Genomic DNA, 100,677 nt, shown 5'->3' with positions numbered 1-100,677 from the left:
GCGGGGCGGTTTTGGTGGCATGCACGCATGATGCGTTATCCACGATTCGTTTACAACAACTTTCTACGCTGTACGCTCAGGCTGAATAGTCACGACGGAAGCACACTGCCGTGAACCAGAAGCAGACCGGGATAGAAGCACGATACGCCGGCTTCTTGCCAACTTCAGCGTAGAAGAATTCGTGCAGCAACGGGCTTGACCAGATGTAGCGCGCCGTCGTGACAGACATGGGCCCCGCCTTCAAGACTCCCATTGCCTTCGCCTTTTGCCCATATTCGGCTGCCTTGAGCAGAGCATAAACCTCACTCGAGACGACGCCCATTACGACAGCGGCGGCAATGAAACTCATCAGTTGTTGTGCGAACATATTAAAACTCCATGAAGTAAACCCTTGGCAAAGGCCGCGGGTCCCGCTAGCTAGGCAGGCTACAGAATCCTCGACGAAGATGCTGTAGCCTGCCTATCTAAACCTCATTCGCTTATTGCACTTTTGCCTTCCAAGTGTAGGTACCGCTTGCACGGGATTGGCCTGATTGAGCGAATCACGAAAACTATTCAAATTCACTTCCGGCCAAGTTGGCTCCCGCGACGTCGAACGCGCAGCGTGTAACGGGTAGGGCTCCAAAATACTCGGGGGCAAAAAAACCGGAGAATGGCCCGGGTGTTTCTATCGGTCTGTTGTTTGAATCACGCGTCGCGGAGCGGCGACAGGATTTAAATTTGCGGTGCGATTGGAACAATCGGGCCGCCAATCTTATGCCTTGCGCCGGCGCAAGATGAATGCACCACCACCCCCATTACCAGTACCACCCTCGCTTCGCTCGGTCATTCAACCTCGCCCCCGCCACGCCTAGGCAAATCGTGAGCACGCAAGCGCAACGTTCCCCGGAACTCTGCGCAGTGCGCAGCACACCCAATTGCCTCCAAAAACTCGAGCGGGCGGAAGCGATGCGAAGCACTCCAAGCCCCCGGCCCTTGGCCGGCACAGCACCACCCTTTGTCTTCAACGCTCTCGAGTCCGGCCGATGTACACGACGGCGCAGGCTCCCTCTGATACGCAAGAGCCCCCGAGCCCTTCCGATGCGCAACACCACCAAACCGCGGCCCGCTAGGTCGCCAGCACCCAATTATTGAAACCAATAGGGAGCGCCTCCGATATGCAAGACCCCGGCCGCGGCCCGCAGGATGTGCAACACCAAACCCCGGCCGCAAGGACGCCCCATACTGTTAACTCAGCGTAACGGGTAACAGCCCCCAGCCTTCCGCCTTGCACCGGTGCAAGGACGCACCCGTTACCGTTACCGTTACCGTTACCTCATCCGACCCGTAACAGCCCGAGCCTTCCGCCTTGCGCCGGCGCAAGAACGTATCCCTTTTTTTTCACGGTTGACCCGGGGCACCACACCAAACTGTGGCTCCACAAAATGCAGGCCCCCGAGCCCTTCCGATATGCAGCACCACCAGCCGCGGCCCGCCAGGTCGCCAGCACCCATTCGTTGGAAGCAATAGGGAGCACCTCCGATAGGCAGGAACCCGGCCGTGGCCCGCAGGAACGCAACACCAAACCGTGGCCCGCAAGAGGCGCAGCACCAAACCCCAGCCCGCAGGAGGCGCAACACCAAACCCCAGCCCGCAGGATGCGCAGCTCTAAACTCCAGTCCGAATGATGCGCAGTACAAGACCCCGGCCCGCAGGAAGCGCAACACCAAACCCCAGCCCGCCAGGAGACGCAGCGCCAAAGCGTGGCGCGCAGGATGCGCAGCGCAGGACCACCGTATTGAAAACAAAGATGTTCTCTACGACTGCAGCGCTTTGAGGGGCGCCAGCGGCGCAGCCAAACTTGCGGCCAACGATACGGGGCTGGGTGCTGCGGTGACGAGGAATGTCGAGCCGGGATACGAGGAGGACGGTGCCAAGTTCCAAAGATGAAATTGATTGCTCCCAGGTGGTGCTGTGTGCTGCAACGAGTCGCCGCTGAGGAAGAGCTCAACTGTGACGCCGTGGCGTTCCGACACTGCGGCCCGGAGGTAACGAGGAGGTCGGCTTTGAAAACAAAGGGGGGCTGCCGCCACGAGAAAAACTGCAATTGTATGTGCGGCGGCGGCCGCGGCCGAAGCGGCGGAACTGCGCGGTGTTTTGCTGACAAAGGGGGCTGTTGCGGCTCGAGTGGACTTGCAGGTGGCCATTGCAGGTCGGAGGGACTTTCCGAGCGCAGCGAGTGGGCGTATTCACCAACCCGCGCCCTAGCGCGGCGTCCTGTTGACGGAACCAATGTCGGCGGCGGGAGAGAGCTCGCGACAGTTGGACCGACTGACTGCGCTCTACTCATAGACAAAATGAAGACGCGGGAGACTTGTCGCTACACATCGTGCAACCCCGTGCTCACGGCAACAGGGTCCTCCAACACTTTTGCGAAATCCCTCTAATGAAATCCCCATCAAAAAATCAACTGCTCGTCTTGGAGCTTATTGGCACCTTCGGGTATCTCTCCACGCGGGAAATTTCCAAACTGGCTAGGGCTGGCCACGAAGCACATTCTGCCCACGTCCTTGCCCAGGCAATGCTGTCCAAGTTGGCGGCCGATGGTTACGTGCTTGCTCGAGCCCTTGGTCACAGGCCAGGTATCGAGCCAACAGTGCTCAAACCAGGAATGCCACGCGGGTACGTGCTCACACAAAAGGGCGCCAACGCTCTGAACGAAATTTATGAGAATGAATGGGCCGAGGCGCCTATCGAAGTTGATAGCAAAGTCCTACCTTGGTTTGCAGACGGCTATAACCTGTCGTTGACCGACTTCGCGACGCGAGCGCCGGTGATTGAGCTTTGCCACTCTCTCCAGGCCCACGGTCACACTTTGAACCCCGTCGGACGCCGTGGTCTCGCTCGAAATTTTCTTGGCCATTCTGACCTGAAGCACTTCGATGCGGCGCTGTTTGACGAAACTGGAAAGTTCGTAATCGCTGTCTATTTGGCACACCACCAGACTTCAGAAGCGGCAAAAGAAGTGGTGAAGTTGGCTAGGCAACCGGTGCCGTTTCTCATTTGCTGCGACCGTCCGATACGTCTTCCGTCGCTGCAACGATGGCGTGCGTCGACGAACCCGGCCATGGGCGCGTTCGTCCTGGATAAACTGCCACCGGGCGTTATGGCATAGCGTGGCACGGGTCGAGCGGGCGAAGAAAAGGGGGCGCAAGCCCCCTTTTGAATTCAATTATCCACGCCTGGTTTATTCAACAGCACTTTGAAATCGGCCGTTGGTATGGGCGTTCCGGTTTGCGGCTCGACTCGAGGCCGAGCTGCCGCCGGTTTGCGACGCTTGGCCTTTTCGGCCGCAATGGCCTCCAACACCGCACGGAATTTTTCACTGTCGAGCTTCTGCATTACGCCTCCTACATAAATGGACTTTAAGGGTACTCGGAAGAAAAGCCCCAGCTTGGAGGCCAGGGCTTTGCAATCAAGAATCAAGCGGCCAGAAGGCCGGAGCTTTGTTTCGAGCGCATGGCGCGGTGGTTGGCCATCAGCGCATCGCCGACGGTCAGGAGCAGAGCCTGGGCCTGCTCGGGGGTCAGCGATGGCATCGGCTCGCCACGTTGAGCGGCTTCGTTCATCGTTACAAGCGAGCGCATCAGGTCGAGTAGCTCGTCTGTGCACTGTTGCAGGAAGGTCTTTGCGTTCATGTTGTTGGTCCTTTCAGTGGTTGGCCTAACCAGTGTAGGCACCGTGAATCCAATGGGCGAAACGTGACCATCGGGCAGTGTCGTTGGATAGGCCGCGTCGTGACCCAGTCCCGCCGGGCCGGCACTTCGCGAAGGAAGAGTCGAGTAGTCGTGATGGACCTGCAGGCTTTTCAGTGATGGAGGGCCGAGTTCTGGCATCCGGGTCGGTGTCTACTGGCTCATTCCAGTCTGGCTCTGTGGGCGCCGTGGCTCGCGTAGATGTTGGGCGGCATACGAGTAGTGGGTTTGTGAAAGACATCGGGTGCTATACGTTTTGACTGACCCTGATAACCACACTACAAAGGCTAGAAATGAACCCCATGAAATCTGAAAAAACAACGCCCGTGACCGGCAGCATCGCAGTCTATCAACGCCTCCAGCCTGGTAAGCGACCGGCAAAGGTGGAGGTGATTCGTGCGGTGTACGAAACCCTCCGGAATCCCGAAGGAATCAATTTCGGACGCTCCGTCAACACCGTGTTGTTGAGGCTTCCGTCCGGTTTGGAAAGTCTGAGCGTTGAGGATGCTGCCGCGCTCGAGCAACGTGGCCTCAACGAGACTGAGATTGCACGCGTCAACCGGCGTCTGTCGGAACTCGCTGGACCAGCACGTGCGCGGACACTTGAAATGGATGTCGCCGAAGCGAAAACAAAGCTTCGTTGGATAGTCGCACTCGCAGAAGCGACTCCGTTGGTCACCAAACAGGTCTGCGAACTCGTGCATTCTGCGGCGGGTCGCCTTGGTCGAGATACCGGCACTCATCTTGAACCACCGCAGCCGAGCATGGAAGGAGCCTTTGAGTCGTTGAAGGAGGCACTTGTTGCACTCAACGTTGCCTGCCAGGAAGCGCAGCTGTTGTACAAGCGGTTGCCGAAGGGTGAGATGCTGGACGACGTTGTCCTGGAGTTCCAAAAGTCGTGGTTTTCGTACCAGGACTTGCTTACGACGCTGACCGTGCGCAAATCCATGGCGCGGCCAGCGGGGTGGTCAAAATTGCGTGCTCAGGTTTGCGCGGGGCACATTTATCGGAAGGGACTTGTTTCCGAATGAATCCGCGGTCGACGTACAGTCGGCCTGTCACTTCCACATTTAGGTCTGAATGGCGCGGGGCCGGAGCGAGTACATGCGGAATTAGTTTACCGGTGTGTCTCTGGCGCGAGCGGTAAGCACCATTGGGAAAATGTAATGTGTAAGCTCCCATGGATGTCCGACATTGCCTCGTCTAGTGTTTGCAGCACTGCCTCGTGAGTCCAGCCGGCGCTGCGTGCAGCCAGCATAAAGCCAGCGATTAGCTCAAACTCGTTTGCGTGTGTAAAAGCGAAAGGAAACGTCGGACGGTGAATTGGGTTGGTCATTTTGAATTCGCTTTATTCTGTTGGCTGATGTTGTCCTCTGCATCGCGTTGTTCGACATGGCTCGCAAGCCATGCTTCAACGTCAACGTGTCGCCAGCGGAGCAGTCGGGTCCCTGGAATATGTAAGCGCGGCGGCACAGCGAGGCGGTTCCTCAGCATGTCTTTTTTGATGGTTTCAGGACTGCGGCCGAGCATGCTGGCCAAGTCGTTCAGGTCGAGTAGTTCGGTCGTCATGGCTTCTCTTTCGTTGTGTCGGTTGGTGTTGTTCATGCCACTTCTACCAGTCTCGGAATGAGGCCAGTTTGTGCCGGCATGTGCTACCAGGTGACAGACCGTGTAGTCGCGGCGTTTATATTTTCTGAAAGAGAAAGCGGCAATTACCTCGAGCAGCGGAAATATATAAACTTCAAGCACTAGACATAACGACGGAGAGGGGGCTCAACACACCGCGGCCGTTACAATTTGTCCATGCGGGCACCAAGGACAACCACTGGCGTCGACTAGAGGTGGGGTGGGGCGGGCAAACTCCGTCTGAGTCTAGTCGCGCTTCGCTACGCAGTTTGCGTGTGGCAGGTGCCGCGGAGCGATTTCGCCTGGCAGATACGGACTCCCAACGGCGTGCTTGGGTTGGGGGCCGTTCTGCCTTCGGGCAGCAGTTCTTTCAAAATACGAACTTTAGTGCTACAGAATTCAGAAGTACTCTAGGTGCTGGGATTCTTAGTACCGCATGCGCGCGAGGACCCTCTTAAATACTGCCGAAGCGGTCAAGGCGCCGTGCGCTGGCGCGCACTTCCAAGGACAAGCGAATGACTATCTGACGATTTGAGGACTTCGAATTTCGACGGTCAGGCCGAGACCTCCATGCCACAGTCTGAAGCCACATTGCGCTTCGCTGATAGCTGCCCCAAAGCCGACCGCGCGGCGTTTGCCAGTGGAAATCGTTGGCCAGGCATCATTAGCGCGAGATTTCCCCACACGCCGAGCAATCTTCGCGCCCAGATGCCGTCCCAGCCGCGGCGGACCAGTTCTTGCCACGAGCGCGGGAACACTGTAACGCCATATTACGGTAACAAGAAAACGCCGCTTCTGTTACCTGTTACCGGTTACGGGGCGCTCGCTGCACTGTGGGGACAAGGCGCACACAGTCGAAACCGGCGTTGCCGGCGCGCTCGACACGCATGCAGAAATCGACGCCGCGCTAGCCCAGTGCGGCAGGCACCCAGCGGCACGGGTATCCGCGGTCCGTGAGCAGCAGTTCGCCGGGACCGAGACCGTCGAGATGCTGGAAGAGCATCTAGCGCTAGCTCTCGTGGATGCTGAGCAGCGAGGCGGCCACCATCATTTCGGCGCCGGGCAGAAACAAGGCCGATGGCGAGTTGGTCGGCGCTGGTAGGATTGGTCACGGTGCTGGCACAAAATCCAAAGCTGAAAGTCGAGGCGTCCGCCGCGACCAGACGTGGGCCACGCCAGCACGGCACAAAGTCGGCGCAATCGACGCGCACGGCCAGCCAGTCGTTGAGAGACTGAATGGCGGCGAGCTTAGCGCGGTTGCGCGAACGCGCGCTCGGAGACATGGTGCACCAGTTGCGCCGGCTGTTCCAAGTGGCTGAGGACCTCGCCAAGCTCAGCACGCACACTCTAGCGCATAACCTCGTGGCTCCGATGGAGCTCGTGGCAGGAAGGGCGTCCGACGGTTCTTCCGTTGCGAACCGCATTGTCGCGAGTCCGCGCAATCATTTAGACAAATTCGTTGATGTGGTCGAGGAGGGGTTGCGAATTGATTTGCGACCGCCGCGGTCCGCCTCGAGCTTTTTGGAATCGGGGCCTGCAGGGATTGCGGAGCCACATCGGTCGCTCTCGCTGATGGGTTTACGTTTGAAATCCCGGCGGATTCAACGTCACTTTCCGTTGCCGCGGTCGCAGAATTGGCCCGCCCCCTCGAAACGTTTTATTTGATTGCAGCGTGTTCTTGGGCAACGCCGGTCGGAGAGCAAACTTCCGAAGGGGGAGAGTCGTAAGCTATCATCGCTTTTCTTGCGAAGGACATTGTGATGGAATCAGATATGCGGAACCCGATAGAGGTCGCGCAGCTTGAAATGCAGCAGAAGTTGGGGCGATGCATGCTGCGACTTCAGCAGTACGAACGTATGTTGAAGACCATGGTGGCGACGGCGTCGGTTGCGGGCGCGCCCGAAAACCTGACCTCAGTCCTTGCAAAGCAGAAGACCGACGCGAGTACGATGACGTTGGGTACCCTGGTTCGTTTGTTTACCCGCGACTGTCTCGTCGACGGCGAGCAGAAAAATAAACGCGACGGATGCCGCTGCGTGAATTGCCGGAACTATCGCTGAAGTTTCGTGGTTGAGGGTGCAGTTCGCGATGTCGATGGCTACTGACTGCTATCACCAGACGTCAGCAGCGCTGACGGAGCTAAAAGAAATGCGCAATGACTTGGTCCACCACCTTACAGAACGATTTGATATTTCGGACGAGGCTGGGTGCCTGGCCTCAACGCGCCATCTCCGGGACTGCTACGAGAAGATTGACTGCCATCTCGGACAGCTTAAGGAAAGGTCCGATGGGCATGCTAAGACCAGAGGAGTAGCGCTGTCGCTTTGGCAGTCGAAGGAATTCATAATTTCATCGTGCATGGCATCAATTCAGACGGAACTGTACGCCGACGTAATTACGTTCCGTTTAGTTTGCGCATCCAATCTGAGTGCGCGGTGCTGCATTAGCACTTCGGTAAAAAAACCGGCATCCGCATAGGCAAACTGGCCTGCACCAGACGCATTCGTTAGGGGCAGCCGCAAGCTAGCTGAAACCCACGCGGGATAATTCGTAGCCTTTGGCCAGCTTTGTTACTGGCGTGGCCCGGACTCCGTCGAGGAGTTCTTGTCTTGAAAGATGTCGTTTTCCAATGCACATTTTTCCTCTCTAAACTTAAAGTTCGATTTTTCTGCGTTCAGTCGTACCTTTCTTCAAATCCACAATGTAAATGCCGCGTTTCGCGCTTTGTTCCGAGATAGTGCCGTCTGGCAAAAAAACGGCACTTCCGCCGCCACCATAGTGTTTGCTCTCGCCGTCTTCAAAGTACGTATTGTTGCTCTTACCCGAGACTCCACATATCGCTACGGGCGCTCCACAGCCGCGGGCCCAAGCTGTCAACGGCACCTTCCAATATGAGGTCATTAAGCCTGCACCAAACGACGGAATTACAATGGGAGTATTGGTATCTGCGCCGAGTTCAAGAGCTTGGTACATCCTTCGTGTTCCTGTTGGGCTTGGATTGTCTCCAGCGTCGGCACATATCAATGGGATACAAGCTTTCGTTTCCCAAGAAAATTTAACTACTTCTGATTCATTTCCAGGCTCAAAGTGTTCACCACGCCATTTCGTCCGCTTGAAATAACTGGCAAGCATAGTTCCTTTGTATATAAGGTATGCGACATTTCGGATATGTTCTCCATAACGGACATACCCCCCTGCGATGAAAGGCTTTCCTACCGATTTGACAGAACAAAGTTTTTCGATTGCTACTTCATTTGAAACCGTGTTCTTCCCGGTTTGATAGAAGGGCATCCCTTCGGGGAAGACTACCAAGTCTGCACCAGAAGAAAGACTTAGCAAATCTTCCATACTATCAATGGACCAAGCATCGTCATTGCTTGCATCAAGCTGAACTAAAGCAATTTTCAAAGAAAACCTCCAAAATGTGAAGATATGATGCGATGCTCATCAAGCACAGAATCACAGGTTAGCATTTGTGCTGGCTCACTGGGGGTATTTGCGCGTAGAGGTCTCACTATTAGTCGCAGCATCGAACGGAAAATAACCGACATCTACCAAAGACCCCCATACGGCTTCCTGTCACCAACGCCATCGACGTCAGGCCATGGTTCCTTCACCAGAGGGTGCAGCCAGTCCGCCATCAGTGCCATCAGCTCCAGTCTACCAACGAGCTCTGCCGGCGCCGCATTGCTCGCAACAATCTCGTCCGTGAAGCGGCGAAGGGACCGGGCGCGGTCAAGTCCCTTCGCCATTTTCTCGAACGATACGAGCTGCGCGAGGAGGCGTCCTTGTTCGCCTTTGCAGCCTCCGACTTCAGCGCCTTTCATGCGTCGCGAGGACTCACGTTCTGCGCGCACTTCCATCTCGACCTTGCGACGAATAGCAGGGTCCTCGACCCAGCGAACGGCCTTTCTTATCTTGACGTCAATCGTTCCACGAACGGTGTCTTCGGCCTTGTAGCTTTCGTAATAGGTCGCAGGCGGACGACCATTGCGTGCAATGGCTGCTGCATCGTAAAATTCGCAGCCTAACGGCGGGCTGGTTAGCATTTCTAAGCTGGCCCGGACAGTCGTATCGAAAAATGAAATGCGAGGCGCTCGATGGCAACGAAATCTACGAAATCGGTCGCTACCTGGGGCGATGTCAAAAGGCGGCTGCTGGGCTTGGACCAGGCTGGCCTTGTCGCGCTCGTTCAGGATTTGTACTCTGCGAACAAGGACAACCAGGCTTTCTTGCATACGCGATTTGGTCTCGGCGAGAACACGCTTGCGTCTTACAAGAAGACCATCGAGCGCTGGCTTTGGCCGGATGTTCTCAAGAACCAAGACACGTCGGTCGCCAAGGCCAAGAAGGCAATCACTGACTATAAGAAGGCTATTGGCCACCCTGAAAGCATGGCCGAGTTGATGGTGTATTTTTGCGAATGCGCAGCTGGATTCAGCGCGGACATCGGTTTGGCAGATGAGAGGTATTTCGACGCTTTGGTTCGTATGTTCGATGCGGCGTTGACGGCTGCTGCCGCGCTCCCTGCGGACCAGCGGGATGCTTTCATTTCTCGTCTAGGTCGGGTTCGAGACATCAGTCAAAACTTGGACTATGGCGTCGGAGACGAGATGGATGATTTGTTTGAGGCGCACGGCGTCGACGAGTGAGCTGCACTTCGCCCATTTTTTCCAAAAGCTGGCGTGGACGACTCCAAAGCCAACAATAAGCACTCCGCCATCCTCGGTCAACCCAAGTCGTAAATCGTTTTTCGGTGTTAGCCGCAAATCGCGCCAGCTTTCGCCGTCGTCCGGTATGCGCGACTGGTGGCAGAATCCGCTTCCCCGATTAACTCAAGGAGCCCACGCGAAACCAAGCTCTTAACGGTCGAGGTCTCCACCACGCAGCAGAAGTTGCCACTCGCGCCATCGAGTTCGTACCGTAGGCGCTTACCATCAGGAATCGGCTTGCTGCGCCAGTAGGAGCATCCATCTGGGTGTACTTCGCCTCCTAAGCTGACGATTGCGGCCAGAGCTTTTTTCATCGTTGGTGAGAGTTTTCTGCTCATTGTCATTTTTCAGTGGTTCGACCTGGCCGCAGTCGAGCGCGCACCAATATGTATCAGGCGCCAATCGCACGCGACAACAGAATCGAGATGGTGTCCCTCGAGCCGGTGCCCACGGCCGGATACCAAAAATCTGCGACCCGGTACGTGCCGACCTTCTTCCCGCTGATGCTGACGGGGAAGGTCGCTTGCGCATCTTGCGGAAGTATCCCGGCCCGGTACAGTTCAATTGCCAACATGGCGGGAACAGACAGCTGAATCTCATCTCCTTCGGCCGTGAAGTCAATCCTGGTCTTCGGATACGAAAAATAGCTGACGGTACCTTTTTGGTACGGCACGGTAAGCATCCTGACCTCGTGCAGTAGTGTGTCGTTTATCGAGATTCCCTTCATCCGTTCCTCGCAGTAAGTTGGGGCCTGAGGTGCAGCGGAACGGAAACCCGGGTTAAGGACTGCTTTCGCCCAAAGCGGACGGTGACTTCAAGCTTTGCTGTCGACAGCGTCAGCGCTACCGCGATGCTATTTACCCATCGGTTTCGAGATATGTTGGTGCATCACTGTCCACTTATCGGACAGGTTTTGAAGGCAAAAAGTTGCCCGCACCAAGTCCTCAAAACTTTTTCCGTCTTTTAACGTTCCACCGCATCGAATCAAACCTGAGGCAAATGCTACGTCCTCACCCGTCACCACATTTAAATCGGTAAATTCGAAAACATTGTCGCCTTGGGTTTCAGGTTGCCAGCTGTCCCAACTGGCACGGTAAGCCTCGGTCCCTGCGTACTGCGTTGGTTGAAGCACGTCAAAGATAAGCGAGTCAGGATGGTGATTTTTTAAAATTTTGCTACGTTCGTCGGTGCGGGTAGCGCTGGCCCAGGACAACAATAAGTGTCGGACCTGCTCCATGTTGGCTTGGTGTTGAACTTCGGTCATGCCGTACTCCTCTTAAATTTATCGGTTGTTCAGTAACGACGTTTCACGCAGAAGGTTTTCGACAGGCCCGCACGAACTTTGCCTCGATTAGTACCGATTTTAGTCCCTACGTCCGCTCCTGGCCGATTGCTGGCGTTGGCCCAGCCCCAAAGTGTACAGTACGGGTACGCTTCAACCTGACGTCAAGCATGAAGCTCCAACGGAGTAAAAATAGAGTCGATTCAGGCATTTTCTGACGCTCTCTTGCAGGTACCTATGACCTCAACCTGACAGGCAACCCTTAACCCGGTTTCCCGTTCCGTTGCACCTGGACCCCTAAGTTCAAAGTTCAAATTGGGTTGGCTATCGTCCGGTGCTCTGCCGGCTCGCAGCTTTCATCGCGAACATCTTCCAAGACGTACATAAGTTTGTTCCTCGCCGTCCGCAATAACTCAAGACATTGGTGCCGGTCTGCTTGGCTGGCCATGCCGGAGACGGGCCGGAAATGCTCGAGTGAAAGCGGCCACTCCTTCGGTGTTTCGACTAGACCACAGTCGCTGGCGGACGCCCCGTTGTTCAAGTATGGCGAAAACCACCTGTCGACCCAGACCAGCGCCGTCCAGCCTGACTTATCGACATGGCTGACATCGGCGCCAGCCTGAAGCAAGGCCTGAACGCAAATAAAATTCCAACTGCGTGCGGCATAAATCAATGGCGTTCGGCCGGCGTCGTCGACGTAGTTGACGTCCGCACCCGCCGACAGCAACTCCTGTGCGCAGGTTAGGTATTCTCTGCGCACTGCGATAGTCAGCGCCGTCCAACCTTCGTCGTTCGTCGCGTGGTTCAGGTCCACGCCGGCATCTATTAACGGGCGCAGACAATCCAGTTGGTCTCGCTCGGTCGCTGACATCAGCGCCGTCCAGCCATTTTTATTGACGTGATTAACGTCTGCGCCGGCAGCAACCAGCGCTTGTAAGCAATTCGGCAGGCCATACTCGGCCGCATATTGAAGCGGTGCTTGACCGTCCTCAATGTTGCCAACCAGATTGACGTCGGCACCGGCCTCAATTAAGAGGAGCACCATGCTTTCTATACCGCGCATCAGAGCGGAAATCAACGGAGTTCCACGGCCGTGAGTCAGGTTGGCATCGGCGCTCGCAGAAATCAGAATCCGAACAAATTCGGGACTGCCAAAAATGACGGCAATCGCGAGGATAGTGCTGCCGTATGGCGCGCAGTTGACGTCGACGCCGTCAGCCAATAGTTGCTGGAGCGCTTGAATGTCGTTCTCCTGGGCGGCACAGTAGAACGCCAATTCCTGGGCAGTTGGACGGTAGACTTTCCATTTTCGGCGTGTTAAGTATTTTTTCGGCTCGCTCATTTTCTTGACGGGCCGGTGCCCAGGTCAATGGAAATCCGTGTGGACCTGGGCGTACCAGGCTTTCTCGTGATGAAGCCTTGACGTTCCAGCATTTTCATCATTTGGTTGACGGTCGGAGGGGACACCAAGAAGTGCCGTTCGATGTCCGCCTCTGCAGGTGCTCTGCCGAAGTGCTTGACGTACTTGTCGATGAACAGCAGGTATTCGAGTTGCCGCTTCGTCGGTTGCTTGACGCCTGGGTCCGATGGCTCGGTGGGAGCTATTTGTTCGACGGCCACCTGCATGCCTGCAGGGCTGGCGTCGACGGCCAGCGAGATTCCGCCAGAAAAATGCAGAGTGAGCCGACGACCATCATCGCCGAAGTCCACGTGTGACAGATGCTGACCTCGTAGCTTGTTTGTAATGGCCAGGCTGCTGGGGCGCCGCATGCTCATTGTATTGACCGGGTTCGACTTCAGTTGTTGTTTGGGTTTGTGTGGCAATTCGTGCGGCAATCAGTGTATCTAGTTGTCGTCTGGTCACCAACGAAAACGTCATCCAGCGCTCTTGTCGTTTCAATCGCACTATTTTAGTCGAGATGGCCCAGGGCGCGCATTGCCAGTTCCGACGAAGTTGCCATTTGTCCCTTGCCGACTCAGTGAAAATTGCGGCTTCGCGTATCGAGCTCACCCAGGAGATGCGAAAGGTCGACCAAGCGCTTTGCGACCAGATGCCGCACATTGTTCTGACACTGCCAAACGCCGTACACGCCCAGCAGCGATGCCCCCATTAGTTCCTTGCGCTGTTGCTCGACTAGACTCGGCCAACAAATTACGTTGACGTTGCCGGTCTCGTCCTCGAGCGTCACAAAAATCACACCGTTGGCAGTCTGAGGTCGTTGGCGGACGGTTACGATTCCGCATCCCCGGGCCAGTCGCCCATTGTCGAACTGATTCAGGATTTCTGCCGGAAGGAATCGTAGCGTTGCTAGCCGGCTTCGCAGCAGTGCGAGCGGGTGCCGGCCCAGCGTGAGGCCGAGATGGCGGTAGTCGGCGACGATATTTTCAGCTTCCGACGGGGCCTCCATTTGGACGAATTCCTCCACCACTGTCGCGGGCCGCAATAGACCTTTTTCGGGTACGCTGGCGACCGCCTGCCATAGGGCCTGGCGCCGGTTCCCCGATAGCGACTCAAGCGCATTTGCACTTGCCAACGCGTTGAGATGGCCGGCGTTTAGATTCGCGCGAGCCGCCAAATCCGTGGTGCTCGAAAATGGATGGGAAGCGCGAGCTTCTTCGATGCGCCAGCCGGCTTCTCGCTCCAATCCATTAATGTTGTTGAAGCCTAAGCGCACTGCAGGTTGTGCTCCTGCGATGGGCTCCAGCGCGGCCTCCCAGCTGCTGACGCAGACGTCAACTGGGCGAACTTCGACTGAGTGCCGGCGCGCGTCCTGGACCAGCGACGACGCGCTATAAAAGCCCATCGGTTGGCTGTTCAACAGTGCCGCCAAAAATGGGGCTGGGTGATGGCACTTGAGCCAGCTGCTCGCGTAAGCCAGCAGGGCAAAACTGGCGGCGTGCGACTCCGGAAAGCCGTACTCTGCGAATCCTCGAATTTGGCCAACTATCGCGGTAGCGAATTCCTCTGAATACCCACGCGCTGACATTCCGGCCATGAGCTTTTCTTCAAACTGTTCCAACCCGCCTTTGCGCTTCCATGCCGCCATCGCTCGGCGCAACTGGTCCGCTTCGCCGGCAGTAAAGCCGGCGGCGACCATGGCGATTTGCATTACCTGCTCTTGAAAAATTGGGATGCCCAGTGTCCGCGAAAGAACAGCTTCCATCTCCGGGCTGGGATAGCTGACGGGGTCGATGCCTTGTCGGCGGCGGAGGTAGGGATGAATCATGCCACCTTGAATCGGCCCTGGTCGGATGATGGCCACCTCGATGACAAGGTCATAAAAAGTTCTGGGTTGAAGTCGCGGCAGCATCGACATCTGCGCGCGGCTCTCAATCTGGAAGACCCCGACGGTATCTGCCTGACAAATCATTTCGTAGGTTGCCGGGTCTTCGTGTGGCACGTCGCGCAGTTCGAACCGTTCGCCGCGTTGCTCGGAAACGAGGTCCAGTGCGCGGCGAATGCAACTCAGCATGCCCAACGCCAAAATATCTATCTTCAGTAGCCCAACGGCGTCGAGGTCATCCTTGTCCCACTGAACGATGGTGCGATTTTCCATCGCGGCATTTTCGACAGGCACGAGGCGGCAGAGCTTGGAGTGAGATATGACAAACCCTCCGGGATGCTGCGAAATGTGGCGGGGAAAGCGCATCAGACGCTCGGCAAGGTCATTCCATTTTTCTGCGATGGGTGATTCGGGGTCGAATCCGCATGAACGCAGTCGTTCTTGCAGGTCGGCCTTACCGCCCCATCCATGAGAAGCTTTTGCGACCTTGTCGACGACGGACAGGTCAACCCCGAGCGCTTTTCCAACATCCCGCAATACGCTGCGCGGCCGGTAGCTGATGACGACTGCCGTCAGTGCAGCGCGCATGCGTCCATATTTTTTGTAGATGTACTGGATGACTTCTTCGCGCCGTTGATGCTCGAAGTCGACGTCGATGTCTGGCGGTTCGTTGCGCTCCTTTGAAATGAATCGCTCGAAGAGGAGGGTGCCGCGTACGGGGTCGACCTCGGTCACGCCCAGGCAAAAGCACACCGCGCTGTTTGCCGCCGACCCGCGGCCTTGACAGAGGATATGCTGCGAACGTGCAAACCGTACGATATCGTAGACGGTGAGGAAGTAGCTCTCGTACTCCATTTCCGCTATGAGTTCGAGCTCTCGCTCAAGCAAGGCTTGCACGTTGTCAGGGATTCCTGCCGGGTACCTCCAATGTGCCCCGATGTACGCCTCGCTGCGTAGGTAGGATGTAGCCGTTTCACCTTCTGGGACGAGTTCGTGTGGATATTCATATCGGAGTTCATCGAGCGAGAACGTGCACAATTTTGCGACCCGCACCGATTCATCGAGAGCGTCACGGGCATAGAGATTGCCAAGCCGGAGGCGTGACCGCAAATGTTGTTCGGCGTTCGGCATCAGTTTGTATCCGCATTCAGCGACCGAGAGTCCGTACCGAATAGCTGTCATCGTATCTTGTACCGGCTTGTACGAACGAACGTGCATGCACACGTCCCCAGTAGCGACGATAGGCAGACCGTAGCTGTCGGATACACGGCTCACCATCGCTTTGTGCTTGTCGTCACGGGCACGGTGGTGAAGTGTTATCGCAATTCGCGCCCGGCCAGGCGCGCACTGTACGAGCCATGCAGCGTGGCGTTCGACGTCTTCGAACGTGCTCCCATATTTCGGCGCCAATATCAGCTGACAATCCGGCATGCCGCGCAACGGCGTGAGGTCACCGACCGGATTCGCGATATCGCGTGGAAGCACCAAGTACGTGCCTTTTTCTGCGCGCGTGCGGGCGACCGTTATCAGCTCGCTGAGGTTACCGTAGCCGTTTCGATTCATCGCCAAGATGATGAGCGTGAAAGGTGCGGTGCCATCCTCCGGCGTGACGGTCATCTGGCTTCCGATGAGCAGATGCAGGCCAAGCTCCTTTGCCTTGATGTGCGCCTTGACGACGCCAGCGAGCGTGCATTCGTCGGTGATAGCAATGGCGTTGTAACCCAATGCTGTCGCGCGTTCAACGAGGTGTTCGGGCGCCGAGGCACCTTTCAAAAATGTGAAGTGGCTAAAGCACTGAAGCTCCGCGTAATCTGGGAGATTTTGCTGGATGGTCGCCATGTGTCACGCATACAGGCCGTGCAGAAACCAGCGAGCATCCGTCGTTCGTTCCAGGTAAATCCAATAGCAGCTTGCGTCCGTCCCTTGGGCAACGTAGTAGTCTCGAGCAGCGACTTGGTCATTCCACCAGCCAGCTTCGACGCGTTCAGGTCCCCGTATCAGCTTCAACGGACTGCCGTAAAATGGACGCTCGTTGCGCATCAGGAGCGCAATCGGCTTCGGCAGCAACCAGTATGGACGGTCTTCAAGAAGCTCATCGTCGTCCTTGCTAGGTTTCGGGATTTTGTCTGTCGCAGGTACCCACGCGTTGCACACTTCGGGTCGATAGTCGTGCAGTGAAGTCGGCGCCAGAACATTTTCTGGCCCTAGCCGCGCCGACAGCAATTCCAGCAGTCGGTGAAAGTCGGCGGGCGAACCGCCCGGTTCTGGGAACAGCGATTGCGTCGGTGGAAGCATAGGCACAAGCTGTTTAGCCTCCAGGCGCAGGGCGATGACCGGTGCCGATAGTTCGACTTTGCCCAGGCGCTCTTTCAACAGCCGAATCAGATGGCCCTCATGCCAAGCCGGTTCCGCCAGCGTGATTTCCAGTTCAGTCGGAGGTATGGCGGTGCGTCCGCGTTCGTGCTCAAGGTAGAACGTAAAGATTCTGACGGCCTGTTGAAGCGACACCAGCCAGCCGACCAGTTGCAGTATCAGACTGGTTGCACCGTGCAGCAGAGCATCTGCGTGCTCGACGCGGTCGAACGTTTCCATTCGCTGAGAGAACGTGAGCGGCACCTTTATCCAGTCGAACATCTCTGGCGATTGGCCATATGCGCGGTCAAGCTCCAGCAGCAACTGTTTGCTTGTCCGACGCAGCAATCCTGCGCGAGGCAGGCGGCGCAGCGCACTTAGGTCATGAGCACCAATTCCGGTCAGCCAGTCTCGATACGGAGCCGCTGCAGGAAGCAGGTCGCACGGCAGCCCGTTGAGCCGCTGTTCGAGCGTCTTCATCCGGGCGACCCGGCGCCGGACAGGCTGCCCCCGCGTGCGGACGCAACGGGCCAGCAACCAGGCGCCCATGGCTGTAGGCGCCGCCGCCAGATGGGCAGTGAATCCCAGCAACGCAATGCTCGCGCCTATTCGTCTACAGATTGCCAGGGGGCCGCCAAAGAGCGTGAGGCTGGCGCTGACATCCATCAGGATGCTGAAGTCATCGGTATGGGTGACCTCCGGCGTGAACTGAAGAATCGCCATCGCGATGGCATCTCGCGCCAGCATTTCTTTTTCCGGGGTGCGCTCCAGCATGACGGTTGTCGGCGAAATTGCGGACACGCCACCGGCGCGCATTCCTCGTCGAACGCCGGTGCGCGCAGCCTCGTTGGACATAACCGTCACCGTGTTTTGGTCGAGGACAGCAAATGCGCCGGGTTCAGACCAAGACGGGCGCAGCGACTCGAGAGGTAATAAGGGCAGGTAAAGAGTTATCAATAACTTCATGGTCTATATCCAACAGCTGACGACCGGCAGGCATGTCAGCCAGCGGAATAAATAGCGGGACGTCGCAATGCGGTCCACGGCGTTTCAAAATTTCTACAGACACGCCTCCAAGCGCCGGGCGAAGAGCCAGCCGCAGCGGAGCAGGGGACGAATCGCTGGCGCACGACATCGGGCGCATGAACCAGAACCATGTATCGGTCGTCTGCGCTGCCAGATTCAGCCGGCGCAATGACTCTGACCTGACGTTTTGTTGCCAAAAAATGACTGCCCCGCAGCTGCCGTTCTTCAAGATTTGTTCGGTAGTCCAAAGAGCGTCGGCACTACTTTTCGCCGTTATCCAAAGTAGCCGGTTGGTGTCGATGCCGCCCACCTTGAACGCCATCGACTGCGGAATGTAGGGCGGCTGTACCAATGCGATTCGCTGTGTCTTCGAGAGCGCGGCAAGCGCTGGCTCCAAGAGCTGCAGCTCGCCGATGCCTGATTGCTGGAGCAAGAGTTCAATGAGGGACGACCTTGGCCAGCCCTTGTTTGGTAGCTCAGCGTCGAGATATGCGTGCCCAGTGGCGCGCGTGGTTGACCTCGAAACCGCCAACTCGCTCGCGCGCCAGACGTCCTTTGCGACCAGCTGCGCAAGTGTTCGAGTGCTCTCATCCGGTATCAAGGGTGGCGCCAACATGATTTTTTGCTCATTCGCTCCAACGGGTTCTTGATGGAAACCGTCTGGAAAACTACTGTATAAAAACACAGTATAAGCCAACGATTGGCGCTACGTGAAGCTTTTTTATGGTCGGGTGGAGACTGAACAGTTGGTAGCTGTCAGCTCAATCTGAACAAAAAAACGCCATTGCCGCTTCTGCAGTCGTCTTTTGCTACCGCCCGTCGATGCGCAGCATCGGGATTTCATATGCGCGATTTCTATTCTGGTGGCGTGTCGAACTTGCTTGATGGACATTTTGGAAGTATATGGCTAAGATTGCAACACCGCGCAGCCAGGACATGCCTCATTCTTCACCAAGATTGGAACTTATGAAAAGCACTTTCTCCGAATTTGTAAAGAGCATAGGCGACGCTGCTGCTTCAGCCGCAGACGCCGTATCCAAATCGGCCGAAACCTCGCTTGCCGCAGCCAAAACCTCTGCTGAAAAAGCTGGAAATTCCGCGCTTGAGTTCGGCAAATCGACTGGAGAGGTATTGGGTGATGCCGCCCAAGCAACGTCGAACTTTACATCGAGAGCAGGAGATTCAATTTCGAACGGCACAGCAAAGTCGTTAGCCGCAGTCAAACAAGGAGCCTCCGCCGCTGGCGAATCTGCATCAACGAGCACCAAATCTGCCGGGACGGCCCTTGGAGTTGCAGCCGATTCCGCCGGCAACGCACTCGGTGCGCTTGGCGTCCTGGTCGGCGACCTGAACGGCGACGGCAAAGTAGATTTCGAAGACGCAAAAATCGCTGCAGCCAAGGTTCGGGAGGTTGCCGGCGCGGCGGCTGCGGAGCTCGGCCAATTGGGCAAGAGCGCTCTGCAGTCAAAACTCGTCCAAGACGCGGCCGCCGGTGCAGTGGTCGGCGGAGTCTTAGCTTCCTTGATTCCAATTCCATTTGTTAGCACCATAATCGGCGCCAAAGTTGGCGCGGCAGTAGGCATTTACAATAGCATCGTGAAGAAGTGACAACAGAGCCCGAGTTCATCTCAATCCATAGTTGACGTGAGCGGCGTTTTAATAGAGCTACAGCATGAAGTCCAGCGTAAGCTGGGCCGCTGCATGTTGCGTGTGCAGCAGTACGAGCGGTTGTTGAAGACAATGGTCGCGGGCATGGCAGTGAAAGGTCCGGTAGAACGATTCCAAGCCGTGCAGGACCAAAAACTCGCCGACGTGCGCAACAAGACTTTGGGCACGCTCGTGGGAACGTTCACCGGTGACCATCTGACTGCGGCTTCATCGGACGTTGAGGTTATTCCGGATGATGGCACCAGGTCCGGCGGCCAATCTGCTGATGTTCCTTGGGCCAGCGTGCGATTCAATATCTCAATGTCGCCTGAGCGCTATGCGCAAACCAAGGATGGCTTGGCCGAGCTGGTGGCAATGCGCAATGACCTCGTCCATCATCTCATTGAAAATTTCGACATCTCTGATGAAAACGGATGTCGCGCTGCATCCATCCATCTCGACGTTTGCTACGGCAAAATTGATAGCCAATGCAAGCTATTGAAAACTTGGGCCAACAGCGTAGTTGAGTCCCAGGCGCTGGCGTCGTCATACGTGCAGTCAAAGGCCTTCGAAGATATGTTTATTCATGGTATCAACGAGGACGGTTCAGTGTGCTGGCCGCGGAGCACGATAGTCGAATGCCTGCGCGAGGCTGAAGCTGCTTGTCAAGTGGGCGGATGGACCTCCCTCGATGCCGCGATAGGGTTTATCTCGAAGGAAAATCGAGACCAGGGACCAAACAGGTATGGCTGCAAGACTTGGCGCCAAATTTTGAGGAAATCCGGACTGTTCGAACTTCGCATCTCCAATGCCTCGCAGGGTGCGATAGTTCAGGCGTGGTACCGTAGCTGTCCCGACGCCCCCGTTGCCCCAAACTGCCCTTATGGGAAGCCGCCTAGCCAAACCGTAGCGACTTTGAAAGCCATGAAATGACCTCACAAAATCTTCAAAATCGCGTCGACCCATGGGGCCAACTGCATGCTGTTCCAAGCAGAGGAACACTCATGGGGAATCGCGGAATCCTTCATGACGACGGGAATCGTATTGTCAGACCGTGGGCGCATAAGGCATGGGCCACGTGCCTGCTTGAATTCAACAGCATCAAGCGGGCTAAACCATTCTCGCCAGGGAATTACTCCGAGCTTTTTTTCCTCGACGAAGCGACCGCCTTTGCGGCGGGTCACCGGCCGTGTTCTTACTGCCAGAGGGCGCGCCATCGTGAGTTCAAGGATGCGTGGGTACGCGCAAACGTGGTTGACGAACTGCGTGCGACGACGTTGATGCCTGATGTCGACAAGGTCCTTCACGCCGAGCGCTCTTTTCCTGGCGGACGCAAAGTGACGTTTGATGCGCCGCTCGACGAGCTGCCCCACGGTGCCATGTTCGAGTACGAGGGAGCTGCTTACCTTGTTGCAGCCTCTGGTTTCTTGCCGTGGTCGTTTGATGGCTATGGTGCCATAAAGAGCATTGGCGGCACCCCGGTCGTGAAAGTGTTAACGCCTCAATCCGTCGTTAGGGCCTTCGATAACGGCTTCGCGCCGATGGTACATGCCTCTGCTCGGTCGGAGGAAAGATGAGGTCTGGACAGGTTCGTGTGATTTCTGATAGCGAGGTCAGGGACACTTCAAAAGAGGTGCGAACAGTCAAGAAATCGAAGATTAAGTTTCTCAACCCTTTTGAAGGTCGGGCGAAAGCATTGGAGCTAAGCGGACTATTTCTGTTTGACCCAACTGTTGAAATGAAACTCGGCGGCAACCCACTCAGTAAATTGTATGCGGAGATGGGTAAGGAGTCGCTGTATAAACGTCTGAAGCGCTCGGAGAAGTTGAATATTCCTTGGTCTAAGCGTCTGTCAAACGATGTGATTGAGATGTTGCCTCCTCAGATACAAGACGAAATGCGCGTCATGCTGGGAGGAGACGAGTCCGTCGCGCAACGAGCCGGCATAGTTGGGCTTTGGACCTTTTATTTCTACGCGAGTGAGCCATTTAGAGAAGAGCCACTTCATTCTCATGACCAGCTGACCATGGACATCGAGCGCGCATGTGTTGATGCCGCTAAGCTCTGCGCGCAAGGTCTCTTCGCCGACGCTTCACGGCAATTAGCAGCTGACCCGTTGATGCGACATTTCCTTTGGCCGGCGGCGTTGGAAGCGATTGAAGCATCGCCTAATTTTCAGGGGCTGCTTCCTGTTCGGGCATCGGTTGCTCTCGAAGCACGCCTAAGCATCATGGCCTGTTGGGACGTTCAGTTGCAGGTCGCTGCCGGTAACGTCAAGACGTCGAATTTCGCCTTTCTTCTGCCGTCGCTGAATTCGAAAGAGAAGAATCCCATCGGTCTGTTCTTTCGATGGCTGCTGGAAAAAGCTGGGGTTTCGACAATTAAGGCGTTGAGTGAGGACGTGAGGCTTGCCAGCTTATGCGTTGACATAGGAACTCTGGGCGCCTGGAGCCGCGGAACGAACCTGCCAAAATGGTCGTATTTGAAGTCAATGTCGGTTGCGCTCTTCGGCAAAGTTGAGTCTGAGGAGACGCAGCGAATGTATTGGGCTGCGACGTATTTCAACTTCGTAGGGTACCACGCCACTTTGGTCTCAGAAAGAGCAAAGAAGCTGCATGGGACTCCTGCAGCAGACGCTTTGGCACCTTGGCCGACAATGCCTTTCGGCCATTGCTCCATCGAAGTTTGGTTTAGCAGCCGGTACCAGTACTGGCTAGAGTTTCATCGGCGCTCATGCCGAGGATAGGAGGGACGCAGCGCTTCGCAGGATATTGCTGAGCGGGTCCCCTTGCGTCATCAAAACGGGCTGAATGCGTGGGGGAGCAGGCTAGCTTAGGCCTGCAGTTCCAAGACAGCTAAACAGGAATTTTCACTATTTTGAGCGGGTTTTGCTCGGTGGGGAGGCTTTCATAGCCTCCGACATGGCCGCGGCAGGAAATGTTCCCTTCTTTACCTGACCACCGCTGTCTTGCGCGGTCCCCTTGTAGATTCGGCTGGCGGCCTCAATCGTCCAAGGCGTTTTGCGCTCGCGGGTGGTGATAGGCTCCCTGGCCTTTTGCGGCGGCACCGCTTTCGGGGCTGCCGTCGAAACTTTCGGAGCGGTTGATATCGAAAGCGGCATAGCACCGTGCCCGCGCCCTCGAATAGCGTCACGGGAGGGCGCCGATACTGATTTTGGGGCCTGCTTGATGGATGCAGGCGAGGACGCAGCAGCTTTTGGGGGAGGCTTGGGGTGACTGTTCTTGACAGCCGGGTTTGCTTTGCCTGAACGTTGGCTTAAAGGTGATTTCATCATTGTGGTTTCATCTCATCAAAGGGTGAATTGCAAAGTTCGGCTGGCGGAATCATTCCGTCGCTCCGGTAGTCTTTCGGTTCTGGTCGGTTCTGACTTCATTTATATTGTCGCCAGTAGTGGAATCTGGCGACAGGAACGATTGTGCTGGAGCAGGCATCGGATGTAACTACGACGGTTTGGAAAAACAAGCGTTATCGCCGGCTTTGCTGCTGGGTTTTGCAGTTTGAAAGGCGGAGGTAGAGGGGCAATCCACTGCCCGGCCCGGGTCTTCCGTTCGGTCACAACTGTTGAAGAGTAGATGGAGCCCGGTTCTCGGGTCGGCTACAATTTTCTTTGAGCTACTCGCCCTAGAGGCTCCAGCGGGGGGCAGGGACAGTCGGCCAATACGCCGTCCCTAGATGCCGACTGGTGCCGGTACTCAATTTTCAACGCCTACTCGTCGTCCCCATCGTCGCCTTGATAGCGGTCGTTGTTTGGGTTTAGCTGGTCAGAGCGGTTGTCCTGGCTGTCATCGTAACTATCGTTGTTTGGATTCATGCTGTCACTGCGGTCGTCGTTTGCGGTTCTGCTCATTTGTAGCTCCATGTGGTAGTCGTCGGCGAAATTGCCGACAGAGACCATTGTGCCGACGAGCGCTCTGGATGTAACTAGGACGGTTTGGAAAAACGACCGCTCCAGCTCGTGCCGAGCCCGATGAAATGATGCGGTGGCGGCGTGCTGCGGGCGCCTCAGGGGGGGCGCCGAAAGGCTTTATGATTTGCAATTCTCGCCCATCTTCTGGACATCCCAAGTATGCAGGCAATATCCAAATTCGAATACGAACTTGCAGCGCTGATTGGCGCGCCCACCGACCTGCGCCCCTTCGTCTGCGATGGCTCCCCATTGACATGCGACGTGTTTATTGTTGGCTTCAATCCCGCGACTACGATGTCTGCGGACTTTTGGCAGTTCTGGCGCCCAGGTGTGGGCTTTGACAAAGTAGCTTGGTTCGAGGCATACAAGAAGGACCGGCAGCTCAAACCACTGAAGCCGGGGAAGACGCGGCGCAATGCCGTGAGCCCTTCACGTCGAGTGATTGAGATGATTCTTAAAGGCGCTTCGCCTTGCCGCTGCTTGGAAACCAACATCTATTCTGCGTCAACAGAACAAGCTACTGACTTGGCCACACAACAGCGAATTACTGCTCCCTTCGCCTTCCTGCTTGCTAAAATCAAACCCCGCGTCATCGTTGCACACGGAATTGAGGCCGTAGAGCACATTCGAAAAATGAACGTCGGTGCTAAAGTTTTTCAAGTGTCCCACTTTTCCCGCGGCTGGTCGCACCAGGAAGCTCGCGCGCTTGGTGTCAAAATCAAAAATGAGCTCAGTATTGTTGAGCAATCAGGCTGAACGAAGTTCTGTAGTAACTTGCTCGTTGCCGGGCATTCATTCCTCAGCGAAGACCTTCGGGGTGGAAGGGAAGGTTTGTTCGCAGAATGAGTTGAAGCAAAAAACGGAGCATCGGCCTAATCTTCGATGAGCGCAGTTAAGTATTCACCAAATACCTCCGCGCATGTTTCTTTTACAGTGGCATTGACTTCAGGTCATGGCGCTTTGCCCAGGCGGGCACGCCAGTCGGCCATCAGCGCCGTCACTCCCAAGCGGTTAACGCGGTCCGCCGACCCGCTTCGCAACGGCAGTTCCATCCATAAAACCGAAGAGCGAACGGTCCCGGACAGGGCCTTGTGCATCATTCGATGGCCCGGAAAATGCGGATGCAGTCCGGTGACAATTCGTGATTATTTGTCGGCCAGATACATCCGAACTTAGCTTGGGTTCCACGGCGAATAATCGAGTCGCTATTTCCCCAAGGCACAGTAAAACTGGTCATAATATCAGTCTCCTGACCACAAACAGCGCATCAATACAATGCTCGACGACATCAAAAAAACACTCTGGGCGACTGCTGACAAGCTGCGCACCAACATGGACGCGGCTGAGTACAAGCATCTTGTTCTTGGCCTCATCTTTCTCAAGTACATCTCCGATACCTTTGACGCTCGCCGGGCTGAACTGACCAAGCGGTTTGCCGACCAGACCGACGACTATTTTCTGCACGACTCCGATGCGGAACTCGTTGCCGAAGAGCTGGAGGACCGCGACTACTACAAGGCGACCAACGTGTTCTGGGTGCCCGAAGGCGCCCGTTGGGAAGCCCTCCGTAGCGCTGCAAAACAAGCCGATATTGGCAAACGTATCGACGATGCGTTGACGCATATTGAGCTGGAGAATCCCAAGCTCAAAGGTATATTGGACAAGCGCTACGCCCGCGCGCAACTGCCAGACGGAAAGCTGGGCGAGCTGGTCGACCTGGTCTCCACCATCGGATTTGGCGACAACCCCAGCGTCGCCCGGGATATCCTGGGCCAGGTCTACGAGTACTTCCTTGGCATGTTCGCAAGCGCGGAGGGTAAACGCGGCGGGCAGTTCTACACGCCAGTTAGCATCGTCAAAACCCTAGTCGCTATCCTCAGCCCACATCACGGCCAGGTCTACGACCCTTGCTGCGGCTCTGGCGGCATGTTCGTTCAGTCTGAGAAATTCATCGAAGCGCACGGCGGGAAACTGGGGGACGTGTCCATCTACGGGCAAGAAGCCAATCCGACCACTTGGCGGCTGGCTGCGATGAATCTGGCCATTCGCGGCATTGACTTCAATCTCGGCCGTGAGCCGGGGGATACCTTCACCCGCAATCAGCACCCGGACTTGCGAGCCGACTTCATTCTAGCCAATCCGCCATTCAACATCAGCGATTGGTGGCATGGCAGCCTGACCGGTGACCCACGTTGGGTCTATGGTGACCCTCCGCAAGGTAATGCCAACTACGCCTGGCTCCAGCACATGCTGTACCACCTCAAGCCAACCGGCCGAGCCGGCATCGTACTGGCCAACGGCTCGATGAGCTCCAGTCAGAACAATGAAGGTGTCATTCGCGCTGCCATGGTGGATGCCGACGTGGTGGAAGTGATGGTGGCGCTGCCAGGCCAGCTGTTCTTCAACACTCAGATTCCGGCTTGCCTGTGGTTCTTGGTCAAGCGCAAGACGCACCGTAAGGGCGAAATCCTTTTTATTGATGCGCGCAAGGTTGCCACCATGATTAGCCGTGTGCAGTCCGAGCTCACAGACGAGGTGATTGAGCGCATAGCGAGCGTTGTCGCCGCTTGGCGCGGTGAACCGGACGCGGGTGAGTATCAGGACGTCGCAGGTTTCTGCCGCAGCGTCAATTTAGCTGAAATCGCTGAGCACGGGCATGTTCTCACGCCAGGTCGCTACGTTGGGGCGGAAGAGGTTGACGACAAAGATGAGGACTTCGCTAAGAAGATGCAGCAGCTCACCGAGAAATTGGGAGAGCAGATGGCGAAGGGTGCTGAGCTAGACCAGTTGATTCGCCAAAAGCTGGGAGGACTTGGGTATGAATTTTGACCTTCCAGAATTACCTCAGAATTGGTCATACGCGTCTTTGGAAAGTTGTAGCCAGCCTAATTCCGTGACCTATGGTGTTGTGCAACCAGGCGCTGCGCTGGAACACGGAAAAGCTCTGATTCGCGTCAATAATTTTCGAAACACACGTATTGACCTTGCAGATGTAATGTATATCTCGCCAGAAATTGAGGCAAAGTACAGTAGAACTCGGTTGAAAGGTGGCGAAATTTTATTGACAATTGTAGGTTCGGTCGGTCAAGTAGCCGTCGTATCTAGTCAGTTTGCCGGATTCAATGTTGCTCGAGCAGTCGCCGTGATTCATCCACTTCCAAGCGTCTCGGCAGAATGGATAGCACTATGCCTTCGTTCGCCCCTTTCGCAACACATATTGGGTAGTCGGGCCAATACGACCGTTCAAACTACAATAAATTTGAAAGACCTTCGAGCTCTGCCGATTCCACTACCGCCGGAGCCAGAGCGAAGGGCTATAGCTGAGTTTGTGGGCACGCTGGATGACCGTATTGCCCTTCTTCAGGAAACCAATGCGACGCTAGAACTCATCACCCAGACTCTTTTCAAGTCATGGTTTGTCGAGTTTGCGCCTGTTCAAGCTAAGGTGGAGGGCCGCGTTCCTGACGGCATGGATGGTGCCACGGCGGCCTTGTTTCCAGACTTCTTCCAAGAATCTGAGTTGGGCCCAGTGCCGAAAGGATGGCAGGTGTTACCTGTTGGAGATGTCGTCGATTCAGTCGGGGGTGGAACACCTGATACGACGAATTCTAGCTACTGGAATCCACCGCTTCACTGTTGGACGACCCCAAAGGACCTCTCGGACATTACATCACCAGTACTTCTCAATACAGAACGGAAACTGAGTGACCAGGGTATCGCCAAGGTCAGTTCGGGACTACTCCCGGCCGGCACCCTGCTCTTGTCCTCACGAGCGCCTATTGGCTATCTAGCTTTGACGCAAGTTCCCATGGCAATTAATCAAGGTTACATCGCACTAAAACCAGGCGGAATTTTACCCCCGCTATATATGCTGTTTTGGTGCAAACAAAACATGGAGCAAATAAGAAGTAGGGCGAACGGGTCGACTTTTATGGAGATAAGTAAGAAGGCTTTCCGACCAATCCCGGTAGTAGTCCCGCCGTCTGAGGTGGTCGAGGCGTTCGCCGAAAGAGCTGGCGCGTTGTTTGAAAAATTGTCACAGAACGAATTGCAAGTGCAAACCCTCAACCAGCTTCGAGATACTATGCTGCCACGATTGATGGCGGGGCAAATCAACTTCCCTCTGTCATCGGAATTTCAATAATCATGCGCTTCCTATATAAATATTTCAAAGACGAACTGAATCAAGAGGATGCAGTTCAAATTGTCGATGGCCTAGTTGATATCCGGGGCGAGAAATTTAGTGCCTTTGAAATATTGAAATTGGCCACGAAAGAAGGGCAAGGAGACTCGGTTTGCAATCGCGTTTTTTCGGACTGGAGTGCTGGTTTCATTGAACGAAAGATTGAAGAGGCTGACGACTTTCTTGAACAGTACGGCAATTGTGAGCGATTTGGCAAGCTTGTAGAGTTGTGCAAGATTGGAGGGGTTATACCTTTTGTCGGCGCAGGCATGTCGTGCAGTAGCGGGTATCCGATGTGGACGAACTTCCTAAAAAATCAACTACGTCAAACCAATATTTCTCCTGTAGATTTTGATGCAATGCTGCAAGCAGGCGAATACGAAGAGGCGGCCGAAGAGATTGCACAGCACATGAAAGGGCCTGCGTTTTCGGAGGCGGTTGAGAGCTCATACAATATTGAAAGACCTGTAATCGGGCCAATTCAGCTGCTACCATATATTTTCTTAAATCATGTGGTGACAACTAATTTCGACAATGTACTTGAGCGCAGTTATGGCGTTGAGGGGGCTGCGTTTTCTGAAATTATTCGCGGCAGCGATTCCGCCGAACTAAGGAGAATGTTGCTTAGGGGGCAAAAGATTTTACTGAAATTACATGGCCGTGCTGATACTGCGAATGGTCGAATTTTAACCAAGTCGGAATATGACCGACATTACGCCGTAAACAATACTTTAGGGGACACTCTCGGATTATTGTCAGACCGATTTAGTTTCCTTTTTATGGGGTGTGGCCTGACCGTGGACCGTACTTTGGTTGCATTACGTGAGCATGTGAATAAAGTGGGCCATGACAACCTGCCAAGACACTATGCATTTTTGCCGGCGCCTGACTCGGAACAGCTTCGGATAACTCGGCAGCAGCATCTTGTGGATTATCACATCTATCCAATTTGGTATCCGACGGGAATGCATGATGAGTCCATTTCCGCACTTCTGTTGAAGATTTGGAGTATGCGTTCATGACCGAAGACCAACTCGAACAAGAAGCTTTAACCTGGCTACAAGAAGTTGGCTACACGCCAGTCTACGGCGCTGACATTGCTCATGACGGTAGTAAGCCCGAGCGTGCCCACTATCGCCAGGTGCAGCTAACTTTCCGTTTGCAAGCGGCAATTCTCAAGCTCAATCCGAACGTTCCAACTGCAGCACGGGAGGACGCTTTGCAGCAAGTGCTGGAGCTTAGCATTCCATCGCTTTTGCCGGCGAACCGGCACTTTCACAAATTACTGGTGGGTGGCGTACCAGTCCAGTATCAAAGTGGAGGCGAAACCCGCGGCGACTTCGTGCGCCTGGTGGATTGGTCTGATTGGTCTCAAAATGAATTTTGGGCAGTCAGTCAGTTCTCTATCAACGGTGAACACCATACGCGCCGCCCTGACATCATCTTGTTCGTCAATGGATTGCCACTCGTACTCATCGAGTTGAAGAATCCTGCTGACCTGAACGCGGATATCTGGAAAGCATACGACCAGATTCAAACCTACAAGGCGCAAATCGCAGAAGTCTTCCAGTACAACGAAGTGCTGGTTATCTCCGACGGAACTAACGCTCTACTGGGCTCGTTGTCGGCGAGCGCTGAGCGGTTCATGGCATGGCGCACTATCGACGGCGTGACGTTGGACCCATTAGGTGAGTTCAATGAATTACAGACCCTAGTGCGTGGTTTGTTGGCGCCCCAGTACCTGATGGACTACTTGCGTTACTTCGTGCTTTTTGAAGACGACGGCCAATTGGTCAAGAAGATTGCGGGATACCACCAGTTCCACGCAGTGCGCGCAGCCATCCTTCAAGTGGTAACTGCCTCTCGACCGGGTGGCTCTCACAAGGGGGGGGTAGTCTGGCACACCCAGGGCAGCGGTAAGAGCATCACCATGACCTGTTTCGCGGCACGTGTGATGCAAGAGCCCCAGCTGGAGAACCCGACCATCGTTGTCATCACCGACCGTAATGACCTTGATGGTCAGCTCTATGGTGTCTTCAGTTTGGCCCAGGACCTATTGCGTGAGCAACCAGTTCAAGTCAGCAGCCGGCAAGACCTGCGCGCCAAGCTAGCCAATCGTCCGTCCGGCGGCATCGTGTTCGCTACTATTCAGAAGTTCATGCCCGGTGAAGACGAGGACGTATTTCCCGTCCTATCAGAGCGTACAAACATTGTCGTGATTGCCGACGAAGCGCACCGTACTCAATACGGTTTCGAGGCTAAGTTGAAGGGAAAGCCCGGCAGTGAGACCTACCAGGTTGGATATGCCCAGCATCTACGGGATGCTCTTCCCAATGCTACTTTCGTGGCTTTCACCGGCACGCCAGTCAGTAGCGAAGACCGTGATACACGCGCAGTGTTCGGCGACTACATCTCGGTCTACGATATGCAGCAGGCCAAAGAGGATGGCGCCACTGTGGCCATCTACTACGAGTCGCGCCTTGCAAAGCTGAAGTTGAAAGACGAAGACCTTCCGTACATTGACGACGAGGTCGATGAGTTGGCAGAGGATGAAGAAGAAGGCGCTCAAGCCAAGCTCAAAAGCCGTTGGGCTGCACTGGAAAAAGTTGTCGGAGCAGGGCCGCGTGTAGCAAGCGTAGCCGCTGACCTAGTGGCGCACTTCGAAGAACGCAGCAAAGCTCAGACCGGAAAAGCTATGGTCGTGGGCATGAGCCGTGATATTTGCGTGCACCTCTACGATGAAATTGTGAGATTACGCCCAGACTGGCACGATACCGACCCGGAGAAGGGGGCCATCAAAGTCGTCATGACTGGCTCCGCGAGCGACAAAGCTTTGCTACGTCCTCATATCTACAACGGCCAAGTCAAGAAGCGCCTTGAGAAGCGTTTCAAGGACGCCACCGACCCATTGCGCTTAGTCATCGTGCGTGACATGTGGCTTACGGGCTTTGATGCTCCTTGTGTCCACACGCTGTACGTCGACAAACCCATGAAGGGGCACAACTTGATGCAGGCAATCGCGCGCGTCAATAGGGTTTTCAAAGATAAGCAAGGCGGCCTAGTTGTGGACTATATCGGTATTGGCAATGAGCTAAAAGCCGCCATGAAGGAGTATACGCAGTCTGGTGGCCGCGAGAGACCAACCGTGGACGCTCGTGAGGCCTACAGCCTGTTGATGGAGAAGATGGATGTGCTGCGGTCCATGCTGCACGGCTTTGACTACAGTGGCTTCCTCACCGCCGGCCATAAGGCGTTAGCTGGTGCCGCCAACCATGTACTCGGCATCAAGGACGGGAAGAAGCGCTTCGCCGACATCGCTCTGGCCATGAGCAAAGCATTCACCTTGTGTTGCACCTTGGACGAGGCAAAGGAGGTTCGTGAAGAGGTAGCGTTCCTGCAGGGCGTGAAGGTCATCCTTACCAAGAAGGACATCACCGCTCAGAAGAAAACGGACGAGCAGCGCGAGCTGGCGATTCGACAGATTATCAACTCCGCCGTCGTGTCAGAGAGCGTTGTAGACATCTTTGATGCTGTGGGCTTGGAGAAGCCCAACATCGGGTTGCTGTCCGACGAGTTCCTGGCCCAGGTTAAGAATCTGCCAGAGAAGAACTTGGCAGTTGAACTGCTGGAGCGTTTGCTTGAGGGCGAGATTAAAAGTCGCTTTGCCAGCAACCTGGTACAAGAAAAGAAGTTTTCCGAACTGCTTTCAAACGTCGTCACTCGTTACCAGAATCGTTCTATTGAGACGGCCCAGGTCATGCAGGAGCTGGTCGAGATGGCCAAGAAGTTCCGCGAAGCCGCCAATAGAGGAACACAGTTGGGGCTGACCGACGATGAAGTGAAGTTCTACGATGCGTTGGCGGCAAACGAATCGGCGGTGCACGAGCTGACGGATGAAACCCTAAAGAAAATTGCGCATGAGCTTACTGAGAACCTGCGTCAAAACATCACGGTCGATTGGTCTGCCAGGGAGAGCGTGAGGGCTACGTTGCGTTTGATGGTTAAGCGGATTCTGCGGAAATATAAGTACCCGCCAGACCAGCAGGAGCGGGCCGTGGAGTTGGTGCTTCAGCAGGCAGAGGCTTTGGGCGAGGCTTGGACATGAAATCGCTATTAAGAAGGGTGAATTTTGGACATACCTGACTTTCAGACTCTGATGCTGCCAGTCTTGCGCAGTGCTGCCAAGGACGAGGTGAAGATTTCCGATGTCGTAGAGCAGTTGGCCACCGAATTCAAATTATCACTTGAAGAACGTGCTCAATTCCTGCCATCAGGAAGACAAACGACGTTTGCTAACCGAGTTCACTGGGCGAAGAGCTATCTGGGCAAGGCCGGTTTGGTCGAATTGACCAGGCGGGCACATTTTCGCATTACCGACCGGGGCCGTGAGGTGTTGGCTGCTCCGCCTGAACGCATTGATATCAAATTCCTGAACCAATTCCCTGGCTTCCAGAAGTTTAGGGATGCTGAAGAAGAGGAGGGCGACGCAGCTTCCCCTCATGTAAGCGACAACGCGACCACGTTGACGCCTGACGAGGTGATGCGCAGTGCCCACCGCCAATTGGAAGTTGCCTTGGCAGACGAAATGCTTCAACGTATCCGGTCAGGAACGCCGGCCTTCTTTGAGAGCCTCATAGTGCGTCTACTGGTTCGTATGGGTTATGGTGGCGGCTCGGTCACGGATGTCGCCAAGGCGCTCGTAGGCGGACCTGGCGACGGAGGCGTTGATGGCGTTATTGACCAAGACCCGCTCGGCCTCGACCGCATTTATGTTCAGGCCAAGCGCTATGCGGCAGGTAACACCGTCGGCGCCGGTGATATCCGCGACTTCTTCGGCAGTCTCGACCGCTTCAAGGCCACGAAGGGATTGTTCGTTACGGCATCGACGTTCACATCATCCGCGCGCCAAACGGCCGAGCAATTGAGCAAGCGAATTGTCCTCATGGACGGAGACCAGCTCACCAGGCTGATGATTTTTCATGGCGTTGGTTGCGTTATCGAGGAAACGCTACACGTGAAAAAAGTTGACGAGGAATTTTTTGAGTAGGTGGTAGTTCCAAGTTTTGGAGTAATTCTCAAATAGGATTGAATATGCACATCACAGGGGCCTCAATCTGAAACTCTGCACTCCAACCCGAACCTGCGGAGTCGATTTGGAATTTTCGAAAAGGAAAGGTATGAATTGCAGTTGCAATGGAACAAATCCATCTTGCTTTAAATGCGCAGGCACAGGGCAGGTTTCCGCTCCAAAGAAGAAAAAATCGAAGGCTGTACTTGATTGGAGCAAGTTGCCTGCTGTCGTTCCAAGTGCCTTGATTTGCTCGCGTTGCAATGAACCCTATACCTGCGGAGTAAATCAGAAAATTGGTCAACCGATTTGCATGAAATGTTTTTACGCGTAGCTACGGCACGGTGGTAATTGCCGCGTCGTGCATAGTCAACTTGATGGTTTACCCTTCCGGCTGCTCGACTTCACCGCAGTATCCAAAGCAATTTGCACTTAATAGTCGGATTTTTCATCGAGTTGCCTCCCCAACACCTGCCCAACAAACTCGCTCCCTACGCGGCCACCCGCAACCATCGCACGTACATCCGCTTTGACAGCATTTTTTTCCACTCCCGCAGCACCGGCCGCCGCCAACACGGCCGCATACGCGTCCAGCACGTCGATGCCTGTAATTTCGTAACCCCACCCATTGGCAATACCGCGGAGCGCGGTCATGCCCGCTGCCAGCGCAAAGTCCGGTCGCTCAACCGCGAAGTCCCGGGCCGCGCGTATGAGCGTCCGCGGGTCTGACGGGCTCCGATTCGCCAACTCGATGGCCAGCTCGAAGAGGCCAGCATCTTTGGCTGCCGCAAACCACTTGCCCTCACTCCCTGGCTGACTTGCAACCAGGTCGCGCAAAATTCTCTCGCGCGGCACGTGCGGATACTTCTTCACAATGGCCTTGAACGTCGCTAGGTTGGTCGTCGCGTAAGTCGCCGCAACGGCATATTTTGCATAGGCTTCATCTGCAAACCCCGACTCCAATAAGACGCCCTCGCAAAACGCCGCAATGGCCGTCAGCGGCGCATTCAACCCTTTCGAGTCATCAGCGTACTGAATTGCCTCTGCGCCCTTGCCAGCGGCGGCCAGCGCCTTGGCGCCCCACACTCTGTTATGCCAGGACTTGTGCCGATATTCAGATTTTGCAATCAATTCAAGCAGTTTTTGGTGGCGGCCAGCTGCATACATCGCGCTCAGGCACGGGGTCGTACTCCGGGAGTAGCCATATTCTCCAGTGCGTGCGCAGTGGTCCCACATCGTCGTCACCATCGGCGACAAATCATCGGCCCATTTAGCGGCAATCTCCGGCGTTGCGCATAGCTCGCCCCAAAACTCTTCCAAGTACTCGAGGTAGGGCATGGCATCTTCTTGGAGTGCGTCAAATAGTCGGTCCAGCCATTTTTCGCGCACGACGCGGCTGACTTCGGCCTTCACAATGATAGGCACGAGCGACTCGATGGCGCGGTTCACGGCCGAACCTATGCCGCCAGAGCTGCTGTCAACCTGCTCAATAGCCGGCGCCAGCTTCTCCAGGAACAGCACGGCACCCTCGGCGGCCAGGATGGGCTCCTTCTTGGCGACAGCTTTGATTTCAGTAAGGGCCTCTCTGATGCGCGCTATGGGAGTGGCGGACTTCCATCCAAATGCGTTGCGACGGAAGCGCGAAGCGAACTGCCATTTATATGCTGTAGCCATTGTTTGGAACTTGCCCTTGATATTGTCTTGTTTGTGGTGGCCGGAGGCCGGTCTACCGGGGTCTCGTACTGCTGCATTTTTGCCGAGGTTAGGCAGTTAATCGTGTAAACGATTTAATTTGTTTGTTGCGCCTTGGCCGACCTACGTTCGGGCGGTCAATAGCTCCACGATGTCCTTGACTACTTTCTCCAGGCTCTTGTTGCCGAGCGACGTGGTCGGATACTCTGGCCGTCCGGGTCCCTTCGAGCCGTTATAGAGCTCGATGATAGCCGCTTTGGTCCACCGCTTCTTGCTGCTGAGCGGAGAGAATGCCAGGTGCCCTGGCGACAGCGAGAACCCTTCGCCGGTCGCGTCGATAGCGTGGCGTGGTGCCATGTCCGAAAACTCAAAGGCCGTGAGGCGTCTTTCGCAAGTGACCCAACTCTTGGCGCCAATTAGTCCAGCACCAGTGTCAACGATGATGGGGAGGCGCGGCTTACGGAACAAAAAATTCAGTGCGGTCATGGGTCATTTTCTTGGGGCTGGAATTCGGGAGGCTTGGGGGAAGGCAGTCGCATCAGCCATGGGGATTTTCGTCGACTTGTCCTTTCAATGGAAAGGTGTCGACCAAATTCTTGAGCTTCTGGCTGGCTTGAAAAGTGACCACGCGCTTCGCGGGTATCTGAACCTCGGCGCCGGTCTTCGGATTGCGACCTGGGCGGGAGACTTTGTCGCGCAGCTGAAAATTCCCGAATCCAGTTAGTTTGACCGATTCGCCGCGCTCGAGCGCCGAACTGATTTCATCGAAGAAGGCGTCGACTATGTCTTTAGCTTCGCGCTTGTTCAGGCCTACGTGCTCGAATAGGAGCTCGGAAAGTTCAGCCTTTGCTAGTGACGAGGAGGTCGTGTCGGGGACAGCACCTGCCTGGCCATACATTGTCGACCGGGGCGCCCGCTCTGGCACTCTGGGCTGGCCAAATAAACCGTTGGTGTTGGTCGCCGCGTAGGAATAGTCGACGGGGCCGTCAAATTCTTCTAATCGCTCAGATGGTGCCACGTCGCGCTGCAGGTTTAGTTTCAAGATACTGCCATCTCATGGCTCGTCCGTGCGAACCCTTGCCAATGTGGCGGCAGGTGGCGAGTCGCGGGCGGGCGAGGTCAATGAGTATCTGACAAGGCAGGGCGGAATGCAAGCCCTACCAGCGTTTGGAGCTTGGGTCGTTTGGAGGCAGCCCGTCCCTAGCCTGTAGCGACCAAGATGCGTCTCGCCTGAGAAGAATATCAGTAACCCTCCGCCAAATATAAACACGGTTCGCTTAACCAGGAAGCGGCAGATGCGAACGTGCGTCGACCGCCTTCCAATCTAATCAAATTCAATCTGGTGCTATCGCATGACGTCACATTCTATTGTTATCAAACCCATGGACTCGCGTTGCCGCCACTGGGCAAAAAATTCTTCGCGCGGGGCAAGCACTGCCTCTTCCCGTCGACGTCCAGGGGGCGAACGACATTCCAGTTCCGTACGCCAATTGCGGGGACGAAGAGCTATTCCCAGGGGACGCGATTCTCGAGGGAGAGGCGAACCATCACCGACGGACCGACCGTGGTTGGACCTATTTCATCACCGTTGTTACGAACCATGGCGAGCTCCTGAGGCTTCAATCGGGATTTAGCGCAGTGAAGGCTGAACTGAAGGCCCAGGGAATGGCGCGTGAACTGCTGATGGGTTCGGGCGACATTGCCGCAATGGTGCGAATTGCCCATGGCGTGCGCGCGGGGCTAAAAATTATGGAACCGGAATAAGATATCTGATTGGTTCGTCGGAGGGCTTTGGCATGTCGGCGGAGGTCGGCTATGGGGGCAGAACACATACGTGTCCTGCCCCGTACGCTGGTCACGCCGTAACATAGTATGTGAACGTGACGCAGGGGCTCAGTGGTCCTCTGGCGGCTTGAAACACATCCTCTTGCGATTGTTTGAGCAGTTATCTTCTCATCAGGGCGATGCTTTGAGCTGCGTTTGCGACCGCACGTGCCGCGTCAATATAGAGTGACCGGTCGTGTCCCCCAAACTCCGCGATGGCCTTATCTACGGCACGCGTAAACTCTTCTGGCGACGACGCTTCAGTCTCGGCCAGGCACTCGAAATACGCAGGCAGCACTACGCGCCAATTGACCCCAACATCCAGCGAGCTGCCATCGTCCGAGAACGCTAGCACTTCGTCGTTTCCCTCGTCGATGTGGCGAAGCAACGCGAAAAACAGCTCGAAAGAATCACGTACTTCATGCGCAGAACTACCTCGTAGGCCGGGCTTCATGTCCGTTGCTGAAGCGCCAAGGCACCTTCGCAGTAGTCGGTCGAACTCCGCAACGAAAGCATCTGTGCCAGCAGATTGCTCCTGGCGGCCTCGGTTATTGATTTCAACGGCTCCGTAATAATGTCCTGCCATGGCGGCATCGAAGAACTCGCGGGCCTGGTCAAGCAGCGTTTGAGTAGGCTGAGAAGGACGGCCAGCGGTCGCCGCAAGCTCAACGAAGTCTCCAATGAGGACATGGAGTTGGTCGGCCGGTATGAGCTCTATGGCCCGTTCGGCGATGATAAGAAGACTACCGCGACTCAACGTTCGGAGCTCGGCGATGACGGCGGTGGAATCAATTAGCGGATTGGTCATGTGGTTCGTTTGCTAGTGCTCGCTGAAATGACAGCGAAACGGATATTTTGTGGGGCGACATTCGACGTTCTGGCAGCGTTGGAGAGCCGTAACCATGTAACACCGTAACACGGTAACAACAGATGAACTTTGTTTCTGTTACCGCGTTACCGGTGCCCTTGGCTTGTGCTCATCTAGCATCGAAATTTGCTGACAGGAAACAAAATTATTGCTATATTGCATTTCTAGCTTCGTGCTACTGCTCTTTAACAATTTGCCACCACTTTCGTATTCTGCACCTCGTGATGCAGGGTAAGCGCAGCGCCGCGTCGAAGAGTTAGCATGTTCATGATGGTCCTCCTTAGAGTTGTCCTACTCATTGCCGACCAGGTTTGGTCGGCACATCATCGACTAGCTTCGTCAGCTAGGTAATGGCTGACGGCTCAAAAAGGAACTCGTATGCACAATATCATTCAAGCAGTATTTGGTAAAAAAACGTCCACTTCCAGTACCGATAAGCGTCGCGCGCAAACCCTGTCAGACATGCAGTGTATTTCGAATCCTCAAGGTGGCTGGGAAGCTGCTGGGTTCGACGAGAACGGTCACTACGTGGTCCTTTCGAGGAAGACGGGGCGGCTGGTAACGCTTGGTCCAAGGTCTTTGGACGAAAATACGCTACGAGCGGTCGTGGGTAGTGATTATTGCGACCAAAATCACGGGGAGCACGATAACAAGCTTGAGAAAGAAGTCTTCGACCCAAAGTCGCTTGCCGAGGAAATCCGTCAAGCGTGCGATGGGCGGGGACGCGTAGACCTGTCGAACGTTCGGACCCCTGGCTTCTATTCTGACGGGGGAGAACTCGTCGTGCACTTCGGTAACGAGGTGTACAAGTCCACGGGTGAACCGGTCGATACGACGCCTCGAAACAAAGCGGTATATATTTCGGGGCAGAGCCTTGGACTTTCGTACAACACACCTGCCGCAACGCAGGAGGAGGTCCAGCGGCTGGAACAAGCGGTTAGCGGCTTCAATTTCAAAACTCGCTTCGGCAGCGTAGCTGTGCTGGGGTGGTTTGCAACGGCAGTTTTTGGTGCCGTTGTCGACACGCGGCCTATCTTGGCGGTGACCGCCGAGCGTGGGTCTGGCAAGACTACGCTCATCGAGCTTCTGAGCGCAATGCTTGGCCCTCAGGCCTTCCGGCGCGACGGTGTTCCTACCGTTGCACAGGTGATTTACGAGCTGGAAAACCGTTCTGCGGCCCTGCTCGTTGATGAATTTGAGGCGCAGGGGACCAAGAAGAAGCCGGTCGAAGATTTTCTCTCGCTGGTCAGGACCTCGTTCACCAAGTCCAAGGATGCGCGTCTTGCACGCGTCATTGCTGGAAAAATGAGGTTATTTAACCCGCCGGCCGGTGTTCTCGTCGCGGGGATTGCATTGCCGGTCTTTGACGACGCGTCGGATACGCGAACCGTCAGGATTCAGATGCAATCGCTGCCAGCAGGGAGTCAACGTGTAGCCAATCAGTTTTTTGACATGTCCAACCGAGACGCAGTCGAGGAATTCGGTGCCAAGATTCGGCGCATGTTGGTAGGTCGTTGGGACATCCTTGTTTCCACCCAAAAGGTGGTGCGAGGTATGCTTGTCGACTTGGGTCACGAAGCACGTGCAGCGGACTTGTTTAGTCCGCTAATTGCAGGATACGTCGCCTTAACTTCAGAGGAGTTGCTGAGCCAGGAGCGGTTAGCAGCGATTTTGGAGGAGTGTCAGCTGACTACGGTTGAAACCAAGGAAGTGCAGCGCGATGGTGACGTGTGTCTTTCAATCTTGCTCAACCGACGGGTCGTCATCTTCGACGCCGTCGGCGGCAAGCCAGTGAAATCGCACCAACGTATTCGCGATGTCATCGGGCGCATTGTTGGGTCCGATGCAGACGTCGAGACGCGCCAAGCGCTCATCCGGCAGCTTGAGAAATTCGGGCTGCGGCCATTGTGGAGAAGTGCTACTTGCGAGTGGAAGCTTGCGGTCTGCACTTCGGAAATGAACAGTGGGATGCGTCGACTGATGCAAGGGACTCCATGGTCCTCGGGCGGTTTGAAGGATGTCCTGTCGCGTGTGCCTGGGGCCGTTATGGGTCAGCAACGTGTGGATGGGATGTCGCAGAAAGTGGTGGAGCTGTGCCTCTCGGAGGACCATATTTTCCCAGATTGTGATGGGGGATATGAACTGCCTGAGGCGGCATAGCAAGGGCTGCGAGTTCCGCAGTCCCTTAGTAAAGAAGAGTAATTTTGGGCACCAAGGCTTCGGTCTTGGTGCTTTTTTCTGTTCACTCTGCGGAATGAAAAAGCGATACTTCTCATAAAAATCTCCGAGCATATCGCTTGCCATCGAAAATTAGATTCAAATAACATTAAAATAACAAATTCCAAAGGAGAAGATTTTGGCTGCAAGGAAATGCATACTCTCGGTTTTTCTAACGTTATCGTCCTATCTCCTTTTAAGTGGATGTGCGTCGTTGACTAGCGGAATTGACAATAAATACCCCTTAGATACCGCCATATTAATTGACAACAGAGCATATCAAATTAACACTGTTAGTTGCGCTCAGATTAAAGCCATAGGAAGCGATGGCGCGCTCGATTGTTATGACTCAGCAGGACAAAAAACATCTTTAGTCACCCCGATAAGTGATTGGAGGCGAAATTATATAAAAGAAAAGATGGGTATGGAGTGGGCGTCGGAAAAGCACCAAAATTTCCTATTTTATATGTTCCACGGCGGCGGGAATGAAAAGCTTATGGGGGCCGCGGTGAATTCAGCACAACAAGCTTATGGAAATTATGCTAACACTAAAAATATGATTGACTCCCTTGGAAAATCAAAAGAAATTGACCAGCAAAATGCTCAGATGAAGATAAAGGGCATGAGCGCGTATATGACCGGAGGCATGCCCGCATGGCAGGCGCACCAAATGAATGTGATTCAGTGGCGCCTTGATAACTCGCGCTATTTTTCAAATCAAATGAACAAGTCTAATCACTAACCCTTTAGGGCCCATGGCTCCACCCGTTTTCGGCATGATTGGCTCCAATTGGTGCCGCAGTGCGTGTGTTGATGGCCGCTAATATATGAACGCGATAGCTATGCCTGGTGATTGCCGACGGTGAGCAATCTGGCAGTCGCGTACGAACATATAAACGAATTGAGGTTCGCCTTAGATAACCGAGTTTGACGTGTAGGCCACATTGGAGAATTGAATGACAGAGCACTGGGATTTGACGAGAAAGAAGAATATAGCGAAGGCGGCTGGTCGATACGCTTTTGAAAGTTTGCCCGGCATTAGTTCGGTCATAGCCCTCACTAGACTGGCAGAGAGCGCCCGCAGCTTTCTAATGGACACTGTCGCGACCCCGGAGGAGCAAGTACAAGCCGCAGTTGAAATCATAAAGAAGGCGAAGGAAGCTGACGCAGAATCGGTAGAGTTTACGATGGACCAGAGTGTCGAGGTTGGGGCGAATTTTGGTTTTGAGGACCTTAAAATGTCTTTTGGCCCAAAGAGAAGTGGAAAGATGAACGTTAAGGTAAAATTTAAGTAGAGATGCTATCCGGGCCGGAACTGGTCGGGTTCGGCTGGAAAATTAACTGCGTTACATGCAAGCCCGTCAATTAATCTTCACCGGCTCCAACTCCGAAATGACGCGCAGCTGCGATGCCGCCCACTTCCCGTCGCCATACTCAATCTCCCGGCCTTTGATTTCGACTTCGCAAAGCACGAGTTCTTTTCCGGCCGTCACGCTCGCTGCGAACGTGTCGCCGCGCCACGTAGCGTCAATGGCGAGCGTATCGTCTAGGTAGTAGTAAAAGCCACCGCCGTGGTCTGGCTTGGCAGCTTCCGACCGCCAGATGCCGACCTTGTATTCAGAGTCGTCGTAGGCGCTCATAAGTCTGCCGTCGGCGGTTTTCGAAAGGACTTTGTATGCAGTCGTGACCGGTACGTGTGCCTTCTTACACGGGACGGTTGCTGTGCCGAGGTAGTGCTTCACCAGCTGGCCGAGCGCGGTAGTGTTCTTTGCGCGTTTTGCGCAGGTCGACTTCTCGACGTCCACGACGGAAGTTTTTCGACCAGCGCGCGTGACCAGGTAGTAGTCTTTGCCTCCCCGGGTGTGCCCTTTCCGAAGGTGCTTCCAGAAGGTTCTTGCCTGCACGACAAGCGACTTGACCTTGCCCCGGAATATCAGCACGTCGTAGACGTCCAAGTTCAAGCACTCAAATTCCTTCTTCCCGTAGGTGACGAACGGCGCCGACAGGTGTCCAGCGTTGACGGCGTCTTTCACGAATGCTGAAACTTGAGTCTGCAGCTCGGCCGAAAGGACAGCGTGCAGGTTGAGGGCGCCGTACTCATTGCGGGGGAGGCTACTATTGGTGGAGTCTGCGATTGCTGCGTTCATGGCCTGATTCCAAAAAAGTGAAGGAAACAGGTCTAGGGGATGGGGTTTATATTTCTCGAGATAGGGGGCCGAGCGGTTGCAAGAGAAGCGCTGCCGATGGCGACAATGGCGGGAATGTCCTTAGCGAGGTGCGCGGCGAGCGAATGTCGCGTTAGATTTTCGGCGGCGTTCCGAGCGCCGTCGGCTTCCTCGGTTGGTCAAGAGTGGTGAACGGCCCCTAATTCGTTGACAATATCAAATCCCCTGTGGACGCAAGACTAGCAGTCGCCTGGCAAAGGTCAACGGTGAGGCTCAAAACGCCGTCTCCTGGACATGCAGTGCCAAGTACGACACTCTTGATGTGAAGCGGTACGCGCTCCGCATCATGAATCAGCTCGGCGGACATTCCTGCGGTCACATACCCCTCGAGAAGCCTTCCATCCAAGACCACAACGCCAGCTGTTCTGAGTTTCGTGATGGTCATGAATTCAAATCCAAAACCCACTCTTGAGCTCCCTGAAAGAAGACCGCAGTCTTGTGCCTGCATTTAGCCCCGTGTCCATACGTCGTGTCTCGTAAGTTGGTCACGCAGGATTTTCTGTGCCGACCGCAGTTTGGGATACGTGAAACCAACCCAGGCATCACAAAGCACCGCGCGCCCTTCAAGGTTAGAGCCCGGTATGGACTGTCCGCTCAGTTGGTCGTCGAGAATAAGGTACGGTGGATGCGAGCCGAGCGCGTGTGCGTCAAGCCAGCCTTCGATTTCCGTCAGCCGGTATGAGTCTCTTGCGCGCGGCGTACGCCAATCCTGATGCAGATTATCTACGACAAATTCGAGTCCGGTGCGTCGCAGAATTTCGCAAATTTGTTCCTGGTCAAAGTGCAGCGTCCACGACGAGCTGACGACATATTCCGGAGTGAATTCATCATGCAGTGTGCGCAAATTCGTGCGGGCGGAGTAGTGGAAAATGTGGGTCCACAACTCAGGGTTGTCGTCGAGCGTGGCGTTTTTGAATGCTGCCAGCACTTGTGACGATGTGTGCACTCGATGCACGGAAAGTACATCGTCGAAGTCCAAAATGACTACTGGTCGCATAAATGGCATCCTGTTTCAATTTTTTCACGTCGCCCTGGCCCGCTGTGCCCGGCTTTTGGCATCGGGTCACAAAGCTCATTCAAGTGTGCCGAGCCGGAACCACGTCCGTATGGACTTCCGGCGTCGAAACCCGCGATTGCCAACCTTTACAGACGGCACTCTCTCGCGTATTTTGTCAACGCTGCTACGTCGTTTTCGCTGACGGTCAAACTCGCGCATCATGTATCGCAAAATTTTGCGGATGCATGCGAGCTCTTCCGCCGTTGCACGCTGCAGGGTCATTAGACACCGAGATATATCCGGGAATACAGTCAATTTTTCAGAGTGGGCCGCGCTTTCAAATTCCTGTTTAAGGCAGGTAAAGAACTGACCTGTGGCAACCCCATTGCCCTCGATTTCTTCGTTAAAAATCTCTGACATCATTGCTCCCGTGCTATCGCGGCATAACTTGAGACTGCAGAACACCGTGACGATTCATACGCTTGAAGTTCAGACGACCGCCAGCTCTTCATGTCTCGCCATTTGCAGCCGCCGGCATCGGCCAGCCCAACAGCTTCGCGGTTTCGCGAATTACCCAGCGTGCTTCGTCATCGCTACACCATCCCGCATCAATTAGGCGCACCAGGTACTGGTCGAGAATGGCGGCCTCCGGCATGTGCGCGCGCTTGCCAGCTTTGGTTTCAATGCAGCTCGTTATGAATTGGGGCACATATTGCATGCAGTGCTGCCAGCGCTCATGAAGTTCGGGTGGAGTGCAGCCTGGGCTGTAGTAGCGGCCTTCGTATTCGACTCCGAGGAACTTTGGCTGCGCGCCAGGCACTACGCCCAGATGGCGCGGACGGGGGAAGTCGTCTGGTACTTGGAAGTCATTAAGTTGCGCTCTGTCGTCAAGAAATGTCGCCGACGGTATGGCGCGCTTGACGTCAGCAATCGCTGATTCACGGGCATCCCTGAGCGACTCCGCTTCTCTCGTAAACTCAAGTGCGATGCACCCCGGCTCCCCGATGCCGACCAAGGAGTCTGTGCAGCCGCCGACTCCAAGTCGTTCTAAGAGCTCGACGAAGTTCGTGTCGTCACTGGACATCAGGTACTTCAGAGTGAATTCGTATTCGCTCATGCGCGGCGCAATTACTGCTTGCTGCAGCCCCATTTCGGCATCGGTCAGAGCGCCGACACGGTGCAACGCTTCAGCAGAGTCGAGCAACGAAGACCGTTTTAGCGTATTCGGCGCAATCACAGCATGCAGCGTGCAGCCATCCGGCGCGTCGCCAGGCACGGCCGGCACGAAGTCACCAGCCGTGGCGCCACATTTGTAGCAGCGTTTGTAGCCCTCAAGGTATGCAGTTGGCCCGCGCATCGTGACGTGGTCTATCTTGCCCGCAACTACGTAGAACGCCTCTGCCTGCCGAACTTGCACTTCAGCGTCTTCGAGCGAGATGGCGACGTGCACCCAGCCGCAACTAGGGCACTTGAACTCACCTAAATTATTCATCGGAACCTCGTTGTTGATGGCGTACCGGCAGGGACATCGGCATCGTTGGTCGTATGAACTCACACCTTAGCGGTCGCGACGGCTCCTGTAAATGCCATGATATTGCCTTTTTGCTGCGGGAAAGTGGAGTCAAGGACGCTCCTTTATGTCCACGGCAAGCGTAAGTGGTAACGCGGGGCGGACCTTTCCAAACTACAAGGCGCTGAGGCGCAGTCCTCGCACTCAGGCCAGTTTAAGTTGGCCCCGGGTGACCAGCTGTAGCATGGCTTGGGTCAACTTGCTTGTCTGTCGACACCAGGCCACCGCCTTCCGAAAAGTGGTCGCGGAAAATGTCCTTTAGCGCGACGGGGTCGATATCGTAACCAATTATCTTGGAGACCAACGCGTTGCGAACAATGCCGTCAAGTTCATGCACCAATTCGTTCAACAACGAGTCTCTATTCTCGCGAAATTGATTAAGACGGTCGGAAGCATGCGCTATGAGCAGCCCTTCGATGAGAGATTTCAACAATTCAACAAGCTGGTTATTGTCTTCAATGGAAAGGACTTTATCCTCGTGCTTTGCTATTTCGCGACACCACGAAATTAGGGATTCGATTGGCCAGCAATTAGGCATCAGGTTCTTGCCAGTGCGGCCGTGTAGCTCTGCTTTCAGTGATGAGAGGGACATTTGAACCTTCTAAATTTGCTTGCGATGCTGGCCCGCCGCGGCGCCCGTCCGGCCTTGCTATCCAACCTACATCGCTGATTTGTTCTAAAAGTGAAACCTCGGGAATTTACAGCCTGTCGCAGACAGAAAACTAACTATAGTTAATAGACTAACATAGAATTTGCCGCCAAGCTACCGCCGCTATGAGCAGTCAAAATAAGCTAACGCGCGCTCGCGAGCGCATCGCATACAATCTTCGCGCCCTGCGACTGAAGAGTGGCCTTCCACAGGACACCTTGTCGGCAATTGCAGGGATTTCGCAGACTTTTTTTTCGCAAGTCGAGACGGGAAAGAGGAATATTTCAGTCGATACTCTCGAGCGCATCGCAGACGCCATGGGCGTAGACGTCATCGACCTCTTGCAGCCGTTGCCGGTATGACGGTCATACTGGGCAGACTGCTCAACGTCGTCTTGAATGCCCATCGCATCGTCGACCCGCTGCTTTGAGCTAGGTATTTCTTGCAGTTGTGAATAGAGATTTTTGATGCCAATTCTCGCCCGACTCTCCGCATGGTGGAAGGCCCGCAGGCGGAAGCCGCTGGACCAGCTGCTTTCTGTGCAGTTCGATGACGAAGAGGTGCGCGTTGTCGCCCATGGCAGATGGACGCGACATGGAACCGGTCCTTCCGAAGGGAGGATAGCAGCTTCGAAGAAAGACTCTACTGCGCTAAGAATGCGCCCTACCTGGCTCATACTTACGGCTGCATGCGCTGGACTTATGTCGACCCTGTTCGAACAACCAGACCATTCGGGTGGTCGCAGCAGGGAAGTTGCCCGAGTAAATTATAAATGTATGATGTGGCCTTTGCTCTCGAAACGAGGTGTGTATGTTTGCTAATCATGATGTCCGATTTGACGAGATTGACCCTGACTACGCAGGACTCTCCGCTGCGGAGCGCAAGGAAAAGCTAACGCGAGAAATCGGCACAATGATGGAGATGGATGTGCAGTTTGAGACACCAGCACAACTCTTGGCTCTTCTCGATGAAGGAATTGCTATTGTCGCCAGGCGTACGGCGAACCCGTCCCCGATGGACATGGTGTTAGGCGACACCTTCACGGTCGTGTTTGCTCAGTATCGGGCGGCGTTGGTGAAACAAGTGCCAGAGCTGGCCGACCGGGCACCGTCAAGAAGTCTGAACTAGCTTAACGCCCCGGGGACTTCAAAGGCTGACGGCGCAGTACCTGCCGCATGGCTAGATGAAGTCTAGCGCTAGTATTTGCCGACTCCAGGCACACCAGCTTCACCAAGTGAACCGAGGCCGCCTGAGTTCCCGCCGCTATTTCTTCTCGGTCGACAAACTGGCCAGCCTTCTACACTACAACTGACACAGTCGTGCTTTTGCCTACTGCGTCGCTGACCACCACAGCAGGCGCGCCTGCGAGCGGTAGCAGGAATTGAATACAGGTTGCTCGGCAAGCGCACGCATAATGCTCGTGTGCGCTCGCGGTGAAGCTGATGACAACTGAGGGTGCTTCAGAACGAGCTCGACCGCGTGTGGCTTGTCCGGGTAGGTGCGCAGCGCCGCCGGCAGTAGCCCCGTGAAGTCTACGAACTCGCGACGGTTGACCAGCGAAGTCTGGAACTCGGGCGGAAACTCCGCAGGCGCTAACTGCTTCAGCAGGCCAGCTATACCTCGGGTTAGCCAAGCCTGCTGGAATGCCATCAAGTCGACTTCTTGGGACGGGGCGGTCATGTGCTCGTCGCGAACTCGCCGTCCCAGCGACGGTCATCAGCCCGGCGCTGTGCCTCAGCCACGGGCACAGCATTTCGTAATGCAGCTCGTCGGCGATATGGTGGCGAAAGTGCAGGTTCGTCGTGCTGCACCGGCTTAGGGTAGGACTTGCAGCACCTCGGCAAATATGGGAATCTCAACTGGAGCAGGGTCGCGGTCTTGCCAGTTCGGTCAGGGACTTCCGGGTAGAGGCGGTCGCCGGTGAACGAGAGCAGCACACCGGCTCATGTTCGCATTGGCATATCCGCATACGCGCACATCGGCGCACTGTGAGACAGTAGTCCCATGGCACGGCCATACCTTAACAGCAGACGCCGCCAACCTTTTTGGCGTGCGGTGGTTTGGTCATGTAACCTCTTCGCGGAAGCCTTAAAATCCACGGAAAAATGCCACGGCGACGACCTGAGTCGCGACCGTGGCATCAAGAATAATTGAATCAATCCTCAGGACCTTTTTCCTGGTCTCAGTCGCTCGAGCTTGTCGATGGCTGAAGATACCTCTTCACCGCTGAAGCCGCGGATTGCATGGAGTCCGATGCGGCAGATATCGCTAGCCGTAGGTATTGGACCATGTGCTGAGGCCGCCCTGCGGAGCAGTTCGACCACCGCGTAGTCGCCCTCGGACATCGAGAACGTGTGGCGTACGACCAACGTTCTTGAGACCTTCGGTTGCGCTACCTGGTGCTGCCTCTCCGCCGCAGCATCCAAGTTTGAAATCACAGAGTCAGCTTTCTCGAATCGGTCTTTGTCGGCACTATCTTGTGCCCTGATGCTGGCGCCAAGGCCCGGCTTGAAGTCCTTCTTAGTCATGGTGACCTCCGAGTATCGCCAGAACCTCGTCGACGAGAGCGCTCACTTCGTTTGCCGCCGCGCGCGCATCTCTGCCCAGGGCAGCGACGGTTGTGCCGGCTAGAATGGCCTCCTGGTACGCCGTCCGATGTGCCATGCGTGACCTCAGAAGTGGAACGTCAAAGGTCGCGAGTTCGTCCAGTACTGCGCGGGACAAGGAAGTTCGCTGAATTTTGGTCGCCAAGAGCACTGCCTTCAATCCCGGATTGATGACCTGGATGCGCTCAATGAGCGCCAACGTGGCTCGGCATGACCAGAGGTCGGCGGGCGCCGGAGGAACTGGAACAATAACCAAGTCCGCGATGAGCAGAGCGGAATGCGACGTTATGGCGTCGACCGACGGCGGACAGTCAATCACGATGAAGTCATAATTTTCGAGTTGCCGTTGGATTTCGCGGTGCATTTTGCCGGCGTATGAAGCCATGCCGATGACTGTGGCCGGGAAAGGCTTGCTGTCGGGCGCTGTACGTGCCCACGCAACTGCCGTTTCCTGGGCATCCGCATCGACAACCAGGACTCTGTTCCCATGTTTTCCCAGGCTTTTTTGGCTTCCGAGCTCGCCCGCTAGGCTCATCGAGACGCATGTTTTCGAGCTGCCTCCCTTTTGATTCGAGACGGCGATAATCTTTGCTGTCAAAATTTACTCCCTTCAAATTGTTGTCCGATGATGGTCATGACCTCTTTTGGAGAGACCACGACCGATTTGCCCTTGTGACGTGTGTAGCGACCGGCCTTGCGGGTGCTGCTTTGAATGCGGCCAGCGTTTACATGTGCACACGTGCATACGGAATGAAGGTATTGAGGTTTATATTTTCCGGACACGGACGGGAGAGCCGTCGCCTTGTTGGGGCCGCGGTGAGACACCAGCCGCGTGAAGGGGAGGCGGCGTGAAGCTGGGAATGTTGACAGTGGGCCGGCCATGAAAGAGCCCCCCAGGCGGGAGGCTCATGAATCAAACTCGGGCCGCGAACTGCGCCCTCAGGTGCTGCAACTGCTGTCCGAGCAACAGCCAGTGCGTCGATTCCGGACAGCCCCGCAAGACGGCCGTGTCAACTGGCGTCCGCACTCGAGAACACTGGACAGTTGCCTCCAGGTGCAAGAATCGGCCTGAAGGCCGCTCGACGTGCCGCTCGACGTCTGAGCACAGTCCGCCAGCGCGCTGGAGTGCCAGTATTTCGGCGGTGACGGTTAAGGCTGCTGCTTGTGTTTCTGTATCCAAAAGAGTTCTCCTCGGTGGCCTATGGTGTCTTGTATAGGCCCCGGGAGTTCGGACGGTGAGAAAAGCCCTACTTTGCAGGGGAAGGAAACGGCCAAAAGATTGGCTGGATTAGCGCCGATTTATTCGCCGGCGAAGCTTTGGTATTGGACTGCTGGGCAGTCGTCTTTGCGAGCAGTTTCAGGATTGCGGCATTTCGTGCCTTGGTCGCTGCGGATGCTTGCTTGGTGCTTTGTGCCGGGGTCAGTGCGACGCGCTTGATGACAGTACGGCGCTGGTTCATTGACACGACCATGCCCCGGGTGAGAGCCAATTCCGCTGTGGCTTCGAGCTGCATCTTCGCAATCGCCAGTTTTTCTGTTACCAAGGAGTGCTTTTCGTTTTGCAGTTTGACCTCACTTTTTGTCAACTTAACTCCCGCAACGTCAGCGATTTTTGCGTCCAACTGGCGAAGGACTTGAACATCATATAAGAGGCATTCAAGTTCGAGAGCGATGTCATTGTCGGTTCTATCGTTGCTGCAGACCGGAGTGCTCTCGAATTCTTCAGCAAGCTTTTGGAACTGGATGACCTCCCGCATAAAGCCGCGGTCCAGTTGCCTAGCAATCTGATGGCAGCGGCGGCGCTCTGCATTTGTCGCGCCGACGTCATCGAAACGGAGATAGTTCATGTCGCTGTCGGCGACACGCTGCGCAAAGCTGGCTAACATCTTCGTTATGAGGAATGCGCGGCGACGATTTTCGCTGGACGCAACCGTTTCGACGTCAGGGCTTGCATCGGCTCCGTATTTATTGATGAGAGTCAGCATCTGATTCATGGTGTCGATGGCTTGCTTGTTAATCATTTTCTAGTTCCTTGTAGTTGGGGGCACGGAGGCAGATTTGTCTCAACGCGCTGATTTGGAAATGCAAAGCGCCCCGATGGGGCGCTAGTAAATCTAAGACTGGACGTGCAGCCCTGGCCAAAGGAATCTGGCTAGGGTCGGTGCGTTTGGTAGGGAAGGGTGTTTGTGCGCTGAGGGGGCGCACCTTGATTTCAGGTCAGCGGGAGTTTTTGCTCCGGGCTATGGACCGGTCTCGCCAGATTTTGAAAGAACCGAATAATTGAGCAGCAGGGCTCAGCCAACGCCGCGTTGTGGGCGCTGTTATACGGTTTCTCAAACAGGGAGTGAGATGAACTATGCCACAACAAATTCCATGTGGCAACATATTTTCTGAAATTTGCGGAATGCTTTGGATGTATGTTCTGTGCGTGACAACGGGGGGTGCTCGAAGATGCTCTTGTTGCGCTCGTCGGCCGAACGTCGCCCGCGGGACTTTTTCGGCTATGGGCAGTTGGTATACGGTTGGTGCTACCTCATATTGCCTGAGGATGCCCGGTGCTATTACCAGCCCTAGGATGTTGCCCTTTGGCGCGTGGTCCGTTGCCGCTGAGCCAAAGGTGGAAGCAAATGCTCAGTACATTCTCATGCCAGGATGAAAGATTGGAGGCCGAAGTGACTGAATGGCTTGATGTTTGCATTTTGTCGTAAGATTCATCCATGGGGTGAATTCTGAAGCAAAAATCAAACATTCAAATTTTTATGTTTGCTTTATGTTGTAAAATTTAACCATGAGGCCAAATTCTCGACATTCGTTACTCAAACTGCTCCTTCAAGGGTTGCATCACGGGCAACCCTTTGGATTGTCCGAGCTAGCGGAATATGGGATATCTCCAGCCCTGGCCGCCAAGTATGCGAAGAACGGCTGGCTGGAGCGCTTGGAGCAGGGGACCTACGCATATCCCAACGACACCTTACAGCTCGACGACTGTCTGTTGTACTTACAGAAGCGCAGCCCCGGTCTGCACGTTGGTGGAAAGACCGCACTTTCATGGCAAGGAATACGTCATAACGTTAGTTCTCGTTCAAGAATCCAGTTGTGGGGAACCCAACGTCTCACGCTGCCAGATTGGTTCACTTCGCGTTTCCCAGCGCGTTACCACCAACGCGCATTGTTTGACGTAGACTTGCTCAGGCCGCTTCTCGACGATGATGGATATGCACTGGTTTCGGACCATGCTGCCGGTCTGTACGTTTCGACCCGCGAACGCGCGCTGCTGGAAGTCTTGAACGAAGTCGGTGTCACGCAGGACTTGGAGGAAGCGACACACTTATTCGAGTCCTTTTCCAGCATGCGCCTGGAAGTGGTCGGCGCACTGTTGGCGGCATGCACTCGCATAAAAACTGTTCGCTTGTTTCTGCAGTTTGCGCAACAAACAAACGCCATTGATGTCGTTTCCCTGCGCGAACGATTTAGCCTGAATCTTGGAAGCAACACGCGATGGACGCGCCGTCTTCAGGACGGCACTCGCCTTACAATAAAGTAATCATGCTCGACGCCATTTATATCAACACTGTCCGATTGTTGTTGGACGTAATTCCGGACGTTTTCGTCGATGGCCAATTTGCCATCAAAGGTGGTACTGCCATCAATTTGTTCGTCCAGGAGGCGCCGCGGTTGTCCGTCGACATCGACCTTGTCTACCTCAACGGAACCGAACCCAGGGACGTCGCGTTAGCGACCATAGCGAAGGCGCTCCAGGACATCGCGAGCAGGCTGGAAGCCCGAGGACTGAAGGCGAGGCCGGTGCGAGTCGGAAACGAGCCGGAGTCGAAATTGCTGGTCATGGAAGGCCGAGACGGCCTTACCCTGAAAATCGAGGTCAACACCGTTTTCAGAGGTACGGTTCTGCCCGTTACAGCACGCCAGTCTGTTTCGGCAGCCGTGGTCAAACAGTTTGGAATCCAAGTCTTCGCGCCAATTTTCGACCACGATGAACTTTATGCGAGCAAGCTTGTAGCTGCGTTGGACCGACAGCACCCTCGAGACTTGTTTGACGTTTGGCTGCTCTACCAAAACGGTGGACTGACATCGGCCATGGTCGATTGCTTCGTCGTTTACCTTGCGGGCCACAATCGCCCAACCCACGAAGTCTTGGGTGGCAACGACCTTGACCTCCGTCAAATCTACGAAGACCAGTTCATCGGCATGACTGAGGCAGAACCGCCTTCACTTGAGGTCCTGCTGGAAACGCGAAGCCGGCTGCGCCGCGATATGATGGAAAAATTAACCAGCCACCATCGCGAGTTCCTGGTCAGCCTAGCCGATGCCAATCCAGACTGGACCCTCTTGCCGAATCCGGATGTCCAGACGCTTCCGGCCCTGCGATGGAAGTTGGAGAATCTGACGCGGTTCAAGAAGAGTCAGGCAAAGAAGAGCGCAACCCAAGTCGCCGCGTTGAAGGCACTTCTGTCGGCCGAGAAAGACTCCGGCTAGAAGATGGGGAGAAATCTTGGGGAGAAATTGGGGAGAAATTGGGAAGAAAACAGGGGTATTTTCTTCCCATTGGTGCCCATTGTTGCCTTTTGTTGCCGGTTGCTATACTCTGTAGAATCAAGGAGTTGCAGCAACAGCGCGGCGTCCCATAGATGAGCGGCATGGCCTCCGAAGCCAAGGGTCGTGGGTTCGATCCCCGCCAGCCGCACCAGTTTTTCCCCTAATTCAATGCACCACCGAACGTACGCTGTTTGTTAAGCGCTACTTCCGTGATCGCACATCTGCACCGGCTTGCTACACTGTCGGCCATGAGCGAAACATTCACCGTAAAAATTGAGCCGCAGGGCTGGCAGTTCGAGGCCGGCGCCGCCGAGTCTTTGCTGGTCGCCGCCGAGCAGGCCGGGGTGCGCCTGCTCAGCTCCTGCCGCAACGGCACCTGCCGCACCTGCCTGTGCCGCATGCTCGACGGCCGCGTCGGCTATCGCGTCGAGTGGCCGGGTTTGAGCCGGGAGGAAAAACGCGACGGTTATATCCTGCCCTGCGTGGCGCTGGCGGAATCGGATGTGACGCTGGAAGCGCCCGGCGCCAGGAAGCGCTAGAAGGGAAGGACCGGCGCGCGCCGTCCCCCGGCAATAAGCGCCGCGCCGGTTATGCGCCGCCGCGCAGGCGCAGCAGCAGCGCCTCGACGCTGTCGCTCATCGGCAGCCCGTGCTGGCGCAGCAACTGGACGTGCAGCACCAGGTTTTCCAGCACCAGTTTGGCGGCCACGGCCAGCAAGGCCAGGTTGCGGTCTTCCTCGCTGAAACTTTCCATCGCGGCGGCCATCTCACACAGGTGGTTGGCGATCAGGCCGCGCAATTCCTGGTCGTTGAAGGGCAGGTCGGCGAAGTCGATCGGGTCGCTCAGCTCCACTTCCTGCATGAGTATTTCGAGTTGTTGCGGGGTAATCGACATCAGGCGGCTCCGGTTATCCACGTGGCCCCATTTTATGGCAAAGTGACATCGGCGCGGCCGTGATTCGCGCTAGAATTTGCTCTAGCGCGGCGCGCCTGCGCCGCGCCACGGTTGGAGGCGGGATGGCGCAACTTCATTTCACGCAGCAACTGGCGCGCTTCATGGCGCTGCCGCTGGTGCGGACCGACGCTGCGAACTTGCGCGCCGGCTTGGACGCGGCCTTCGCCGCCCATCCCCGGCTGCGCGGCTACGTGCTCGACGAGCAGGGCCATTTGCGCGACAACGTCGTGATTTTTATCGACGGTCTGCGCAGCCACGAGCGTATCCTGTTGAATGATCCGCTGCATGCGGACAGCAAGGTGTACATCCTGCAAGCACTCTCTGGAGGCTAGTCATGACCGAACGCGCTTATTTGGCCACCCGCAAGGGTTTGTTTGAACTGGCCGTCGACACCGGCCACTGGCGGCTGGCTGCGCTGTCCTTCCTCGGCGACCCGGTCTCAATGGTGCTGGCGGACCCGCGCGACGGCGCCTTGTATGCCGCCCTGAACCTGGGCCACTTCGGCGCCAAGCTGCACCGGCGCGACGCCGGCGGCGACGCCTGGACCGAAATCGCCACGCCGGCCTATCCGCCCAAGCCCGACGACAGCGCCGACACGGTCGAGTGGAAGTTGCGCTTTATCTGGTCGCTGGCCGCCGGCGGCGCCGACGAGCCGGGCGTGCTGTGGGCCGGCACGCTGCCCGGCGGGCTATTCCGTTCGGCCGACCGCGGCGACTCGTGGCAACTGGTGGAGGCGCTGTGGAACGTGCCGCAGCGCGCGCAATGGTTCGGCGGCGGCTACGACACGCCGGGCATCCACAGCATCTGCGTCGATCCGCGCGACAGCCGCAAGCTGCTGGTCGGCGTGTCCTGCGGCGGGGTATGGCGCAGCGCCGACGGCGGCGCCAGCTGGAGCTTGAGCGCGACCGGCATGCGCGCCGATTACATGCCGCCGGAACAGGACGAGAACGAGGCGGTGCAAGACCCGCACCGCATCGTCCGCTCGGACGGCGCGCCGGACTTGCTATGGTGCCAGCACCACAACGGCATCTGGCGCTCCGCCGACGACGGCAGGCAATGGGACGAGGTGCGCGAGGTGCCGCTGTCGAATTTCGGTTTTGCGGTGGCGGTCCATCCGCGCGACGGCGACGTCGCCTGGTTCGTGCCGGCCGCCGCCGACACCTTGCGCGTGCCGGTCGCCGCCGCGCTGGCCGTCACGCGCACCAGCGACGGCGGCAAATCGTTCTCGATTTTCCGCAGCGGCTTGCCGCAGGAGCATTGCTACGATTTGATGTACCGCCACGGCCTGGCGGTGGCCGGCGACGGCCGCACGCTGGTGATGGGCTCGACCACCGGCGGGGTCTGGCTGTCGGCGAACGGCGGCGAACACTGGCAGACGGTGTCAACCACGCTGCCACCGGTGTACGCGGTGTGCTTCGCCTAGGCGCAAGCGGCGAAGAAGCTAGGCGTAATAGGCCAAAAACATGTCGACGGCGGTCTCGACGATCTGCCGCTGCATGGCCGCGTCCGGCACCGGCAGGCCCAGCGTCACCTGTGGCCAGAACGCGAAGGTCTTCAACTGCCCCTGCAGCACGTGCGAGGCGAACTGCACATCGGCCGGCTTCAGGCGGCCGTCCTGCTGCGCCGCACCGATCCAGTTGCTGATGCCGCTGTCCTTCTCGCTGATTTTCGCCACCATCGCCTGGGCCCGCTCGGGCGAATGGATGGTTTCGGCGATCGCCACCCGCGCCAGGTCAAGGAAATTGCCGTCGGTCAGCATTTGCATCTTTTGCCACATCAGTGCCAGCAACTGCCCGCGCATCGGCGCGTCGGCGCGGTAGGGCACGGGCGGCTGCGTGGCGCTGTTGTCCCACAGGCGCGTCAGGATTTCGGAGAACAACTCGTCCTTGCTGGGGAAATGGTTGTACACGGTGCGCTTCGACACGGCGGCGGTGGCGGCGATTTTGTCCATGCTGGTCGCCTCGAAGCCGTTGGCGCGGAACTCGGCAATGGCGGCGTCGACGATGGCCAGGCGCTTGCGGTCGGTTAGGCGTTGTGGTGATGACATGGGAAGCATTCTGCGATAGGTGAACAAGTATTTTACACCCGCCGGTTTACTTTGCTTAAAATAGGAACTACACTGTGTAGTGTATATAAATTTCAAGCACACATTTGCGCGCCATCCTGCGCCGCAGTCTCATTCTGGGAGTCTTGATCACCATGCGCTATTCCACCGCACCCGCCGCCGACCTCGCCCTCGACCGCGCCTTTGCCACGCCGGCATCGCAGCGGCAGGACGGCAAATACCGCAACGCGGCGCCGCGCCACAAGCTGGGCTGGATGAAGACCATGAAACTGATGGCGACGTTCCTGTTCAACAAACCGGCGCACACCGTGCCGAGCAAGCCGATTCCGGTGCATGCGCTGAGCCGGGCGCAACTGCTGGCGGCGCCCGACCACAGCCTGTTCCGCCTGGGCCACTCGACCATGCTGCTCAAACTCAACGGCAATTTCTGGCTGACCGACCCGGTGTTTTCCGAGCGCGCCTCGCCGGTGCAGTGGGCCGGCCCGAAGCGCTTCCACCAGCCGCCGATCAGCATCGCCGACCTGCCGCCGATCAAGGGCGTGATCTTGTCGCACGACCACTACGACCACCTCGACCACGCCGCCATCCTCGAACTGGCGGCCAAGACCGAGCACTTCGTCACGCCGCTGGGCGTGGGCGACACCCTGATCGAATGGGGCGTGCCGGCCGCCAAGGTGCGCCAGATGGACTGGTGGCAATCGACCAGCATCGCCGGCGTCACACTGGTGGCGACGCCGTCGCAGCACTTCTCCGGCCGCGGCCTGTTCGACGGCAACAAGACCCTGTGGGCCTCGTGGGTCATCCAAGAGCGCGACCTGAACGTGTTCTTCAGCGGCGACTCCGGCTACTTCGACGGCTTCCGCACAATCGGCGAACAATACGGCCCCTTCGACGTCACCCTGCTGGAGACCGGCGCCTACGACAAACAATGGCCGGACATCCACATGCAGCCGGAAGAAACCTTGCAGGCGCACCTGGACCTGAAGGGGAAATGGCTGCTGCCGGTACACAACGGCACCTTCGACCTTGGCCTGCACATCTGGCACGAACCGTTCGACCGCATCGTCGCGCTGGCGGCCAAGCGCGGCGTGGCGATCGCCACCCCCGAAATGGGTGAAACCGTCAACCTGCGGCAGCCGGACCCGGGCCGGAAATGGTGGCTCACAGTCGTCGAACAAGAATTCGCCCAGTGACGCTCGACGCCTTGTTGGCGGGCAAAAAAAAGCAAGGCTGGATAGCCTTGCAAAAGGTACTTCGGAGTGAAACTGGCGCTAAGGCTTAGAAGCGGTACAGCACCGACGCTTCGATCGCGCGGCCAAACAGCGGACGGGCGTTGATCGGGCCGCTGCCGCCGGTGGTCAGGCGCGAGTTGCCTTCGGTGAGGCCGATGGTGTTGTTGACGTTGGTCGCGTTGAGCCGCAGTTCGATGTTCCCGCCGATCGAGGCCAGCATGCCCAGGTCGAGCGTGCGGTAGGCCGGCAGGTATTGCAGGTTGGCCTGGTCGGCCCAGCGCTCGCCAATCGAGGTGTAGGTGCCGTACAGTTTCAGCGCGTTGTCGCCCAGCGGTATGGTGTACGTCGGCGTCAGGCGAAATTGCAGTTTCGGCTGGCGCTGCACGGTGTTGTCGGCGGTGGCCGGGTTGTCCTTGTATTTGGACACCTGGTAGTCGCCGGTCAGGGCGATTTGCAGGTTTTGCAGCGGCCGCACCGCCACTTCGAATTCCAGGCCGTTGCCGCTGGAGCCGCTCACCGAGTTCAGCGTGGTGCCGTTGGCCAGGATTTGCGAGAAGGCGATGCCCTTGAACTCGGTGTGGAAGGCGTTCACGTAGGCGCTGTAGAACTTGCTGGCGGTCTTGAAACCGATTTCCAACTGGGTCACTTTCGGCGTCGGCAATACGCTGCGGTCGTTGGCCGTGGCCCGGCTACCGGCGCCGCGCAGGTCGTCGAAGGAGACGAAGGTGTGGCCGGTGTTGGCGCGCACGAACACGCTGCTGTCCTTGGCCAGTTTGTAGTTGCCGCCGACGGTGAAGGAATTGGCCGAGTCGGTCCGGCTGATCGCGGTGTTCGAACCCGACGGCATCGAGGTGTTGTTGTTGTAGAGCGTCAGCGGGTTGCCGTCGGTGTCGCCCGAGCGCAGGTTCGAGATGCTCGCGTTGAGGCGCTGGCGCTCGCGGCGGAAGCCGGCGTCGACCTTGACGCGGTCGTTGATTTTCCATTCGTCGGCCAGGAACAGGGCGGTGTTGCGGCCGTCGTAACTGGCCACCGGCGCGTAGTTGATCGGGCCTTCCTTGCCGCGGTTGGCGACGATGGCGCCGTTGTCGAGCTTGACGTTGATCAGACTGGCGTTGGGCACCGCGCTCATCAGGTGGCTGTTGCCCAGATACCAGACGTCGTCGGACGAGTAGTCGGCGAGGTAGGCGCCCACCGTGACGGTGTTGTCCTTGAACAGTTCGCGGCTGACGCGCAGCTCGTCGCTGAGCGATTTCAATTTCTTTTCCACCGACCACAGGCCGGCCTGCACCACTTGCTGGCCGGCCGCCACGGCGGCGCCGTTCAGATAGCTGGCCGCGGCCGAGCCGGCCAAGCGGCCGCCGGCGGCCGCGACCACGGCGGCGTTGCCGTTGGCCGAGCGGATGGCGGCGGCGTTGTAGTCCGCCATCGACAGCGGGTTGTTGCCGGTGAACATGGAGATGGTGTTCAGGTCGCCGTCGAAGTGGTTGAACTTGTTCGTCACGTTCCATTCGCCGATTTTCTGCTCGTATTCGGCGCCCAGCAGGCTCGCCTTCAGGCCGCGGCCGTCGGCCAAGTCGCGCGCCAGCGTCGTGCCGGGCGCCGTTTCCAGCGTGAATTGGCGCATTTCGGCGCTCATCAGCGTGCCTTTCAAAGGGTCGAAGCCGGGGAAGGCGCTGATGCTGTGGCCGTTGTCGGCCGAGATCAGCGGCACCCCGGTGTAGAAGGCGTTCTTGTCGCGGGTGGCGCGGGCGTAGATGCTCACTTCGCCCTGGGCAAGTTTGCGCGTCAGCGTGCCGCTCAGCTGGCGGCCGTCGTCGGCGCGGAATTGCGCGTCGCGCACGCCGTTGGTGACGCGGTAGAAGCCGCCGAGCGAGGCGTACCAGCCTTCGCCGAGCTTGCCGCTGTAGAAGGCGTCGACGCGGCGGGTGTTGCCGGTGCCGGTGGTGGCGCGCACGCTGCCCTCGGCCGTGTCGCCGCCTTTTTTCAGAATGAAGTTCATGGTCGCGCCGGGCTGGCCGTTCGAGTAGATGGTGCTCGGGCCGCCGCGCAGCACTTCGACGCGCTCGATGGTGTCGTCGAGCCGGAACACCGACGAGCCTTCGTAGAACGACAGCGTCGGCGGCGGGAAGATCGGGCTGCCGTTCATTTGCACCGAGACGAACGGCGAGTCGCTGCCGGACGGGAAGCCGCGCACTTCGATGTTGGCGCCGGACTGGCCGCCGGTCGATTCGGCGTAGACGCCGGGCACCAGTTTCATGATGTCGGCGGTGCTGCTGGGCGCCGCCGATTTGAGTTGTTCTTCGTTGGCGGTGGTAATCGAGTACGAGGAGTCGATCTTGCGCACGCCGCCGGCGGCCGAGGTGCCGGTGACGACGACTTGCTGGACTTCGGCGGCGAGCGCGTCCTTGGCCGGCGCGGCCGCCTCGGCGTTCTGCGCCTGGGCTTGTGGCTGGTTGATCAGTGTCAGCACGGCGAGGGTCACCGCGGACAGCGCGAGGGTGTTGTGGCTTTTCATATGCATACCTTCTTTTTTTGTAATCATTTGTCGTCTCCCGGACGGCGCCCCAGGCGGTTCCCGTCCCCATCTTGCGCACTCCCGCCGGTCTGCGGCGGACCCGCCGGATTTTTGGCGGATGCGAAAGAATGGCCATTGAATCAAGAAATGATATCGATGTCAATCCAAATGATATCGATGTCATTAAATGAGACAACTTGCAAAAACCTGTCATAATGCGTCCGCAGTCCTGCTACAGTTCCGTACCAACCAAAGAGTGATGAATGCCTTCGAACAACATCGGTGTGCGCAAAAGCGAGTCCGGCCTGACGATGGAAGACCTGGCCCGCCTGGCCGGGGTCTCCAAGATCACGGTTTCCCGGGCGCTGCGCGACAGCCCTTTGGTGACGCTGGAGACGCGCGAGAAAGTGCGCCGGATCGCCAATGAGCAGGGCTACCGCTTGAACGTGAGCGCGCGCAATTTGCGCATGCGCCGCAGTTACTCGGTGGCGGTGGTGGTCGAGATGACGCCCGTCAAGGGCCGGCCGATGTCGGACCCGTATCCGCTTGAGCTGCTCGGCGGTATCACGCAGGAGCTGACGACGGCCGGCTACAGCGTGGTGCTGACCTCGAAGCAGTTGATGGACACCGCGCCGGTGCAGGGCGCCGACGGTTTGATCCTGCTGGGCCAGGGTTCGCACGGCGAGGCGGTGCGCTTCCTGCAGAAGGCCGGCCTGCCGCTGGTGGTGTGGGGCGCGCCGGAGGCCGGCGCCGACTACATCGTGGTCGGCAGCGACAACCGCAAGGGCGGCGTCAGCGCCGCCAAGCGCTTCCTCGAACAGGGCCGCAAGCAGTTGATTTTCCTCGGCGACGTCGACCATGCCGAGGTGCAAGAGCGCTGCGCCGGTTTCATCGAGGCAATGGGCGGCCAGGCGATGGTGCATATCGTGCGCCCGAAGGCCTTCACCTTCGAGGCCGGTTTCGACAGCGTCGCGGCGCTGTTGAAAAAGAAGGGGGCCGGGTTCGACGGCCTGTTCGCCGCCAGCGATTTGCTGGCGATGGGCGCGATCCGCGCGCTGGCCGAAAAGCGGTTGCGGGTGCCGGAGGACGTGTCGGTGATCGGTTACGACGACACGCCCGGCGCCGCCAGCTTCGTGCCGCCGCTGACCAGCGTGCACCAGTACCTGCGCGACGGCGGGGTGCTGTTGGCGCGAAAAATGTTGGGCCTGATTCACGGCGACAACGTCACGTCTGAGATGCTGCCGACCACCTTGATGGTGCGCCAGACCTGATTGAGGTGGCGCGGCGCGCTGGATGGGACTTCGCTTGCGCCGGAGCGTCGGCTGACGCCGTGCCGGCTAAGCCGACCTACGGGACGCGCTTGCTGTAGTTTCTCCTTGTAGTACACCACGAACAAAACCGGCCTTGTCTTTTTTGCATAAAATTCAAACCGGTTTGAATTATTCAACCCAGCGTAAAAGGAATGTACCGTGCACCCGTCCGCCAAGCCCAAACACAGCTATCCCCTCGATGCCTGGTGCATCCGCGAGACGTCGTTTGATACGCAATCGCATTTTCTCGATGAAACCTTGTTCGCGCTGGGCAACGGCTATATCGGCCTGCGCGGCAGCCACGAGGAGGGTTACAGCGGACCGGCCGGCACCTCGCTCGACGGCACCTACCTGAACGGTTTCTACGAGTCCGAGCCGATCCACTATCCGGAGGCGGCGTTCGGCCTGGCCAAGACCAACCAGTTCATGCTCAACGTGCCCAACGGCAAGGGCATCGGCCTGTGGATCGAGGACGAGCGCTTCGACCTGCTGCAGGGCACGGTCGAAAAATACGAGCGTACGCTGGACTTCCGCACCGGCGTGCTGCAGCGCGCGCTGCAATGGAAGTCGAAGAAGGGCCGGCGCGTGTCGATCGTCAGCCGGCGCGTGGTGTGCTTCGAGCACAAGCACCTGTTCGCGATGGAATACGTGGTGACGCCGCTGAATTTCTTCGGTCGCGTGCGGCTGGTCTCGACCCTCGACGGCGCCGTCAAAAACCTCGAGGCCGGCGACGACCCGCGCATCGGCTCGGCCGTCTCCGGCCCGGCGCTGCACCTGGTCGACAGCGACCAGGAGGAACATTTTTCGGCGCTGTTGCAACGCACCGGCAACAGCGGCTTCTCGCTGGTCAGCGCCACCGCGACCGAGTTGCGGCACGCCGGCCCGCACGCGCTGCGGCTGCTGAAAAACGGCCAGCGCCTAGAGCAGTCCTACGAGGTGCAGGCCGACGAGGGGCAGGCGGTGCGCCTGACCAAGTTCGGCTGCTATTACTCCTCGCGCGACTATCCGGCCAAGGAATTGATGTGGCGCAGCCGCGACGCGCTGGCGCAGGCGCAGGCGAGCGGCTTCGACGCGCTGCTGCTGGAACAGACGCAGTACCTGGCCGATTTCTGGCAGCGGGCCGACGTCGAAATCGCCGGCGACGACGCGCTGCAGCAGGGCATCCATTTCAACCAGTTCCACCTGCTGCAATCGGTGGGGCGCGACGGCAAGACCAACATCTCGGCCAAGGGCGTCACCGGCGAGGGCTACGAGGGCCACTATTTCTGGGACACGGAGATTTATATCTTCCCGTTCTTCCTGTACAGCAAGCCGGACATCGCCAGGAAACTGCTGGAGTACCGCTACGCCGGCCTGGGCAAGGCGCGCGAACGGGCCCGCCAGATGTCGCACGACAAGGGCGCGCTATATCCGTGGCGCACCATCGCGGGCGAGGAATGCTCGGCCTACTTCCCGGCCGGCACCGCGCAATACCATATCAACGCCGACATCGCCTATTCGATCAAGCTGTACTTCGAGGCCACCGGCGACGACGACTATATGCTGCGCTGCGGCGCCGAAATCCTGATGGAGACGGCGCGCATCTGGCTCGGCATCGGCAACTACGACCGCGGCGGGCGCTTCTGCATCAACCAGGTGACCGGGCCGGACGAGTACACGGCGCTGGTCAACAACAACTACTACACCAACGCGATGGCGCGCATGCACCTGAACTTCGCCGCCGACGTCGCCGCGCGCATCGCCGCGGCGCAGCCGGGCGAGTTCGCGCGCATCGCCGGCTTGATGGCGCTGGACGCCGCCGAGCCGGAGGAATGGCGCCGCGCCGCCGGCCTGATGGCGCTGCCCTACGACGTGGCGCTGCAAATCCACGCCCAGGACGACAGCTTCCTGTCGAAAAAAGTGTGGGATTTCGCCAACACGCCGAAGGAAAACTACCCGCTGCTGCTGAACTACCACCCGATGGTGATCTACCGCCACCAGGTCTGCAAGCAGGCCGACGTGGTGCTGGCGCTGCTGCTGCTGAGCGAGGAATTCTCGCTGGAGGACAAGCGCCGCGACTTCGACTACTACGAGCCGGTCACCACGCACGACTCGTCGCTGTCGTCCTGCATCTACAGCATCATCGCCTCGGAGATCGGCTACCACCGCAAGGCCTACGACTTCTTCATGGAGACCGCGCGGCTGGACCTGGACGACACCCACGGCAACACCCACTACGGCGTGCACACGGCGGCGATGGCCGGCACCTGGATGGGCGTGGCCTATGGCTTCGCCGGCATGCGCGTGGTCAAGGGCGCGCTGCGCTTCGCGCCGACGCTGCCGGCGCAGTGGCGCCACTACACCTTCAAGATCCACTTCAAGGGCGCGCTACTGCAGGTGCGGGTCGAACCCGGCCGCACCGAGTACCGCCTGCTGCAGGGCGAGGCGCTGAGTTTTGCGCACCGCGCCGAGGCGCTTGAATTGACACTGTCCGCGCCGGTGCTGTCGCGCGCGTAAAACCAAAGGGGAAAAACCATGCGTCCAAGCCGATTCAAAGCTGTTATCTTCGATCTCGACGGCGTCATTACCGACACCGCCCACTACCACTTCCTGGCCTGGAAGCGGTTGGCGGAAGCGGTCGGCGTGCATTTCGACTGCGCCTTCAACGAGCAACTCAAGGGCATCGACCGGATGGGATCGCTCGACCTGATCCTGACGTCGTCGGGGCGCGCGTTCACGCCGACGCAAAAGCTGGCGCTGGCCGAGGCCAAGAACCTGCACTACCGCCAGCTGATCGAGACCATGTCGGCCAACAACCTGCTGCCGGGCGCGATGGAGGCGCTGATGAAGGTGCGCGCGGCCGGCATGAAGGTCGGCCTGGCCTCGGTCAGCAAGAACGCCTTCACGGTGCTGGAGCGGCTCGGCATCACCAGCGACTTCGACTACGTGGTCGACGCCTCGCGCATCGCCAGGGGCAAACCGGACCCGGAGATTTTCCTGAAGGCGGCGGCGGAACTGGGCGTGGCGCCGGCCGACTGCCTCGGCGTCGAAGACGCGGTGGCCGGCGTGGCGTCGATCAAGGCGGCCGGCATGTACGCGCTCGGCGTCGGCCTGCCCGAGGTGCTGACGCAGGCCGACCTGGTCATTTCCGGGCTCGACCGGTTCGACCTGAACGTCTACCAGTAAGCTAAGGCGCCACATCAATTTTCCTCATACTAAAAAATACAATAATAAGAAAAACCAATATGACAAACCTACGGAGACACCGTGAAAAACCAACGCATATTATTTATCCTGTTCCTGATCTATTTCGTCTTCGCCATCCTGCTCAACAGCGTCGGGACGGTGATTTTGCAAGTCATCGGCAACTATGACGTGAGCAAGGCCGGCGCCAGCGCGCTGGAGGGCTTCAAGGACTTGCCGATCGCCGTCGTATCGTTCCTGCTGGCCTCGTTCCTGCCGCGCATCGGCTACAAAAAGGCCATGCTGGCCGGGCTGGCCATCGTCACCGGCGCCTGCGTCGCGATGCCCCTGCTGCCGTCGTTCCTGACCACCAAGATGCTATTCCTGTGCGTCGGCGTGGCGTTCGCGCTGACCAAGGTGTCGGTGTATTCGACCTTGGGCCTGATCGCCAACGACCGCCGCCAGCACGCCAGCATCATGAACACGCTGGAGGGTTTTTTCATGGTCGGCGTGCTCAGCGCCTACTGGGTGTTCGGCTACTTCATCGATTCCGGCGACCCGAAGTCGCAGAGCTGGCTGCAAGTGTACTGGCCGCTGGCGGCGCTGTGCGCACTGACCTTCCTGCTGTTGCTGGCGACCCCGTTCGACGAAGCCGGCGCGCAGTTGCCGGCCGGGCGCAGCGTTGCGCAAGACTTCGCCGCGATGATCAAACTGTTCTTCAAGCCGCTGGTGTGCGTATTCGTGCTGACCGCCTTCCTGTACGTGCTGATCGAGCAGAGCGTCGGCACCTGGCTGCCCACCTTTAACAATGAAATCCTGAAACTGCCGACCGCCATGAGCGTGGAAGTGACCAGCATCTTCGCCGCCTGCCTGGCCGTCGGGCGCCTGTCGGCCGGCGTGTTGATGCGCAAGCTGAACTGGTATCCGGTCATGAACGGCTGCGTCATCGGCATGGCCGCGATGGTGCTGCTGGCGCTGCCGCTGACGCACAACGTGGTGCTCGACCCGAACGTGACCTGGGCCACGGCGCCGGTGGCGACCTTCCTGTTTCCGCTGATCGGCCTGTTCATGGCGCCGATTTACCCGGGCATCAACTCGGTCATGCTCAGCTCCCTGCCGAAGAACCAGCACTCGTCGATGACCGGCTTGCTGGTGATCTTCTCGGCCTTGGGCGGCACCACCGGTTCGCTGGTCACCGGCTACGTATTTGGGAACTTTAGCGGCCACTTCGCGTTTTATCTGACCCTGGTGCCGATTTCAATTGTGCTGATAACGTTGTTTTTCTTCAAAAAGGCGGTAGAAGAGGGGCAGGCGGAGGCCGGGCAGTCGGCTATAATCGGCACCCGGGGCTAGGTTTTTCGACATCCTAAGCCCACATCCAGACTGTTCCCAAATGAATCTCAAGAGCCTCGCAATCGCCCTCGGCATGTCGAAAACGACCGTAAGCCGCGCTTTGAACGGCTATCCGGAGGTCAATTTCCGCACCCGCGAGCGGGTGCTGGCGGCCGCCAAGGAAGTCGGCTACGAGGCCAATCCAATGGCCCGCAGCCTGGCGGTGGGGCGCTCGAACGTGGTCGGCATCATCTACCCGCTGTTGCCGACCGACCTGGGCGACGCCATGTTCCTCGGCGTCGTGGCCGGCATGTCGGAGGCGCTGGAGGCGAAGAAGATGAACCTGATCATCGCCCCGGTGTCGCCGCACAACGAGCAGCCCTCGTACGAGCACATGGTGCGCGGCAAGCGCGTCGACGGCCTGGTGGTCGGCCGCACCCTGGTGCACGACGAGCGCATCGCCTACCTGAGCCGGGCCGGCTTTCCCTTCGTCGCCCACGGCCGCACCCGGAGCGAGACGCCGTACGCCTGGTTCGACTACGACAACGAGGCCGGCATCCGCCTCGGCGTCGAGCGCCTGCTCGGGCTGGGCCACCAGCGCATCGCCCTGGTCAGCGCGCCGCTCGAACTGAATTTCGCGCGCCAGCGCAAGGACAGCTTCGTGCGGTCGATGGCCGCGGCCGGCTTGGCGATCGACCCGCACCACCTGATCGAGAACACGCTGGACCGCCGCACCGGCTACCAGGCCATGCAGCAATTGCTGGCCTGTTCGCCGCGGCCGACCGCCGTCATCGTCGACAACCACCTGTCCGGCGTGGGGGCGGTGCGCGCGCTGCTCGACGCCGGCATCGACATCGGCAAGGACATCTCGGTGATCGTCTGGGGCAGCGTCGAAGACACCCTGGTCGGCTCGAACGTCACCACCATCGACCAGCCGGAGCCGCGCCAGGCCGGCGCCAAGATGATCGACATGCTGCTGTCGCTGCTAGGCGGTACCCCGCCGTCGCAGTTGCAAGTGCTGTGGCAGCCGATCCTGCTGCCCGGCGTTACCGTCGGCGTCTGCACGCAGCGCGTGTAGCGGACGGTTGGCGTTCATAAAAAGCGGCGCCTGACCAGGCCGCACTCCTGCGTGCCGCGCTCCAGCATCAGCCAGAAGTAAGCGGTGAAACTGCTGCGCACCAGTACTTCGTACGTGGGCGCCGCGTCGGTTTGCCACAGCCAGACCGAGGTTTTAAAGAACAGCGAGCCGGCGCTGGAGCCGGTTCGGAACACCCGCGGATGCAAGTCCAACGGGCAGCCCTGGGCCAGCACCTCGCGCACCGGCGGGCCGCTCAGGTGCAGCACGGTATACCCGCCGCTGACGTCGGTCACCGCGTGGTGGATGCCGGCCAGCGCCGTGCGCAGCCGCGTTTCGATGGCCGCCGCCCGGCCCTTGGGGCCGACGACAAACCAGTCGTCCGGGCCGGCCCAGACCAGCCGGAACACGGCGTCGGCCACGCTGGTGCAGGGTTGCACCGGCAATTCCAGGTTCAGCGCCTGCGCCACCGCGGCGCGAAACGCCGGGTCGTCGGCGTTGCCGCGCAGGTTGACGATCGCCAGTCCCGTGTGCCAGCCAGCCAGCAAGGCCCGGTCCGACGCGGCGGTGGTGGCGGCCGGCGAGCCGGCGCCGGGTAGCGCCGCGCGCTGTAGGGTTTCAAGCATGTTGACGCTCCGATTGAGGATCGAGGAAGACCGGGCTGGTGATGGTGGCGGTGGCGCTGCGGCCGTCGCGCATCGAGACGTGCACGCGTTCCCCCATCCGGTTCGCACCGCCCTTGACGAGCGCCATCGCGATCGATCGGTCGAGCGTCGGACTCATATAGCTGGAGGTGACGTGGCCCACCATGGGCGCCGGGATGGTGCGCGGCGCGTCGTTCAAAATCTGCGCGCCCTCGGACAGGACGAAGCGCGGGTCGTCGGTCAGCAGGCCGACCAGCTGCTTGCGGTCGGCGCGTTGGGTGTCGGCGCGCGCCAGCGAACGCTTGCCCAGGCAATCCTTGGTCTTGGTCACCAGGCCGCCCATGCCGAGATCGATAGGGCTGACCGAGCCGTCGGTGTCCTGGCCGATGATGATGTAGCCTTTCTCGGCGCGCAGCACGTGCATGGTCTCGGTGCCGTAGGGCGTGATACCGAACTCGGCGCCGGCGCCGTGAATCGCCTCCCACACCCGCAGGCCGTCGTTGGCCGCCACGTTGACCTCGTAGCAGCGCTCGCCCGAAAAGCTGATGCGCATGACGCGCGCCTTGACGCCGGCGAGCGTGCCCTCGCGGTAGGACATGAAGGGGAAGGCGGCGTCGTCGAAGTCGATATCCCGGCAAATCTTCTTCAGCAGGGGCCGGCTCTTGGGGCCGGCCACGATGCTAGTCGACCAGTGGTCGGTGGCGCTGGTCAGGTAGACCTTCAGGTGCGGCCATTCGGTTTGCAGCCAGCGTTCCATCCAGGCCAGCACGCGCGCCGCCCCGCCCGAGGTGGTGTGCATCAGGTAGTGGTGTTCGGCCAGGCGCACCGTCACGCCGTCGTCGAAGACCATGCCGTTTTCATCGAGCATCAGTCCGTAGCGGCACTTGCCGATCTCCAGCTTGGACCAGGCGTTGCTGTACACCCAGTTGAGCAGCGTGGTGGCGTCCGGCCCCTGGATGTCGATCTTGCCCAGCGTCGAACCGTCGAGCGTGCCGACGCCGTTGCGCACCGCCAGCACCTCGCGTTTGACCGCCGCGTGCAAGTCCTCGCCGTTCCTCGGGTAATACCAGGGGCGCTTCCATTGCCCGACATCCTCGAACAGCGCGCCATGCCTGACGTGCCACTCGTGGATCGGGGTGGTGCGGATCGGATCGAACGCGTCGCCCAGCTCCAGCCCGGCCACGGCGCCGAAGGTGACCGGCGTGTAGTTCGGGCGGAAGGTGGTGGTGCCAACCTGCGCAATGGTCTTGCCGAGCGCTTGCGCGGCGATGCCCATGCCGTTGATGTTGCCGGTCTTGCCCTGGTCGGTGCCAAAACCCATCGCGGTATAGCGTTTGACGTGCTCGATCGATTCGAACCCTTCGCGGATGGCGAGGTGGATGTCGGAGGCGGCCACGTCGTTTTGCAAATCGACGAACTGTTTCGGGGCGCGACTCACGCCGCGCGCGTGCGGCACCAGCCAAAGCGGGCGCAGCTCGCCGGCGTCGCTTGAGGCGACGTTGGGGGCGCCCTTGTCGACGGCCGTGAAGCCGAGCTTTTGCACGCTGGCGAGGCCGGCGGCGAAGCCGTCCCGGGCGCAGTCGCGCAAGGTCAGCATGCCTTGGCAGGCGCCCGCCGAGCGCTCCGATTGGGCCGGCTTGCCGGGCAAGAAGGCCGCCCGTTGCTCGTCCCATATGGCTTTGCTGCCGGCCTGGCATTGCAGGTGGATCACCGGGCTGAAGCCGCCCGACAAGGCCACCAGGTCGCAGGCCAGCGTGCTTGCGGCACCGCTTAAACGTCCTTGCGCGTCCATCGCCTGCACCATGACGGCGCTGACGCGCTTGCCGCCGCGCGCCTCGGTGACGACGTGGCCGGCGAGGATCTTGATGCCGGCGTTTTTGGCGCGCTGGCTCAGCGAGCCGCTAGCCGTGGCGCGCGCGTCGACCACCCGAACCTCGGCGCCGGCGTCCTTCAGGGCCAGGGCGGCGTCGTAGCCCGCGTCGTTGTTGGTAAAGACCACGGCGTTGCGGCCCGGCAGCACGGCATAGCGCCGCACATAAATCGACACGGCGCCCGCCAGCATCACGCCCGGCAGGTCGTTGTTGCTGAACACGAGCGGGCGCTCGTGCGCGCCGGTGGCCAGCACGACTTGCTTGGCGCGCACCCGCCACAGCCGTTCGCGGAACAGCGGCGCCTGTTCGGACGGAAGGTGGTCGGCGCGGCGCTCGGCCAGCGCCAACAGATCGTGGTCCAGGTAGCCGAAGGCCGTGGTGCGTGGCAACAAGATGACCTCGGGCATCGCGGCCAGTTCGGCCAGCGCGCGCGCCACCCACTGCGCCGCCGCGAGCTGGTCGACCATCTCGTTGCTCGACAGCAGCCAGCCGCCGGGTTCGGCCTGTTCGTCGCACAGGATCACGCGGGCGCCGGAGCGGCCCGCCGCCAGCGCCGCCGTCAAGCCGGCGATGCCGGCGCCGACCACCAGCACGTCGCAATGCGCGTAACGCTTGTCGTAGCGGTCCGGATCGCCCTCGGAGGGTGAAGTGCCGAGGCCGCTCGCGGCGCGGATGTGCTTTTCGAAAAAGTGCCAGGCCGCCTGCGAGGCCATGAAGGTTTTGTAATAAAAGCCGGCCGGTATCAGGCGCGAGAACAGGCCGCTGAGCGCCTTGACGTCGAACTCGACGCTCGGGCTGGCGTGGATCGAGCGCGCGTTCAAGCCCTCGACCAGGGCCACTTCGGTCATGCGCGCGTTGGGCACGGTGCGGGCGCCGTCGAACAACTGCACCAAGGCGTTCGGCTCCTCGACGCCGGCCGACAGGATGCCGCGCGGGCGGTGGTACTTCCAGCTGCGCGCGACCAGCGACACGCCGTTGGCCAGCAAGGCCGACGCCAGGGTGTCGCCCTCCAGGCCCCGGTAGGCGCGGCCGTTGAAGGTGAAGTTCAGCACGCGCCGGCGGTTGACCCGGCCGCCGCTGGACAGGCGCGCGCTCATTGCGCGGCCCGGGCGTGGACATGGGCGGCGGCCGCCGCCGGCGCCGGCTCGCCGATCTTCCAGACGGCCTCGAAACGGTAGCTCACGGTGTCGCGCAGCGCGTTGAACCAGCGCCCGCAGCCGCTTGAGTGGCGCCACTGCTCGTGGTGCAGCCCCTTGGGGTTCCGGCGCATGAAGACGTAGTCGCCCCACTCGGCGTCGGTCATGGTGTCGCTGGCGGCGGGACGGACGATGCCGCCTTCGCCGCCGCAGGTGAATTCGGTTTCGGCGCGCGCGCCGCACCAGGGGCAGTTGATTTGTAACATGGTAGTGATTCCTAGTGTGCGACGCCGGCCGCGCCGTGCTCGTCGATCAGGCGGCCGGTGTGGAAGCGATCCAGGCACAGCGCTTCATTGAGCGCGTGCGGCCGGTCTTGCGCGATGGTGTGCGCCATGGCCCAGCCCGAGCCGGGCGTGGCCTTGAAGCCGCCGGTGCCCCAGCCGCAGTTGATGTACAGCCCTTTGACCGGCGTCAGCCCGATGATGGGGCAGGCGTCGGGCGAGACGTCGACGATGCCGCCCCACTGGCGGTTCATGCGCACGCGGGAAAACAGCGGGAACATCTCGACAATCGCCTGCAACGTGTGTTCGATGGTGTGGTAACTGCCGCGTTGCCCGTAGCCGTTGTACTGGTCGACGCCGGCGCCGATGACCAGGTCGCCCTTGTCGGACTGGCTGATGTAGGCGTGGATGGCGTTGCTCATCACCACGTTGGGGAAAATCGGTTTGAGCGGCTCCGACACCAGCGCCTGCAGCGGCCGGCACTCGATCGGCAGGCGGATGCCGGCCATGCCGGCCACCACGCTGGAGTGGCCGGCGGCGACGATCGCCACTTTCTTGGCCTGGATAAAGCCTTTGGCGGTCTCGACGCCGACCACCGCCCCGCCATTGCGGCGGATGCCGGTGACTTCGCAGTTCTGGATGATGTCCACGCCAAGCGCGTCGGCCGCCCGCGCGTAACCCCAGGCGACGGCGTCGTGGCGCGCCACGCCGCCGCGGCGTTGCAGCGACGCGCCGAGCACCGGGTAGCGGGTGTTCAGGTTAATAAAGGGAATCATCTGCTTGATCTGCGCCGGCGTGACGACCTCGCCGTCGACGCCGTTGAGCCGGTTGGCGTTGACGCGGCGCTCGATGTCGCGCATGTCTTGCAGGCTGTGGCCCAGGTTCATCACGCCGCGCTGGCTGAACATGACGTTGTAGTTGAGCTCCTGCGACAGCCCTTCCCACAGCTTCATCGACTTTTCGTACAGCGCCGTCGATTCGTCCCACAGGTAGTTGGAGCGCACGATGGTGGTGTTGCGCGCCGTGTTGCCGCCGCCCAGGTAGCCGCGTTCGACCACCGCGATATTGCGCAGGCCGTGCTCCCTGGCCAGGTAATACGCCGTCGCCAGGCCGTGGCCGCCGGCGCCGATGATGACCACGTCGTATTCACGCCTGGGATCGGGCGAGCGCCATTGTTTTTCCCAGCCCTCGTGGTAAGACATGCTGTTGCGCAGCAGCGACCAGATAGAAAATTTTTGCATAGTAGCTTCCGGGTATCAGCACTCAACGATGTTGACGGCCAGCCCGCCGCGCGAGGTTTCCTTGTATTTGGTTTTCATATCGGCGCCGGTCTCGCGCATGGTCTTGATGACCTTGTCGAGCGAGACGAAATGCGTGCCGTCGCCGCGCAGCGCCATGCGCGCGGCGTTGATGGCCTTGACCGAACCCATGGCGTTGCGTTCGATGCAGGGGATTTGCACCAGGCCGCCGACCGGGTCGCAGGTCAGCCCGAGGTTGTGCTCCATGCCGATTTCCGCGGCGTTTTCGACCTGCTCGGGCGAGCCGCCCATGGCCTGCACCAGGGCGCCGGCGGCCATCGAGCAGGCCACGCCGACTTCGCCCTGGCAACCCACCTCGGCGCCCGAAATGGAGGCGTTCTCCTTGTACAGGATGCCAATCGCCGCGGCGGTCAGCATGAAGTCGACGACGCCCTGGTCGTTGGCGCCGGGCACGAAGCGCGTGTAGTAATGCAGCACCGCCGGCACGATGCCGGCGGCGCCGTTGGTGGGCGCCGTGACGACGCGGCCGCCGGCGGCGTTTTCCTCGTTGACGGCGAGGGCGTAGAGGTTGATCCAGTCCATGATTTGCAGTGGGTCGCTCAACGCCGCCTCGGGATGCGCCGTCAGGTCGCGGTACAGGTCGGCGGCGCGGCGCTTGACCTTGAAGCCGCCGCGCAGCACGCCCTCGGTGGCGATGCCGCGCCGCACGCAGGCCTGCATGACGCCCCAGATGTGCAGCAGGCCGGCGCGCACCGCGTCGGCGTCGCGCCAGGTCAGCTCGTTGTGCCACATCAGCTGGGCGATGGACAGGCCGCTGTCGCGGCAACGCTGCAACAACTCGTCGCCGCTTGAAAACGGATAGGGAACCCTTTGCTGGTGTGGCAGCAGCGCCGCTTGGCCCTGCGCGTCCTGGTTGACGACGAAGCCGCCGCCGACCGAGAAGTAGGTTTTCTCCAGCAGGGTCGCGCCGCCGGCGTCGTAGGCGTACAGGCGCATGCCGTTGGGGTGGAAGGGCAGGCTTTTGCGCAGGAACAGCAAGTCTTCCCGTTCGTCGAACGCGACCGGGTGCGAGCCGAGCAGATTCAGGCTGCGCGACTCGCGCACGCGCTGCACCCGCGGCGCGATGGCGTCCGGATCGATCAGGTCGGGCGCTTCGCCTTCCAAACCCAGCAGCACGGCCCGGTCGCTGCCGTGGCCCTTGCCGGTGGCGCCGAGCGAGCCGTAGAGTTCGCAGCGGACGCGCTGCACGGCGTCCAGCCAGCCGCCGTCGCGCAGCGCGCCGGCGAACATGCAGGCGGCGCGCATCGGTCCGACGGTGTGCGAACTGCTCGGGCCGATGCCGACTTTGAACAGGTCGAAAACGCTGAGTGACATGGAGTGGCTCATGGTGTTCAGCCGTACACGGGGAAGGCGGCGGTCAGTTCGGCCACGGCCGCCCGCACGCGTACCATCAGCGCCTCGTCGTCCGGGTGGTCCAGCAAGTCGGCGATCAGGTGTCCCACCTGGCGCGCCTCGGCCTCCTTGAAGCCGCGGGTGGTCATGGCCGGCGAGCCCAGGCGCACGCCGCTGGTCACCAGCGGCTTTTCCGGGTCGTTCGGGATCGCGTTCTTGTTGACGGTGATGTGGGCCCGGCCCAGCAGCGCCTCGGCGGCCTTGCCGGTCATGCCCTTGGCGCGCAGGTCGACCAGCATGACGTGGCTTTCGGTGCGGCCCGAAACGATGCGCAAACCGCGTTGCACCAGCGTCTCGGCCAGCGCCGCGGCGTTTTTCACCACCTGCCGTTGATATGCCTTGAATTCAGGTTGCAGCGCCTCCTTGAAGGCGACCGCCTTGGCGGCGATGACGTGCATCAGCGGGCCGCCCTGCAAGCCGGGGAAGATCGCGCTGTTGATCGCCTTTTCATGCTCCGGGCGCATCAGGATAATGCCGCCGCGCGGACCGCGCAGGCTTTTGTGGGTGGTGCTGGTGACGATGTCGGCGTGCGGGATCGGGCTGGGATATTCGCCCGCCGCGATCAAACCGGCGTAGTGCGCCATGTCCACCATCAGCAAGGCGCCGACGTCTTTCGCCACCTTGGCGAAACGCTCGAAATCGATGCGCAGCGCATACGCCGAGGCGCCGGCGATGATGATCTTGGGACGGCTCTCGTGGGCCTTGCGCTCCATCGCGTCGTAGTCGATTTCCTCCTTGTCGTTGAGGCCGTAGCTGACCGCGTTGAACCACTTGCCGCTCATGTTCAGCGCCATGCCGTGCGACAGGTGGCCGCCCTCCGCCAGGTTCATGCCCATGAAGGTGTCGCCCGGCTTCATAAAGGCCATGAACACGGCTTCGTTGGCCTGCGCGCCCGAGTGCGCCTGCACGTTGGCCGCCCAACCATGGGTATCGGCGTCGAAAAGCCGCTTGACCCTGTCGATGGCGAGCTGTTCAGCCTGGTCGACGAATTCGCAGCCGCCGTAGTAGCGGCGGCCGGGATAGCCTTCGGCGTACTTGTTGGTGAGCTGGCTGCCTTGCGCGCTCATCACCGCCGGCGAGGTGTAGTTCTCGCTGGCGATGAGTTCGATGTGCCGCTCCTGGCGGGCGTGTTCCCGTTGGATGATGGCCGACAGGTCGGGGTCGACGGCTTGGAGGGTTTGCTGGCTATAGCTGAACATGGTGTGGGCCCTATGTGGATCGGAGGAGTCGATGTGGCTCAAATCTTCGCAGACAAGCGTGGCGGGCGCCGTGAGTAATGCGTCAACAAATACGCGTATTACGACATCGCTGCGCGAATTTTATTGAGTGCGGGAGGGGGGGGCGCGGCGGCCGCGCCGGGGCGCGCAGCTCGCGCGGGCTGGCGCCGAGGGATTGTCTTACCGTCCGGGCGAAGTGCGCGCTGTCGTGGAAGCCGCACTCAAGTCCGACCTGCTTATTTGACCACGTGGATGGTCTTGGTATACGGCAGATCCTCGCCCTCGACCCACCAGTTGGCCCAGATGCGCTTTTCCGCCGACTGCTGCGGCAGGTCGGGCTCCAGGCTGAGGAAGTTGCGCGCGCCGATGTAGCGGTGCGAGGTGCCGGGGAATTCAAACATGGTCGCGGTGATGCCGCGGTCGACGGTCTCGACGCGGGCGCCAACGTGCTCGAGGTAGAACAGCGCCATCGCCGGCGGCGCCGGGTGGACGATGCCGGACGAGGTCAGCTGGTTGATGACGTTGGCGTTGGCCGGCACGTCGCGGCGCTGCGCCTGGATCACGCCGACGGCGCCGACGTGGACGTCGCCCGACAGTACCGTGACCCGGCCGCCGGTGCCGGCCGACCAGTCGAGCAGGCGGTGGATCAGGCGCAGCCGTTCCTGCCGGTGCGAGCGGCTCAGCCAGTGGTCTTGCAAATCGTCTTCCAGTTCCTGCCGGCCCGGCAGGGCGCACAGCAGCGTTTCCAGCGTCGAGAAGTCGGGGTGGACCACTGGAATGCTCGACATCACCAGCAGGTGGTCGCAATTTTTTTGCTTGTCGAGCCAGGCGTAGGCGGCGTGCCACGCCGCGGCGCCCATCACGGTGGTTTTGCTGCGCTCGCTGCGCAGGTCCAGCGCCAGGATGGCGTAGCCGCCGACCCGCAGGCCGTAGCTGAAGCCGGGCTGGTTCGGCAGCAGCGGCAGCGGCGGCGTGGCGGCGTTGGCGTGCAGCTGGAACAGCTGGAAATACGCGCGGGCGATCGCGTAAATGCCCTGGTACACCGGGCTGGCCTGCTGCTCGGCCGGGTAGGAGCCCCAGCCGTCGAAGATGTCGTGGTCGTCCCACATCATCACCGTCGGCACGCTCGCCATCATGGCGGCCACTTCCGGCTGGCTCCAGCGTTCCAGGTAGTTTTCAAGGAAAAAGCCGTCGACTTGCGCGCGCAACTCGTCGGGGAAGGGCGCGGCGTTGCGCTCGCGGCCGGACAGGCCGGCCCATGTCTTCAGGCCGCGCAGTTCCTGCCACATGCTGTCGCTATAGATCTGGTCGCCGCCCATCAACAGCAGGTGGTAGGGCCGCTCACCGTGGCGCAGCCGCATGGTGGTCCACAGCGCGTTCTTGTCCTGCACCTGCTTCATCAGCTTGGCGTCGGAAAAGCCGTTGCAGGAGGTGTAGGCGCAGGTCGGCGCGCCGCCGGCGGGCGGCACCATAAAGATATACTCGACGCTACCGACGGTGTAGCGTATTTCCTGCTGCGCCGCTTTCTGCGCAATCGCGAAGCGGTAACGCCAGACCGTGTACCCGCTCTTTTGCTGGCGCCGCTCGCCGAGCGAGACCGCGCCGATCGCATCCCATTTGTCGCCGTCGTAGACCAGCACCGCCGGCGCGGGTTCGCCGCCGCCGCAGACTACCAGCGCGCTGACGCTCCAGAGGTCGTCGTCGACGCCGCAAAATTTCAGAATCGGTCCCAGCGCAACAGCCATCGCAATCTCCGTCATATTAGCGGTGAATGCGCTAACGTCGTGTCGTAGGCAAGCCGCCGCGGGCGCGGCGGCTTGTTAATTCCTACATATTACGACGATATTGGCCGCCGACCTCGAACAAGGTCGAGGTGATCTGCCCCAGCGAGCAGACGCGCACGGCGTCCATCAGGCGCTCGAAGACGTTTTCGTTGTCGATCGCCGCCTGCTGCAGCGCCGCCAGCGCGGCCGGCGCGGCGTCGGCGTGGCGCTGGTGGAAGTCCGCCAGGCGCGTCAGCTGCGACTGCTTTTCGTCGTCGGTGGAGCGGGCCAGCTCGATTTTCTGCGGCGCGTCGCCGGCCTTCGGGTTGCGGAAGGTGTTGACGCCGATGATGGGCAGGGTGCCGTCGTGCTTCTGGTGCTCGTACAGCATCGACTCTTCCTGGATCTTGCCGCGCTGGTAGCCGGTTTCCATCGCCCCCAGCACGCCGCCGCGCTCGGCGATGCGCTCGAACTCCTGCAGCACCGCCTCTTCGACCAGGTCGGTCAGCTCGTCGATGATGAAGGAACCCTGGTTCGGGTTCTCGTTCTTCGCCAGACCCCATTCGCGGTTGATGATCAGCTGGATCGCCAGCGCGCGGCGCACCGATTCGTCGGTCGGCGTGGTGATCGCCTCGTCGTAGGCGTTGGTGTGCAAGCTGTTGCAGTTGTCGTAAATCGCAATCAAGGCCTGCAGCGTGGTGCGGATGTCGTTGAAGTCGATTTCCTGGGCGTGCAGCGAGCGCCCCGAGGTCTGCACATGGTACTTGAGCTTTTGGCTGCGGTCGTTGGCGGCGTATTTGTCGCGCATCGAAATGGCCCACAGGCGCCGCGCCACGCGGCCCAGCACCGTGTATTCCGGGTCCATGCCGTTGGAGAAGAAGAACGACAGGTTGGGCGCGAAATCGTCGATGTGCATGCCGCGCGCCAGGTAGGCTTCGACGAAGGTGAAGCCGTTCGACAGCGTGAACGCCAGTTGCGAGATCGGGTTCGCGCCCGCCTCGGCGATGTGGTAGCCGGAGATCGACACCGAGTAGAAGTTGCGCACTTCGTGGTGCACGAAGTACTGCTGGATGTCGCCCATCACCTTGAGCGAGAACTCGGTCGAGAAGATGCAGGTGTTCTGGCCCTGGTCTTCCTTCAGAATGTCGGCCTGCACCGTGCCGCGCACGTTCTGCAGCACCCAGGCGCGGATCTTGGCCGCTTCGTCGGGGCTCGGCTGGCGCTTGTTCTCGACGACGAATTTGTCGACCTGCTGGTCGATGGCGGTGTTCATGAACATCGCCAGGATGGTCGGCGCCGGGCCGTTGATGGTCATCGAGACGGAGGTGCTCGGGCTGCACAGGTTGAAGCCGTCGTACAGCACCTTCATGTCGTCCAGGGTGGCGATGGAGACGCCGGAGTTGCCGACCTTGCCGTAGATGTCGGGCCGCTCGGCCGGGTCGGCGCCGTACAGCGTGACGGAGTCGAACGCGGTCGACAGGCGCTTGGCGTCCATGCCGGTCGAGACCAGCTTGAAGCGGCGGTTGGTGCGGAAGGCGTCGCCCTCGCCGGCGAACATGCGGGTCGGGTCTTCGCCCTCGCGCTTGAAGGCGAACACGCCGGCCGAGAAGGGGAACGAGCCGGGCACGTTTTCCAGCATCAGGAAGCGCAGGATCTCGCCGTGGTCTTCATAGCGCGGCAGCGCCACCTTGCGTATCCTGGTGCCGGACAGGGTGTGCTGGACCAGGCGGGTGCGGATTTCCTTGTCGCGGATTTTGACGACGTAATCGTCGCCGGCGTAGGCCGCCTGCATGTCCGGCCACATCGCCAGCAGCTTCTTCGAATTGGCGTCGAGGGCGTGTTCGCGCTCGGTGATCAGGCCGTCGAAGTCCAGCACCGGCTTGTTGGCGGCGGCCAGCATGCGCTTCGACTCGGTCAGTTGCTGGCGCTCGCGCGCCAGGCCGACCTGCTTGGCCGTGTGGCGGTGGTAGCCGCGCACGGTGTCGGCGATTTCGGCCAGGTAGCGGCTGCGCGCGGCCGGCACGATGACGTGCTTGGCGCTGGAGTGCTTGGCGTCCACCGGCGGCAGCTTGCCGGGCTTGGTTTGCAGGCCGAACCGCGCCAGCGACGGCAGCAGGCCGTGGTACAGCGCGGTCACGCCGTCGTCGTTGAAGCGCGACGCCTGGGTGCCGTAGACCGGCATCTCGTCGGGGCGCCTAGTCCACATTTCGCGGTTGCGCTGGTACTGCTTGGCGACGTCGCGCAGCGCGTCGAGCGAGCCTTTGCGGTCGAATTTGTTGATGGCGATGAAGTCGGCGAAGTCGAGCATGTCGATTTTTTCCAGCTGCGAGGCGGCGCCGAATTCCGGCGTCATCACGTACATGCTGACGTCGACGTGCGGCACGATGGCGGCGTCGCCCTGGCCGATGCCGGAGGTTTCGACGATGACCAGGTCGAAGCCGGCCACCTTGCAGGCGGCGATGACGTCGGGCAGCGCCTGCGAAATTTCGGAGCCGGCCTCGCGCGTCGCCAGCGAGCGCATAAACACGCGCGGCTGGCCGGCGCCCCACGGGTTGATGGCGTTCATGCGGATGCGGTCGCCCAGCAGCGCGCCGCCGGATTTGCGGCGCGACGGGTCGATCGAGATGATGGCGATGTTCAGCGTGTCGCCCTGGTCGAGGCGCACGCGGCGGATCAATTCGTCGGTCAGCGACGACTTGCCGGCGCCGCCGGTGCCGGTGATGCCCAGCGTCGGCACGCGCAAGGTCGCGGCGGCGGCCAGCAGTTCGGCGCGCAGTGCCGGCGTGGCCTTGTCGTTTTCCAGCGCCGTGACCAGTTGCGCCAGCGGCCGGTGGCGCGCGCCGATGTCGCCTTCGCGCAGCGGCGCCAGCGAGGTCGGCGAATAGGTCGACAGGTCGATGTCGCACAGCTGGATCATCCACTGGATCATGCCGACCAGGCCCATGCGCTGGCCGTCTTCCGGGCTGAAGATGCGCGTCACGCCGTAGGCGTGCAGGTCGGCGATCTCGTCGGGGACGATGACGCCGCCGCCGCCGCCAAACACCTTGATGTGGGCGCCGCCGCGCTGCTTAAGCAGGTCGATCATGTACTTGAAGTACTCGACGTGGCCGCCCTGGTAGCTGGAGATGGCGATGCCCTGCACGTCCTCGGCCAGCGCCGCCGTGACCACCTCGTCGACCGAACGGTTGTGGCCCAGGTGGACCACCTCGACGCCGTTCGATTGCAGGATGCGGCGCATGATGTTGATCGAGGCGTCGTGGCCGTCGAACAGCGAGGCGGCGGTGACGAAGCGCACCTTGTTGGCCAGCTTCGGTTGCTCCGGCGCGGCGGGGATGGTGGTGGCGTTGGAAAGGTCGTTCATGATGTCCTTGGAATGGGCGCGATCTGAGTCGTTGTAAGTTATATGACGTTAACGTAAACGTCAAGTTAAACCAGAGGCGGGGCGCGGCGGCGATGAACAACCGCGGCGCCACCGCGGGGCCGGACCCGGACGGTCTGAGCCCGGCGTTGGCGCCGCGGTTTTTTGCCGGCTCAGGCGGCGTGCTGGTGGTCGTTGCCCGACAGCTTGGCCAGCAGGCGCGCCTTCTCGACGCGGTATTCGGCGACGGCCTTTTCCTTGACGTGGCCGAAGCCGCGGATTTTCTCCGGCAGGTTCGCCAGGTCCACCGCGACCGCGTGGTTGTCGGCGTTCAGCTTGCCCAGCAGGGCCTCGACCATCTGGCGGTACTCGACGATTAGCGCGCGTTCCATCTTGCGCTCTTCGCTGTAACCGAAGATGTCGAAGGCGCCGCCGCGCAGGCCCTTGGCCTTGGCCAGCAGCTTGAAGGCGCTCCACATCCACGAGCCGAATTCGGCCTTGACCAGGTGGCCCTTGGCGTCCTTCTTCGAGAACAGCGGCGGCGCCAGGTTGAACTTCAGCGAGAAGTTGCCTTCGAACTGCTGCTGCAACTGCTCGACGAAGCGGCCGTCGGTGTACAGGCGCGCCACTTCGTATTCGTCCTTGTAGGCCATCAGCTTGAAGTGGTACTTGGCGACGGCGGTCGACAGCTTGTTGCCCAGCGCCAGATTGGCCTCGGCCGCGCGCACCCGTCCGACCAGCTCTTCGTAGGTGGCGGCGTAGCCGGCGTTCTGGTACCCGGTCAGGAACTCGACGCGCTTCTTGATGACGTTTTCCAGGCTTTGCGGCATCTGCACGACGATGGACTGGGTTGGCGTGGCGATCTTCTCGACGCGCTTCAGGTCGACGGCGGCGCGGCGGCCCCACAGGAAGCTCTTCTTGTTGGAGGCGATGCCGACGCCGTTCAACTCGATGGCGCGCAGCAGCGCCGCCTCGGTCAGCGGAATGCGCCCCTTTTGCCAGGCGTAGCCGAGCATGAACAGGTTGGCGGCGATCGAGTCGCCCATCAGCGCCGTGGCCAGCTTGGTGGCGTCGATGAAGTCGGCGCTGTTGTGGGTGGCGGCGCCGACCGATTCGCTGATCAGCGCGCGCACTTCGGCGCTCGGGTACTGCCAGTCGGCGTTCTGGGCGAAGGTGCCGGGCGGCTGCTCGTGCAGGTTGACCACGGCCATGGTGCGGCCCGGGCGCATCTTCGAGATGGCGTCCTGGGCGCCGGCGGTCAGCATGTCGCAGCCCAGCACCAGGTCGGCTTCGCCGGTGGCGATGCGCTGGGCGCGCAGGTGCGCCGGCGAGCGGGCCACCTTGACGTGCGAGGTGACCGAACCGTTTTTCTGCGACATGCCGGTCATGTCCAGCACCGAGGCGCCCTTGCCCTCGAGGTGGGCGGCCATGCCCATCAGCGCGCCGACGGTGATGACGCCGGTGCCGCCGATACCGTTGATGAGGATGTTATACGGCGCGTCGCATGGCGGCAGCAGCGGTTCCGGCAGCGCGCCGAAGCCGTCGTCGGCGTTGTCCTTGTTGGCGTCAACCTTGACGCCGGTCCTGGTCTTCTTCAGCGCGCCGCCCTCGACCGTCACGAAGCTCGGGCAGAAACCCTTCACGCACGAGTAGTCCTTGTTGCAGGACGACTGGTCGATGGTGCGCTTGCGGCCGAATTCGGTTTCCTTCGGCAGGATCGAGGTGCAGTTGGACTGGATGCCACAGTCGCCGCAGCCCTCGCAGACGGCCTCGTTGATGACCATGCGCTTGGCCGGGTCGGGGAACTCGCCTTTTTTCCGGCGCCGGCGCTTCTCGGCCGCGCAGGTCTGGTCGTAGATCAGCACCGACACGCCCTTGACCTCGCGCAGTTCGCGCTGCACCGCGTCCATGTCCTTGCGGTCGTGCAGCGTCAGGCGCGCCGGCAGCGCGCCGCGGTCGCTGTAGCGGCCCAGGTCCTCGGTCACCAGCGCGATGCGCTGGATGCCCTCGGCCGCCATTTGCTGCGCCATCAGCGGCACGGTGATCTGGCCGTCGACCGGCTGGCCGCCCGTCATCGCCACCGCGTCGTTGTAGAGGATCTTGTAGGTCATGTTGACGTTGGCCGCCATCGCCGCGCGGATCGCCAGGTAGCCGGAGTGGAAATAGGTGCCGTCGCCGAGGTTCTGGAACACGTGCGGGATCGTCGAGAACGCCGCCTGGCCGATCCACGGCGCGCCTTCGCCGCCCATGTGGGTGGTCAATTTGTTCATGTCGGGGTAAATCGAGGTGGCCATCACGTGGCAGCCGATGCCGGCCAGCGCCAGGCTGCCCTCCGGCACCTTGGTCGAGGTGTTGTGCGGGCAGCCGGAGCAATAGAAGGCCGGGCGGAACGGCGTGTTGACGGCCTTTTTCAAGACCGCGTCCTTGGCGTCGAGGAAGGCCAGGCGCGCCTTGATCAGCTCGCAGGTCACTTGGTCCGTGATCAGGCGCGAGACGCGGCTGGCGATGACGCGCGCCACTTGCGAAACCGAAAAATCGGCCTTCGACGTCAGCAGCCACTCGCCGCGCGGCGCCACCCATTCGCCCTTTTCATCGAACTTGCCGATGACGCGCGGACGCACGTCGTCGCGCCAGTTGTACAGTTGTTCCTTCAACTGGTATTCGACGATCTGGCGTTTTTCCTCGACCACCAGGATCTCGTCGAGGCCCTGGGCGAACTCGCGCACGCTGTCCGGTTCCAGCGGCCACGGCATGGCCACCTTGAACAGGCGCATGCCGACGTCGGCCGCCATCTGCTCGTCGATGCCCAGCTCCTCCAGCGCTTCCAGCACGTCCAGGTAGGACTTGCCGGAGGCGATGATGCCCAGCTTGGCGTTCGGGCTGTTGATCGTCGTGTGGTTGAGTTTGTTCTCGCGGGCGTAGGCCAGCGCCGCGTAGATCTTGTAGTCCTGCATCAGCGCTTCCTGGTTGCGCGCCTGCTGGCCCAGCGGAATGCTCGACAGGCGCGCGTTCAGGCCGCCCTCGGGCATGACGAAGTCCCGCGGGATTTTGACGTCGACGCGGAACGGGTCGGCGTCGACCGAGGCGCTCGACTCGACCGTGTCGGCGAGCGCCTTGAAGGCGACGGTGCAGCCGGAAAAGCGCGACATGGCCCAGCCGTGGATGCCCAGGTCCAGGTATTCCTGCACGTTGCACGGGTACAGCACCGGAATCATCGAGGCCGAGAACAGGTGGTCGGACTGGTGCGGCAAGGTCGACGAATAGGCGCCGTGGTCGTCGCCGGCCACCAGCAGCACGCCGCCGAGCTTGGAGGTGCCGGCGTGGTTCATGTGCTTGAAGACGTCGCCGCAGCGGTCCACGCCCGGGCCCTTGCCGTACCACATGGCGAACACGCCGTCGTACTTGGCCGGGCCGATCAGGTCGACCTGCTGCGAGCCCCAGACGGCCGTCGCGGCCAGGTCTTCGTTGACGCCGGGGACGAACTGCACGTGGTGCGCCTCAAGGTGCTTCTTGGCCTTCCACAGCGTCTCGTCGAGGCCGCCCAGCGGCGAGCCGCGGTAGCCGGAGATGAAGCCGGCGGTGTTCAGGCCGGCGGCCTGGTCGCGCTGGCGCTGCATCATCGGCAGGCGCACCAGCGCCTGGATGCCGGACAGGAAGATGGCGCCGGAGGACGCGGTGTATTTGTCGTCGAGGCTGACGGTGGTCAGGCGCGAGGGTGTGCTGCCGGCGTGGTGGTCCAACGCTGCGGGCGGCGTCGCCGTGGTGTCTGGCATGGTGGGGCTCCAAAAGGGTCTTTCAGATCGCGCCTGGCCGGGGGCGCGCCGGGTAGGCGCTGGACGGTCAGGCGATGCGGCCGCTGGTTGGGCGGCAATACAGCTATTCTAGACTGAAAAAACGGGCTGCGGCGCGAGTGTACGGCGATCCCGGCGCGCGCGGAAATAGGGTTTGCGGATGGGGGTATAAAAAAAAGTGATGGCCTTGCGCGCGCGGCGCCCGCCGCCGCGCACTGCGTGTAACAGCGGCAAGCCGAGCAAGTCCCGCGGCTGCCGGCCGCGCATCGGACCCGCGGCTACGCTTGCGGTGCCGGTCGCGGCGCCAGCAGGCGCGCGCCCAGCCAACTGCCGCTCTCGCACAGTTGCGTGCTGACCTGCTGCACCAGGCGGCTGACGGCGGCCGCCGCGTTGGTCAGCGGGATGTTTTTCGACGCGCACAGCACCACCGTGCGCGACAGCGGCGGACCGTAGATCGCGTGGGTGCGCATGGTGCCGCGCTCGACCTCGGCTTGCAAGGGCGCCACCGGCAGGATGGTCGCGCCCATGTCGGCCAGGATCGCCGACTTCAGAATGGCAATCGAATTGATTTCGATGACGCTGCCCAGCGCCAGCCCGGCCGTGCGCGCCGCGCTGTCGATGCGCGGGCGCACGCCGTGCTGCTGGCCGGGCAGGATCAGCGTCGCCGCCAAGGCCTGCGCCAGCGTGATGGCGTGCTGGCCGCGCAGGTAGGGGGCGTCGGCGCGGCAAATAAAACGCATGTCTTCCTCGACCAGCGCGGTGGCGGTGAAGGGCGTCAGCTGGCCGTCGTCGAACAGCAGCGCCAGGTTGACCCGGCCCGACTTCAATTGCTCGGCCAGGTTGCCGGTGAGTTCCTCGGTCAGTTGCAGCGTGATTTCCGGGTATTGCGCGCGCGCCGCCGTCAGCAGCGGCAGCGCCAGCGCGCCGGAAATGCTGTGCGGCAGTCCCAGCGTGACGCTGCCCGACGGCCGCGTGGCCGATTGCGTGACGGCCGACTTGGCGTCGGCCACCTGCTTCAAGATGGCCTGGGCGTGTTCGTAGAACACTTTGCCGGCGTCGGTGCTAAGCACGCCCTGGGCCGAGCGGTGCAGCAGTTGCGCGCCCAGCTCCTCTTCGAGCTGGCGCAGTTGCTGGGTCAGCGCCGGCTGCGCCACGTGCAGCGCCAGCGCCGCCTTCGACAGCGAGCCGTGGTCGGCGATGGCGACAAAGTAGCGCAGTTGGCGTAATTCCATAGGGTTACTTATTTTTGCTAAAAGAATTAAACAATGCGCAGAGTTGGCGGAAAACCATCTTGAAAGGGAACGCGTTGATAGACTCGTTTTAGCCTGCCGCGCACGCGCCCGCCTCTAGGTTTGTCGCGCTAGAAGAATTCGGCGGTGTCGTTCGAGGCCACCGCGTGCAACTGGCCGGTCTCGACCAGTTCGTCGTAGTGGCAGGCCAGGTTGCGCCCGTGGCTCTTGGCGTAGTACAGCGCCTGGTCGGCCCGGCCCAGGATGATCACCGGCGCCTCGGCCGCGTTCAGGCTGACGAAGCCGACGCTGACGGTAATGCGGCCGACCTGCGGGAAGTCGTGGGTTTCGACGTTGATGCGGAAGCGGTCGATAATCTTGTGCGCGTCCGCCAGCGTGCTCGAGCGCAGCAGCACGACGAATTCCTCGCCGCCGAAACGGAAGATGCGGTCCTGGGCGCGGAACGACGATTGCATCAGGTTGGCGATCAGGATCAGCACCTCGTCGCCGTACAGGTGGCCGAACTTGTCGTTGACGAGCTTGAAATGGTCGACGTCAACCACCGCCAGCCATTGCTTCTCGGTCTGCGGCGGCTGGCGCCGCTCGCGCTCGCCCGGCGGCGTGGCCGCCTCGTAGTCGCCGCCCGATTGCAGCACCTTGGCCAGCTGGTCGTCGAAGGTCTTGCGGTTGAGCAGGCCGGTGAGGGAGTCGCGCTCGCTGTAGTCGAGCAGGTTCTGGAAGTTGCGGTAGACGCTGACGATGCCGCCGACGATCTGGATGGTGGCGCCGCTGTAGGGCGTCGGGTTGGTGATTTCCAGGCAGGTGTCGGCCTTGTCGCCGATCCAGATCGGCAGCCACAGCATGTGGCGGCCGTCGTCGCAGACGGTGTCGGCGCTGGCCTGGTGGCCGGCGATGCAGGCCGCCAGCGCCGGATAGCACTCCAGCGGCTCGCCCGGGGCGGCGCTGTCGCTGTGCTCCTCCATGCGCGCCGGGCCGCCGGCGCTGATGACCGCGCGCGCGCGCACAAACACCTGGCCGCGCAGCCTCGTCAGCGCCAGCACCCGCGTTTGCGCCGCGCCCGCCAATTCCTGCACCGCCGAAATCACCGAGATGTCGAGCATCGTGTGGTCGCGGTGGCCGGTCATGTCCACCATGTGTTTGAGAAGGGAATCCATTGTCGATCTCTGGAAAATAGTCACACGAGCATTGCGGTAAGCTGAAGTATGGCTGCGCCCATTTAATTTGTCACAAATTGCGAAAGCAAGGCGCACTCTACAACCGAGCAAGATGCCTTTCCAAAGAACAGCTAAGCAGGATAATGGCTTTTTGCCTAATAGGCAATTCTCATATGAAATTTTTCACGGAAAGTGCCGCGATTGCGCTTTTGCCGCCACGACACACCGAAAAAACCACAGGCGCCGCCGTTCCGCCGCCGCGCCACGGGGCGCCGAAGCGCGCCGCGGCGGGCTGCCGCACGGTTTGTGTAGTTGCCGCATGGAAAACTTGCGCCACGTCAATTTGGTAAATCCTGGACGTTTTATAGTGGCTTCAATGGCGCAGAAGTTGAAGTTGGAGAGCTAATTGCAGGCACGCTGCGGGGTTTTCCGGCCGATGGCGCCAGGTAGTTCAACCCACTCCAGGAGCTTACCATGAACGCATTTTTCTCCGCAGTACAACGCTTTGCCGGCGACGAAGACGGCATCACCGCCATCGAGTACGGCCTCATCGCGGCGCTGATGGCCGCAGGCATCGGCGGCTTGACGACCCTCCTGCTCGGCGCTACCGACACGGTAGGGTTGAGGGGCGCTTTTCAGCAGATCGCCACCGTGCTGAACGCCGCCTAGGACCCCTTGCCCCCGTCCGCGACGCGGCCGGGGGCATTTTTTTCGCGGAGGTTGATCGTGGCTACCCCTGTTTTGTTGGAAACGGTGCTGCTGTGCTGCGTGGCAACGGCGGCCGCCACCGATCTGGCCTGGCGCAAGATTCCCAACGCCCTGGTGCTGGCCGGCCTGGGCGCCGCGCTGCTGTTGCAGGCGGGCGCGCCGCTGGCCTGGCTGGGCGGCGCGCTGACCGGCCTGCTGCTGTTTCTGCCGCTGTATGTACTGCGCGGCATGGCCGCCGGCGACGTCAAGCTGATGGCCATGGTCGGCGCCTTCACCGGCGCCGGGCCGGCGCTGCTGGTCGGCCTGGCCACCTTGCTGATCGGCGGCGCGATGGCGCTGGCGATCGTCCTGCTGCGCCGCCGCGGCCGGGAGGCGCTGGCCAACGTGCGCGCGCTGCTGTCGCACGCCTTGTGGCGCGCCGCCGGCGTGCCGCTGGCGGCGGCGCCGCCGGCCAGCGTCGGCGGCATGCCGTACGGCGTCGCCATCGCGCTGGGCACGGCGTCGCTGGTGTGGTGGCGGCACCTGTAATGCGCTTGCAAAAATGCATTTTTTGCTTTGTATCAAGGGCCGGGCGCACGCCGCCGATAGAATCAAATCCTGACTTTGCACCTTTGCACCCGGGCTTGAAGCAGCCCGCCGAACCGGATAGGAGCAGCGCATGATCGACGTCGAACACCCGTTGGCCGCCGAGGCCGCCGCCCGCGAACGCGGCGCCGAAACGGATTTGCTGCCGCCGCAGCCGCGCAGCGTGCGGGATACCGGGCTGGAGCAGCAATTGCTGGTCGAACTGGTGGCCAAGGTCGTCTTCATCGCCGGCAAAAGCCATCTGTCGGTGCTCAGCACCAGGCTGCGCCTGTCGATCAACGTTTTGCGCGAGGTGCTCGGCTTCATGGTCGGCGAGCAGCTGGTCGAAGTGGCGTGGCGCGGCGAGTCCGACATCGACGTGCAGTACCAGTTGACCGGCCCCGGCAAGCTGCGCGCCGCCGTCTACCTGGAGCGCTCGCCCTACGTCGGGCCGGCCCCGGTGACGCTGGAGGCGTATTGCGCGGTGGTCGGGCGGCAGTCGTGGCGCCAGCCGGAGCGCGCCCGCCTGGGCGCCGCCCAGATCGGCGCCGCGTTCGGCGAGCAGCGCCTCGGCGCCGGCGTGCTCGAGATGGTCGGCGCGGCCATGTATTCGGGCCGCTCGATGCTGCTGTACGGGCCGCCGGGCGGCGGCAAGACCACGCTGGCGCGCCAGCTCGGCGGCTTGCTGCAGGGCCTGGCCGCGGTGCCCTACGCCGTCGTGGTCGGCCAGGAAATCGTCCAGATCTACGACCCCTTGCTGCATTTGGCGCCGGCGCCGCAGCACGCCGCCCACGCCCAGCAGATGGTCGAGCGGCGTAGCAGCGACATCCGCTGGGCCCTGTGCCAGCGCCCGGTCGGGCAGATTGGCGCCGAGCTCAGCGCCGACATGCTGGACTTGCGCCACGACGCCTTCGGCGGCTGCTACCAGGCGCCGCCGCACCTGAAGGCCAACAACGGCATCTTCATCGTCGACGACCTGGGCCGCCAGCGCGTCGCCGCCGCCGAGCTGCTGAACCGCTTCATGCAGCCGCTCGACCTGGGCCTGGACCAGTTGTCGCTGCGCGGCGGCCACAAGTTCACCGTGCCGTTCGACGTGGTGCTGGTGTTCGCCACCAACCTGGCGCCGCACACGCTGCTCGACGAGGCCTTCCTGCGCCGCCTCGGCTATAAAATCCACGTCGGCGCGCTGCAGCGGGCCGACTACCGCGCGTTGCTGCGCCAGCAGTGCCGCCACGCCGGCATCGCCTGCGACGAGGCGGCGCTGGCGTATCTGCTCGACGACCTGCACGGCGCCAGCGGCCGGCCGCTGCTGGCCAGTTATCCGCGCGAGCTGCTGGGGCGCATCGCCGATTTCGCCGGCTCCGCCGGGCGCGCCCCGCACCTGTCCGAGGGCGCCCTCGACCAGGCCTGGCACAGCATGTTCGCCGCCTGCGGCGAGGCCGGGCCGGGCCCGGCCGCCGGCGCCGACGCCGTCTGCGACCCGGCCAACCAGTTCGAGGCCATCGTATGAAAAACGGGCGCGCGTTTCTGATCATGGCGCTGGCCGTGCTGCTTGGCTTGGGCGCGGTGGCGCTGGCGTCGCGCTGGCTGCTGCGCCAGGGTCCCGGCAGCGCCGGCAAGGTGGTGCTGGCCGCCGCCGACGTCAACCTGGGCCAGCGCCTGACGCCGGAGATGCTCAAACTGAGCGACTGGCCCGCCGACAGCCTGCCCCAGGGCGCCTTGCAAGACCCGCTCAAGCTGTCCGGGCGGGTGCTCAAGAGCAGCGTGCTGCGCGGCGAGCCGCTGACCGAGGCCAAGCTGGCGCCGGTCGGCACCGTCGGCGGCTTGTCGGCCCTGATCACCGAGGGCAAGCGCGCCATCACGGTGCGCGTCAACGACGTCGTCGGCGTGGCCGGTTTCGCCTTGCCGGGCAATTATGTCGACGTCATCGTCTACACCCAGCGCGACCGCGGCGCCGCCGTCCAGGCGCAGGCGCAGGACCCGAGCATCTCGAAGATCGTGCTCGAGCGCATCTTGGTGCTGGCGGTGGCGCAGGAGGTCGGGCGCGACGACACCAAGCCGCGCGTGGTTAACGCCGTAACGCTGGAGGTGACGCCGGCGCAGGCCGAGAACCTCGACCTGGCGCGCAGCGTCGGCACGCTGTCGCTGGCGCTGCGCAACCAGATCGACCCGGCGCCGGGCGTCACCGGCGGCGCCACCAAGGTCACCTTGCTGGGCGAGCGGCCGGCGGCGGCGCCGCCCGCCGCGGCGGCGCCGGCCGCCGTGGCCGCCGTCGCGCCCGCCGCGGCGCCGCCGGCGGCGCCGCAGAAGGTGGCGCTGGTCCAGCGCCGTTGCAGCGCCGTCATCGACGGCCTGCGGCTGTCGCAGGAATGTTTTTAGGCATCCGAACATCTCAGCACGGCCGCACTGGCCGCCACCGCATCGCTCAAGCCGGGGATACGTCCATATGAATAGCCGCACCACGATCGTCTTCGCCCTGTCCGCGGCGCTGGCCAGCACGGCGGCGGCGACGCCGACGCCGCCGCCGCCGGCCGAGCGCCAGGGCGCCCGCGCGGCGGCCGGCGAGGGCGGGCCGCGCTGCAGCGGCGAGGCGGCCAAGCCGGGCCGGCTGGCGCTGCAACTGGGCAAGTCGCAACTGATGCGCCTTCCCGAGGCGGTGCTCAGCCGCAGCGTCGGCAACCCCGCCGTGGTGCAGGCCATGCTGGTGGCGCCGGACACGCTGTATCTGCTCGGGGTCGACGTCGGCAGCACGAATATGATTATCCAGGGCAAAAGCGGCGTGTGCAGCCTGGTCGAGGTGGTGGTTGGCATGGACCCGGGCGGACTGCAGGCCAGCCTGGCCGCGCTGATGCCGGACGAGAAAAACATCCGCGTCAGCGCGGCCGCCGATTCGCTGGTGCTCAGCGGCACGGTCGAGGACGCCACGGCGCTGGGGCGCGCGCTGGAACTGGCCAACGCCTATGTGCGCAAGCCGGCCCAGGCGCTGGCGGCGCTGCGCAAGGGCGAGGACGGCGCGGCCGGCGCCCCGGCCAATTCCGGCGGCGGCGGCGGCGGCGGGGCGGCGGCCGGCAGCCGCATTATCAACCTGCTCAACGTCAGCGCGCCGCAGCAGGTGATGCTGGAGGTGCAGATCGCCGAGGTGTCGAAGTCGCTGCTCGACAAGCTCGAGGTCGGCGCGACGCTGCGCTACGCCACCGGCAGCTGGGCCACCACGCTGCTGTCGAATTTCCTCACCGGCAGCACCGGCGGCCTGCTCGACGCCCGCAAGTCGAACGGCAACCAGCTGACGCTGGCGGCGCAAAAGCAGGACGGCCTGATCCGCATCCTGGCCGAGCCGACCGTGATGGCCATCAGCGGCCAGGAGGGCAGTTTCCTGGCCGGCGGCAAAATCTTCATCCCGGTGGGCCAGGACAACGGCAAGATCACGCTGGAAGAGAAGGAGTTCGGCGTCGGCCTGCGCTTCACGCCGACGGTGCTGGCCGGCGGGCGCATCAACCTGAAGGTGGCGCCGGAGGTGTCGGAGGTGTCGCGCGAGGGCATCGGCATCAGCGCCGCCGGCTTCACCGGCGGCGCGGTGCTGCCCTTGATCACCACGCGGCGCGCCGCCACCACGGTGCAGTTGTTCGACGGCCAGAGCTACGCCATCGGCGGCCTGATCAAGAGCAACCAGGTCAGCAACATCAAGGGCTTGCCGTTGCTGGGCGAAGTGCCGGTGCTGGGCGCGCTGTTTCGCAGCACCGATTTCCAGCACGACCGCAGCGAATTGCTGTTCGTGATTACCGCGCACCTGGTCAAACCGCTGCCGCCGAACTACGCGCTGCCGACCGACCAGTTGCATGCCCCTGGCCGGGCCGAGCTGTTCCTGGGCGGGCGCATGGAGGGCGCGGCGCCGGCGCCTGCGCCTGCGCCGGCCGACGCGCCGCCGGCGCAGGCCGCCGCCGGCTTTGAATTGAAGTGACGCATACGGGAGCCACCATGCACACCAGCTCGCACACCCCACCACAGCGCGCCGCTGCGCTTTCGCGCCGGGGCCGGCCGCTGCTGGCCGCCGCGCTGGCGGCCTTGCTGGCCGGCTGCGCGCCGACCACGCCGCAGTTGGACCGGCGCGCCGGCGACGCCGTGCGCATCGCCTTCGCCCAGCAGGTGGCGCGTCCCGGCGCCGCCGCCAACCAGGACCCGGTCGCCGGCATGGACGGCAAAAGCGCGCGCGCCGTGCTGGAGCGCTACCAGAAGTCGTTCGCCGAGCCGGCGCCGCCGGCCGGCAACTTCACCATGGGGTCCGGCAAGTAGCCGGGGCGCGCCATGACACAACCATCCATCCCGTTCTTTCGCCGCTGGCGGCGCCAGCGCGGCGTGTTCGCGGTGCTGTTGGCGCCGCTGCTGCTCGGCCTGGTCCTGTGCATGGGCGTGGTGCTCGACATCGCCCAGGTCCACCACCGCCGGACCGAACTGCAGAACGTCGCCGACGGCGCCGCGCTGGCGGCGGCCAGGCAGCTCGACGGCACCCCCGCCGGCATCGCCCTGGCGCAGGCCGAGGCCGGCCGAGTCGTCGCCGCCAACCGGGTCGGGTATGGCGGCGTCGCCATGGTGTGGGACAACGCGGCGCTCGGCTTCGCCGGCGCGCCCGGCGGCGGCGCCGGCTGGGTCGACGCGGCGACGGCGAACGCGGCGCCGGCCAATTACTGGTTCGCCCGGGTCGACACCGCCGCGCTGGCCGGCGCCAACGTCGCCACGCCGTTCATGCGCAGCGTCGACAGCGCCGTCGGCGTGCGCAGCGCGGCCGCGCACGCGGTGGCGGGCCACACCTCGATCAACCTCGCGCCGCTGGCCATTTGCGCGATGAGCACGGCGCCAACTGCCGTGCGCAGCAGCGGCGGCTTGAACGAGCAGGTGGAATTCGGCTTCCGCCGCGGCGTCGGCTACAACCTGCTGGCGCTGAATCCGACCGGGCCGGCCGCGCGCAACTACGTCATCAATCCGCTGGCGACGCCGCCGGCGGCGTCGGCCCCGGCCAATTTCGGTGCGGCGGTGCTGAACCCCTTCATGTGCAGCGGCAGCGTGCCGATGGCGCGCGTGCCGGCCAGCGTGTATGTCAGCGCCATCTCGCCGGCGCAGTTCGCCTACGCCGCCCAGCTCAACTCGCGCTTCGGTCCCAGCGGCGGCTGCGACAACTCCGTGGGCGTGGCCGACAACAATGTGAAGCCCTATCCGGCGACGCCGAGCGGGCAAACGGCGGTGGCGGCCACCACCGGCAGCGCCACCGCGCTGCGCACCAAAGCCGACCTGCCTGTGCCCTTGCCTTCGGCCGCCAGCGAAACCGTCGAGGCCAAGCACTACGGGCCGCTGTGGGGCTTTTCGCGCCCGCTCACGCCCGCCGGCGCGCCGTTCGCGTTGACCGACTGGCCGGCGCTGTACCGGGTCAACAGCGGCGCCGACGTCGCCGCACCCGGCAATTATCCCGCCAGCGGCGCGCCGTATACCAGCCTGGCCATCGCCTGGTTCCTGTCTTCCAGCATCGCCAATCCCAGGCTGCCCGGGCGGCGCGTGCTCAACGTCGCGCTGCTCAACTGCACGCTGCCGACCGCCCCGACGGCGACGGTGCTGGCGGTCGGCCGTTTCTACATGACGGCGCAGGCCAGCGCCACCGCCATCAGCGGCGAATTCGCCGGCGTCGCGGCGCCGGCGGCGCTGGGCGGGCCGGTGGGGCTGTTCCGATGAGCGCGCCGCGTACCGCCGCGCGGCGCGGCCGGCAGGACGGCGTCGCCGCCGTCGAGTTCGCGTTGGTGCTGCCGATGTTGCTGTTGCTGCTGGCGGTGATGGTGCCGATCGTCCAGACTTTTTTGTATTACAACGCGATGCAGAACGCGGTGCAGAACGCGGCGCGCTTCATGGCGGCCACCTCGGCCGGCGACATGAGCCGGGGGACCAAGCGCGCGCTGGCGGTGAAAGCGGCGCGCCAGATCGTGCTGGACGCCGCCGCCGGCAACGGCCTGCGGATCGAGGTGCCCGGCGACGTCAGTGTGATGTGCAACAACGTTTCCTGCGAAGCCAACGCGCCGGCGCCCACCACGATCCGCGTCTTTGTCCTGCCCTTCGTGCTGCACGTCGGCGTGCTGCAGGGCGTGCGCGACTTTTTCCACCTCGGCAGCGATTTCACCATCGCTCTGGACGTGACGGTGCCGTATGGCGGCTGAGGCGAAAACCCGCGCGCGGCGGCGCGGCCGGGCGGCCGCGGGGCGCGGCGTCGTCGCCGTCGAGTTCGCCTTGCTGCTGGCCATGTTCCTCGGCGTCGTCTACCTGCTGGCCGAGAGCGCGCACGCGATGTTCCTGGCGGTGACGCTGCAGGACACGACGCGGCGCGCCGCGCGCGCCGCCGCCGTCGCCGATTTCAGCAACGCCCCGACCATGCAGGCGCTGCGCCGGGGCGCGCTGCTGGCCGACGCCAACGGCAAGTTGCGCCTCGGCGGCCCCATCGACGCCAGCTATCTGCGCATCGACTACCTGTCGCTCGACGGCGACGGCGTCATGCAGCCGATCGCCGCCGTCGCGCTGCCGGCCTGCCCGGCGCTGAACCGCGCCGTCTGCTTCACCAATCCCAACGGCGCCGGCTGCATCCGTTTCGTGCGCGCGCGCCTGTGCCGGCCCGGCACCGACTGCACCGCGGTGGCGTACCCGCCGCTGATACCGCTGCCGGGGGCCCTGCTGGACTACAACGCCGGGGCGCTGTCGCTGAACCAAGCCGCCACGGTGGTGCCGGCCGAGACGCTGGGCTACGACCCGGCCGGCGGCTGCCCGTAGCGCGGCATTTGATTTCCACAGAAAGGGAGTGCGATGAAAGCGTTGATGATCACCCGGGACACCCAGCTGCACGCCGAGGTCGCGGCGCAGGGCACGGCGCGCATGCCGCCGCTGCAACTGTCGGCCGGCCGCGACGGCCTGCGCGACGCCGTCGAACGCGTCGTGCCGGAGCCGCCGCAGCTGGTCATCGTCGACGCCAGCGAGGTCGCCCCGGCCGAGGCCGAGCTGCTGGAACGGCTGGCGCGCATGTACCCCGGCGCCGCCTTCATGCTGCTGACCGACGGCCACCAGCAGGAGTTGATGATACGCGCCATGCGCGCCGGCATGCGCGAGGTGCTGGCGCTGCCGCTGCAGCACAAGGCCTTCCACGAGGCGATGGACCGGATCGACGTGCAGGCCGGCGTCACCCAGCAGCGCGACGGCAAGGTGCTGGCCTTCCTGTCCTGCAAGGGCGGCAGCGGCGCCACCTTCATCTCGACCAACTTCGGCTACGCGCTGGCCACGCTGGCCGAGAAGAAGGTGCTGCTGATCGACCTGCACGGCCAGTTCGGCGACGCCGCGCTGTACGTGTCGGACCAGAAGCCGGCGATGACGCTGGCCGACGTCTGCCAGCAGATCGCCCGCGTCGACGGCGCCTTCCTGGCCTCCTGCCTGGTGCACGTCTCGCCCGGCTTCGGCGTGCTGGCGGCGGCCGACGACCCGACGCTGGCGCTGGACATGACGGCCGAGCACATGGACACCATCCTGCGGGTGGCGCGCCAGCACTACGACTACATCGTGCTCGACGTCGGCCGGCAGATCGACCCGATGTCGCTGCGCGCGCTCGACGGCGCCAACGCCATCTACCCGGTGCTGCAACTGGCGCTGCCGGACATCCGCGACGGCCGCCGCCTGCTCGACATCTTCCGCTCGCTCGGCTATCCGAACGAGCGCGTGCACCTGATCGTCAACCGCTACGAAAAGGGCGGCAAGCTGCGCCTGGCCGACCTTGAGCACGCGCTCGGCGCCGAGGTGGTGCACGCCGTGCCCAACGACTACATCTCGGCGACCGACTCGGTCAACCAGGGCGTGCCGGCGCTGCTGCTGTCGCGCACCAGCGCGGTGGCGCGCAGCATGGCCGAGCTGGTCGAGCGCGTCACCGCGCGGCGCCTGTCCGAGCACAAGGGTTTGTTCGGCCGCCTGTTCGGCCGCGGCGACGCCGAATTGTGACACCCCCCCCCAACCAACCGGAGTACACCATGAGCTTACGTGAACGCCTGGCGGTGGCCGACCAGGGCCGGCCCGCCAGCGGCAACCCCGGCGGCCTGGCCGGCCAGGCCTACCAGGAATTGAAGAAAAGCATGCACCAGGCGATCCTCGACCGCATCGACCTGGAGCGCCTGAAGCGCCTGACGGCCGAGCAGTTCAAGCACGAGCTGGCGCTGCTGGTGCAGCGCATCATCGAGGACGAGCGCATCGTCCTGAACCAGCAGGAGCGGCACAACCTGGTACTCGACATCCAGCACGAAATGCTCGGCTTCGGCCCGCTCGAGCCGCTGCTGGCCGACCCGGGCGTGTCCGACATCCTGGTCAACACCCACAGCCGCGTCTACGTCGAGCGCGCCGGCCGCCTGGAACTGACCGACGTCACCTTCCACGACAACGCCCACCTGATGAAGATCATCGAAAAGATCGTCTCGCGGGTCGGGCGCCGGGTCGACGAGTCCAGCCCGATGGTCGACGCGCGCCTGCCGGACGGCTCGCGGGTCAACGCCATCATCCCGCCGCTGGCGGTGGACGGGCCGATCCTGTCGATCCGGCGCTTTTCGGCGAACCCGCTGACGGTCGCCAACCTGCTCGACAACAAGAGCCTGACGCCGCCGATGGTGCAGGTGCTGCAGGCGCTCGGCCACGCCAAGATCAACATCCTGATCTCCGGCGGCACCGGCAGCGGCAAGACGACGCTGCTGAACGTGCTGTCGGGTTCGATTCCGGCGAACGAGCGCATCGTCACCATCGAGGACGCCGCCGAGCTGCAGATGCGCCAGCCGCACGTGGTGCGCCTGGAAACGCGGCCGCCCAACATCGAGGGCAAGGGCGAGGTCAGCCAGCGCGCGCTGGTGCGCAACGCGCTGCGCATGCGTCCCGACCGCATCATCCTCGGCGAGGTGCGCGGCGCCGAGGCGCTCGACATGCTGCAGGCGATGAACACCGGCCACGAGGGCTCGCTGGCGACGATCCACTCGAACTCCCCGCGCGACGCCCTGGCGCGGCTGGAGAACATGGTCGGCATGGCCGGCGTCAACCTGAGCCCGCGCGCCACGCGCCAGCAGATCTGCTCGGCGGTGACGGTGGTGATGCAGGTGTCGCGGCTGACCGACGGCGCGCGCAAGCTCGTCAGCATCCAGGAGATCACCGGCATGGAGGGCGACATCATCGCCATGCACGAGATCTTCCGCTTCGAGCAGAGCGGCGTCGACAAGGATGGCCGGGTGCTCGGCCACTTCGCCGCCACCGGGGTGCGGCCGCGCTTCGCCGAGCGCCTGCGCATGTTCGGCGCGCCGGTGCCCGACAGCGCCTTCGACCCGGAGCGGGTGTATGAATAGCCGGCGCGCCGGCGCCGCGGGGGCGCCATGGACCTGAGCTTCTACGGCTTCGCGGTGCTGCTGTTCGCCGCCTGCTTCCTGCTCGTCGAGGGGATCTGGCTGTGGTGGTCCGGCAGCCGCGGCGGCAGCGCCCAGAACATCGCCCGGCGCCTGCGCCTGATGTCCGGGCGCGGCCAGGGCGGCGCCGACAAGGTGTCGATCCTCAAGCAGCGCCGCTACAGCGACTGGCCGCCGCTGGAGCGGCTGCTACGGGCGCTGCCGGGCAGCGCCGCGCTGGACGTGCTGCTGCAGCAGTCGGGCACCAAATGGTCGGTGCTGCAGGTGCTGGCCGCCAGCGTATTCGGCTTGGCCTGCGGCGCCGCGCTCTCGCTGGGCTACGGCGTGCCGGCGCTGGCCGGGCTGGGCCTGAGCGGCGTCGCGCTGGCGCTGCCATGCCTGCTGCTGCTGCGCGCCCGCGGCGCGCGCCTGCAGCGCATCGAGGCGCAGCTGCCGGAGGCGGTCGACTTCCTGGCGCGCGCGCTGCGCGCCGGCCATTCGTTTTCAAACGTGCTGCAAATGGTCGGCGACGAGCTGCCCGAGCCCATCAGCGCCGAATTCAAGTTCGCCCACGAGGAAATCAACTACGGCGTGCCGATGAACGAGGCGCTGCAAAACCTGGCCACGCGGGTGCCGCTGACGGACCTGCGCTACATGGTGATCGCGGTGCTGATCCAGCGCGAGTCGGGCGGCAACCTGGCCGAGCTGCTGGGCAGCATCGGCAGCATCATCCGCGCCCGCCTGAAGCTGCTGGGGCGGGTGCGCGTGCTGTCGGCCGAGGGCAAGCTGTCGGCCTGGGTGCTGGGCCTGATGCCGCCGGCGATGCTGCTGATCATGTCGTTCATCAACCCCAACTACGTGCGCGTGTTGTGGACCGACCCGGGCGGCGTGCGCCTGCTGTGGTACTCGGTCGGCATGGTGGCGGTGGGCGTGCTGTGGATGCGCAAGGTGATCAGGATCAGAATATGAAACCCATACAGCGGACGCCGCGGAAGCGGACCAGGCGCTGCAAGCGGATGGGCGCGGCCGCGGCCGGCCGGAAGGAGGCGTCATGAACGGGCGGCAATGGGGTTTCCTCGTCATCGTGTTCGGCGTCGTCGTCGCGCTGGTCTGGCTGGCGCTGCTGATGTTTATGCCGGTGGCGCTGCGCCGGCGCCTGTTCTCGTTCATGGCGCCGGCCGAGGCGCAGGCGGCGCCGGCCAGCGGCTGGATCGAGCGCGCCGCCAAGGTGGCGCAGCCGCTGGCGCGCCTGTCGCTGCCGGCCGACGGCTGGGAGCGTTCGCCGCTGCGCACCCGCTTCATGAACGCCGGCTGGCGCCACCCGGCCACGGCGCCGCTGTATTTCGCCGCCAAGTCGCTGCTGGCGCTGCTGCTGCCGGCGCTGGTGGCGCTGTTCGCCGCCGGCGCGCTCGGCGCCGTGCTGCACCGCAGTCTGCTGCTGCTGCTGTTCGTCTGCGCCAGCGTCGGCTACTACCTGCCCAACGCGGTGCTGGCGCGCTGCGCGGAGCGGCGCCAGCGCGAGATTTTCGAAACCTTCCCGGACGCGCTCGACCTGCTGACGGTGTGCGTCGAGGCCGGCCTGAGCCTGGAGCGCGGGTTGGCCAAGGTGGCCGCCGAAATCCACATCAAGAGCGTGGTGCTGGCGCAGGAGCTGCAACTGGTGCTGATGGAAATGCGCGCCGGCTTCAGCAAGGAAAAGGCGCTGCGCAACCTGGCCCTGCGCAGCGGCGTCGAGGACGTCGACACGCTGGTGGCGATGCTGATCCAGTCCGAGCGCTTCGGCACCAGCATGGGCGATTCGTTGCGCGTGCATTCCGACAACCTGCGTAGCAAACGCAGCCTGGTGGCCGAGGAGGCGGCCGCGAAAATCGCCTTGAAACTGCTATTTCCACTGATTTTTTGCGTGTTTCCAACGCTGCTACTGGTGCTGGTCGGACCCGCCGGCATAGAGCTCGGCAAGACCCTGTCGATTCGCTGAACCGGCGCCCGCGCCGGCGCCACACTATGCGGCTGCCCAGCCGCGGGAGAAGCCGCATGCACACAACACCCCTTACCCGCCTTGCCGCCGCCTGCGCCACGGTTCTGTTGGCCGCCTGCGCCGGTGGCGGCCAGGCGCCGGCCGGCGCGCCGTTCGCGCCGGCGCCGGTCCAGTCGGTCCAGTCGGCCCAGTTGGCCGACGGTTACTACGCGCTGGGCCGCAAGCAACACGCGGCGCGCCGCGACGCCGACGCCGCGCGCGCCTACCAACTGGCGCTGCAGTTCGACCCCGGCCATGTCAACGCCGGCAACGCCCTGGCGGTGCTGGCGGCGGCGCAGGGCGACTACGGCCGCGCGATCGCCCTGTGGCAAGACCTGACCCGGGCCGGCGCGGCGGCGCCGCGCAGCGCCTTCCTGTTCGCTAACCTGGGCTATGCCTATTTCCTCGGCGGCGACAACGAGCGCGCGCTGGCCGCGCTGGAGCAGGCCTGCGTGCTCGACCCGTCGAACGCGCGCAGTTGGGAGCACCTCGGCGCCGTGCTGGCGAAAATCGGCCAGGCCGAGCGGGCCGCGCTGATGCTGGCCCAGGCCGCCAGCCTGCGCACCCACAAAGCCGGCGACGACTACGCGCTGCTGCGGCGCCACGGCGTGGGGGGAGCGCCCGCCGCCGCGCCGGCGCGGCAGGCCGAGCGCGCCGATGCCGGCGGCGACGCGCTGGCGCGTACCGAACTGGTCGCCAGCGGCGACGTGCTGCAACTGCGGCGCGTGGCGGCGCCGGCTGCGACTGCGGAGGCGGCGCCGGCACCGCCACCGTTGGCGCACGTCGCGCCGCTTGCAGCGGTCGCGGCGCGCGCGTCCGGCGCGCCGCGACCGGCGCCGCTGCTGCTGGAAATTCGCAACGGCAACGGCGTCACCGGCATGGCGGCGGCGCTGGGGCGTACGCTCGCCAGCGAGCAACTGCGCGTGGTCCGGCTCGGCAACGACGCCTCGTTCCGGGTCGCGCGCAGCCGCGTCGAATACCGGCCCGACATGGCGGCGCAGGCGCGCGCGCTGGCGGCCCGGCTGGGACCGCTGGTACTACTGGAGCAGGCCAGTTGCGGCGCGGCCGACCTGCGCGTGGTGCTGGGCCGCGACCTGCTCGACGCGGCGGCGCTGCAGCGCCGCTACGGCAAAGCGGCGAAGCTGGCCCGGCTGGAGCCGGGCAAACTCGGTTGAGGCGCGGCGGCGCAAAGGCTGGCCCGTTTGACGCCGCACAAACGGCGCGCCGCGCCAGCGCCGACAATAAGACAGCCGTTCGCAGTCGTCCGGCCCGCGGCGGCGGCGCCGTTCGGGCCTGACGCGCGCCGCGCACCAACCCACCCCAAGGAGCAGAGCCATGAAACGAGTGCATCCCCTTTATTCATTCCTGGTCGCATTGCTGACGCTGGCGCTGGTGGCCTGCGCGCCGACCGCCAAGCGCGAGGGCGTTGGCGAATACATCGACGACTCGCTCATCACCACCAAGGTCAAGGCGGCCCTGGTCGACGACCCCCAGTTGAAGGCGCGCGAAATCAACGTCGAAACCTTCAAAGGCACGGTGCAACTGAGCGGCTTCGTCAGTTCGCGCGAGGACATCAGCAAGGCGGTCCAGGTCGCGCGCGGCGTGAAGGGCGTCACGGCCGTCAAAAACGACATGGTCGTCAAGTAGCCGGGGCCGCTTGCGCGGCATTGCGGCGCCGGCGGGCCGATTGAACGGCGAAGCCCTTAGCGGCGCTCGCGCCGCTAAGGCAATTGGCAACCCATGCCGAACACCAGGGGCAGCAAGACGATACCGATGCTGACGGGCGACATGAACGCCAGGGCGGCGTCGAACTGCTGCGCCGGTCCCCACTCCCAAAGGGTACGCGGGCGGCGCCTTCTGCGGCAACTGGCAAATCGGCATCGGCGCGGCGCCTTCGGGCGTGTTAGCTGATATTGATAAGAGCAATGGGCCCGGGAACGTGTCCAACGTGCGCATTATGGCGGGCATCCCGAAGGCCGCCGCCGGCAACGTCTACTACATCGTGAACAACCGTCCCTACGCGGTCGGCCTGGAGAATGGCTGGTCGAGACAGGCGCCGGTGGGTATGGTCGGCCTGACAGCCCTCAACTGGCAGAACATCGTCAACGATGCCGCCAGCAACTTGCGGCGAGGTGGCGGCGACATGGCGGCCGGCTTCAATGCGTACCCCTTATCGGAACCGGATAGGAACCCAGAGAAACCCAGCGGGTTAGCGTCGGGGTGCTACCGCGACCGGCAAACGGCGTCTCTTAAAAATACTCTGTCTGCTAAGTCTCCATGGCCGGAGCAATGCCTCAAGCGCCGCCAGCGCCCGGCCCTGGCGCCCATCAGTCTGACGCGTTGTTGACGCGTGCCTCAGGCCTGCCATTTCCTGCGCAAGGAAAGCGGATACTCTACTTTCCGCGCCCGGCGCAAGCCGACACCGCCCTATAGGCGTCAGCAAACCCTGCAAGCGGGAATATGTGGATGGATGGGTCGCCAGTGCCGAAGTCAATTTCCACTTGCACGGCCTTGTTCTTGCTCGCCTGCATGCTGTCGATAATCGCCTCGCCTAGTGTTGGCACCTCTGGAATGATATTGGCGCTCGCCCCTTGGCCGACCCGCAGTGTCGTCCGCTTGGAAATCTTAAAGTACATTACCAAATCTTCCCCTGAGAGCGTGATTCGCTTACTGGGATAGCTCACTTCGAGAAAAACAGACCCGTATTTCGGCACACCAGGTTCAAGGTAATTCGGTGCCGACCTAAGCGCGCACTGGGAGATGCCATTGCCAGCGCTTACCTGAATTACCGACCAATTTTTGCCTTTGTAGACTGTTTTTCCATACGCTTCGCCGGCGTGCACGTTCAACATAGCGGCGCATTGTGCGGCGACACAAATTAGAGTTTTCATGTACATCCTTCGTTTTCGATTTGACAATGCTAACCGACATCTAGGAGTCTGCGCGGCAGAAACTGATGCAATCGGAATGGGGACGAGGTAAACTTGTCGAATGACGACGAGCTACCTCCCCTACAATCAGCATCAACAGATGCTGCTTCCCCATGCTTTGCAAGATTGGCTCCCTGAGGGGCACCTGGCCTACTTCGTTAGCGACACTGTCGA

Annotated in this window: 88 protein-coding genes; 47 read left to right on the top strand and 41 right to left on the bottom strand. The window is 61.0% G+C overall.

The window, feature by feature from the left end; all coding sequences use genetic code 11:
- Positions 1-76: 76 nt before the first annotated feature.
- Positions 77-367, bottom strand: coding sequence for a hypothetical protein (locus ACFDR9_RS02925; RefSeq protein ID WP_409030007.1), 291 nt, complete (start codon positions 365-367; stop codon positions 77-79).
- A 2,058-nt stretch (positions 368-2,425) separates the two neighbouring features.
- On the opposite strand from ACFDR9_RS02925, the gene ACFDR9_RS02920 reads away from it, so the two are divergent.
- A complete protein-coding gene (locus ACFDR9_RS02920; RefSeq protein WP_409030006.1) occupies positions 2,426-3,154 on the top strand; it encodes a hypothetical protein in 729 nt (242 codons plus the stop codon).
- A gap of 53 nt (positions 3,155-3,207) precedes the next feature.
- Here ACFDR9_RS02920 and ACFDR9_RS02915 read toward each other — a convergent pair whose 3' ends face one another.
- Both ACFDR9_RS02915 and ACFDR9_RS02910 read right to left on the bottom strand, forming a co-directional pair.
- Positions 3,208-3,381: a hypothetical protein gene (locus tag ACFDR9_RS02915; protein WP_409030005.1), complete on the bottom strand. Its 174-nt coding sequence runs from the start codon at positions 3,379-3,381 to the stop codon at positions 3,208-3,210.
- An 80-nt stretch (positions 3,382-3,461) separates the two neighbouring features.
- Positions 3,462-3,677, bottom strand: coding sequence for a hypothetical protein (locus tag ACFDR9_RS02910; protein ID WP_409030004.1), 216 nt, complete (start codon positions 3,675-3,677; stop codon positions 3,462-3,464).
- A gap of 359 nt (positions 3,678-4,036) precedes the next feature.
- On the opposite strand from ACFDR9_RS02910, the gene ACFDR9_RS02905 reads away from it, so the two are divergent.
- The gene (locus ACFDR9_RS02905; protein ID WP_409030003.1) at positions 4,037-4,765 is read left to right on the top strand and encodes a hypothetical protein; all 729 of its coding nucleotides are present in this window, start codon (positions 4,037-4,039) and stop codon (positions 4,763-4,765) included.
- Between the two features lie 301 nt (positions 4,766-5,066).
- Here ACFDR9_RS02905 and ACFDR9_RS02900 read toward each other — a convergent pair whose 3' ends face one another.
- Complete coding sequence (locus ACFDR9_RS02900; protein WP_409030002.1) at positions 5,067-5,339, bottom strand: helix-turn-helix transcriptional regulator; 273 nt, start codon at positions 5,337-5,339, stop codon at positions 5,067-5,069.
- A 1,781-nt stretch (positions 5,340-7,120) separates the two neighbouring features.
- Between ACFDR9_RS02900 and ACFDR9_RS02895 the strand changes: the two genes are divergently transcribed.
- Positions 7,121-7,420 (top strand): hypothetical protein, encoded by a 300-nt coding sequence (locus ACFDR9_RS02895; RefSeq protein WP_409030001.1) that lies wholly within the window; start codon positions 7,121-7,123, stop codon positions 7,418-7,420.
- 592 nt (positions 7,421-8,012) lie between these two features.
- On the opposite strand, the gene ACFDR9_RS02890 is transcribed toward ACFDR9_RS02895, so the two are convergent.
- Together ACFDR9_RS02890 and ACFDR9_RS02885 are read right to left on the bottom strand one after the other, a co-directional pair.
- Positions 8,013-8,768, bottom strand: a complete 756-nt coding sequence (locus ACFDR9_RS02890; protein ID WP_409030000.1) for a hypothetical protein — start codon at positions 8,766-8,768, stop codon at positions 8,013-8,015.
- A gap of 143 nt (positions 8,769-8,911) precedes the next feature.
- Entirely contained in the window at positions 8,912-9,409 is a 498-nt protein-coding gene (locus ACFDR9_RS02885; RefSeq protein ID WP_409029999.1) for a hypothetical protein, read from the bottom strand.
- Positions 9,410-9,460: 51 nt separating this feature from the next.
- Here ACFDR9_RS02885 and ACFDR9_RS02880 point away from each other — a divergent pair, with 51 nt between their 5' ends.
- The gene (locus tag ACFDR9_RS02880) at positions 9,461-10,012 is read left to right on the top strand and encodes a hypothetical protein (RefSeq protein ID WP_409029998.1); all 552 of its coding nucleotides are present in this window, start codon (positions 9,461-9,463) and stop codon (positions 10,010-10,012) included.
- A 451-nt stretch (positions 10,013-10,463) separates the two neighbouring features.
- Here the strand turns inward: ACFDR9_RS02880 and ACFDR9_RS02875 are convergent, their stop codons facing one another.
- The 7 genes from ACFDR9_RS02875 to imuA all read right to left on the bottom strand — a co-directional run bounded on the left by ACFDR9_RS02875 (position 10,464) and on the right by imuA (position 18,632).
- Positions 10,464-10,799 carry a hypothetical protein gene (locus ACFDR9_RS02875; RefSeq protein WP_409029997.1) on the bottom strand — a complete coding sequence of 112 codons (336 nt, stop codon included), beginning with the start codon at positions 10,797-10,799 and terminating at the stop codon, positions 10,464-10,466.
- 126 nt (positions 10,800-10,925) lie between these two features.
- Positions 10,926-11,336 (bottom strand): YybH family protein, encoded by a 411-nt coding sequence (locus ACFDR9_RS02870; protein ID WP_409029996.1) that lies wholly within the window; start codon positions 11,334-11,336, stop codon positions 10,926-10,928.
- A 328-nt stretch (positions 11,337-11,664) separates the two neighbouring features.
- Positions 11,665-12,696, bottom strand: a complete 1,032-nt coding sequence (locus ACFDR9_RS02865) for an ankyrin repeat domain-containing protein (RefSeq protein WP_409029995.1) — start codon at positions 12,694-12,696, stop codon at positions 11,665-11,667.
- A complete protein-coding gene (locus ACFDR9_RS02860) occupies positions 12,693-13,190 on the bottom strand; it encodes a LexA family protein (protein ID WP_409029994.1) in 498 nt (165 codons plus the stop codon). Before ACFDR9_RS02860 ends, ACFDR9_RS02865 begins: the two co-directional genes overlap by 4 nt.
- 140 nt (positions 13,191-13,330) lie before the next feature.
- Positions 13,331-16,477, bottom strand: coding sequence for an error-prone DNA polymerase (locus tag ACFDR9_RS02855; protein ID WP_409029993.1), 3,147 nt, complete (start codon positions 16,475-16,477; stop codon positions 13,331-13,333).
- Between the two features lie 3 nt (positions 16,478-16,480).
- Positions 16,481-17,956, bottom strand: a complete 1,476-nt coding sequence (locus tag ACFDR9_RS02850; RefSeq protein WP_409029992.1) for a Y-family DNA polymerase — start codon at positions 17,954-17,956, stop codon at positions 16,481-16,483.
- Complete coding sequence (gene imuA, locus ACFDR9_RS02845; RefSeq protein ID WP_409029991.1) at positions 17,889-18,632, bottom strand: translesion DNA synthesis-associated protein ImuA; 744 nt, start codon at positions 18,630-18,632, stop codon at positions 17,889-17,891. Before imuA ends, ACFDR9_RS02850 begins: the two co-directional genes overlap by 68 nt.
- 287 nt (positions 18,633-18,919) lie before the next feature.
- Between imuA and ACFDR9_RS02840 the strand changes: the two genes are divergently transcribed.
- The 4 genes from ACFDR9_RS02840 to ACFDR9_RS02825 all read left to right on the top strand — a co-directional run bounded on the left by ACFDR9_RS02840 (position 18,920) and on the right by ACFDR9_RS02825 (position 22,409).
- Positions 18,920-19,624, top strand: a complete 705-nt coding sequence (locus tag ACFDR9_RS02840; RefSeq protein ID WP_409029990.1) for a hypothetical protein — start codon at positions 18,920-18,922, stop codon at positions 19,622-19,624.
- 93 nt (positions 19,625-19,717) lie between these two features.
- On the top strand, positions 19,718-20,596 hold the full coding sequence (locus ACFDR9_RS02835; RefSeq protein WP_409029989.1) for an OST-HTH/LOTUS domain-containing protein: 879 nt from the start codon (positions 19,718-19,720) through the stop codon (positions 20,594-20,596).
- Complete coding sequence (locus ACFDR9_RS02830) at positions 20,593-21,240, top strand: hypothetical protein (protein ID WP_409029988.1); 648 nt, start codon at positions 20,593-20,595, stop codon at positions 21,238-21,240. Before ACFDR9_RS02835 ends, ACFDR9_RS02830 begins: the two co-directional genes overlap by 4 nt.
- Before the next feature lie 17 nt (positions 21,241-21,257).
- The gene (locus ACFDR9_RS02825) at positions 21,258-22,409 is read left to right on the top strand and encodes a hypothetical protein (protein ID WP_409029987.1); all 1,152 of its coding nucleotides are present in this window, start codon (positions 21,258-21,260) and stop codon (positions 22,407-22,409) included.
- Between the two features lie 981 nt (positions 22,410-23,390).
- On the opposite strand, the gene ACFDR9_RS02820 is transcribed toward ACFDR9_RS02825, so the two are convergent.
- On the bottom strand, positions 23,391-23,531 hold the full coding sequence (locus ACFDR9_RS02820; RefSeq protein ID WP_282407532.1) for a hypothetical protein: 141 nt from the start codon (positions 23,529-23,531) through the stop codon (positions 23,391-23,393).
- 219 nt (positions 23,532-23,750) lie between these two features.
- Between ACFDR9_RS02820 and ACFDR9_RS02815 the strand changes: the two genes are divergently transcribed.
- The 6 genes from ACFDR9_RS02815 to ACFDR9_RS02790 all read left to right on the top strand — a co-directional run bounded on the left by ACFDR9_RS02815 (position 23,751) and on the right by ACFDR9_RS02790 (position 32,821).
- A complete protein-coding gene (locus ACFDR9_RS02815) occupies positions 23,751-24,347 on the top strand; it encodes a hypothetical protein (protein WP_409029986.1) in 597 nt (198 codons plus the stop codon).
- A 519-nt stretch (positions 24,348-24,866) separates the two neighbouring features.
- Positions 24,867-26,420 carry a type I restriction-modification system subunit M gene (locus ACFDR9_RS02810; protein WP_409029985.1) on the top strand — a complete coding sequence of 518 codons (1,554 nt, stop codon included), beginning with the start codon at positions 24,867-24,869 and terminating at the stop codon, positions 26,418-26,420.
- Positions 26,410-27,735, top strand: coding sequence for a restriction endonuclease subunit S (locus ACFDR9_RS02805; RefSeq protein ID WP_409029984.1), 1,326 nt, complete (start codon positions 26,410-26,412; stop codon positions 27,733-27,735). The genes ACFDR9_RS02810 and ACFDR9_RS02805 overlap by 11 nt, the downstream gene beginning before the upstream one ends.
- A gap of 2 nt (positions 27,736-27,737) precedes the next feature.
- Positions 27,738-28,796, top strand: coding sequence for an SIR2 family protein (locus ACFDR9_RS02800; protein WP_409029983.1), 1,059 nt, complete (start codon positions 27,738-27,740; stop codon positions 28,794-28,796).
- Positions 28,793-31,879: a type I restriction endonuclease subunit R gene (locus tag ACFDR9_RS02795; RefSeq protein WP_409029982.1), complete on the top strand. Its 3,087-nt coding sequence runs from the start codon at positions 28,793-28,795 to the stop codon at positions 31,877-31,879. The genes ACFDR9_RS02800 and ACFDR9_RS02795 overlap by 4 nt, the downstream gene beginning before the upstream one ends.
- 24 nt (positions 31,880-31,903) lie before the next feature.
- Positions 31,904-32,821: a restriction endonuclease gene (locus ACFDR9_RS02790; RefSeq protein WP_409029981.1), complete on the top strand. Its 918-nt coding sequence runs from the start codon at positions 31,904-31,906 to the stop codon at positions 32,819-32,821.
- 453 nt (positions 32,822-33,274) lie between these two features.
- On the opposite strand, the gene ACFDR9_RS02785 is transcribed toward ACFDR9_RS02790, so the two are convergent.
- From ACFDR9_RS02785 to ACFDR9_RS02775, 3 genes are all read right to left on the bottom strand, one after another.
- Positions 33,275-34,516, bottom strand: coding sequence for a hypothetical protein (locus tag ACFDR9_RS02785; RefSeq protein ID WP_409029980.1), 1,242 nt, complete (start codon positions 34,514-34,516; stop codon positions 33,275-33,277).
- A 141-nt stretch (positions 34,517-34,657) separates the two neighbouring features.
- Positions 34,658-35,020, bottom strand: coding sequence for a hypothetical protein (locus tag ACFDR9_RS02780; RefSeq protein WP_409029979.1), 363 nt, complete (start codon positions 35,018-35,020; stop codon positions 34,658-34,660).
- A 52-nt stretch (positions 35,021-35,072) separates the two neighbouring features.
- Complete coding sequence (locus tag ACFDR9_RS02775; RefSeq protein WP_409030008.1) at positions 35,073-35,432, bottom strand: integration host factor subunit alpha; 360 nt, start codon at positions 35,430-35,432, stop codon at positions 35,073-35,075.
- A 740-nt stretch (positions 35,433-36,172) separates the two neighbouring features.
- Between ACFDR9_RS02775 and ACFDR9_RS02770 the strand changes: the two genes are divergently transcribed.
- On the top strand, positions 36,173-36,298 hold the full coding sequence (locus ACFDR9_RS02770; RefSeq protein WP_409029978.1) for a hypothetical protein: 126 nt from the start codon (positions 36,173-36,175) through the stop codon (positions 36,296-36,298).
- Between the two features lie 181 nt (positions 36,299-36,479).
- Here the strand turns inward: ACFDR9_RS02770 and ACFDR9_RS02765 are convergent, their stop codons facing one another.
- On the bottom strand, positions 36,480-37,166 hold the full coding sequence (locus ACFDR9_RS02765; RefSeq protein ID WP_409029977.1) for a hypothetical protein: 687 nt from the start codon (positions 37,164-37,166) through the stop codon (positions 36,480-36,482).
- Between the two features lie 438 nt (positions 37,167-37,604).
- Here ACFDR9_RS02765 and ACFDR9_RS02760 point away from each other — a divergent pair, with 438 nt between their 5' ends.
- From ACFDR9_RS02760 to ACFDR9_RS02750, 3 genes are all read left to right on the top strand, one after another.
- Positions 37,605-39,386, top strand: coding sequence for a nucleoside triphosphate hydrolase (locus ACFDR9_RS02760; protein WP_409029976.1), 1,782 nt, complete (start codon positions 37,605-37,607; stop codon positions 39,384-39,386).
- Positions 39,387-39,657: 271 nt separating this feature from the next.
- Complete coding sequence (locus ACFDR9_RS02755; RefSeq protein WP_409029975.1) at positions 39,658-40,185, top strand: hypothetical protein; 528 nt, start codon at positions 39,658-39,660, stop codon at positions 40,183-40,185.
- 214 nt (positions 40,186-40,399) lie between these two features.
- Positions 40,400-40,738 (top strand): hypothetical protein, encoded by a 339-nt coding sequence (locus tag ACFDR9_RS02750; RefSeq protein ID WP_409029974.1) that lies wholly within the window; start codon positions 40,400-40,402, stop codon positions 40,736-40,738.
- Positions 40,739-40,804: 66 nt separating this feature from the next.
- Here ACFDR9_RS02750 and ACFDR9_RS02745 read toward each other — a convergent pair whose 3' ends face one another.
- From ACFDR9_RS02745 to ACFDR9_RS02730, 4 genes are all read right to left on the bottom strand, one after another.
- On the bottom strand, positions 40,805-41,590 hold the full coding sequence (locus ACFDR9_RS02745; protein WP_409029973.1) for a hypothetical protein: 786 nt from the start codon (positions 41,588-41,590) through the stop codon (positions 40,805-40,807).
- A gap of 526 nt (positions 41,591-42,116) precedes the next feature.
- A complete protein-coding gene (locus tag ACFDR9_RS02740) occupies positions 42,117-42,665 on the bottom strand; it encodes an HAD domain-containing protein (protein WP_409029972.1) in 549 nt (182 codons plus the stop codon).
- A 508-nt stretch (positions 42,666-43,173) separates the two neighbouring features.
- Positions 43,174-44,157 carry a hypothetical protein gene (locus ACFDR9_RS02735; protein ID WP_409029971.1) on the bottom strand — a complete coding sequence of 328 codons (984 nt, stop codon included), beginning with the start codon at positions 44,155-44,157 and terminating at the stop codon, positions 43,174-43,176.
- Between the two features lie 232 nt (positions 44,158-44,389).
- Entirely contained in the window at positions 44,390-44,827 is a 438-nt protein-coding gene (locus tag ACFDR9_RS02730) for a hypothetical protein (protein WP_409029970.1), read from the bottom strand.
- Positions 44,828-45,009: 182 nt separating this feature from the next.
- Between ACFDR9_RS02730 and ACFDR9_RS02725 the strand changes: the two genes are divergently transcribed.
- Positions 45,010-45,246: a helix-turn-helix domain-containing protein gene (locus tag ACFDR9_RS02725; RefSeq protein WP_409029969.1), complete on the top strand. Its 237-nt coding sequence runs from the start codon at positions 45,010-45,012 to the stop codon at positions 45,244-45,246.
- A gap of 448 nt (positions 45,247-45,694) precedes the next feature.
- Complete coding sequence (locus tag ACFDR9_RS02720; RefSeq protein ID WP_409029968.1) at positions 45,695-46,012, top strand: hypothetical protein; 318 nt, start codon at positions 45,695-45,697, stop codon at positions 46,010-46,012.
- A 201-nt stretch (positions 46,013-46,213) separates the two neighbouring features.
- Here the strand turns inward: ACFDR9_RS02720 and ACFDR9_RS02715 are convergent, their stop codons facing one another.
- The 4 genes from ACFDR9_RS02715 to ACFDR9_RS02700 all read right to left on the bottom strand — a co-directional run bounded on the left by ACFDR9_RS02715 (position 46,214) and on the right by ACFDR9_RS02700 (position 49,511).
- On the bottom strand, positions 46,214-46,564 hold the full coding sequence (locus ACFDR9_RS02715) for a hypothetical protein (RefSeq protein WP_409029967.1): 351 nt from the start codon (positions 46,562-46,564) through the stop codon (positions 46,214-46,216).
- Positions 46,565-47,046: 482 nt separating this feature from the next.
- A complete protein-coding gene (locus ACFDR9_RS02710) occupies positions 47,047-47,412 on the bottom strand; it encodes a hypothetical protein (RefSeq protein WP_409029966.1) in 366 nt (121 codons plus the stop codon).
- A complete protein-coding gene (gene parA, locus ACFDR9_RS02705; protein WP_409029965.1) occupies positions 47,405-48,088 on the bottom strand; it encodes a ParA family partition ATPase in 684 nt (227 codons plus the stop codon). Before parA ends, ACFDR9_RS02710 begins: the two co-directional genes overlap by 8 nt.
- A gap of 649 nt (positions 48,089-48,737) precedes the next feature.
- Positions 48,738-49,511, bottom strand: coding sequence for a hypothetical protein (locus ACFDR9_RS02700; protein WP_409029964.1), 774 nt, complete (start codon positions 49,509-49,511; stop codon positions 48,738-48,740).
- Between the two features lie 767 nt (positions 49,512-50,278).
- On the opposite strand from ACFDR9_RS02700, the gene ACFDR9_RS02695 reads away from it, so the two are divergent.
- The 3 genes from ACFDR9_RS02695 (at position 50,279) to ACFDR9_RS02685 (ending at position 52,583) form a co-directional block, all read left to right on the top strand.
- Positions 50,279-51,034 carry a type IV toxin-antitoxin system AbiEi family antitoxin domain-containing protein gene (locus tag ACFDR9_RS02695; RefSeq protein ID WP_409029963.1) on the top strand — a complete coding sequence of 252 codons (756 nt, stop codon included), beginning with the start codon at positions 50,279-50,281 and terminating at the stop codon, positions 51,032-51,034.
- A 2-nt stretch (positions 51,035-51,036) separates the two neighbouring features.
- Positions 51,037-51,984, top strand: a complete 948-nt coding sequence (locus ACFDR9_RS02690; RefSeq protein ID WP_409029962.1) for a nucleotidyl transferase AbiEii/AbiGii toxin family protein — start codon at positions 51,037-51,039, stop codon at positions 51,982-51,984.
- Positions 51,985-52,292: 308 nt separating this feature from the next.
- Positions 52,293-52,583 (top strand): 2Fe-2S iron-sulfur cluster-binding protein, encoded by a 291-nt coding sequence (locus ACFDR9_RS02685; protein WP_409029961.1) that lies wholly within the window; start codon positions 52,293-52,295, stop codon positions 52,581-52,583.
- 49 nt (positions 52,584-52,632) lie between these two features.
- Here the strand turns inward: ACFDR9_RS02685 and ACFDR9_RS02680 are convergent, their stop codons facing one another.
- On the bottom strand, positions 52,633-52,938 hold the full coding sequence (locus tag ACFDR9_RS02680; RefSeq protein ID WP_026133170.1) for a hypothetical protein: 306 nt from the start codon (positions 52,936-52,938) through the stop codon (positions 52,633-52,635).
- A gap of 122 nt (positions 52,939-53,060) precedes the next feature.
- Between ACFDR9_RS02680 and ACFDR9_RS02675 the strand changes: the two genes are divergently transcribed.
- The gene (locus tag ACFDR9_RS02675; RefSeq protein ID WP_327075686.1) at positions 53,061-53,330 is read left to right on the top strand and encodes a MoaD/ThiS family protein; all 270 of its coding nucleotides are present in this window, start codon (positions 53,061-53,063) and stop codon (positions 53,328-53,330) included.
- A gap of 2 nt (positions 53,331-53,332) precedes the next feature.
- Entirely contained in the window at positions 53,333-54,421 is a 1,089-nt protein-coding gene (locus ACFDR9_RS02670; RefSeq protein ID WP_327075687.1) for an exo-alpha-sialidase, read from the top strand.
- Between the two features lie 18 nt (positions 54,422-54,439).
- Here the strand turns inward: ACFDR9_RS02670 and ACFDR9_RS02665 are convergent, their stop codons facing one another.
- Positions 54,440-55,045: a TetR/AcrR family transcriptional regulator gene (locus tag ACFDR9_RS02665; RefSeq protein ID WP_017878020.1), complete on the bottom strand. Its 606-nt coding sequence runs from the start codon at positions 55,043-55,045 to the stop codon at positions 54,440-54,442.
- Between the two features lie 152 nt (positions 55,046-55,197).
- Between ACFDR9_RS02665 and ACFDR9_RS02660 the strand changes: the two genes are divergently transcribed.
- A complete protein-coding gene (locus tag ACFDR9_RS02660; protein WP_327075688.1) occupies positions 55,198-56,256 on the top strand; it encodes an MBL fold metallo-hydrolase in 1,059 nt (352 codons plus the stop codon).
- Positions 56,257-56,341: 85 nt separating this feature from the next.
- On the opposite strand, the gene ACFDR9_RS02655 is transcribed toward ACFDR9_RS02660, so the two are convergent.
- Positions 56,342-58,816: a TonB-dependent receptor domain-containing protein gene (locus ACFDR9_RS02655; protein ID WP_327075689.1), complete on the bottom strand. Its 2,475-nt coding sequence runs from the start codon at positions 58,814-58,816 to the stop codon at positions 56,342-56,344.
- Between the two features lie 257 nt (positions 58,817-59,073).
- Here ACFDR9_RS02655 and ACFDR9_RS02650 point away from each other — a divergent pair, with 257 nt between their 5' ends.
- From ACFDR9_RS02650 to ACFDR9_RS02630, 5 genes are all read left to right on the top strand, one after another.
- Positions 59,074-60,081, top strand: a complete 1,008-nt coding sequence (locus ACFDR9_RS02650; protein ID WP_017878017.1) for a LacI family DNA-binding transcriptional regulator — start codon at positions 59,074-59,076, stop codon at positions 60,079-60,081.
- Between the two features lie 198 nt (positions 60,082-60,279).
- A complete protein-coding gene (locus ACFDR9_RS02645) occupies positions 60,280-62,616 on the top strand; it encodes a glycoside hydrolase family 65 protein (protein WP_409029960.1) in 2,337 nt (778 codons plus the stop codon).
- Between the two features lie 18 nt (positions 62,617-62,634).
- On the top strand, positions 62,635-63,285 hold the full coding sequence (pgmB, locus tag ACFDR9_RS02640) for a beta-phosphoglucomutase (protein WP_409029959.1): 651 nt from the start codon (positions 62,635-62,637) through the stop codon (positions 63,283-63,285).
- 81 nt (positions 63,286-63,366) lie between these two features.
- A complete protein-coding gene (locus tag ACFDR9_RS02635; RefSeq protein ID WP_409029958.1) occupies positions 63,367-64,635 on the top strand; it encodes an MFS transporter in 1,269 nt (422 codons plus the stop codon).
- 40 nt (positions 64,636-64,675) lie between these two features.
- Positions 64,676-65,692 (top strand): substrate-binding domain-containing protein, encoded by a 1,017-nt coding sequence (locus tag ACFDR9_RS02630; RefSeq protein ID WP_409029957.1) that lies wholly within the window; start codon positions 64,676-64,678, stop codon positions 65,690-65,692.
- A gap of 14 nt (positions 65,693-65,706) precedes the next feature.
- On the opposite strand, the gene ACFDR9_RS02625 is transcribed toward ACFDR9_RS02630, so the two are convergent.
- The 11 genes from ACFDR9_RS02625 to ACFDR9_RS02575 all read right to left on the bottom strand — a co-directional run bounded on the left by ACFDR9_RS02625 (position 65,707) and on the right by ACFDR9_RS02575 (position 84,865).
- Positions 65,707-66,315: a sarcosine oxidase subunit gamma gene (locus ACFDR9_RS02625; RefSeq protein WP_409029956.1), complete on the bottom strand. Its 609-nt coding sequence runs from the start codon at positions 66,313-66,315 to the stop codon at positions 65,707-65,709.
- A complete protein-coding gene (locus ACFDR9_RS02620; protein WP_409029955.1) occupies positions 66,308-69,301 on the bottom strand; it encodes a sarcosine oxidase subunit alpha family protein in 2,994 nt (997 codons plus the stop codon). Before ACFDR9_RS02620 ends, ACFDR9_RS02625 begins: the two co-directional genes overlap by 8 nt.
- The gene (locus ACFDR9_RS02615; RefSeq protein ID WP_017878010.1) at positions 69,298-69,606 is read right to left on the bottom strand and encodes a sarcosine oxidase subunit delta; all 309 of its coding nucleotides are present in this window, start codon (positions 69,604-69,606) and stop codon (positions 69,298-69,300) included. Before ACFDR9_RS02615 ends, ACFDR9_RS02620 begins: the two co-directional genes overlap by 4 nt.
- An 11-nt stretch (positions 69,607-69,617) precedes the next feature.
- A complete protein-coding gene (locus tag ACFDR9_RS02610) occupies positions 69,618-70,862 on the bottom strand; it encodes a sarcosine oxidase subunit beta family protein (protein ID WP_017878009.1) in 1,245 nt (414 codons plus the stop codon).
- A 15-nt stretch (positions 70,863-70,877) separates the two neighbouring features.
- Positions 70,878-72,254: an L-serine ammonia-lyase gene (locus tag ACFDR9_RS02605; RefSeq protein ID WP_017878008.1), complete on the bottom strand. Its 1,377-nt coding sequence runs from the start codon at positions 72,252-72,254 to the stop codon at positions 70,878-70,880.
- Between the two features lie 17 nt (positions 72,255-72,271).
- On the bottom strand, positions 72,272-73,531 hold the full coding sequence (gene glyA / locus ACFDR9_RS02600) for a serine hydroxymethyltransferase (RefSeq protein ID WP_017878007.1): 1,260 nt from the start codon (positions 73,529-73,531) through the stop codon (positions 72,272-72,274).
- Between the two features lie 254 nt (positions 73,532-73,785).
- Positions 73,786-75,294 carry an alkaline phosphatase D family protein gene (locus ACFDR9_RS02595; protein WP_017878006.1) on the bottom strand — a complete coding sequence of 503 codons (1,509 nt, stop codon included), beginning with the start codon at positions 75,292-75,294 and terminating at the stop codon, positions 73,786-73,788.
- 82 nt (positions 75,295-75,376) lie between these two features.
- Positions 75,377-78,673: a fused isobutyryl-CoA mutase/GTPase IcmF gene (gene icmF / locus ACFDR9_RS02590; RefSeq protein ID WP_409029954.1), complete on the bottom strand. Its 3,297-nt coding sequence runs from the start codon at positions 78,671-78,673 to the stop codon at positions 75,377-75,379.
- Between the two features lie 170 nt (positions 78,674-78,843).
- Positions 78,844-82,443, bottom strand: coding sequence for an indolepyruvate ferredoxin oxidoreductase family protein (locus ACFDR9_RS02585; RefSeq protein WP_409029953.1), 3,600 nt, complete (start codon positions 82,441-82,443; stop codon positions 78,844-78,846).
- 296 nt (positions 82,444-82,739) lie between these two features.
- Positions 82,740-83,693 carry a LysR substrate-binding domain-containing protein gene (locus ACFDR9_RS02580; RefSeq protein WP_409029952.1) on the bottom strand — a complete coding sequence of 318 codons (954 nt, stop codon included), beginning with the start codon at positions 83,691-83,693 and terminating at the stop codon, positions 82,740-82,742.
- Positions 83,694-83,821: 128 nt separating this feature from the next.
- Complete coding sequence (locus ACFDR9_RS02575) at positions 83,822-84,865, bottom strand: GGDEF domain-containing protein (protein WP_409029951.1); 1,044 nt, start codon at positions 84,863-84,865, stop codon at positions 83,822-83,824.
- A 474-nt stretch (positions 84,866-85,339) separates the two neighbouring features.
- Between ACFDR9_RS02575 and ACFDR9_RS02570 the strand changes: the two genes are divergently transcribed.
- The 16 genes from ACFDR9_RS02570 to ACFDR9_RS02495 all read left to right on the top strand — a co-directional run bounded on the left by ACFDR9_RS02570 (position 85,340) and on the right by ACFDR9_RS02495 (position 99,920).
- The gene (locus tag ACFDR9_RS02570) at positions 85,340-85,534 is read left to right on the top strand and encodes a Flp family type IVb pilin (RefSeq protein WP_409029950.1); all 195 of its coding nucleotides are present in this window, start codon (positions 85,340-85,342) and stop codon (positions 85,532-85,534) included.
- 57 nt (positions 85,535-85,591) lie between these two features.
- On the top strand, positions 85,592-86,101 hold the full coding sequence (locus tag ACFDR9_RS02565) for a prepilin peptidase (protein ID WP_409029949.1): 510 nt from the start codon (positions 85,592-85,594) through the stop codon (positions 86,099-86,101).
- A 130-nt stretch (positions 86,102-86,231) separates the two neighbouring features.
- Positions 86,232-87,647, top strand: a complete 1,416-nt coding sequence (locus tag ACFDR9_RS02560) for an ATP-binding protein (protein WP_409029948.1) — start codon at positions 86,232-86,234, stop codon at positions 87,645-87,647.
- Positions 87,644-88,516, top strand: a complete 873-nt coding sequence (gene cpaB, locus ACFDR9_RS02555) for a Flp pilus assembly protein CpaB (protein WP_017877998.1) — start codon at positions 87,644-87,646, stop codon at positions 88,514-88,516. Before ACFDR9_RS02560 ends, cpaB begins: the two co-directional genes overlap by 4 nt.
- A 67-nt stretch (positions 88,517-88,583) precedes the next feature.
- Complete coding sequence (locus tag ACFDR9_RS02550) at positions 88,584-90,095, top strand: type II and III secretion system protein family protein (protein ID WP_409029947.1); 1,512 nt, start codon at positions 88,584-88,586, stop codon at positions 90,093-90,095.
- Between the two features lie 17 nt (positions 90,096-90,112).
- On the top strand, positions 90,113-90,427 hold the full coding sequence (locus ACFDR9_RS02545; RefSeq protein ID WP_409029946.1) for a hypothetical protein: 315 nt from the start codon (positions 90,113-90,115) through the stop codon (positions 90,425-90,427).
- A gap of 12 nt (positions 90,428-90,439) precedes the next feature.
- Positions 90,440-91,855, top strand: a complete 1,416-nt coding sequence (locus ACFDR9_RS02540; protein WP_409029945.1) for a pilus assembly protein TadG-related protein — start codon at positions 90,440-90,442, stop codon at positions 91,853-91,855.
- On the top strand, positions 91,852-92,331 hold the full coding sequence (locus ACFDR9_RS02535) for a TadE/TadG family type IV pilus assembly protein (protein WP_409029944.1): 480 nt from the start codon (positions 91,852-91,854) through the stop codon (positions 92,329-92,331). The genes ACFDR9_RS02540 and ACFDR9_RS02535 overlap by 4 nt, the downstream gene beginning before the upstream one ends.
- A complete protein-coding gene (locus ACFDR9_RS02530; RefSeq protein ID WP_017877993.1) occupies positions 92,321-92,935 on the top strand; it encodes a TadE/TadG family type IV pilus assembly protein in 615 nt (204 codons plus the stop codon). The genes ACFDR9_RS02535 and ACFDR9_RS02530 overlap by 11 nt, the downstream gene beginning before the upstream one ends.
- 33 nt (positions 92,936-92,968) lie before the next feature.
- Positions 92,969-94,144 (top strand): CpaE family protein, encoded by a 1,176-nt coding sequence (locus ACFDR9_RS02525; protein WP_409029943.1) that lies wholly within the window; start codon positions 92,969-92,971, stop codon positions 94,142-94,144.
- 29 nt (positions 94,145-94,173) lie between these two features.
- Positions 94,174-95,520 carry a CpaF family protein gene (locus ACFDR9_RS02520; protein WP_017877991.1) on the top strand — a complete coding sequence of 449 codons (1,347 nt, stop codon included), beginning with the start codon at positions 94,174-94,176 and terminating at the stop codon, positions 95,518-95,520.
- A gap of 27 nt (positions 95,521-95,547) precedes the next feature.
- Positions 95,548-96,525 (top strand): type II secretion system F family protein, encoded by a 978-nt coding sequence (locus ACFDR9_RS02515; RefSeq protein ID WP_017877990.1) that lies wholly within the window; start codon positions 95,548-95,550, stop codon positions 96,523-96,525.
- A gap of 82 nt (positions 96,526-96,607) precedes the next feature.
- On the top strand, positions 96,608-97,534 hold the full coding sequence (locus ACFDR9_RS02510) for a type II secretion system F family protein (protein WP_017877989.1): 927 nt from the start codon (positions 96,608-96,610) through the stop codon (positions 97,532-97,534).
- 56 nt (positions 97,535-97,590) lie between these two features.
- A complete protein-coding gene (locus ACFDR9_RS02505) occupies positions 97,591-98,748 on the top strand; it encodes a LytR C-terminal domain-containing protein (RefSeq protein ID WP_409029942.1) in 1,158 nt (385 codons plus the stop codon).
- A gap of 160 nt (positions 98,749-98,908) precedes the next feature.
- On the top strand, positions 98,909-99,220 hold the full coding sequence (locus ACFDR9_RS02500) for a BON domain-containing protein (protein ID WP_026133163.1): 312 nt from the start codon (positions 98,909-98,911) through the stop codon (positions 99,218-99,220).
- A 292-nt stretch (positions 99,221-99,512) separates the two neighbouring features.
- On the top strand, positions 99,513-99,920 hold the full coding sequence (locus ACFDR9_RS02495; RefSeq protein ID WP_409029941.1) for a hypothetical protein: 408 nt from the start codon (positions 99,513-99,515) through the stop codon (positions 99,918-99,920).
- A gap of 46 nt (positions 99,921-99,966) precedes the next feature.
- Here the strand turns inward: ACFDR9_RS02495 and ACFDR9_RS02490 are convergent, their stop codons facing one another.
- A complete protein-coding gene (locus ACFDR9_RS02490; RefSeq protein ID WP_409029940.1) occupies positions 99,967-100,464 on the bottom strand; it encodes a hypothetical protein in 498 nt (165 codons plus the stop codon).
- Positions 100,465-100,677: the final 213 nt, after the last annotated feature.

The organism is Janthinobacterium sp. CG_23.3 (assembly GCF_046115965.1).
In the GTDB taxonomy this organism is placed as follows: Bacteria; Pseudomonadota; Gammaproteobacteria; order Burkholderiales; family Burkholderiaceae_D; genus Janthinobacterium.
Note: the sequence above shows the minus strand (reverse complement) of the source record. Positions and strands in the feature narration are given on the sequence as shown.

Coding starts and splice junctions, on each gene's coding strand:
- ACFDR9_RS02925 (WP_409030007.1), bottom strand. CDS start 367: ATGTTCGCACAACAACTGATGAGTTTCATTGCCGCCGCTGTCGTAATG.
- ACFDR9_RS02920 (WP_409030006.1), top strand. CDS start 2,426: ATGAAATCCCCATCAAAAAATCAACTGCTCGTCTTGGAGCTTATTGGC.
- ACFDR9_RS02915 (WP_409030005.1), bottom strand. CDS start 3,381: ATGCAGAAGCTCGACAGTGAAAAATTCCGTGCGGTGTTGGAGGCCATT.
- ACFDR9_RS02910 (WP_409030004.1), bottom strand. CDS start 3,677: ATGAACGCAAAGACCTTCCTGCAACAGTGCACAGACGAGCTACTCGAC.
- ACFDR9_RS02905 (WP_409030003.1), top strand. CDS start 4,037: ATGAAATCTGAAAAAACAACGCCCGTGACCGGCAGCATCGCAGTCTAT.
- ACFDR9_RS02900 (WP_409030002.1), bottom strand. CDS start 5,339: ATGAACAACACCAACCGACACAACGAAAGAGAAGCCATGACGACCGAA.
- ACFDR9_RS02895 (WP_409030001.1), top strand. CDS start 7,121: ATGGAATCAGATATGCGGAACCCGATAGAGGTCGCGCAGCTTGAAATG.
- ACFDR9_RS02885 (WP_409029999.1), bottom strand. CDS start 9,409: ATGCTAACCAGCCCGCCGTTAGGCTGCGAATTTTACGATGCAGCAGCC.
- ACFDR9_RS02880 (WP_409029998.1), top strand. CDS start 9,461: ATGGCAACGAAATCTACGAAATCGGTCGCTACCTGGGGCGATGTCAAA.
- ACFDR9_RS02875 (WP_409029997.1), bottom strand. CDS start 10,799: ATGAAGGGAATCTCGATAAACGACACACTACTGCACGAGGTCAGGATG.
- ACFDR9_RS02870 (WP_409029996.1), bottom strand. CDS start 11,336: ATGACCGAAGTTCAACACCAAGCCAACATGGAGCAGGTCCGACACTTA.
- ACFDR9_RS02865 (WP_409029995.1), bottom strand. CDS start 12,696: ATGAGCGAGCCGAAAAAATACTTAACACGCCGAAAATGGAAAGTCTAC.
- ACFDR9_RS02855 (WP_409029993.1), bottom strand. CDS start 16,477: ATGGCGACCATCCAGCAAAATCTCCCAGATTACGCGGAGCTTCAGTGC.
- ACFDR9_RS02850 (WP_409029992.1), bottom strand. CDS start 17,956: ATGAAGTTATTGATAACTCTTTACCTGCCCTTATTACCTCTCGAGTCG.
- imuA (WP_409029991.1), bottom strand. CDS start 18,632: ATGTTGGCGCCACCCTTGATACCGGATGAGAGCACTCGAACACTTGCG.
- ACFDR9_RS02840 (WP_409029990.1), top strand. CDS start 18,920: ATGGCTAAGATTGCAACACCGCGCAGCCAGGACATGCCTCATTCTTCA.
- ACFDR9_RS02835 (WP_409029989.1), top strand. CDS start 19,718: ATGTTGCGTGTGCAGCAGTACGAGCGGTTGTTGAAGACAATGGTCGCG.
- ACFDR9_RS02830 (WP_409029988.1), top strand. CDS start 20,593: ATGACCTCACAAAATCTTCAAAATCGCGTCGACCCATGGGGCCAACTG.
- ACFDR9_RS02820 (WP_282407532.1), bottom strand. CDS start 23,531: ATGAGCAGAACCGCAAACGACGACCGCAGTGACAGCATGAATCCAAAC.
- ACFDR9_RS02815 (WP_409029986.1), top strand. CDS start 23,751: ATGCAGGCAATATCCAAATTCGAATACGAACTTGCAGCGCTGATTGGC.
- ACFDR9_RS02810 (WP_409029985.1), top strand. CDS start 24,867: ATGCTCGACGACATCAAAAAAACACTCTGGGCGACTGCTGACAAGCTG.
- ACFDR9_RS02805 (WP_409029984.1), top strand. CDS start 26,410: ATGAATTTTGACCTTCCAGAATTACCTCAGAATTGGTCATACGCGTCT.
- ACFDR9_RS02800 (WP_409029983.1), top strand. CDS start 27,738: ATGCGCTTCCTATATAAATATTTCAAAGACGAACTGAATCAAGAGGAT.
- ACFDR9_RS02795 (WP_409029982.1), top strand. CDS start 28,793: ATGACCGAAGACCAACTCGAACAAGAAGCTTTAACCTGGCTACAAGAA.
- ACFDR9_RS02785 (WP_409029980.1), bottom strand. CDS start 34,516: ATGGCTACAGCATATAAATGGCAGTTCGCTTCGCGCTTCCGTCGCAAC.
- ACFDR9_RS02780 (WP_409029979.1), bottom strand. CDS start 35,020: ATGACCGCACTGAATTTTTTGTTCCGTAAGCCGCGCCTCCCCATCATC.
- ACFDR9_RS02775 (WP_409030008.1), bottom strand. CDS start 35,432: ATGTATGGCCAGGCAGGTGCTGTCCCCGACACGACCTCCTCGTCACTA.
- ACFDR9_RS02765 (WP_409029977.1), bottom strand. CDS start 37,166: ATGACCAATCCGCTAATTGATTCCACCGCCGTCATCGCCGAGCTCCGA.
- ACFDR9_RS02760 (WP_409029976.1), top strand. CDS start 37,605: ATGCACAATATCATTCAAGCAGTATTTGGTAAAAAAACGTCCACTTCC.
- ACFDR9_RS02750 (WP_409029974.1), top strand. CDS start 40,400: ATGACAGAGCACTGGGATTTGACGAGAAAGAAGAATATAGCGAAGGCG.
- ACFDR9_RS02745 (WP_409029973.1), bottom strand. CDS start 41,590: ATGAACGCAGCAATCGCAGACTCCACCAATAGTAGCCTCCCCCGCAAT.
- ACFDR9_RS02740 (WP_409029972.1), bottom strand. CDS start 42,665: ATGCGACCAGTAGTCATTTTGGACTTCGACGATGTACTTTCCGTGCAT.
- ACFDR9_RS02735 (WP_409029971.1), bottom strand. CDS start 44,157: ATGAATAATTTAGGTGAGTTCAAGTGCCCTAGTTGCGGCTGGGTGCAC.
- ACFDR9_RS02730 (WP_409029970.1), bottom strand. CDS start 44,827: ATGTCCCTCTCATCACTGAAAGCAGAGCTACACGGCCGCACTGGCAAG.
- ACFDR9_RS02725 (WP_409029969.1), top strand. CDS start 45,010: ATGAGCAGTCAAAATAAGCTAACGCGCGCTCGCGAGCGCATCGCATAC.
- ACFDR9_RS02720 (WP_409029968.1), top strand. CDS start 45,695: ATGTTTGCTAATCATGATGTCCGATTTGACGAGATTGACCCTGACTAC.
- ACFDR9_RS02715 (WP_409029967.1), bottom strand. CDS start 46,564: ATGACCGCCCCGTCCCAAGAAGTCGACTTGATGGCATTCCAGCAGGCT.
- ACFDR9_RS02710 (WP_409029966.1), bottom strand. CDS start 47,412: ATGACTAAGAAGGACTTCAAGCCGGGCCTTGGCGCCAGCATCAGGGCA.
- ACFDR9_RS02700 (WP_409029964.1), bottom strand. CDS start 49,511: ATGATTAACAAGCAAGCCATCGACACCATGAATCAGATGCTGACTCTC.
- ACFDR9_RS02695 (WP_409029963.1), top strand. CDS start 50,279: ATGAGGCCAAATTCTCGACATTCGTTACTCAAACTGCTCCTTCAAGGG.
- ACFDR9_RS02690 (WP_409029962.1), top strand. CDS start 51,037: ATGCTCGACGCCATTTATATCAACACTGTCCGATTGTTGTTGGACGTA.
- ACFDR9_RS02685 (WP_409029961.1), top strand. CDS start 52,293: ATGAGCGAAACATTCACCGTAAAAATTGAGCCGCAGGGCTGGCAGTTC.
- ACFDR9_RS02680 (WP_026133170.1), bottom strand. CDS start 52,938: ATGTCGATTACCCCGCAACAACTCGAAATACTCATGCAGGAAGTGGAG.
- ACFDR9_RS02675 (WP_327075686.1), top strand. CDS start 53,061: ATGGCGCAACTTCATTTCACGCAGCAACTGGCGCGCTTCATGGCGCTG.
- ACFDR9_RS02670 (WP_327075687.1), top strand. CDS start 53,333: ATGACCGAACGCGCTTATTTGGCCACCCGCAAGGGTTTGTTTGAACTG.
- ACFDR9_RS02665 (WP_017878020.1), bottom strand. CDS start 55,045: ATGTCATCACCACAACGCCTAACCGACCGCAAGCGCCTGGCCATCGTC.
- ACFDR9_RS02660 (WP_327075688.1), top strand. CDS start 55,198: ATGCGCTATTCCACCGCACCCGCCGCCGACCTCGCCCTCGACCGCGCC.
- ACFDR9_RS02655 (WP_327075689.1), bottom strand. CDS start 58,816: ATGCATATGAAAAGCCACAACACCCTCGCGCTGTCCGCGGTGACCCTC.
- ACFDR9_RS02650 (WP_017878017.1), top strand. CDS start 59,074: ATGCCTTCGAACAACATCGGTGTGCGCAAAAGCGAGTCCGGCCTGACG.
- pgmB (WP_409029959.1), top strand. CDS start 62,635: ATGCGTCCAAGCCGATTCAAAGCTGTTATCTTCGATCTCGACGGCGTC.
- ACFDR9_RS02630 (WP_409029957.1), top strand. CDS start 64,676: ATGAATCTCAAGAGCCTCGCAATCGCCCTCGGCATGTCGAAAACGACC.
- ACFDR9_RS02625 (WP_409029956.1), bottom strand. CDS start 66,315: ATGCTTGAAACCCTACAGCGCGCGGCGCTACCCGGCGCCGGCTCGCCG.
- ACFDR9_RS02620 (WP_409029955.1), bottom strand. CDS start 69,301: ATGAGCGCGCGCCTGTCCAGCGGCGGCCGGGTCAACCGCCGGCGCGTG.
- ACFDR9_RS02615 (WP_017878010.1), bottom strand. CDS start 69,606: ATGTTACAAATCAACTGCCCCTGGTGCGGCGCGCGCGCCGAAACCGAA.
- ACFDR9_RS02610 (WP_017878009.1), bottom strand. CDS start 70,862: ATGCAAAAATTTTCTATCTGGTCGCTGCTGCGCAACAGCATGTCTTAC.
- ACFDR9_RS02605 (WP_017878008.1), bottom strand. CDS start 72,254: ATGTCACTCAGCGTTTTCGACCTGTTCAAAGTCGGCATCGGCCCGAGC.
- glyA (WP_017878007.1), bottom strand. CDS start 73,531: ATGTTCAGCTATAGCCAGCAAACCCTCCAAGCCGTCGACCCCGACCTG.
- ACFDR9_RS02595 (WP_017878006.1), bottom strand. CDS start 75,294: ATGGCTGTTGCGCTGGGACCGATTCTGAAATTTTGCGGCGTCGACGAC.
- icmF (WP_409029954.1), bottom strand. CDS start 78,673: ATGAACGACCTTTCCAACGCCACCACCATCCCCGCCGCGCCGGAGCAA.
- ACFDR9_RS02585 (WP_409029953.1), bottom strand. CDS start 82,443: ATGCCAGACACCACGGCGACGCCGCCCGCAGCGTTGGACCACCACGCC.
- ACFDR9_RS02580 (WP_409029952.1), bottom strand. CDS start 83,693: ATGGAATTACGCCAACTGCGCTACTTTGTCGCCATCGCCGACCACGGC.
- ACFDR9_RS02575 (WP_409029951.1), bottom strand. CDS start 84,865: ATGGATTCCCTTCTCAAACACATGGTGGACATGACCGGCCACCGCGAC.
- ACFDR9_RS02570 (WP_409029950.1), top strand. CDS start 85,340: ATGAACGCATTTTTCTCCGCAGTACAACGCTTTGCCGGCGACGAAGAC.
- ACFDR9_RS02560 (WP_409029948.1), top strand. CDS start 86,232: ATGATCGACGTCGAACACCCGTTGGCCGCCGAGGCCGCCGCCCGCGAA.
- cpaB (WP_017877998.1), top strand. CDS start 87,644: ATGAAAAACGGGCGCGCGTTTCTGATCATGGCGCTGGCCGTGCTGCTT.
- ACFDR9_RS02550 (WP_409029947.1), top strand. CDS start 88,584: ATGAATAGCCGCACCACGATCGTCTTCGCCCTGTCCGCGGCGCTGGCC.
- ACFDR9_RS02545 (WP_409029946.1), top strand. CDS start 90,113: ATGCACACCAGCTCGCACACCCCACCACAGCGCGCCGCTGCGCTTTCG.
- ACFDR9_RS02540 (WP_409029945.1), top strand. CDS start 90,440: ATGACACAACCATCCATCCCGTTCTTTCGCCGCTGGCGGCGCCAGCGC.
- ACFDR9_RS02535 (WP_409029944.1), top strand. CDS start 91,852: ATGAGCGCGCCGCGTACCGCCGCGCGGCGCGGCCGGCAGGACGGCGTC.
- ACFDR9_RS02530 (WP_017877993.1), top strand. CDS start 92,321: ATGGCGGCTGAGGCGAAAACCCGCGCGCGGCGGCGCGGCCGGGCGGCC.
- ACFDR9_RS02525 (WP_409029943.1), top strand. CDS start 92,969: ATGAAAGCGTTGATGATCACCCGGGACACCCAGCTGCACGCCGAGGTC.
- ACFDR9_RS02520 (WP_017877991.1), top strand. CDS start 94,174: ATGAGCTTACGTGAACGCCTGGCGGTGGCCGACCAGGGCCGGCCCGCC.
- ACFDR9_RS02515 (WP_017877990.1), top strand. CDS start 95,548: ATGGACCTGAGCTTCTACGGCTTCGCGGTGCTGCTGTTCGCCGCCTGC.
- ACFDR9_RS02510 (WP_017877989.1), top strand. CDS start 96,608: ATGAACGGGCGGCAATGGGGTTTCCTCGTCATCGTGTTCGGCGTCGTC.
- ACFDR9_RS02505 (WP_409029942.1), top strand. CDS start 97,591: ATGCACACAACACCCCTTACCCGCCTTGCCGCCGCCTGCGCCACGGTT.
- ACFDR9_RS02500 (WP_026133163.1), top strand. CDS start 98,909: ATGAAACGAGTGCATCCCCTTTATTCATTCCTGGTCGCATTGCTGACG.
- ACFDR9_RS02490 (WP_409029940.1), bottom strand. CDS start 100,464: ATGAAAACTCTAATTTGTGTCGCCGCACAATGCGCCGCTATGTTGAAC.